A 115,343-nucleotide genomic window follows, 5' to 3' on the forward strand; every position below is an offset into this window, starting at 1 on the left:
AGCATCTACTGGCACAACATGGCCAGCCCGAAGACCGGCGAGGGCGGCGGCGAGCCGACCGCGGCCGACGGCGTGGGCGAGCTCGCCGACGCGATCACCGAGTCCTTCGGCTCCTTCGCGAAGTTCAAGAAGCAGCTGACCTTCGCCTCCTCCGCCACGCAGGGCTCCGGCTGGGGCGTCCTCGCGTACGAGCCGGTCAGCGGCCGTCTGATCGTCGAGCAGGTCTACGACCACCAGGGCAACATCGGCCAGTCCTCGGTGCCGATCCTGGTCTTCGACGCCTGGGAGCACGCCTTCTACCTCCAGTACAAGAACCAGAAGGTGGACTTCATCGAGGCGATGTGGAACGTCGTCAACTGGCAGGACGTGGCCAAGCGCTACGCCGACGCCAAGGCCAACACCCCGCTGCTGATCCCCGTCAAGGGCTGACCGCAGCCGGGGGGAGCGCCCCCACCAGCCCGTCCGCCTCGTGATCGTCTTCTCACCGCTCACGTGCGGGCGTGTACAGCGGAAGACCCCCGTGAGGACGTGACTCACGGGGGTCTTCCGTCTCCGCCGGACCCGCGGCTGCGGCCGCGGGGATCCGGTCAGTCGAAACGGGGGCCTTCGTTTCGCGTGCGCTTGATCTCGTAGAAGCCCGGGGTGGAGGCGACGAGCAGGGTGCCGTCCCACAGGCGGGCCGCCGCCTCGCCGCGCGGGGTCGGGGTGACGACCGGGCCGAAGAAGGCCACCTCGTTGCCGTCGGCGCCGGGCACGGAGATCACCGGCGTGCCCACCTCCTCGCCGACGCGCGCGATGCCGTTGTGGTGCGAGGCCCGCAGCACCTCGTCGTACTCGTCGGAGTCGGCGTAGTCGATCAGCTCGGCCGGCAGGCCGACCTCGTCCAGGGCGGCGGCGATGACCTCGCGGGTCGCGCCGAGGTCCTGGTTGTGGATCCGGGTGCCGAGGGCGGTGTAGAGCTTGCCGGTGACCTCGTCACCGTGCTTCTGCTGGGCGGCTATCACGACGCGCACCGGGGCGAAGCCCTTCGGGCCGAGGATCTCGCGGTAGCGCTCGGGCAGTTCGTCGAGCTTGTTCTCGTTCAGCACGGCGAGGCTCATCACGTGCCAGCGGACCTCGACGTCGCGGACCTTCTCGACCTCCAGCATCCAGCGGGAGGTCATCCAGGCCCAGGGGCACAGCGGGTCGAACCAGAAGTCGACCTGGGTCTTCTCGCGCACCTGGGTGTCGGTCATGTCTCTCCTTGGTCGGACAGTGCATCCGTGGTCATGTCCTTCTGGCCAACCGGGCCGGGGCCGGCCCCATTCCCCGTGGGAGGATTCCGCCAGGTATCGCGATCTCGCACGAAGGAGTGCACGTGCCCGGAGAGAATCTGTCCCGTGACGAGGCCCGTGTCCGGGCGGAACTGCTGTCGGTCGACGGGTACGAGGTCTCGCTCGACCTCCGGTCCGCCGTCGACGAGGCCGAGCCCGCCGAGGGCCCGAGGACCTTCCGCTCGGTGACGACGATCCGCTTCCGGGCGGCCGCGCCCGGCTCGTCGGCCTTCGCGGACCTGGTCGCCCCCTCCGTGAACTCCGTCACCCTCAACGGGCAGGAACTCGACCCGGCCGCCGTCTTCGACGGGGCGCGCATCGCCCTGGACGGCCTGGCCTCCGAGAACGTCCTCGTGGTCGACGCGAACTGCGCGTACAGCCGGACGGGTGAGGGCATGCACCGCTTCGTCGACCCGGAGGACGGCGAGGTCTACCTCTACACCCAGTACGAGCCGGCCGACGCCCGCCGGGTGTTCGCGAACTTCGAGCAGCCCGACCTGAAGGCGCCGTACCGCTTCGAGGTGACCGCCCCCGAGGGGTGGCAGGTGTGGAGCAACGGTGCGGAGGAGTCGCGCGAGGGCCTGACCCGGCGGTTCGCCGAGACCGCGCCGATCTCGACGTACATCACCTGTGTGGTGGCGGGCCCGTACCACTACGTGACGGACTCCTACACGCGCGGGGACCTGACGATCCCGCTGGGCGCGATGTGCCGCAAGGGGCTGGCCAAGCACTTCGACGCGGACGACGTGTTCCTCGTCACCAAGCAGGGCTTCGACTTCTTCCACGAGCACTTCGACTTCCCGTACCCGTTCGGGAAGTACGACCAGGCGTTCGTGCCCGAGTACAACCTCGGCGCGATGGAGAACCCGGGCATGGTGACCTTCCGCGAGGAGTACATCTTCCGCGGGAAGGTGACCCGGGCGGCGTACGAGCGGCGCTGCAACACGATCCTGCACGAGATGGCCCACATGTGGTTCGGCGACCTCGTCACCATGAAGTGGTGGGACGACCTGTGGCTGAAGGAGTCCTTCGCGGACTTCATGGGCACCTTCTCGCAGGTGGAGGCGACCCGCTTCGAGCAGGCGTGGGTGACCTTCGCCAACAACCGCAAGGCGTGGGCCTACCGGGCCGACCAGCTGCCGTCCACGCACCCGATCACGGCCGACATCCGCGACCTGGAGGCCGCCAAGCTCAACTTCGACGGCATCACGTACTCCAAGGGCGCGGCGGTGCTCAAGCAGCTGGTCGCGTACGTGGGGCGGGACGCGTTCCTGGAGGGCGCGCGGCGCTACTTCAAGGCCAACGCGTACGGGAACACCACCCTGGACAACCTGCTGTCGGTGCTCGGCGAGGTCTCCGGGCGTGACATGGCCGAGTGGTCGCGGGCCTGGCTCCAGACGGCCGGCGTGAACGTGCTGACGCCGGTGGTGACGTACGACGCGGGCGGCCGGGTGACCGAGCTGGCCGTGCTCCAGGACGGAGACGAGCTGCGCCCCCACCGGGTCGCGGTCGGCCTGTACCGGCTGGAGGAGGGGCGGCTGGTCCGCTTCGCGCAGGCCGAGGCGGACGTGGCGGGGGCGCGGACGGCCGTGGCCGAGCTGGCCGGGCAGGAGCGGCCCGACCTGGTGCTCGTCAACGACGACGACCTCACCTACTGCAAGGTCCGCTTCGACGAGGGCTCGCTGGAGACCCTGCGGACCCGGCTGGGCGACATCACGGACCCGCTGGCGCGGGCGCTGTGCTGGTCGGCGCTGTGGAACCTGACCCGCGACGGGCTGGTGCCGGCGCGGGACTTCATCTCCCTGGTCCTGGCCCACGCGGGCCGCGAGAGCGACGTCGGCGTGCTCCAGATGGTGCACTCGCAGGCGCTGGCCGCGCTCACCCACTACGCCGCCCCCGCATGGCGCGAACAGGGCGGACGGGTGCTGGCGGCGGGCGCCCTGCACGAGCTGCGGCTCGCGGAGCCCGGCTCGGAGCACCAGCTGACCTGGGCCCGGTTCTTCGCGGCGGGCGCGGCGACGGAGGGCGACTTCCAGCTGCTGCTGGGCCTGCTGGACGGCTCGGCGCGGATCGACGGGCTGGAGGTGGACCAGGAGCTGCGCTGGGACTTCCTGCTGCCGCTGGCCGCCCACGGCGCGGTGGACGAGGCCGTGCTGGCCGCGGAGCTGGCCCGGGACGACACGGCGTCGGGCAAGCGGCACCAGGTGCGCTGCCTCGCGGCGCGGCCGTCGGCGGCGGTCAAGGACCAGGCGTGGGCGGCCGTCGTCGAGTCGGACACCCTGTCGAACGCGCTGGTGGAGGCGACGATCGCGGGCATGCAGCAGTCCTCTCAGCGGGCCCTGCTGGCCCCGTACACGGGCCGCTACTTCGAGGTGATCGAGCGGATCTGGGAGGAGCGGTCGATCCAGATCGGCATGCACGTGGTGCGGGGCCTGTTCCCGGCGCTCCAGGACAGCCGGGCGACGCTCGACGCGACGGACGCGTGGCTGTCGGCCCACGAGGACGCCGCGCCGGCGCTGCGGCGGCTGGTGCTGGAGGGCCGTGACGACCTGGCCCGGGCCCTGAACGCCCAGGCCTGCGACGCCGCCGCCGGATAACGGCCGCCGCCCGGCCTTCAGGGGCTCCGCCCCCGAACCCCCGCGCCTCAAACGCCGGCGGGGCTGCAAGACAGCCCCGCCGGCGTTTGAGGCGGAGACGGCGCCCCCAGCCGCCGCGCCACAGGCTATCGGCAATCGAACGGCCGTACTTTAGTGTGGTCTTGTCCGGATTTGTCGACGAGCCGGTAACAGCGGTTAGGGGACCTCCCCGGGACGGGAATCTCCGCGGCATGAACCACAACGCACCCCTCCCCCTCGCCCACCTCACCGACAGCCGCCCCCGCGTGCTGACCCTCGCCCAGCTCCGCGAGCACGGCGTCACCGCCTCCGACGCCGCCGACCGCTCCTGGCAGGAGATCCTGCCGGGCGTCTTCCTCCTGCACTCCGGGGTCGCCACGAGCGAGGAGCGCCTGCACGCCGCCCTGCTGTACGCGGGCCGGCGCGGGGGCGAGGTCATGGTCACCGGCCTGGCGGCGCTCGCCCTGTACCGGTTCGGCTCCGCCCCCGCCCTGCTCTCCCTCCCGCGGATCGACGTGCTCGTCCCGCACACCCGCCGGCTGCGCTCCGTCAGCACCGTCCGCATCGTCCGGACGCACACGCCGCCCCGCCCGGTGCCGGTGACCGGGCTGCCCGTGGCCCCGGTGGCCCGGGCGCTGGCCGACGCCGTCGCCGGGCTCTGCGACCCGGGGACCGTACGCCGCCTGCTGAGCGAGGCCGTCCGCGCCGGGCACTGCGAACCGGCGGCCGTCGTGCGGGAGCTGACGGCGGCCCGGCTGCTGAACCGGCCGCACGTCGTGGACGCCGTCGAGTCCCTCCTCGCCGAGGGCCGGGCCATCGCCGAGGACCGGCTGTACCGGCTCGTCCGCGACTTCGAGCTCCCCGATCCGGTCTGGAACGCGGACCTGCGCCTGCCCGGCGGACCGCACCTGGGCGGGGTCGACGCGTACTGGCCCGAGCAGGCCGTGGCCGTGGAGATCGACACCCGTGCGCCCCGGCAGGGCGAGGACGAGGAGTGGTCGGAGACCGTGCGCAAGCGCGAGGCCCTGGAGCGGCTCGGGGTGACCGTCGTCCACATCACCCCGCGCAAGCTGCGCGACTGGCCCGAGCAGCAGGCCGCGGTCCTCCGGACCGCCCTGACGGCGGCCGTGGACCGCGAGCCCGCCGCCTACCTGGTGGTGCTCCCGCGGTGAGGGGGCAGCGCCGGGTTCGCCGGCGAGTACTCCGGGGTGCTCCACAGCAGCCGCCCGGGGTGCAGGCTCTCCACGACCTCCTCGACGCGGAAGACCACGCCGCGGCCGCCGTCCGGCCCGAACTCCGTCCGCGCCCGGCCGCTGAGCTGGAGCACCGCCCCGGTCTCCCAGTCGGGGAACAGCAGCCCGGCCCGCGGGTCGGCAGCCAGGTTCCCCAGGGTGAGGAACATGGCGTTGCCCGGGTAGTCGGGCCAGCACAACTCGGCCGGCGACCGGACCTCCACGAAGCCCGGCAGGCCGCCGCGGTGGCTCGCCTCCATCCGGCCGCCGGCGGTGGTCGCGACGAAGAAGGTGTCCGCGGCGCGGACGGCCCGCTCCTGGCCCGGGGTGAGCACTCCCCCGCGCCCCACCACCCCGGGCCCCTCGGCGATCCGCTTCAGCGGCTGCCGTTTCTGCAGGTACTTGGGGCAGTTGGCGAAGACCCGCTCGGCCGCGACGGCGAACCCGCCGGGGGTCGCCTCCAGGATTCCGTTCAACCGCATCCGGCGCCGGGTGCGCGGGTCGAGGGCGATGGTCCCGACCGGGGTGCCGTCGACGGCGGCCGGCGCCCCGGCGAGCGGGTCTCCGGCCGGCAGCCCGCCGGCGACCGCCATCCGGTGCGCGTCCACGGCCCGGACGAAGCCGGGCGGGCCGGTGAGCAGCGAGGCCCACAGCCGCCCGGCGGGGTCGGCGGCGCCGACGACGAGGTGCGGCTGCCGCTCCAGGAAGGCCGCGGCGACGTCCTTGATGTCCGCGCCGATCGAGCGGCCGACGTGTTCGGCGAGCTCGCGTACGCCGACCCGTTCCTGCACGGCCAGCGAGCCCGGGTGGTACCGGTCCATGACGACCTCCTGCGTCGGTCCGCGGCGCTTTAGAAGAAGCCGCAGGTCGGGGCCCCCGCGGTGGGGGCGGGTGCATTCTCGGCGCCCTTCGGGGCGGAAATCTCCAGGCGGGTGCCGTCGGGGTCGTGGAAGAAGATCCCGCCGGAGGCGGCGCCCTCGGCGTGGGCGACGACCCCGTCGTAGGCGAACGGGACGCCCAGGCCGCGCAGCCGCGCCTCGTACGCGCGGACCTCGTCGATGCCGTCGGCGCTGAGCGCCAGGTGGTGCAGTCCGGCAGCCGCCGGGGCGTAGGCGCTGTCGGCCTGCTCCCACAGGGTGAGGACGAGGTCGCCGTCCCGGCCGAGGAAGGCGAAGCGGCGGTCCTCCTCCGTGCCCTCGCCGAGGAGGTCGAAGCCGAGGGCGTCCCGGTAGAAGGCGAGCGAGCGGGCGAGGTCGGTGACGTTCAGGCCGATGTGTCCGGTGCGGAGCGTGCTGATGACAGCCGACACGGCTGCCCCCTTTCGACGGGCCCCGGCGGTTTCCCGGCAGGGCGTCTAACCATCTAAATTCAATTTAAGGGTTAGAGCGTGGGGCGTCAACCGGTCACGTACCCTTGAGGGGTTAGCAGGCGTACGCGGAGGAGCGGCGAGATGGCCACGGAGGCGACGGCGGACCCCCGCCCCCTGACGGGTGAGCCGATCGCCCTGGACCTGCTGAACACGCGCTGGATGCACGACGGCGCCCCGGTCGACCTCTTCGCCGGCGCCTTCGGCCTGACCCGCATGGAGGGGCTCGCCCTCTGGCTGCGCAGCGCCGGGCTGGCCGACCGCTTCCGCGCCGACCCTTCGACCCTCGTCCACCTGCTGACCGCCCGCGAGGCGCTGGCCCGCGCCGTCGCCGACCCGGCCGATGAGAGCGCCCGCGCCCTGGTCGACGCCGTCCTGGAGCACGGGCGCATCCGCGCCACCCTGACCGCCGAAGGCCCCGGCGAGCGGGCCGAGTTCGACGACCGCTCCTGGGGTCCGGCCTGGACGGCCGCCCGCGACTACCTGGAGCTGCTGCGCACGGCGCCCGACCGGATCCGCAAGTGCGCCTCTGAGACCTGCGTGCTCCACTTCCACGACACCTCGCGCAACGGAACACGGCGCTGGTGCTCGATGTCCGCCTGCGGAAACCGGGCGAAGGCCTCGCGCCACTACGCGCGCACGCGCGAGCGCTGAAACGCCGGAAGTTGTCACACCTGCCCGCCGGCTGATCGCGTCCACACCCCTGCCGCGAGGTCGGGAAGTCGACAAATCAACTCTCCCGCCCCACCGGTTCGCCGGGGTATGCCCCGCTACGGCCCCGATGGCACACACCGCGCGCTGGCGGGAGTCCGCCATGTCAGGTCTCGGTCAATGACAGACCTCCCCAAATCCCTGTCGCGTGAGGAAAGCTGACCGGTCATCCGGCACCGAATTCCGGAGCGTTTCCTTCACTTAGCCAGGGATGCTGATGACCTTCGAATCCCCCAGTTCGATATCCGGGGCCCGGCGCGTCGCACGCGTCGCGGCCGCGGCCGGCCTGGTGGCCGCGCTCGCCGCGACGGGCGCCGTGCCCGTGTTCGCGGCGACCGGCACCGGAACCGGAACCGGAACCGGCACGCCGGGCACCGGTCCGGCCGTCAAGTCCGCCGACCAGAAGCTCGGTTCGGCTGATGCCGGGCTGCTGCAGGAGGCCAAGGCCAAGGGTGACGCGACCGTCACCGTCATGGTGGCCACCGCCCCCGGGCAGACCAAGCAGGTCGCCGACCAGCTGGCGTCCGTCCAGGGCGCGTCGGTCGGCCAGGCCAACGACAAGCTCGGCTACGTGCGGGCCACCCTGCCGACCGGCAAGGCCGAGGCCGCGCTGAAGGCGGCCGCCAAGCTGTCCTCCGTGCACGCCATGGACCTCAAGCACGAGATCCAGCTCCCGGACCCGCGCCCCGACGCGGGCAAGGAGTCGGGCCAGGTGCAGAAGACCGCCTCCGAGAACTACGCGGCACCGGACAAGAACACCCCGGCGAAGAACCCGTACAACCCGTCCTTCGAGACCGGTTCGGTGGACTTCGTCGCGAAGAACCCGCAGGCCGACGGCCGCGGCGTGACCATCGGCATCCTGGACTCCGGCGTCGACATCTCCCACCCGGCGCTGCAGAAGACCACCACCGGCGAGCGCAAGATCGTCGACTGGGTCACCGCGACCGACCCGATCGCCGACAACGACGCCACCTGGCGCCCGCAGATCACCCCGGTCTCCGGCGCCTCCTTCACCGCGGGCGGCCAGAGCTGGAAGGCTCCGGAGGGCTCGTACCAGTGGAGCCGCTTCAGCGAGTCGATCACCGCCAACGGTGACATGAAGGGCGACGTCAACCGCGACGGCGACACCACCGACCGGTTCGGCATGCTGTACGACGCGGCCGCCGGCACCGTCCGCGTCGACACCGACCAGGACAACGACTTCACGAACAACGAGCCGATGAAGCCGTACAAGGACGGCTTCCAGATCGGCTACTTCGGCACGGACAACCCGGCGACCGAGGTCGCCGAGCGCATCCCGTTCGTGATCCAGATCCGCAAGGACGTCCCGATGGACCCGCTCGGCGGGGACTGGGTCGGCAAGAAGGCCGACTTCGTCAACATCGGCATCATCGAGTCCGAGCACGGCACGCACGTCGCCGGCATCACCGCCGCCAACAGCCTCTTCGGCGGCAAGATGAACGGCCAGGCGCCCGGTGCCAAGCTCGTCTCCTCCCGCGCCTGCTCCTGGTCCGGCGGCTGCACCAACATCGCGCTGACCGAGGGCATGATCGACCTCGTCGTCAACCGCGGCGTGGACATCGTCAACATGTCGATCGGCGGCCTGCCGGCGCTGAACGACGGCAACAACGCGCGCGCCGAGCTCTACAAGAACCTCATCGACACCTACGGCGTGCAGCTCGTCATCTCGGCGGGCAACGAGGGCCCGGGCGTCAACACCATCGGCGACCCCGCCCTCGCCGACAAGGTCATCTCCGTGGGCGCCGCGGTCTCCAAGGAGACCTGGGCCGCCAACTACGGCTCCGGCGTGGCCAAGAAGTACAACATGTTCAACTTCTCCTCGCGCGGCCCGCGTGAGGACGGCGGCTTCACGCCCACCATCACCGCCCCCGGTGCGTCCATCAACACCATCCAGACCTGGCTGCCCGGCGCGCCGGTGAAGGAGGCGGGCTACAACCTGCCGGCCGGCTACGGCATGCTCCAGGGCACCTCGATGTCCTCGCCGCAGGCGGCGGGCGCCGGCGCCCTGCTCCTCTCGGCCGCCAAGCAGCAGAACATCAAGCTGACCCCGGCCGCGATGCGCGTGGCGCTCACCAGCACCGCCAAGAAGATCGAGGACGTCCCGGCGCACGCCCAGGGCTCGGGCCTGCTCGACGTCAACAAGGCCTGGGAGTCCGTCCAGCGCGACGCCAAGGCCAACGAGTTCACCGTCAAGGCGCCGGTCGACACCGCGATCGACCAGTTCCTGAAGACCCCGGGCTTCGGCACCGGCCTCTACGACCGCGAGGGCGGCCTGAAGGTCGGCCAGAAGAAGGTCTACAACGTCGTCGTGACCCGCACCACCGGCGTCAAGTACGGCACCCGCCACAACCTGAGCTGGCGGAACAACGACGGCACGTTCAAGATCCTCGGCGGCTACGACTACGTCACGCTGCCGCTGAACAAGCCCGTCACCATCAAGGTCGAGGCCAACGCCAAGACGGCCGGCGTACACAGCGGCATCCTCCAGCTGGACGACGAGACCACCGAGGGCATCGACAAGCAGATCCTGACCACGGTCGTCGCCGCCACCCCGCTGGCGCAGCCGTCGTTCACGCTGTCGGACACCTCCTCCGTGCAGCGCAACAGCCACAAGTCGTACTTCGTCACCGTGCCGCAGGGCGCGAAGACCCTCGAGGTCGCCCTCGGCGGCCTCGCGGCGGGCAGCCAGACGCGCTTCATCTCGATCCACCCGTACGGCGTGGGCGTCGAGGACAGCGCCACCACCCAGTGCTACCCGAACTACGACAACCCGGCCAACAAGTGCCGCCCCGACCTGCGTTCCTACGAGAACCCGGCCCCGGGCGTCTGGGAGATCGAGGTCGAGTCGCGCCGTACGTCGCCGCTGCTCGACAATCCGTTCAAGCTGGACGTCAGCGTCCTGGGCGCGGGCTTCGACCCGGCGGTCAAGGTCCTGCCCGAGGTGAAGCAGGGCACCCCGGCCCCGGTCCAGTGGACCGTCAAGAACGAGGCCGCGGCCATCTCCGGCGGCAAGCTCCAGGGCGGCCCGCTCGGCTCCGCGAAGGTCGCCAAGCCGACCATCGCGGGCGGCGAGCAGCAGACCACCACGGTCACCGTCGGTGAGGGCGTCTCCCGCCTGGACGTGGCGATCGGCAAGACCTCGGACACCGGCGCCGACCTCGACCTCGACGTCTTCAAGGACGGCGTGAAGGTCGGCTCCTCCGCCGACGGCGACTCCGAGGAGTCGGTGAGCCTGGCCAACCCGGCCGCCGGCACCTACACCATCGTGGTCACCGGCTACGCGGTTCCGGCCGGCTCCACCACGTACGACTACCGCGACGTCTACTTCTCCGCCGGTCTGGGCTCCGTCCAAGTCGACGAGGGCGCCGCGCTGAACCTCGCCAACGGTGCCTCGGTGGCCGTCTCGGCGAACGTCGTCGCGAACGCCCCGGCCCCCGAGGGCCGGCAGTTCTTCGGCGAGGTCAAGCTGCTGAACTCGCGCGGCACCGCCGCCGGCACCGGCAGCGTGCAGATCGAGAAGGTCCTCCCGTAACGACGGGGTCTTCCGGCCGCATGACCGCTTGACGCATGGCGAAGGGGCGGGCGCCCACCGGGCGCCCGCCCCTTCCGCATGTCCCGGGCCGGCCTCGCACTGGGTTCGGCGAGGCGATCATGTCGAAGTCCAGGCAGCGGCCGCGGCGGCCCGCCGCGGGCACGGCAGACCGCACCGTAACCGGCCGCCACCTGGCAAAAGGGGCGTTCGGGGGCGTCGCAACACGGCCGCCACACATTCGTCACAGGGGTACACAAGCGGAACATCGTCCGCCCCTCGGACAATGGATTGGACAAGCCTCGTGGGGTCGAACGCATGATGGCTTCACGCGCCCGCGTCGCACGCACCAGAAGGAGTCACCGTGAGGGTTGGAATCGTCGGAGCCACCGGCCAGGTCGGCGGAGTCATGCGCAGCATCCTCGCCGAGCGCAAGTTCCCGGTGGAGGAGCTGCGGCTGTTCGCCTCGGCCCGCTCCGCGGGCTCCACCCTGGAGTGGGGGGGCCGCGAGATCACCGTCGAGGACGCCGCCACGGCCGACTACACCGGCCTGGACATCGTGCTGTTCTCCGCGGGCGGCGCCACCTCCAAGGCCCTCGCCGAGAAGGTCGCCTCGCAGGGCGCCGTCGTGATCGACAACTCCTCCGCCTGGCGCAGGGACCCCGAGGTCCCGCTGGTCGTGTCCGAGGTGAACCCGCACGCGATCAAGAACCGCCCCAAGGGCATCATCGCCAACCCGAACTGCACCACCATGGCCGCCATGCCCGTGCTGCGCCCGCTGCACGAGGAGGCCGGGCTGACCGCGCTGGTCGCCACCACCTACCAGGCCGTGTCCGGCTCGGGCCTGGCCGGTGTCGCCGAGCTCAAGGCGCAGGCGTGCGCCGTCTCCGAGGCCGCCGACCAGCTCACCTTCGACGGCGAGGCCGTGGAATTCCCCGAGCCCGGTGTCTACAAGCGCCCGATCGCCTTCAACGTGGTGCCGCTCGCGGGCAACCTCGTCGACGACGGCACCTTCGAGACCGACGAGGAGCAGAAGCTCCGCAACGAGTCCCGCAAGATCCTGGAGATCCCGGACCTCAAGGTCTCCGGCACCTGCGTGCGCGTCCCGGTCTTCTCCGGCCACTCGCTCCAGGTCAACGCCCGCTTCGCCCGCCCGATCAGCGTGGAGCGCGCCTACGAGCTGCTGAAGGACGCCCCCGGCGTCGAGCTGTCGGAGATCCCGACCCCGCTCCAGGCCGCGGGCAAGGACGCCTCGTACGTGGGCCGCATCCGCGTCGACGAGACCGCCGAGCACGGCCTCGCGATCTTCCTGTCCAACGACAACCTCCGCAAGGGCGCGGCCCTGAACGCGGTCCAGATCGCCGAGCTCGTCGCCGAGGAACTCGGCCGGGCCTGACCGTCCTGCGCAGGGGTGGTGCCGGATCCCTTCCGGTGCCACCCCTTCGTACTGCTCACAGCGCCAGGTGGCGGCGGAGTGCCGCGTCCACCTGCGCCATGCGGGGGCGGGGCACCCGCCCGATGCGCCGGCCCAGGCGATCCGGCGCCACCGCCCGCACCTGCTCGCACTGCGCCTTGGAATCCTTGACCAGCCCGCACTCCTCCGCGGGGAGCAGCACCTGGAAGGTGAGCACACGGGCCGTGTTCGACGTGACGGGCACGACGGTGACGACGCCCCTGCCGTGGAGCTCGACCGACTGGTTCGCCCCGTCGTTGGACACGATGACCGCCGGACGGACCTTGTTGGCCTCACTGCCCTGCGACGGATCAAGGTCCACCAGGTAGATGTCCCCCCTACGCATCGGTGACCCCGTCCCCGACCGTCCGGTCCCACAGTGCGGCGTCCTCGCCCTCGTCCCACTCTGCGAACGCCTCGGTGTACTCGGCTTCCAGTTGCGCGGCCCGCAGCAGGCCGATGGCGGCGTGTATCACGGCCGAGCGTGACTCCGCGTCCGTCCTTGCGGCGTACTCGTCGACGAAGGCAACGTCCTCCTGCGGCAGGCTCACACTGATCTTCATACACATGATGCTACTGCGGTAGGAAGAGACGTACTACCCCAGGATCGCAGTCGGCATGGAAGGATGACCAAGAACGTCACCATCGAAGGAGATGAACGCGTGCCAGGCACGAATCTGACCCGTGAAGAGGCTCGGCGGCGGGCGAAGCTGCTCAGCGTCGACTCGTACGAGATCGACCTCGACCTGAGCGGGGCACAGGAGGGCGGTACGTACCCCTCCGCGACGACCGTGCGCTTCCGGTCCGCGGAGGCGGGCGCGGAGACCTTCATCGACCTGGTCGCGCCGACCGTGCGCGAGGTCGTCCTCAACGGCACGTCCCTGGACGTGGCCGCCGTGTTCCGGGACTCGCGGATCACGCTGCCCGGGCTGCTCGCCGGGGACAACGAGCTGAAGGTCGTCGCGGACTGCGCGTACACCAACACGGGCGAGGGCCTGCACCGCTTCGTCGACCCGGTCGACCAGCAGGCCTACCTGTACACCCAGTTCGAGGTGCCGGACGCCCGGCGGGTTTTCGCCAGCTTCGAGCAGCCCGACCTGAAAGCGACGTTCCGGTTCACCGTGAAGGCCCCCGAGGGCTGGACGGTCATCTCGAACTCCCCGACGCCGGCCCCCGCCGACGTCCGGGACGACGTCTGGCGCTTCGAGCCGACGCCGCGCATCTCCACGTACGTCACCGCCCTGATCGTCGGCCCGTACCACTCGGTGCACAGCGCCTACGAGCGCAACGACGGCCAGTCGGTACCGCTCGGCATCTACTGCCGGCCCTCGCTGGCCGAGTTCCTGGACGCGGACGCGATCTTCGACGTCACGCGGCAGGGCTTCGACTGGTTCCAGGAGAAGTTCGCGTACGACTACCCGTTCGCCAAGTACGACCAGCTGTTCGTGCCGGAGTTCAACGCGGGCGCGATGGAGAACGCGGGCGCGGTCACCATCCGCGACCAGTACGTCTTCCGCTCGAAGGTGACGGACGCGGCGTACGAGGCCCGCGCCGAGACCATCCTCCACGAGCTGGCGCACATGTGGTTCGGCGACCTGGTCACCATGGAGTGGTGGGACGACCTGTGGCTGAACGAGTCCTTCGCGACGTACACCTCGATCGCCTGCCAGGCGTACGCCGAGGGCACGAAGTGGCCGCAGGCCTGGACCACGTTCGCCAACTCGATGAAGACCTGGGCGTACCGGCAGGACCAGCTGCCGTCCACGCACCCGATCATGGCGGACATCCGCGACCTGGACGACGTCCTGGTCAACTTCGACGGCATCACGTACGCCAAGGGCGCCTCGGTGCTCAAGCAGCTCGTCGCCTACGTCGGCACGGACGCCTTCTTCCAGGGCGTGCAGGCGTACTTCAAGGCGCACGCCTTCGGCAACACGCGCCTGTCGGACCTGCTGGGCGCCCTGGAGGAGACCTCCGGCCGCGACCTGGCGGCCTGGTCGAAGGCGTGGCTGGAGACGGCCGGCATCAACGTGCTGCGCCCGCGGATCGAGACGGACGCCGACGGCGTCATCACCGCCTTCGCGGTCGCCCAGGAGGCTCCGCCGCTGCCCGCCGGCGCCCAGGGCGAGCCGACGCTGCGCCCGCACCGGATCGCGATCGGCCTGTACGACCTCGACGGCGGCAAGCTGGTGCGCACCGACCGGATCGAGCTGGACGTCGACGGCGAACTGACCGAGGTGCCCGAGCTGGTCGGCCGTACCCGCCCGGCGGTCGTGCTGCTCAACGACGACGACCTGAGCTACGCGAAGGTCCGCCTCGACGAGCAGTCGCTGGCGGCGGTCACCGCGCACCTGGGCGACTTCACCGAGTCGCTGCCGCGGGCGCTGTGCTGGGCCTCGGCCTGGGACATGACCCGGGACGGCGAGCTGGCCACCCGCGACTACCTGTCCCTCGTCCTGTCGGGCATCGGCAAGGAGTCGGACATCGGCGTCGTGCAGTCGCTCCACCGGCAGGTGAAGCTGGCGATCGACCTGTACGCCGACCCGGCGTGGCGGGAGCAGGGCCTGGCGGCCTGGACCGAGGCCGCGTTGGAGCACCTGCGCGCCGCCGAGCCGGGCAGCGACCACCAGCTGGCGTGGGCCCGCGCGTTCGCGGCGACGGCCCGCACCGAGGGCCAGCTGACCTACCTGAAGGCGCTGCTGGACGGTGCGGCCGAGGTCGAGGGCCTGGTCGTGGACACCGAGCTGCGCTGGACGTTCCTGGAGCGGCTGGCCGCGACGGGCGTCGTGGACGAGCCGGAGATCGCCGCGGAGCTGGAGCGCGACCGTACGGCGGCGGGCGAGCGGCACGCTGCGACGGCGCGGGCCGCGCGTCCGACGGCCGCGGCCAAGGCGGCGGCCTGGGCGTCGGTGGTGGAGTCCGCGGACCTGCCGAACGCGGTGCAGGAGGCGGTGATCGGCGGCTTCGTCCAGACCGACCAGCGCGAGCTGCTGGCCCCGTACACCGCGAAGTACTTCGAGATGGTCAAGGGCATCTGGGAGAGCCGCAGCCACGAGATCGCCCAGCAGATCGCGATCGGCCTGTACCCGTCCCTCCAGGTCTCCGAGGCGACGCTGGCCGCGACGGACGCCTGGCTGGCCTCGGCCGAGCCGAACGCGGCGCTGCGCCGCCTGGTCTCGGAGTCCCGCGCGGGCATCGAGCGGGCGCTGAAGGCCCAGGCGGCCGACGCGGCCGCGGGCGCGGCCGGCGCCTGATCCCGCCCGGCGGTGCACACACCCGGTGCCCCGGCCCGCTTCGGCGGGCCGGGGCACCGGCGCGTTCTCATGCGTGCGGGGAGGCCGTCCGCCGCGCGGCCACGTCCTGCAGGGCCCGTACCACCCGGGCCAGCGCCGGGGCGGCCTCCGCTCCGCGGCGGGTGGCCGCGATGACGTGCCGGGTGGGGCGGTCGTGGGCCAGGACGCGGACCGCCACGCCCGCGGCCCGGCTCGACACCATCCGCGGAACCAGGGCCACGCCCATCCCCGCCTCCACCATGGCGAGGATCGCGGTCCAGCCGGCCGCCGTGTGTGCCTGCTCGGGGACGAAGCCTGCCGCCTCGCACGCGGTGCGGGCGATCTCCTGCCAGGGGCCGCTGCCCCCGTAGATCCACGGGTCGCCGGACAGGTCCGCCAGCCTCAGGCCGGGTGCCCGCGCCAGCGGGTGGTCCGGCGGCAGGGCCACGTCGAGCGGGTCCTCCAGCAGCGTGATCCGGGTGAACCGGGCGTCCCGCGCGGTCGGGGTGTGGGCCGCCAGCGACAGGGCCAGGTCGACCATGCCGGCGGAGAGCAGCTCGTACGACTCCGCGGCCTCGGTCTCCCGGACCCGTACCTCCACCCCGGGGTGGGCCGCGCGCAGGGCCGCGACCGCCGGGACGACGAGCACCGGCACGGCGGTGGAGAAGGCGCCGATCCGGACCTCCCCCGCGTCCCCGGCCAGGTAGCCGGCCAGCTCCGCGTCCGCCCGCTCCAGCTGCGCGAACACGGCGTCCGCGTGCCGCAGGACGAGCTGCGCGGCGTCCGTGAGGCGGACCCGGCGGCCGTGGGCCTCCAGCAGCGGTACGCCCAACTGCCGGGCGAGGTTCGTCAGCTGCTGCGAAACGGCCGAGGGCGTCATGTGCAGCGCCTCGGCCGTCGCGGTCACGGTGCCCTGTTCGGCGAGGGTCCGCAGGATCCGCAGCTTCTTGATGTCCCACTCGGTCACGGGACGAACCTACCGCCGGGCCCCCAGGCTCACACCGGCCAGGATCAGCGCCATGCACAGCAGTTCGGCCGGGCCGGTGCGCTCGCCGAGCAGCAGCAGCCCGAGTCCGGCGACGCACACCGGCTGGAGGTAGTAGACGACTCCCGCGCGGGCCGCGCCGATCAGGGAGACGGCCTTGTTCCAGGCGAAGAAGGCCACCGCGGAGGACATGACGCCGACGTAGAGCAGCATCCCGGCGGTGCCGGGGGTGACCGCGAAGCCGCCCTGGAGCCGCAGCGAGACGGCGTACGCGGGCGCCAGCATCAGCGCGCCGAGGACGAAGGTGGTGAGGAGGAAGGCGAGCCCGCCGAGCTCCGCGGGCCCCCGCCGCAGCAGTGCGCTGTAGGTGGCGAACGACAGGGCGGCGGCGAGCATCCACAGGTCGCCGGGGCCGAAGTCGAGGCCGGGGGAGCCGTCCCCGACGAGGAGCAGCACGCCGAGCACGGCGAGGAGCAGGCCGGCGGTGCGCCGCAGGCCCAGCCGTTCGCCGCCGAGGCGGGCGTACAGGGCCATGACGACCGGCGAGGCCGCCATGATCATGCCCATGTTGGAGGCGGAGGTGGTCAGTCCGGCCTGGTGGACGAGGGTGTTGTACAGGGCGACGCCGAACAGCGAGGCGAGGGCGGTGAAGCCGATGTGCTTGCGGATCAGCGCCCGCTGCCGCCAGGCCTGCCGGGCGGCGAACGGGGCCACGGCGACGGCGGCGATGATCCAGCGCCAGAAGACCGCCTGGACGGGCGGGACGCTGTCGGCCATGCCGCGGGTGGCGACGAAGCTGCCGGACCAGACGACCGTGGCGGTCAGGGCGAGGAGCACACCGAGCCCGGCGGGCCCGGAGGCCCCGGTTCCCCTGCTCGCTGCCCGGCCTGCGGGCGTGGTGGTGCGGACCCGGTCCATGACGGCCACGGTGTGTCTCCCCCTCGTGGTCTGGTGTTCGGCTGCTGGTTGGCCTACCGTCGCACCCGCACACCGCTCAGGTCCATCGAAACGTTTCGATAGTTCTCTTCAGAGGAACTGAAAGATCGGGGCGCGGCTGCGGCGGCCCGGGCCGCGAACAGCTGGCCGGCGACGGTGGCGCCGAAGGCGATCGCCATGCCCAGCAGTTGTACGGGCGTCAGCGCCTGCCCGAGGGCGGCCCAGCCGATGACGGCCGCGGTGAGCGGGGAGAGCGGTCCGAGCAGGGTGACCGAGGTGGCGGTGAGCTGGCCGATGCCGCGGAACCAGAGCCAGTACGCGATCCCGGTGTTGATCAGCATCATGTAGCCGTAGCCGAGGAGGGCCTTGCCGTCGAGCGCGGGCGGCGCCCCCTCGACGAGGGCGGCGAGCGGGATGATGACCAGCCCGCCGGCGGTGAGCTGCCAGCCGGTCATGGCCAGCGGGCCGACCCCCTCGGGGCGCCCCCAGCGCTTGGTCATGACGGTGCCGGCGGCCATGGAGGCGGAGGAGACGAGTCCGGCGAGGACGCCGACCGCGTCGAGCCGGGCCTCGGCGGTGAGCACGACCATGCTGACGCCGAACGCGGCCGTGACGGCGGCCAGTACGGTCCGCAGCCGCGCCCGCTCCCCGAGGAGCAGGGCGGCGAGCCCGACGACGAACAGCGGGCCGACCGAGCCGAGGACGGCGGCGACACCGCCGGGCAGCCGGTACGCGGAGAGGAACAGCAGCGGGAAGAAGGCGCCGATGTTGAGCGTGCCCAGCACGGCGGCCCGGCCCCACCAGCGGCCGGTGGGCAGGGTCCGGGACAGGGCGGTGAGCAGCAGCCCGGCGGGCAGGGCCCGCATCACGCCGGTGAACAGGGGCCGGTCGGGCGGCAGCAGCTCGGTGGCCACGGCGTAGGTGGAGCCCCAGGAGACGGGGGCGAGGGCGGTGAGGGCGACGGTGGCGAGGCGCTTCATGACGGGTACTCCTCGATGCGGTGAGGAACGCGGGCGTAAGGCCGACGGGGCGGGGGCGGGGCACCCGGCCGGTCGGCGGCCGGCCGGTCGGCGGCCGGTCAGGCGGCGGCCGGTCAGGCGGCGGCCGGCGAGGCCGGGGTGGGCGCGGCGCCGTCCGCGCCCCGGGCGGCCGGCCCCTGGGCCACGGGCGCGGCCGACGGCTCGGCGTACACGGCCTCGGCCGGCAGGTGCCGCTCCAGGCGGATCAGGGCGAGTGCCGCACCGAGGGCGGCGGCGGCGAGGACCGCCCAGGGCAGCCGGCCGTCGACGGCCAGCAGGGAGGTGAACAGGGACGGGGCGAGGGCGGTGGCCAGCGAGTAGGACAGCTGGTAGGTGGCGAGGTAGCGGCCGCGCACGGCTTCCGGGGCGGCGGAGACCGACAGGGCCCCGCCCGAGGGGCTGTGCACCAGTTCGCCCAGGGTGTAGACGACGACGATGGCCAGCAGGGCGACCAGGGTGGCGGTCTGCCCGGGGCGCAGCGTGCCGAGCACGATCTGCCCGACGAAGGCGGCGGCGAAGAGCAGGGCCCCGAAGGCGGCCGAGCGGGTGCGGCGGGCCCCCGAGCGGCGGACCCGGCTCGCGACCAGGACGCCGATCCCGGCGCACAGCGCGGTGTTGACGGTGAACGCGGCTCCGGTGAGGGAGTCGGGGCCGTGCAGCCAGGTGGCGATGTAGAGCGGGAAGAGCACGGACAGGGCCGCATAGCCCAGCGCGGTCAGGAAGTTGGCGGCGGTGAGCCCGAGGAAGGGCCGGTCGCGCAGCACCATCCGGTACCCGGCGGGCACCCGCCCGGCGGGGCCGGCGGGGGCGCCGGCCGCGGGGCGGACCCGGGAGACGAGCAGCCCGGCGAGGGCGAAGGCGAGCGCGTTGCCCCAGGCGGTGTGGGTGAAGGCGGAGGTCCCCCAGAGGGCCAGCACACCGGAGACGAGCAGGGCGCCGGCGCCCATCCCGGCGTTCTGGAGGGCCCGGAGGGAGGCCTGGAGCCGGTCGCGGGCGGAGCCGAGCGCCACCTCCCCGATGAGGGACTGCTGGACCACGGGGAACGAGCGGTCGGCCAGGGCGGTGACGAGCGCGACGGCGGCGAAGGCGGGCAGCGAGTCGGCGAGCGGGTAGAGCGCGAATCCGAGTGCGCGGACGGCGTAGAGCACCAGGTTGGCCCGCTTGGCGCCGAACCGGTCGACGGCGGAGCCGGCCAGCGGCATGAACGCGAGGCCGGCGAGCCCGGTGGCGGTCAGGACGAGGCCGACGAGGGCGAAGGAGAGCCCGGTGACGTGGTGGAAGAAGACCAGCGAGAACGGTATGTACATACCGATGCCGACGGCGCTGATGCCGGCGCCGACGAGCAGTGGCCGCTCCCCCGCGACGCGTTCCGCCCGTGTCCCCGCCGGTGTCCTCGCGCCTGCCGTTGCCATGGATTCCCCCCGAGTAGGTCGATGGCAAGTAGCTTACTCCTAAGCTACTTTCCGTCAAGCAACTTTCTTGCGAACGATCGGGGAGAGTCGGATACTGCCGCCATGACCACCGAGGCCAGCAAGGACGCCGTCGACGCGATCATCGACCAGTGGGCCGTGGTGCGGCCGGACCTGGAAACCGCTCCCATGGAGCTCTTCGGGCGCATCTACCGGATCGCCCGGGCCATGGGGGACGCGATGGAGCGGGCCTACGCCCACTACGGGATCTCACGCGGCGAATTCGACGTCGTGGCGACACTGCGCCGCTCCGGCGCGCCCTACACCCTCTCGCCGCGCCAACTGTCGGCCACGCTCATGCTCACGACGGGCGGCATGACGGGCCGCCTGGACAAGCTGGAGAAGGCCGGGCTGCTGTGCCGCAAGCCCGACCCGCACGACCGGCGGGGACTCCAGGTCGTGATCACCGACCGCGGGCTCGCCCTCATCGACGAGGCCGTCAGCGCCGGCCTGGAGGTGCAGCGCGCCGCGCTGACCGGACTGACCGAGGAGGAGGTCGGCGTACTCAGCGGCCTGCTGCGCAAGCTGCTCGCCGGCCTCTAGCGGGGAGCCGCCCCGTTGCCCCGGCCGCGGGAACCGGAACCGGGGCCGGAGCCGGGGCACGACAAGGCGCCGGAGGTCCGCACGGAGCCCGATGCCCATCGCATCGTCCTGCGGACCTCCGGCGCCCCGGAAGCCGTGGAATGTGTGCCGTGCCGGTCCCGGACGGGACCGGCGCTGCTCAGGCCTGCTTCTTCTGCGGCCGGTCCGACTTGTCGAGGACCATCACGAGACCCGCGATGACCAGGAACAGCACGATCGGCAGGAACACGAACAGGCCGAGGGTCGCGGCCACGCTCATGCCCGCGCCCGGGTCGTCGCCGTCGTCGCGGGTCAGCGCGAGCGCGGGAGACGTCATCAGCAGCAGCATCAGCGCCGATCCGGCCGTGACGGCACCGGCGCGCAGGGCGTTCTTGTTGTCCACGGTGCAAACGTAGCGAACACCTAAACGGGGCGCGCGCCCGGGGGTGCCGTACGGGCCCGTGCGCCCTCCCGCACCGCGCTCAGCAGGGCGTTCGCGCGAGGTGAGGCGGCCAGCTCCTCCAGGGTCAGCGGCCGTCCCGCGGCGTCCGCGAGCGGCAGCCGCCAGTTGGGGTACTGGTCCCAGGTCCCCGGCAGGTTCTGCGGCCGCCGGTCGCCGACCGCGTCCGGCAGCCATACGCCGACCAGCCGCGCCGGGGTGCGCAGCAGGAACCCGTACAGGGCCGCGACGGCGGCCTCTTCGCCCTTGGTGTCGAGGCCGAGCGCCGCGAGCGCGTCCAGCCACCGCGCGGTGTCGGCGGCGTCCTCGGCCCGCTCCTGCCCGACCGGGCGGGCCAGCAGGCCGAGCCGGTCGCGCAGTTCGACGTGGCTGCCCGCCAGCTTGGCCGCGGAGGGCGGCAGATCGTGGGTGGTGGCGGTGGCCAGGCAGTCGGCCCGCCAGGCCCCGGGCGGCAGCGGCTCCCCGCCGCCCGCCCAGTCCCGTTCGAACCACAGCACGGAGGTGCCCAGCACCCCGCGCCGCGCCAGCTCCCGGCGCACCCCGGGCTCCACCGTCCCGAGGTCCTCGCCGATGACCAGGGCGCCGGCCCGGTGCGCCTCCAGCACGAGGAGGGCGAGCATCGCCTCCCCGTCGTAACGGACGTACGCGCCCTCGGCGGGCGGGAAGCCCTCCGGGATCCACCACAGCCGGAACAGCCCCATCACATGGTCGATGCGCAGCGCCCCGGCATGGCGGAACACCCCGCGCAGCAGCTGCCGGAACGGCGCATACCGGGTCGCCTCCAGCCGGTCGGGCCGCCACGGCGGCAGGCCCCAGTCCTGGCCGCGCGCGTTGAAGGCGTCGGGCGGCGCACCGACGCTGGCGGTCTCGGCGTACAGGGGCAGGCCGAAGACGTCCGAGCCGTTCGGGTGCACCCCGACGGGCAGGTCGTGGACGATGCCGACCGCCATGCCGGCCTCGCGGGCGGCCTGCTGGGCGGCGGCGAGCTGGGTGTCCGTCAGCCACACCAGCCAGCGGTGGAAGTCGGCGCGCCCCTTCGGGTCCTCGCCGGCGCGCCCGGCGCACCAGCTCGCGTGCCGGTCGAGGGCCGGTCCCTGCCGGACGCGGAACTCGCGGTAGGCGGCCTCCCGTTCGGGGGTGGGCGGGACGGCGTACAGCAGCTCCAGGGCGGCCCGTTTGAGCTCCCAGACGGCGTCCCGGTCGATCAGCGCCCCCTTGTCCAGCACCGCGCGGCGCAGGGCGCCGCCGCGGGCGGCGAGTTCGGCGAGGGCCTCGCGGTCGGGGCAGTCGGCGTACTCGGGGACGTCCTCGATCCGCAGGTGCACGGGGTCGGGGAAGCGGCGCGAGGACGGGCGGTACGGGGACGGATCGGTCGGCGTCCCGGGCACGGCCGCGTGCAGCGGGTTGACCTGGATGAACCCGACCCCGTGGGTGCGGCCGGCCCAGCGGGCCAGGTCCGCCAGGTCGCCGAGGTCGCCCATGCCCCAGGAGCGCTCCGAGAGCAGGGAGTAGAGCTGGACGAGCAGCCCGTGGGTCCCCCGCTCGGGCGCGGCGGGGGCCCGCTCCGGGGCGACGATCAGCGTGGCGGTGCCGGTGCGGCCGTCGGGGGTCTCGGCGTGGAGCCGGTGCACGCCGAGCGGGGGGACGGGCCCGGAGCCGGGCTGCCACTCTGCCGTGGCGCCCGACCCGCCGTCCTCGCCGTCCTCGCCGTCGTCGCCGTCGCCCTCCGGCTCCAGCTCCAGCCGGAACCGCGTGCCCGGCGGCAGCGCGGCCGGCTCGGCGGGCGGCGCGGACCCGGCCCACCACACCAGCACGCCCGGCAGCAGCCGCTCCGCCGCGGCCCGTTCCGCCTCGGCGAGCTCGGCCCGGACGTCCTCCGGGGTCTCGGTGTGCACCCCCAGCATGCCGAGCACGCGGACGGTCGTGGCCTCCGGCACCCGGACGGTGACGCCCTCGGCGGGCTGGTAGGTGGTGGCGACGCCGTGCAGCGCCGCGAGCCGGGCGAGGTCGTCCATATGTGTCCCTGGGTCGGTGTGGAGGGGGCCGGCGGGCCGAGCGGCCTCGGGGAGGCCGCTCAGCCGCCGGCGGCGGTGGCGGCGATGTCCACGGGGTGGGGGCCTTCCTTTTTCCGTGCGGGCGGTGAGGGCGGGTCAGGAGCAGGGAACAACGCCGTTCGACACCGCAGCCATACCCAGCGCACGGCCCGGCATTCCTGGCGGTTCTGGGTCAGAACACCCGCCCGCATTGACACTCCGCCCGCACGGGTGGTGGGCTCGGGCTCGTTCGTACGAGCGGGGGACGCAGGCGGGACGAGGAGGCTTCGTGCAGCTCAAGGGCAGGAAGCGGACCACGGCGGCGGCCATCGCCGTCATAGGCGCGCTGGTGGGCGGTGCGGTGGTCGCCGGGCCGCTGGGCTCCCTGGTGGCGTCCAGCGCACCGGACGCGGCAGGCGGCCCCGGCCCGGGCGTCGGCACCGGCAACGGCACCGCCGCCGCTCCCGGAGGTGCGCCGTCCGGCGCGGCCGCCGGCCCGCTGCTCGACCCGGGCGCGACCGTGCAGCGCACCGCCGCCGAAGGGCCCGCCGTGTGGCCGCGGCCGCAGTCGATGACCGCCGATCCGGCGCGGGAGGTCCCCCTGGGCGGCCAGGCCGTCCTGGTCGCGGCGCCCGACGCCGATCCGCACGCGGTCGACGTGGTCCGCACCGCCCTGCGCGAGGCGGGGGTCCGCATCCTGCACGAGCCGGGCCCCGGGGCGCCGCTGCCCGAACGGGGCACCGTCGTACGGCTGGACGGCCCCGGCGCGGAGGAGGCGCTGCGGGCGCTGGGCGCCACCGAGGCCGGGGACCTGCCCCGCGGCGGCTACCGGCTGGCCGTCGGCAAGGCCGCGGGCCGGGACACGGTCGCGCTGGCCGGCGTGGGCGAGGACGGGCTGTTCCACGGGGCGCAGACACTGCGCCAGCTGCTGGCGGCGGGCGGGGCGAAGGTGCCCGGCGTGCGGGTGCGGGACTGGCCGGCCGCGCCGGTCCGCGGGATCACCGAGGGGTTCTACGGGCAGCCGTGGACACAGGAGCAGCGGCTCGCGCAGCTGGACTTCATGGGCCGTACCAAGCAGAACCGGCTGCTGCTGGCGCCCGGTGACGACCCGTACCGCACCATGGAGTGGCGCGCGGAGTACCCGCGCGCGCAGCAGGACGAGTTCCGGGCGCTGGCCGAGCGGGCCCGTGCCAACCGGGTCGTGCTGGCCTGGGCCGTGTCGCCCGGTCAGTCGATGTGCCTGGCCTCGGCCGCCGACCGGGCGGCGCTGGCCCGCAAGCTGGACGCCATGTGGGAGCTGGGCTTCCGCGCGTTCCAGGTGCAGTTCCAGGACGTCAGCTACTCGGAGTGGGGCTGCCGGGCGGACCGGGTCCGGTACGGGACCGGCCCGGCGGCGGCCGCGAAGGCCCACGCGGAGGTCGCCGGGGAGCTCGCCGCGCACCTGGCCGCACGGCATCCGGGCGCGGCCCCGCTGTCGCTGCTGCCGACGGAGTACCACCAGAACGGCGCCACCAAGTACCGCACCGCCCTGGCCGACCGGCTCGACGAGCGGGTGGAGGTCGCGTGGACGGGCGTGGGCGTGGTGCCGCGCACGATCACCGGCAGGGAACTGGCCGGGGCCCGCAGCGCCTTCGGCCAGCACCCGCTGATCACCATGGACAACTACCCGGTCAACGACTGGGACCCGGGCCGTATCTTCCTCGGCCCGTACACGGGACGCGAGCCGGCGGTCGCGGGCGGCTCGGCGGGGCTGCTGGCCAACGCGATGCAGCAGGCCTCGCTGTCCCGGATACCGCTGTTCACGGCCGCGGACTTCGCCTGGAACCCGGGCGGCTACCGGGCCGGGGACTCCTGGGCGGCGGCCGTCGCCGAGCTGGCGGGCCCCGACCCGCGCGCCCGCAAGGCCCTGGCCGCGCTGGCCGGCAACACGGCCTCGTCGGCCCTGGCCCTGCCCGAGTCGGCGTACCTGCGCCCGCTGGTGGACGAGTTCTGGCAGGCCCGCGGCACGGGCGACGCGGCGGCCGGGGAGCGGCTGCGGGCGGCGTTCACCGCCATGCGGGAGGCGCCCGACCGGCTGCCCGGCCTGGCCGGCGAGGCCGGGCCGTGGCTGGCGCGGCTGTCGGCGTACGGCACGGCGGGCGAGCTGGCGGTGGACCTGCTGCGCGCCCAGACCCGCGGGGACGGGGCGGCGGCCTGGCGGATCTCGCAGACGCTGGCGGAGGCCCGCAGGAAGCTGGCGGAGCCGGACGCCGCCGGGCGCGTCGACAAGTCCGTCCTGGACGCCTTCCTGGCGAAGTCCGCGGCGGAGGCGGACGCCTGGACGGGTGCGGCCCGGCAGACGGGCACCGTGACCCGGGAGCCGGGTGCCTGGACGGTCCGGCTGGACTCGGCACGGCCGGTGTCGGCGGTGACGGTCATGACGAACCCGCTGCCGGAGGGCACGCGGGGCGCGGCCGTGGAGGTGCACGTGCCGGGCGAGGGCTGGCGCAAGGTGGCCCCGGCGGCGGCGTCGGGCTGGACCCAGGCGGACGCCGGCGGGGTCGCCGCGGACGCGGTCCGGCTGTCGTGGGCCGGGGAGGACCCGGTGGTGCACCGCGTGGTGCCGTGGCTGGCGGACGGGCCGGAGGCGGCGTTCGAGCTGCCGGAGTCGGTGGACGTGGAGATCGGCGGGGCCGCGAAGACGGTCACCGCGGAGGCGTCGGCGCTGCGGCCCGGCGAGGTGCGGGGACCGCTGACGGCGACGGCGCCGCCGGGCGTCGCGGTGAAGCTGCCGGCCGAGGTGAAGGTGCCGCGCGGCACCCGGGTCCAGGTGCCGGTGTCGGTGACCGTCCCGGCGGGCACGCCCGCGGGCGGCTACCGGGTGCCGGTGGCCTTCGCCGGGCAGACCCGGGTGCTGACGGTCCGCGCCGTCCCGAAGACCGGCGGCCCGGACCTGTTCCGCTCGGCGAAGGCCTCGTCGTCGGGGGACGAGACCCCGGCGTTCCCGGCCTCGGCCGTGGTGGACGGGAACGCCGCGACGCGGTGGTCCTCCCCGGCGGCGGACGGCGTGTGGTGGCAGGCGGAGCTCGCGGCCCCGGCCCGGATCGGGCTGCTGGTGTTGCACTGGCAGGACGCGTACCCGTCCGCGTACCGCGTGGAGACCTCCACGGACGGGTCGTCCTGGCGGCGGGCGGCGGCCGTGACGGGCTCCCGGGGCGGGGTGGAATCCGTCCGCCTGGACCCGGCAGACGCCCGGTTCGTCCGGGTCACCTGCGAGAAGCGCGCCACGAAGTACGGCTGCAGCCTGTTCTCGGCGGAGGCCTACGCCGTCGTCCGCTGACCGGCGGCCGCGGCCGGATCCCGGCGGATCGGCCGGAATCGGTCTGGTACGGGCGCCGGCCGGCGGCAAGACTGGGGATCATGGAAACCATGGTGTCGGTCGGCAACGGCGAGGTCTGGGCGGAGGATTCGGGCGAGGGCGCGGAAGGCAAGGCCGGCGGGCTGCCGCTGGTCCTGCTCCACCCCGGTGTCGCCGACTCGGCGGTCTGGGACCCGCTGCTCCCGGCGCTCGCCGCACGGCATCGGGTGATCCGCTACGACGCCCGCGGCTTCGGCCGCTCGCCCGCGCCCACCGCCCCGTACTCCCAGGTGGCGGACCTCACCGCGGTCCTCGACCACTTCGGGCTGGCCCGAGCCGTGCTGGTCGGCTCCAGCATGGGCGGCGCCACCTCGATCAGCCTGGCCCTGCACGCTCCGGACCGGGTGGCGGGCCTCGCCCTGTTCGTGCCCGGGGTCACCGGCTACGACGGGCTGATGGCGCCCGGGTTCGTCGAGCAGGTGGGCAAGCTGGCCGCCGCCGGTGAGATGGAGGGCATCGTCCGGCTCGGGCTCGGCATGTGGGGGCTGGCCGGCGGCGGCACGCCCGAGGCGGATCCCGTCGCGGCCGACTGGCTCAGGGGGGTGCTGCCCGCCTGGTTCTCCAGTGCCGGGCTCCAGCGGGAGGACGCCCCCGCCTTCGACCGGCTCGGGGAGATCACCGCTCCGGCGCTGCTGGCGCTGGGCGAGCTGGACCGGGTCGAGGTCGTGCGCTGCAACGAGGAGATGGCGGCCCGGATCCCCGGCTGCCGCCTGGTCCGCCTCGCCGGGTCCGACCACTACCCGACGCTGCGCGAGCCGGAGGCCGTCGCCCACCTGATCGAGGAGCTCCACGCCGAAGCGGCCGCCTGACCTCTCCGGCCGGGCAGCCGACCCGGCGCACGGCGCACGGTGCAGGGCCCGGGACACGGTGCAGGGCCCGGGACACGGTGCAGGGCCCGGGACACGGCGGCGGCACGGGGCCACGGCGCAGGGCCCCGGCAGCCGGCCGGGGCCCTCGCGCACGCCGGAGCCGCCGCGCTAGGAGGCGGCGACGCCGATGCGGTCCAGGGCGTCGTCCGCACCGTACGGCTGGAGGTACGGCATCCAGCGCGGGTCCCGGTGCCCGGTCCCGATGATCCGCCATGCGAGCCCCGACGGCGGGGCCGGCTGGTGGCGCAGCCGCCAGCCCAGGTCGACCAGGTGCCGGTCGGCCTTGACGTGGTTGCACCGCCGGCATGCGGCGACCACGTTGTCCCACACGTGCTGCCCGCCCCGGCTGCGCGGGATGACGTGGTCGACGCTCGTGGCGACGCCGCCGCAGTACATGCAGCGGCCGCCGTCACGGGCGAACAGCGCGCGACGGGTGAGTGGAACGGGCCCCCGGTAGGGGACCCGCACGAAGCGCTTGAGCCTTACCACGCTGGGAGCGGGGACGACCCGGGTTGCACTGTGCAGAAAGGCGCCGGATTCCTCCAGGGAGACGGCCTTGTTCTCCAGGACGAGGACGAGCGCGCGGCGGAGCGGTACGACGCCGAGCGGCTCGTACGACGCGTTGAGGACCAGGACGTGCGGCACGGACTGCCTCCTTGTACGCCGGCGGCGCGTGGCTCGCGCCGGGACGATCTGCTCTCCAGTCTCTCCTTACGGCTGGTCGAAGCGCCACCACGCGCCCGTAACGGGTCGGAAGTGTTTTCAACCACACTCCCTTCATCCCCAGGTGAGCCTGGTCTCTCCCTCGAACACGGCAACAGGGTCACGGGAATGCCCCGTTAGTGTGGTTGGTCTGTCCGGCACACCCCTTTCACGGGCAGACCGCTACACCTGGAGGTACCCGCCGTGCCCTGGCCCGCCGCCCTGTTGCCCCTGGCAGCCAACGCCCCGGACCCCGCCGCGTCGGTGAAGGAGGCCCACGACAGCGTCACGAACGCCGCCAGTTTCATCGAGGAGAACTGGGCCGGATGGCTGTACCTGGGCCTGCGGATCCTGCTGATCGTGGTGATCGCGGCCGCGCTGCGCTCGGTGGTCCGCAAGTCGCTGACCAAGCTGATAGGACGCATGAACCGGAGCGCCGAGGCCGTGGAGGGCACGGCCCTGGGCGGGCTGCTCGTCAACGCCGAGCGGCGCCGGCAGCGCTCCGAGGCGATCGGCTCGGTGCTGCGCTCCGTGGCGTCGTTCCTGATCCTCGGCACGGCGAGCCTGATGGTGCTGGGGACCCTGGACATCAACCTGGGCCCGCTCCTCGCGAGCGCGGGTGTGGCCGGCGTGGCGATCGGTTTCGGCGCCCGGAACCTGGTGACGGACTTCCTGTCCGGCGTGTTCATGATCCTCGAGGACCAGTACGGCGTCGGCGACAAGATCGACGCGGGGGTGGCCTCGGGCGAGGTCGTCGAGGTCGGCCTGCGCGTGACCAAGCTGCGCGGCGACAACGGTGAAATCTGGTACGTCCGCAACGGCGAGATCAAACGGATCGGCAACCTCAGCCAGGGCTGGGCGACCGCCGGCGTGGACATCCAGGTCAAGCCCACGGAGAGCCTCCCCCGGATCCGCGAGGTGGTCGGGACCATCGCCGACCGGATGGCCAAGGAGACCCCGTGGGACGAGCGGCTGTGGGGGCCGGTCGAGGTGCTGGGCCTGGAGGAGGTGCTGCTGGCCTCCATGACGGTGCGGGTGTCGGCGAAGACGATGCCGGGCCAGCAGTTCGCCGTCGAGCGCGAGCTGCGCTGGCGGATCAAGGAGGCATTCGACGAGGCGGGCATCGGGATCATCGGCGGGCTGCCGGCCGCGGACGAGGAGGAGGCCCCGGCGGACCCGTCGGCATCCGTGGCCCCGCCGTCCGCCCTGGCCAACCCGGTGTCCCCGCAGGCCCAGGCCGCGGCCCCGATCCCGGCGCCGGCCGCGGCCGGCTCCCCGCGGATCACCAAGTAGGCGCCGCGAAGAGCGCGGAGCACGAGGAGACTGCCCCCGCAGGCCAAGGCCTGCGGGGGCAGTCCCGTTGACAGGCCCCGAAAACCGACAGGAAACTTACCTGACAGTTCCGGGACGCGAGAGCGAGCGCGAGCGCCCATGACCGGCACGACCTCCCGCACACCCGGCATCCGGCCCGGCCCCGGCCCCGGCTCCGGCGCTCAGCTGTACGCGGTCAACCCGCAGGCGCCCGCGTCGCCGGCGTGGACGTCACCCCGGGCCGGATCGTCGCGGCCCGCGGCCAGGCGCCGGCCGGGGTGCAGGCGGTGACCGAGCCGGCGGCCGAGTCGCGCTGCTCGTGCCCGCCGCCGCGCACCCCGAGGGCGTGCAGCTGCGGCCGCTCCGGCGGTACGCCACCGCGCCGGCGACCGGACCCGCCTCGCCGGCGGCCGTACCGGACCCGGAGATCGTGGTCCTCTCCGGCGCGGTGCACGACGCCGGCGGGGGCGTTCTGCGCAAGCTGGTCGCCGCCGAGCTCGCCGACCTCGCCCCCTCCCGGCCCCGCCTGGTGTCCGGGACCGTACGCGAACGGCCCGTTCTGCGCGGTGCGCTGGAGAGCGCCCTCGCCGCCACCCGCGACGAGGTCTTCGACACCTCCCGCCGCTGACCCCGCCCCGTCTCCTTCGCCTCCAAGGCGTCCGTCGAAGCGTCACCCGGATCCACCTCGACCCGATTGAAAGGCCGGCGACCGTGACCATGAAACTCGCAGTGGTGGGCGGCGGTTCCACCTACACCCCCGAGCTGATCGACGGCTTCGCCCGACTGCGCGACACCCTGCCGGTCGGCGAGCTGGTCCTGATCGACCCCGCCGCCGAGCGCCTCGAGCTCATCGGCGCGCTGGCCCGGCGGATCTTCGCCCGGCAGGGCCACCCGGCCGCGGTCACCACCACCGGCGCCCTCGACGCGGGGGTCGAGGGCGCCGATGCGGTGCTGCTCCAGCTGCGCGTCGGCGGGCAGGCGGCCCGGCTGGGCGACGAGACCTGGCCGCTGGAGTGCGGCTGCATCGGCCAGGAGACCACCGGCGCCGGCGGGCTCGCCAAGGCGCTGCGCACGGTCCCGGTGGTGCTGGACATCGCCGAGCGGGTCCGGCGGACCAACCCCGACGCCTGGATCATCGACTTCACGAACCCGGTCGGGATCGTCACCCGGGCCCTGCTGCGGGCGGGGCACAAGGCGGTCGGGCTGTGCAACGTGGCCATCGGGCTCCAGCGGAGGTTCGCGGCGCTGCTGAACCTGGCGCCGGCCGACCTCCACCTGGACCACGTCGGCCTCAACCACCTCACGTGGGAGCTGGGTGTGCGCCGGGGCGGCCCGGCCGGCGAGGACCTGCTGCCGGGGCTGCTCGCCGCCCACGGGGAGGCCGTCGCCGCCGAGCTGCGGCTGCCGCACGCGGTGCTGGACCGGCTCGGCGTGGTGCCCTCGTACTACCTGCGGTACTTCTACGCGCACGACGAGGTGGTGCGGGAGCTGGGGTCGAAGCCGTCGCGGGCGGCCGAGGTGGCCGTCATGGAGCGGGAGCTGCTCGCCCTGTACGCCGACCCGGCGCTGGACGAGAAGCCGGCCCTGCTGGGCCGACGGGGCGGGGCGTTCTACTCGGAGGCGGCCGTGGACCTGGCGGCGGCGCTGCTCGGCGACGGAACCGGCCGCGGCGGCCCGGGGTCGGCCTCCGTGCAGGTGGTCAACACGCTCAACAACGGGACGCTGCCGTTCCTGCCGGACGACGCGGTCGTCGAGGTGCAGGCCCGCGTCGACCGGTCCGGGCCGGTGCCCCTGGGCGCGCCCCGGCTGGACCCGCTGTTCGCCGGGTTGATCGGGCACGTCACGGCGTACGAGGACCTGGCACTGGACGCGGCCCTGCGCGGGGGCCGGGAGCGGGTGTTCCGGGCGCTGCTCGCGCACCCGCTGGTCGGCCAGTTCGACCGCGCGGAGGGGCTGACGGACCGGCTCCTCGCGCACAACAAGGAGTACCTGCCGTGGGCGTGAACCGGCCGCCCGCCGCGGGGCGGGCCGCGGTCCTCGCCATCGACGCGGGCAACAGCAAGACGGACGCGGCCCTGGTCGGTGCGGACGGCAGGGTGCTGGGCACCGGGCGGTCCGGCGGCTTCCAGCCGCAGCTCACCGGGATCGGCGCCGCCGTGGACGTACTGGAGCGGGCCGTCGCGCAGGCCGTCGGGGCGGCAGGGCTGCCCGGGGCGGGTGGGACGGAAGGGGCGCCGTGCGTCCTCCCGTACGCCGACACGGTCTCGGCCTGCCTGGCCGGCGCCGACTTCCCGGTGGAGGAGGAGCAGCTGGCCGACGCGATCGCGGCCCGCGGCTGGGGCGCGGCCACGCAGGTCCGCAACGACGCCTTCGCCATCCTGCGGGCCGGGCTGTCGGGGGCGGAGCCGCCCCGCGGGGTGGCCGTGGTGTGCGGGGCGGGCATCAACTGCGTGGGCATGCTCCCCGACGGGCGCACCGCCCGGTTCCCGTCCGTCGGCCCGATCTCCGGCGACTGGGGCGGCGGGGGCTGCCTGGCCCGGGAGGCCCTGTGGTGGGCGGCGCGGGCCGAGGACGGCCGGGGCGGGCCCACCGGGCTGGCGGCGGCCCTGCCGGGCCACTTCGGGCTGGGCTCCATGGCCGCCCTGATCGAGGCACTGCACTTGGGGCACCTGGCGCAGCGGCGGGTCCACGAGCTGGTGCCGGTGCTGTTCGAGGTGGCCGCGGCCGGCGACGGGGTGGCCGCGGCGCTCGTGGAGCGGCAGGCGGAGGAGGTGGTGACCATGGCGTCGGTGGCGCTGGCCCGGCTGGACCTGCTCGCGCAGGAGGCTCCGGTGCTGCTCGGCGGGGGTGTCCTCACCGCGGGGCACCCGCAGCTCGACGGGCCGATCCGGGCGGGGCTGGCCGAGCGGGCGCCGCTGGCCCGGGTGTCGGTGGTCGCGGCCCCGCCGGTGCTGGGGGCCGCACTGCTGGGGCTGGACGCGGTGGGGGCGCCGTCCGCGGCCCACGCGGAACTGCGTGCCCATTTCGGGTGAACCTGCCCGCGGGGGCCCCGCGTCTGGAACCGTGACGGGCGGGCAGACGTATGGACGGTGAAGGGGTGGTGGGGATGGCGGGGCGCGTCGGGGGGCGCGCGCAAGGGGCGGTTCACGCGGGATCCGGCACCGGGTGCTGTGATCGACCGCCCTTCCGGCCATACTGCTGCGAAGCATTTCAGGACCGAGGCAGCACCGAGGGGGAGGTCAGGGTGGCCATCACATCACGCGCGCACGCGCCCGGCGGCGCCGCCGGGCCGGCCGCGGGGCCGCCCGCGGCACCCCCGGACGGCCCGGCCCGGCCGGGTACGGCCTGGGCCGAGGGCGCGGAGCGGCTGCGCGCCGCCGCCACGACCGAGCCCGGCCGGCTGCGCATCATCGGCGCCGTCCTGGCCGCGCTGGTGCTCCTGTTCGGCGTGGTGACGGTGTGGGAGGTCTCCGACCGGGTCGCCGCCGCGGACGACGTGGTGGGCCGCAGCCAGCCGCTCAGCGCGGACGCGGCGAGCATCTACCGTTCCCTCGCGGACGCCGACACGGCCTCCTCCAGCGGCTTCCTGGCCGGGGCGGACGAGCCGCGCGAGGTCCGCAAGCGGTACGAGGCGGACATCGCGAACGCCTCCCGGCTGCTGGTGAGCGCGGCCGCCAACACCGCGGCGGACGAGGACTCCCGCAAGCAGATCGCCCTGCTCGGCGAGCAGCTTCCCCGCTACACCGGGCTCATAGAACAGGCGCGGGCCACCAACAAGCAGGGGCTGCCGCTCGGCGGCGCCTACCTGCGCCACGCCAACGAGCAGATGAGCACCCAGCTCCTGCCGGCCGCGCAGCGGCTGTACGAGGCGGAGACGGGCCGGCTCCACCGGGACCACGACGACGCCCGCGCCCTGCCGCTCGCCTCGCTGGGCACCGGGCTGCTCGCGCTGGCCGCGCTGGCGTGGGCGCAGCACCGCAACTACCGGCGCACGAACCGGGTCTTCAACCACGGTCTCCTCGCGGCGACCGCCGCCTCCGTGGTGGTCCTGCTGTGGCTGGCCGTGGGGCACGGGCTGGCGCGGTCGGCGCTGGCCGAGGCGCGCACGGACGGCCAGGAGTCCCTGAAGGTCCTCAACGACGCGCGGATCGCCGCGCTCCAGGCCCGCGCGAACGAGAACCTGACGCTGATCGCGCGGGGCGCCGTCCTGGCCGAGGACAAGAAGTCCGACAAGTACGACGTGGACTACGCGGCCGACATGAAGGACTTGGACGCGGGTCTGGCGAAGGCCCTGCGGCTCGCCGACGACGACCCCGGCAGGGAGCCGGTGTCCCACGCGGCGGACGCCGTCCGGCAGTGGAAGCAGCGGCACGCGGCGGCCCGGGAGACGGACCTGAAGGGCGCCTACGAGGACGCGCTGCCCCAGGTCATCGGGGACAAGGACCACAAGGACAGCAGCGGGGCCTCGTTCGACCGGGTGGACGCCTCGCTGGAGCAGGCCCTCGCCCACGAACAGCAGGAGTTCACCCTGGCGGCCCGCGACGGGCTCGGCGCGCTGGGCGGTCTGATGACGGGTTCGGCGGCCCTGGCCGTCGTCGGCGCCGGTGCGGCCCTGCTCGGCATAGGGCGCCGGCTTTCGGAGTACAGGTGACAGCGATGCGGATACGCGTGAGCCAGGACGGAAGCGGGGACGGGCAGGGCGCCGCCGGAGCCGGCGGCCGCCCGGCCGCCGGGCGCGCCCGCGCGTCCTGGGTGCGCCGTCCGGCCCGCCGGCTGCGCGGCTGGGGCGGGGTCAGCGCGATGGCGGCCGCCTGCGCGGTGACGGCGGCAACCGTGCTGCTGCCGCTGGCCCAGGCGTCCCCGGACGGCGGCCGCCCGGCCGTGGTCCGCCCGCCGGACGCGGTGCCGGCCGCCCCGCAGACGTCCTGGACGCTCACCGACACCTGCCCGGACCCGGAGGCCAGCCTGCGCCCGTCCGGCGGGGACGGGCCCACGACCGAACGGATCCGCAAGGCGGGCAAGCTCGTCGCGGGCGTCGACCAGAACAGCTTCAAGTGGGGCTACCGCAACCCGGTCGACGGCCGCCTCGACGGCTTCGACATCGCCCTGGTCAAGGCCATCGCCAAGGACATCCTGGGCGACGAGAACGCCGTCATCTACCGGGCCATCCCCACCAGCGAGCGCATCCCCGCCCTCCAGGACGGCCGCGTCGACGTCGTGGTCCGCACCATGACGATCAACTGCAAGCGGCTGGAGGACGTCGCCTTCTCGACCGCCTACTTCGAGGCCGGGCAGCAGGTGCTGGCCCCCAAGGGCTCGCCGATCACCGGGTACAACACCACGCTGAAGGGCCGCAGGATCTGCACGGCCGCCGGCTCCACCGCCGAGGCCGCCCTGAAGGGCCAGTCGTACGGCGCGGTGCCGGTCAGCGTGCCCAACCAGCTGGACTGCCTGGTCCGGCTCCAGCTGGGCGAGGTGGACGGCATCATCACCGACAACGCGCTGGCGGCCGGCCAGGCCGCGCAGGACCCGTCGGTGCGGCTCGTCGGCTCCCCGTTCACCAAGGAGTTCTACGGGGTGGCCATGAACAAGGAGGCCGCCGACCTGGTGCGGCGGGTCAACAAGGTGCTGGAGGGCTACCGCGCCGGCGGTGACGGCAGCCCCTGGATGCAGGCCTACACCACGCACCTCAAGCCGGTGCTGCCCGGTGTGGCCGGTCCGCCCGCTCCCAAGTACCGGGACTGAGGCCGGTGGCAGAGCGGGAACCCGACGGCAGGAAGGCGGAGGCAGGTCAGGTGGAGGCTGGTTCGGCCGTGATGAACCGGGACGACGTCGACCGTGCCCTGGCCCGGCTCGGCGCGGAGCACGAGGCCGTGGAGACCTCGCTGCTCGCCCTCCAGGACCACGCCGGGCGCCGGCTGCTGGAGGGCGCCGACCTGACGGGGGTCACCAAGGAGCGGTGGGCGGCCGCCGATGCCGCCATCACCCGGCTGTGGACGTACTTCGACGCCTACAGCGGGGCGCTGGACGCCGCCCGGGAGATCCGGGAGCGGCGCCGCTGGCCCGCCCGCGAGGAGCTGGTCGAGCTGACCGAGCGGCTGCGCGGGCCCGGCGTGCTGATCGCCGGGGCCGGGGCGGAGGGTGCGGCCATGGCGGAGCGGCTCTCGCTCGCCGAGCTGGTGGCCCGGATGAACGAGCTGTACGCGAGCTCGCTGGACGTGGTGGTGGCCGCCGACGCGGTGTGGTCGGCGCTGCCCGCCCGGATCGACCTGCTCTCCGCGGAGCTGCGCCGCACCCGCTCCCTCGCCCACTCGGTGGGGGTCCGCCCGGGCGAGCACCCCTCGGGCGACGACCTGGAGGCCATCACCGCCGAACTGACCGGGCTCCGCGCCCGGGTCATCGCCGACCCGCTGGCGTTCTGGCAGCCGGCGGCGGGCAGCTCCGCGCCCGGCGGCGGCCGCCCGGACACCACCCGCTACGACCGGGCCGCGCTCGCGCTGGAGGACGTACGCCGGGAGATCGAGGCGGTGCTGGCCGTTCGGCAGGACGCCGAGCAGCGGCTGATCAGCCTGCGGGACGTGCTGTCGCGGGCCGACCGGACCCTCGCGGAGGCCCGCACGGCCCGCACCGAGGTGCTCGCGAAGATCGCGGCATCGGAGGTTCCGGTGGTGAGCGGACCGCCGACCGCACTCCAGGAGCAGCTGGCCCTCGCGTCCGACCACCGGCGCAACTCCCGCTGGCACCGGCTCTCGCCGCTGCTGGAGGCGCTGGAGGAGCGCGCCGAGGAGGAACTGCGGCGGGCCCGCGACTCGTTGACCGCGGTGACGGCACCGCTGGCGGTGCGGGCCGAGCTGCGGGGGCGGCTGGACGCGTACCGTGCGAAGGTGGCCCGGCACGGGCTGGCGGAGGACCCGCTGCTGGTGGAGCGGTACGACACGGCACGGCGGATGCTGTGGAGCGCCCCGTGCGACCTGCGGGCCGCCGAACACGCCGTGCTGCGCTACCAGCAGGCGGCCGCCGAGTCACTGGCACCGCAGCAGGACCGGCCCGCAGGGCCGGGTGAGGAGGACGCATGAGCCTGGCCGGAACCGCGTGCATGCGCCCCGGCTGCCCGGGGTCGTACGAGGACATGGGCGGCGGCGGGCTGTACTGCGACACCTGCGGGCTGGCGCCCGTCGGCTCCGTCGCGGCCGGCGCGGAGGAGCTGGTGTCCCCGCCGACGGGGATGACGAGCCCGGCACGGCACGCGGACCCGCGGGGCTCGCAGGGCTCGGGCCGGCCGGGGTCCTCGTCGAACTCGTCCTCGGCGCGCTCCTCCCGCTCTTCCCGCTCCTCCGGCTCCTCCGGGACGTCGCGTTCCTCCCGGTCGTCGCGCTCCTCGTCCTCGCGCCGCTCGGTGTCGGGCCGGCTGCCGGGGGTCGCGTCCACCCGCTCGGTGTCGGTGCGCAGTTCGGGCTCGTCGGCCGGCTCCTCGGGCCGCAGCAGGCTGGGGGCCGGGCTGGTCAACGTGCCGGAGGTGCCGCGCCCGGACCCGTCGACGGCGGTGTTGCGGAACCCGGAGGTGCCGGAGCGCAAGCGGTTCTGCTCGCGGTCGGACTGCGGGGCTCCCGTGGGCCGGGCCCGCGGGGACCGGCCCGGCCGGACCGAGGGGTTCTGCACCAAGTGCGGGCACCCGTACTCGTTCGTTCCCAAGCTCCGGCCGGGGGACGTCGTGCACGGCCAGTACGAGGTCGCGGGCTGCCTCGCGCACGGCGGCCTCGGCTGGGTGTACCTGGCGGTGGACCGGGCCGTCGCCGACCGGTGGGTGGTGCTCAAGGGCCTGCTGGACACCGGGGACCAGGACGCGATGGCCGCCGCCATATCGGAGCGGCGCTTCCTCGCCGAGATCGAGCACTCCAACATCGTGCGGATCTACAACTTCGTGGAGCACCTGGACCAGCGGACCGGTTCGCTGGACGGGTACATCGTCATGGAGTACGTCGGCGGCAAGTCCCTGAAGGAGATCGCCAACGAGCGGCGCCGGCCCGACGGCCGCCGCGACCCGCTGCCGGTCGAGCAGGCCTGCGCGTACGGGATCGAGGCGCTGGAGGCCCTCGGGCACCTGCACAGCCGCAACCTCCTGTACTGCGACTTCAAGGTCGACAACGCCATCCAGCAGCAGGACCAGCTGAAGCTGATCGACATGGGCGCGGTGCGCCGGATGGACGACGACCAGTCGGCCATCTACGGCACGGTCGGCTACCAGGCGCCCGAGGTGGCCGAGCTCGGCCCGTCCGTCGCCTCCGACCTGTACACGGTGGCGCGCACGCTGGCCGTCCTCACCTTCGACTTCCAGGGCTACACGAACGTCTTCGCGGACTCGCTGCCGGATCCCGAGCACATCGAGGTCTTCCAGCGGTACGAGTCCTTCTACCGGCTGCTGGTACGGGCCACGGATCCGGATCCGGACCGGCGGTTCTCGTCCGCGCAGGAGATGGCGGACCAGCTGACGGGCGTGCTGCGCGAGGTCGTCGCCCTCCAGACGGGTACGCCGCGGCCGCAGCTGTCCACCCTGTTCGGGCCCGAGACCCGGGTCCCGGACACGCGGCTGTTCGCGGACCTGGCCGGCGCGGAGGTGTCCCGGCTGGGCGTGCGGGAGGTGACGGGGCGCCGGGGCGGCGGGCCCGGCTGGTCCGCGCGGCTCGGCGGGGCGGGCCGGGGCGGCCGGGGCGTACCCGTCCGGAGGTCCGCAGCCGCCCCGGCGGCGGCTGCCGCCGCAGCTGCCGCGGTGCCCGCGGGGGCTCCCGCGCCGGGGTCCGCCGTCGCGGCGGCGCCGCTGGGCTCCGAGGCGACCCGGCGCAGCGGCGGCCCCGCCATGGCCGTGGCCGCGTCCGTGCCCGCTCCGAGGCCGGCTCCGACCCCTGGCCCGGCTCCGGCTCCGGCTCCGGCGCAGGAGTCGCTTGTGCTCACCCGGCTGGCGTCACTCGACGCCCGGGACACGGCGCTGGCGCTGCCGGTGCCGCTGGTCGACGCGGGGGACCCCAATGCCGGGTTCCTGGCCGGGCTCCTCGCGTCCGCTCCGGGCGACCTGCTGGGCGCCCTGGGTTCGGCGCCCGCCGACTCGGCCGAACTGCGGCTGCGGGAGCTGCGGGCGCACCTGGAACTGGGCGAACTGGAGGCCGCGGGAGTGGTCCTGACGGACCTGGAGTCCCGCCACCCGGACGACTGGCGGGTGGTGTGGGCCCGCGGCATCGCCTCGCTGGCCGCCGGCGACGACGCGATCGCCGCCCTGTCCTTCGACGCGATCTACGACGCCTTCCCCGGCGAACCCGCGCCGAAGCTGGCCCTCGGCCTGTGCGCCGAGGTCCTGGCACAGCTGGACAACGCCGCCGAGTACTACCGGCTCGTCTGGATCACCGACCCGGGGTTCGTCAGCGCGGCCTTCGGCCTGGCCCGGGTCCAGCTGGCCGCCGGCGACCGGAGCGCGGCGGTGCGCACGCTGGAGTCCGTGCCGGAGTCGTCCATCCACTACACGGCCGCACGGGTGGCAGCGGTACGGGCACGTCTGCGCGACCGGTCTCCCGAGGAGGCCCTGCTGCCTGACCTGACGGCAGCTGCCGTGCAGGTGGAGGCGCTTGAGCGGCTCGGCCTCGACGCGGTGCGCCGCGAACGGCTGTCGACCGAGGTTCTGGGCTTGGCCCTCGACTGGGTACTGTCGGGTAGCCGGGGCAGTGACCCCGGCCGCACCACGCTGCTCGGCAGTCAACTGGACGAGCAGGGCCTGCGCTTCGGCCTGGAGCGCTCGTACCGCGTTCTCGCGCGGCTGGCGCAGCGGGGCGAGGACAGGATCGAACTGGTGGAGCGGGCCAACCGTTTCCGCCCCCGGACGTGGGTGTGAGTGATGTCGATGCATCGGCTGTCTGGCTGCCCCAGCTGCGCGGAGCCCCTTGAGGAAGGGGACCGTTTCTGCGGGGTCTGCGGCTCCCCCGTCAGCGCGTTCCCGCCTCCCCTCCCCCCGGAGCAGCCCACGCTCGCCCTCCCGGCCCCGGCGCCGGCCCCGCCCGGAGCCCCCGCCGCCCCCGGCGGCCAGTGGCACCCGGCCCCGCCGCCCCCGGGCGGACCTGCCGCGGCGCCTGCGGCGATCCCGGCTCCCGCCGCCACCCGGGAACCCTCGGCCGCGGCGGCGGACGGGTATCCCCTCGCGGGCCCCGAGCCCGGGTGGGGCGCGGCCGCAGCCGCGGCCCCCTGGTCCGCTCCTGCGGGGCAGGCGCCGCAGGGCGGGGTGTTCGGCGGCGGCGAGACCCGCCACGACCGCCCCGGCGGCGGCCCGCACTGGGGCACGGACGAAGCCCCGTACGGCAGCACGTACGCCGGCCGGGAGGACCCGTACGGCACCCGGGCGGCGGCCGGACACGAGCCCCGGCACACCGGCGCCCCCGCCGGGCACGACCCGTACGCGGCGGCCCCGCCCGCGCCGGAGCCCGGGTACGTCGGCACCCCGCAGGGCCGGCAGAACCCGTACGGTGCCCCCGCGGCGGGCGGCGAGCCCCCGCACGGCAGCGGCCCCGCCGCGTACGACGCCCCGTACGACACCCCGTACGGCAGCGCGCCCGCGGGCCAGGAGAACCCGTACGGCACGGGCGCCCCGCAGGGGGCGGGCACCCCGCAGGGGACCGGCGGGAAGACGTGTGTCGCCTGCCGGGCCGGGCAGGTCGACACCGACGGGTACTGCGAGCACTGCGGGCACGCCCAGCCCCGGGAGCGGGACCACGTCGAGGAGGCCCTCGGCAGTGTGGCCGCCGTCAGCGACCGCGGGCTGCGCCACCACCGCAACGAGGACTCGTTCGCGGTGGCGGCCACCGCCCTGGGCGACGGCTCCACCGCCACCGTGGCCATCGTCTGCGACGGCGTCTCCTCCGCCAGCCGCCCCGACGACGCCTCGGCCGCCGCGGCCGCCGCGGCCAACGAGGCCCTGCTGGACGCCCTCCCCCGCGGCACCCACCCGCAGGAGGCCATGCACGAGGCCATCATGGCCGCGGCGGCCGCGGTGGCCGCCCTGGCGCCGGAGGTCCCGGGCGCCCAGAACGCCCCGGCCTGCACCCTGGTCGGCGCGGTCGTCTGCGGCGGCCTGCTGACCATCGGCTGGGTCGGCGACAGCCGCGCCTACTGGGTCCCGGACGACCGCAGCGCACTGCCCCGCCGCCTGACGGAGGACGACTCCTGGGCCGCGCAGATGGTCGCGGCGGGCCTGATGGGTGAGGCCGAGGCCTACGCCGACGTCCGCGCGCACGCCATCACCGGCTGGCTCGGGGCCGACGCGTACGACCTGGAGCCGCACACGGCCACGTTCAAGCCGGACCACGCGGGCGTCGTGGTCGTCTGCACGGACGGCCTGTGGAACTACGCCGAGTCCGCGCTGGAGATGGCCCGGGTCCTGCCCGCGGACGCCGCGTTCCGGCCCCTGCACAGCGCGCAGGTCCTGGTGGGGCACGCCCTCGACGGCGGCGGCCACGACAACGTGACCGTGGCCGTGGTGCCGTTCGCGGCGCCGCCCGGCGGCGAGCCGGAGCCCGACCGGGCCGGCACCGCCCGCACCGGCTCGAACGCGAACACCACGAACACCACGAACACCACGAACACCACGAACACGAACACCACGCGCACGACCACCACGGACACGGACGCACGCACCGACACGGAACCCGAAGCGGAAGCAGGAGCGGCACGCCCCCAGGCCTGACCGGACCTCCCGGACCCGACCGGGCCGGAGCCGACCCGCTCCCCCACCCCCTGCTCTAGGAGTCCCCCCGATGGCGAACTTCGCCAAGCCGAGCGCCCCGCGCTTCAGCGTGGAGGTGTACCAGAACGAGTTCCTTCCCGAGGGCGGGCGCGAGGTCCACGCCATCGTCTCGGTGACCTCGACCGGCGGCGCCACCGCCACCCGTGCGCCGGCCGCCCGCGGCGGGGCGGCCGTCGTGATCATGGTCGACTGCTCGGGGTCCATGGAGTACCCGCCGGAGAAGATGCGCGGCGCCCGCGAGGCCACCGCCGCCGCGATCGACACCCTGCGCGACGGCACCTCGTTCGCCGTCATCGCCGGGAACCATGCGGCCAAGGAGGTCTATCCCGGCCGGGGCGGCCTCGCCGTCGCCGCACCGGTCACCCGCGCGGAGGCCAAGGAGGCCCTGCGCGGCCTCGAAGCGGGCGGCGGCACCGCCATCGGCACCTGGCTGCGCCTCGCCGACGGCCTGCTGCGCGGATCCACGGCCCCCATCCGGCACGGCATCCTGCTGACCGACGGCCGCAACGAGCACGAGGACCCGGCCGTGCTGCGCGCCACCCTCGACGCCTGCGCGGGCCGCTTCACCTGCGACGCCCGCGGGGTGGGCACCGACTGGGAGGTCGACGAGGTCAGGGGCATCGCGAGTGCGCTGCTCGGGTCCGCCGACATCGTGGCCGATCCCGCGCACCTCACCGAGGACTTCACGCGCATGATGGAGAAGGCCATGGGCAAGGAGGTCGCGGACGTCGCCCTGCGGCTGTGGACCCCGGTCGGCGCGGAGATCCAGTACGTCAGGCAGGTCGCCCCCGCCGTCCAGGACCTCACCGGCCGCCGCACCGGGGCCGGCCCGCGCGCCGGGGACTACCCGACGGGCTCCTGGGGCGACGAGTGCCGCGAGTACCACGTGTGCGTCCGCGTGCCCCCCGCGGCGGTGGGGCAGGAGATGCTGGCTGCCCGCGCCTCGATGGTCCTGCCCGGGCCGCCGGGCGGGCAGCCCACCGTGCTCGGCCAGGGACTGGTCCGGGCGGTATGGACCTCCGATCCGGCCGCCTCCACCGCCATCAACCCGCAGGTCGCCCACTACACCGGACAGGCGGAGCTGGCGCAGGCTATCCAACAGGGCCTCCAAGCACGCAAACTGGGCGATGTCGGCGGTGCCACGGCCAAGTTGGGGCGAGCGGTGCAGCTGGCGAGCGTCTCCGGTAACGCGGACACGGCCAAGCTGCTGGCGAAGGTGGTGGATGTGGTCGACGCCGTGGCGGGTACTGTGCGGCTGAAGGCGAAGGTCGCGGATGCCGACGAGATGACTCTCGAAACGCGTTCGGTCCAGACCGTCCGAGTGAAGAAGACCTGAGAAGACCTGAGAAGACCTGCGAGGGCCTGACGCGATGGCGCAGGCCGAAGGGGGAAGAGCCGCCATGCCGACCTGCCCGAACGGGCACCAGTCCGCCTCCGACGACTGGTGCGAGGTCTGCGGCCACCGCATGTCTGCCGCCCAGGACGCGTCCGCCGCGTCCGCCGCGTCCGCCGTGCCCTCCTACGGCTACGGCTACCCTCCCACCACCGGTGAGCCGACCGCCCAGGCCGAGCTCTGCCCGCAGTGCCGGACCCCGCGCGAGGCCATGGCGCCCTTCTGCGAGGAATGCCGGTACAACTTCCTGACGCGGTCGGCGACCTCGTACTCCCCGCTCGGGCAGGCGGCGGGGGCCGCAGCCGCGCCGCCGCCCCCGCCGCCGGCTCACGCGCCGCAGCCTTTCCCGCAGGATCCCTTCGACTACCAGGGCTCGCGGCCGTCCCGGGTGAACCGCCCGGCCGAGCCGCTTCAGCGGGAGGACGACTGGCTGCTCCAGCCGCCGTCGCACGAGCAGCACCAGGCTCCGCCGCAGCAGTACCGGCAACCGGAGTACCAGCAGCACCACGCATACCAGCAGCCCCACCAGCCGCAGCACTCGTCGCCCCAGCACCAGCAGCACCAGCCGCAGCACTCGTCGCCCCAGCAGCACCAGCCGCAGCCGCACCAGTCGCAGCCCTTCCCGTCGCAGGGCGGCGGCTCCTGGACCGCGACGATCGGCCCCGACCGCTCGTACTTCCTGGCGATGATGCAGCGCAGCGGCCCCGAGGCGGCCGCCCTCAGCCTGCCCGCCTACTCCCCGGAGCAGCACCTTCCGCTCACCGGCGGCCAGATCACCATCGGCCGGCGCCGCGCCTCCACGGGCGAGTCCCCCGACATCGACCTGTCCGTGCCGCCGGAGGACCCGGGCGTCTCCCACCAGCACGCGGTGCTCGTCCAGCAGCCCGACCTGAGCTGGGCGGTGGTGGACCAGAACTCCACCAACGGCACCACCATCAACGGCGGCGAGGACCCGATCCAGCCCTACGTGCCGGTGCCGCTCTCCGACGGCGACCGCGTCCACGTCGGCGCCTGGACCACGATCACCATCCGCCGGGGCTGACCCCGGCCGCATCGGGTCCCTCCGTCTCCCCCAGGGGCCACACGTAGGGGCCCTGGGGGTCGTCGAGCCACGCCCACTGCCCCTCGGCGCTGACCGTCACCCCGAAGCGCTCCCGGGCCGGCCGGCCCTCGCCGCGCCACAGGTCCAGGGCCTCGCGGGGGTGCAGGGCGTCGGCGGTCAGCATCAGCATGAACTGGAACCGCTCGTTCTCCACCAGTTCGTAGGGCAGCCCGTGCGCCGTCCACGCCTCCGCATAGGCGTCGGCCCCCGCCCCCGCACCGGATCCCGCACCGGATCCCGCGCCGGACCCGGATCCGGCGGCGGGCGCCGCCGCGACCGTGGCGCCGCGCAGCGGGACGAAGTACGCCGCGGTGTGCAGGAAGCGGCCCTCCGCGAAGTCGGCGTCGCGTACGCGCAGCGCGATCAGGCCGGTCGACAGCGGGGCCAGGATCCGCGCCCCCGGCCGGCACTGGCCGAGCCAGGCGTGCGGGATCGTCGGCAGCGTGCAGGTCACCAGGATCCGGTCGAACGGCGCCCGGGCGGGGCAGCCGCGCGCCCCGTCCCCGGTGACCACCGTCGGCCGGTAGCCGAGCCGGGCCAGGTGGGACCGCGCCGACTCGGTGATCTCCTCGTCCAGGTCGACCGTGGTGACGTGGTCGTCGCCGAGGCGGTGGCAGAGCAGGGCCGCGTTGTAGCCGGTGCCCGTGCCGATCTCCAGCACGTCGTCCCCGTCGCGCACGTCCAGCGCGGCCAGCATCTTCGCCATCAGCGACGGCTGGCTGCTGGAGGACACCAGCTCGCCGTCGCGCAGCCGGGTCGCGAGCGGCGCGTCCGTGTAGACCCCGCGCAGCCAGCGGGCCCGGCGGGCCGGATCCGGGTCCTCGCCCCACAACCGCTCGTGCCCGGCGCCCCGGCCGGTGAAGAACCAGGGGACGAAGACGTGCCGGGGCACGGCCGCGAACGCCGCCCGCCAGACGGGATCCTCCAGCACCCCGGCCGCGGTCAACTCGCGCACCTGGGCGGCGTGCGCGGTGGCCAGCAGGTCCCGCGCCCCGGTGTGCGCGGTCTGCGCGGACCGCGGGGAACGTGCGCCCATGGCTCCACTGTCCTGCGGCGGCCCCCGGGAAGCGAACCGTGGTCCACCGCCGTCGGCGGTGGACCTAAGACCTCCGTCCTCCGTCCGGGCGTCTGAGACGATGGTCGGGTGAACGAGATTCCGCGGGACACGCTTCAGGAGCAGACCTTCTACGAGCAGGTGGGCGGCGAGGAGACCTTCCGCCGTCTGGTCCGGCGCTTCTACCAGGGGGTGGCGCAGGACCCGCTGCTGCGCCCGATGTACCCGGAGGAGGACCTCGGACCGGCCGAGGAGCGGTTCGCCCTGTTCCTGATGCAGTACTGGGGCGGCCCGACCACCTACAGCGAGAACCGGGGCCACCCGCGCCTGCGGATGCGGCACGCCCCCTTCCAGGTGGACCGGGCCGCGCACGACGCCTGGCTGCGCCACATGCGCGAGGCCGTCAGCGAGCTGGCCTTGGCGCCCGAGCTGGAGGCGCAGCTGTGGCGCTACCTGACGTACGCCGCAGCCTCGATGATCAACACTGGGGACTGAGCGGCCGTACAAGAGCCCTCGTACGAGCGCCCGCACCGCGCCCGTACGGGGCACGGGCCCGCGGCTCGCGGTACGCGGCGCCCCCTCCCGGGAACCTCTCCGCCGAACCCGACCGACGGAGATTGGAGGTCCCATGTCCCAGGAGGCGGACGAAGCCGTGGCTCCCAAGACCGATGCGGACGAAGCGGCCCTGGAGCGTGCTCTCTCAGCGGGCCGGTCCGGCGCTCCCCCCGGCCGGACGGACAACTCGAGCCCGACAGGCGCTCTGACCCGGTCCGACGGAAGCCCGGCCGCCCGCAGGCAGCCGGGCGGGGAATAGGAGGCACGCCATGGCGCTGAGGCTCAAGAACAACCACGAGCGGGAAGTCTGGGCGATGGTCGAGCGCTACCAGCCCAACTGCTCCGCCAGCAGCAACTGGTTCAAGGAGGGCTGGTGGAAGATCGCACCCCAGCAGAGCGTCGTCGTCTACGGCGGTGACCCCCGCGCCGTGAACCCGGTCTGGTACTGCTACGCGTATTCGGAGGACGGCACCGAGTGGCGGGACAAGTACCAGGAGACGGTCCCGCCCCGGATCTTCGAGTGGTGTTCGAACGTCTCGGACTCGACCTGCCGGACGATCCTCATGGTGGAGTTCACGGTGACCGCCCAGAACTTCACGTTCAACTTCAACCCGTAGTCCGCCGGACCGGCCCGGCGTGACCGCCCGACCGCTCGCCCGCATCCGGCGGGCGGGCGGTCCGCCGTGTCAGACCGGGCGGACCTGGAGGGCGCCCAGGCCGGCGGCGCGGCCGGGGCGGCGCAGGGCGATCGAGCCGTACGGGGTGCGCAGGCGCAGCCAGCCGCCGGACGCGAGCAGCGCCACCGGGTCGGCGGCGGCCGCGGGCGCGGGCGCCTGCCCGGCGGGCCCGGCCGCGACGGCCGAGCGGACGGGACGCAGGAAGCCCAGGGACTGCGCGGCGTGCACGGCGCGCAGCGGGAGCTCGGTGTCGCCGAGCGTCCGGGACCAGATGTCGCGGCCGATCCGGTCCCGCTCGGACCGGGTGCGGTGCTGCGGGGGCAGGGCCTCGTCGCGGGCCCGGAACTCGGCGACCGCGCCGGCCACGGCGGCCCGCATCGCCTCGGGGCCGGGCAGCCCGGGCAGCTGCCGCCAGCCGCCGCGGGGCGGGAGCACCCCGGCCCAGGGCGGGCCGGTCACGGCCGCGGGCACGACCGCGGCCGCGGAGCCCTCGTCCACGGATTCCAGCAGCTCACCGGCGGAGACGGTGACGTCCAGCGGTGTCGCGGCAGGGGCGGCGAGCCGCACCGTGCGGATGGCGAGGACGTCGAACGACGGCGGCCGTCCGAAGACGGCCAGCGCGCCGCCGCCCGCCTGGAGGCGGACCGCGGCGGCACGGTCGTAGTGCACCAGCCGGCCCAGGAAGGCGGCCAGGTCGGCCGCCTCCCCGGGGTCGGCGAAGCGCAGCTGCCCGGTCATGCCGCCAGGCGCCCTTCGGAACGCTTCGCGGACGACGCCTTAGGCGCGGGCTCGTCGAGGTACTCCCCGAGGAAGCGTCGCTCCTCCTCGGTGATGCGGCGGGGCCGCCCCTCGGCGAGGTTGTACGGCACGACCACGGTCTCGGCGCGCACGTACACCGTCTCGGGCCGGTCCTCGGTCGCCTCGTCCTTGACCTCGTAGCGGATGGTCAGGGAGGCGGCGCCGATCCGGGTCACCCAGGACTCGATGAGCACCGGCTCGTGGCGGTGGACGAGGGGCAGCTTGTAGTCGATCTCGTGGCGGGCGACGACGGAGCCGCCCGTGAACGAGTCGCTGCCCTCACCCGGCGCCAGGCGGAACATGAAGTCGATCCGCGCCTCCTCCAGGTAGCGGAGGAAGACGACGTTGTTGACGTGCCCGAAGGCGTCCATGTCCGCCCAGCGCAGGGGGCACCGGTAGTGGTGTCTGGCCATGTGCCGACCTCAGCCCCGGGTGAGCTTCTTGTAGGTGGCGCGGTGCGGACGGGTGGCGTCCGGACCGAGCCGCTCGACCTTGTTCTTCTCGTAGGACTCGAAGTTGCCCTCGAACCAGAACCACTTCGAGTCACCCTCGTACGCCAGGATGTGCGTGGCGACCCGGTCGAGGAACCAGCGGTCGTGGGAGACGACCACGGCGCAGCCCGGGAAGTCGAGCAGTGCGTTCTCCAGGGAGGACAGGGTCTCGACGTCGAGGTCGTTGGTCGGCTCGTCGAGGAGCAGCAGGTTGCCGCCCTGCTTGAGGGTGAGCGCCAGGTTCAGGCGGTTGCGCTCACCGCCGGAGAGCACGCCCGCCGGCTTCTGCTGGTCCGGGCCCTTGAAGCCGAACGCGGAGACGTAGGCGCGGGACGGCATCTCGACCTGGCCGACGTTGATGTAGTCCAGCTCGTCCGAGACGACCGCCCACAGGGTCTTCTTCGGGTCGATGTTGGCGCGCGTCTGGTCGACGTAGCTGATCTTGACGGTCTCGCCGACCTTGATGTCGCCGGAGTCCGGCGTCTCCAGGCCCTGGATCATCTTGAACAGCGTGGTCTTGCCGGCGCCGTTCGGGCCGATCACGCCGACGATGCCGTTGCGCGGGAGGGTGAAGGACAGGTCGTCGATGAGGACCTTCTCGCCGAAGGCCTTGGAGAGGTTGTTGACCTCGACGACGACCGAGCCCAGGCGCGGGCCCGGCGGGATCTGGATCTCCTCGAAGTCCAGCTTCCGCATCTTCTCGGCCTCGGCGGCCATCTCCTCGTAGCGGGCCAGACGCGCCTTCGACTTGGCCTGGCGGCCCTTGGCGTTGGAGCGGACCCACTCCAGCTCTTCCTTGAGGCGCTTCTGGCGCTTCTCGTCCTTCTTGCCCTCGACCTTGAGGCGCTCGGACTTCTTCTGGAGGTACGTGGAGTAGTTGCCCTCGTATGCGATGGCGCGGCCGCGGTCGAGCTCGAGGATCCACTCGGCGACGTTGTCGAGGAAGTAGCGGTCGTGGGTGATCGCCACGACGGTGCCCTTGTACTGGGCGAGGTGCTGCTCCAGCCAGTTCACCGACTCGGCGTCGAGGTGGTTGGTGGGCTCGTCGAGGAGCAGCAGGTCGGGGGCCTCCAGCAGGAGCTTGCACAGCGCGACGCGGCGCTTCTCACCACCGGAGAGGTTGGTGACCGGCCAGTCGGCGGGCGGGCAGCCCAGGGCGTCCATGGCCTGCTCAAGCTGGGCGTCCAGGTCCCAGGCGTTGGCGTGGTCCAGGTCCTCCTGGAGCTTGCCCATCTCCTCCATGAGCTCGTCCGTGTAGTTCGTGGCCATCTCCTCGGCGATGGCGTTGAACCGGTCGAGCTTGCCCTTGATCGCGGCGACACCGTCCTGGACGTTCTCCAGGACGGTCTTGTTCTCGTCGAGCTTGGGCTCCTGCATGAGGATGCCGACGGTGTAGCCGGGCGACAGGAAGGCGTCACCGTTGGACGGCTGCTCCAGACCGGCCATGATCTTCAGGACGGTGGACTTACCGGCACCGTTCGGGCCGACCACACCGATCTTCGCTCCGGGCAGGAAGCTCAGGGTGACATCGTCGAGGATCACCTTGTCGCCGTGCGCCTTGCGCGTCCTGCGCATGGTGTAGATGAACTCAGCCAAGAGAAACCGTCCGGCAGATCGATGGATGGGCAGATACACCCCATAGTGCCAGCCGTCCACCCCGGGGCGGAAACCCGTATGGTCAGGGCCCCTGATCAGCGCCGAAGCGCCCCCGGGCCCCGGGCTCAGAACCGTTCACCGGCGGTGGGGGGCCGGGCGGCCGTGCCGGGCGGGCCGGGAGGCGGGAACGGCCTCGGCCGGCGGGGCGGGGGCCGGGCGGGCGGGGGCCGGGGCCGAGGGGCCGTCGCGGTACACGGTCAACGCCTCCGGGAGCTTGTCGAGGACGAGCGAGCCGGGGGCCGGGGCGCACTCGCCGTCGTACGCGAGCGGAGTGCCGGGCGGGATCCCGGCGATGCGCAGGCTGCGCAGACGGGTGGCGATGTGCACCGGCGAGCGCGAAAACGGTCCCGCGAGGGCTGCGGCAAGGAGGCGCGGGCCGGGGCGGCCGCCGCCGTGGACGAGGCGGACGTCGAGCAGGCCCTCGCCCAGGCCGTCGCGGCGGCGCGGGGCCGCACCGCTGCCGTGGTAGGTGCCGTTGCCCGCGAACAGCAGCCAGACGCTCCGGGGCTGCCCGGCCAGCCGGAGCGCCACGGGACGCTGGGTGCGCAGCACCCGCCAGGCGGCCAGCAGCGCGGCGGGCAGGTACCCGATCCGCGGCTCCCACCGCATCCGGTACCGCAGCAGCTCGGGATAGGCCCCGATGCTGAAGGTGTTCAGGAAGTACCCGGGCCGTCCCTCGCCCCCGCCGGAGTCTGCGGGGCCGGGCCCACCGTCGTCGGCTCCGCCCGGCTCGGCCTCGGCCTCGGCCTCGGACGCACCTGCCCCGGCCGGGGACACCGGTCCGACCGCCGACGCCTCCCCTGGCGAGACCGCCGGCCCAGGCGGCGGCACCGGACCGGGCGGGAACACCGGACCCGGCGAAGGCCCCGAACCATGTGGGGGCACCGGGCCGGCTGAGGGCTCTGGACCCGGCAGGGGCCACGGCCCCAGCGGGGACACCGGACCTCCGGGCAAGGGTCCCGGCCCAAACGGGGAGGCCGGACCCAGCGGAGGTGTCGGGCCCAGCGGGGATGTTGGATCGGGCAGGGACGCCGGGCCGGGCAGCGGCCCGGAACCGGGCGGGGACGCCGGCCCCGGCGAGGGCCCCGGAGCAGGCGGGGACAGCGGACCGGGCGCGGGTGTCGGGCCGGGCGGGGGTGTCGGGCCGGGCGGGGGCGCTGGGCCAGGCGAGGGCCCCGGACCAGGCGAGGGCCCCGGACCAGGCGAGGGCCCCGGACCAGGCGAGGGCCCTGGAGCAGGCGGGGGCGTCAGGCTGGGCGGCGGGGTCGGCCCCAGCGGCGACACCGGGCCGGGCGGGGCCTCCGCACCGGGCGGGGGCATCGGGACCGGTTCGGAGGCGGGCGCGGCGGGTTCGTGGGGCTCTGGCGGGGTGGGGGTGAAGCGGCCGACGGCGACGCGGACCGCCCGGCCGGCGGCGACGGCGCGGCAGGTGCCCGTGGTTCCGGTCAGTCCGAGGTCCTGCGCGAAGTGGTTCAGCGTGCCGCCGGGGAACACCGCGAGCGGCACCCCGGCCCGCAGCGCGGCGGTGGCGGCCGCGTTGACCGTGCCGTCACCCCCGTAGGCACCCAGCACGGCGGCCCGGGAGGCCGCCGCCGCCAGCGTCCCGGCCAGCTGCTCACCCCCGCACTCGACCACCTCTGCCTTGGGAAGCCTGGCCTGCAGGACGTCGAGTTCCGCGGCCGCCGCGCTGCCCGCCCCGGCGTTGACCACGACCACGAGCCCGGCTCCGTCCGGCAGGGCGGGCGCGTCGGCGTCCGCGGGCTCGTCTCCGGGCCGGGCCCGGGCCGCCTCCACGCGCGCCGCGATACGACGTACGGCGAAGCCGGCGGCAACGCCCAGCGCCGCCCCCGCGACCACGTCGGACGGGTAGTGCACGCCCGTGTACACGCGGGAGAACGCCACGGACGCAGCCACAGGAGCCAGCGCGGCGCCCCAGCCCGGCGAATGGAGCGCCAACCCCGTGGTGAAGGCGAACGCCGACGCCGAGTGCCCGGACGGGAACGAGGTGGTGATCGGCTGCGTGGCGAGCTGCCGCACCGCGGGCACCCCGTCCAGCACCGGCCGGGCCCGGCGGACGGACCACTTGCCGACGGTGTTGATCGTCGCGGAGGCCAGGGCCAGCGAGCCGACCGCGCGCACCGCCGCCTGGCGGGCCGTTGCCGAGCCGGACGCTGCGATCACGGCGGCGGCCCCGCCCCACAGCACCCCGTGGTTCGCGGCCCGCCCGAGCCGCGGCAGCACGCGCTCGCCCCCCGGCCAGTGCCGTTGGGCCACCACGTCGAACAGCGCCCGGTCCCATCGCGCGGCAGCGCCCCGCCATGTCAGCTTGTGCTCGGCCATGGCCCCCGCCTACCCAGGACCACGCCCGGAAATCAGCCCGCCCCCGGACCGTACCGAGCCCCGCCACCCCCCGGCCGCGCCGTGCCCGGCCCGACCAGGGCCGAGCCTGCGCTCCAGGCCGAGCCGGGCCGGGCCGCGCCGGTCCCCGCCGGGGGCGGGCGGTGCGCCCGTCGGGCGGGGTCAGGCGCGGTCTTCCTCGTCCTGGGGGCGTTTGCGGACCATGAGGACCACCAGGCCGCCCAGGACCACCAGGCCCACCGCCAGCGAGGCGATCACCGGGGTGGCCGCGGAGCTGCCGCTGGTGGCGAGCCGCTCCTCCTCCGGGCTGGACGAGGACGGGGTCGCCGCCGCGCCGGCCGCCTGCGTGACCGGGGTGCCGTCGCCGGCCGTGCCCGCAGCGGCCACCAGCTGCTGCGGCCAGACCGCCGTCGCCTGGGCCGCGGTCGCGGACTCGCTGGACCCGGCCACGATTTGTGCCTGGGCCGGGAGGCCGCTGGTGAAGACCCGGCCGACCGGCACCTTCATGGAGCCCTGGACGGTGACCGAGGCGGTTCCGTCCGGGGTGCCCGCCGGCACCTCGAAGTACAGCCGGCTCCCGTTGGCCGCCGCCGTGACCGGCTTCCCCTCGGCGTCGACGACCCGCACGCCCATGGCCACGGCCGCCGCGTCCGGGGTGACCGCCACACTCTGTGCACCGGTGCGCACGGTGACCGGGCCGATCCGGCCGCCCACGGGTCCGGACACGCTCCCCGGTTCCAGCCGCAGCGAGGCCGGCGGCTCATGCATGCGGCCCGCCGCCCGCTGGAGGTAGTCGGCCAGCTTCTCCGCGTCCGGGTCGGCGGCCTCCACCGGGGCCCCGTCCGCCAGCCGCCAGATCGCCACCTGCGTCCCGGCCGCCGCGCTCTCCGCGGTGAGCGCCCCGGCTCCGGCCGCCTTGGCGAGCCCGGCGAGATCGTTCAGCTGGGGGTAGGAGTGCTCCAGGACCCACCGGATCCGGCCGGCCTCGGCGTTCCCGCCGAGCGGGCTGCTGCTCCAGCCGCTCTCCGTGTACCGGGCCAGCGGCTGGGCGTTGCCCGCGACGCCGACCCCGTACGTCTGGAGCATGCCGCCGCCGTCGACCCGCATTTCGAAGAGCCCGGCCGGAATCTGCCGGACCGACCCGTCGGGGGCGCGCAGGACGGCCTGCCCGTAGGTCTTGAGCCCGTCCAGTACGGCGCTCGCGCCCTCCGGCGGCCGGGGGGCGGGGCTCCCGGTGTCGGCGGCGGCCCGTGCGGCGGGCCCGGCGGTGAGGGCTGCGGCCAGCAGCGCCACCGCCAGCGGCCGTCGCGCGGACGCCCGCCCGGCAGCGGTGGGCCCGGCAACGGTCGACCCGGCGGCAGCCGATCCGGCAGCAGCCGGACCGGCAACCGCAGGCGCCGCGGGATGGAGCGCAGCAGTGAGCGAAGCAGGAGAGGAATCAGAAGCGGAGGGTGCGGGAACGCCAATCGACACAGTCTTCCCCTTCGGGCCAGTGACCCAGGTGCCCGTGAGTACCGGGGAATCCTAGCTGTCTCGAACACTCAGACCACCGCCGCCTTCTGAGTGGCCATCAGCGCGGGTTCGGCCCTGACCACCCGCCGGAAGGCGGCGGTTCCCCGGTTGAGGTCGTGGCCGATGGCGGTCGCGTCGATCTCCGCCGAGAACCAGCGGTTCCCTTCGGTGTCTGGCGGGTCGTCCCGCACCCGTAGCCGCCCGTGCACCACCAACGGCTCCCCGACCGAAACGGATCCGGTCAGGTTGACCGCGAGAGTGCGCCGGGCCCACACGGTGTAGAAGCTGGTCGCTCCGTCCGCCCACGCGTCCTTGCGACGATCAAAATACCGTGGTGTCACGGCGAAACGGAACCTGGCCGACGGCCCGTTGGCGGTCTCCTTGTAGTCGATCTGCGTGGCCACGTAGCCGATCAGCGTCACCAGGGTGTCGTTCATCCCGGTCCCTCCCCCACATCTGCACTGCACGGACCGGCACGGGCCTTCCGCACCGGACACCGCCATGCTGGCTCCATCGACCGAACTCCGCTCGCCGCTGTGGACTACTGACGGGTTGTGGACAACTCGGCCACCGCTGCGTACTGCTCCCGCACCTCCCGGTAGCGCAGCAGCTCCGCCGCCACCGGCTCCAGCACCCGGGCCCGCCCGCAGCCCGCGGCCGCCTGCCGCAGCCGCCGCTCCGCGTCCTGCCCGTACCGCCGTGCCGGACCCCGGGCCGCGATCGAGCAGGCCCACTCCACCAGCGGCCCGCCGACGATGCCCGACGCCATCAGCAGCACCGGCGTCATCAGGTGCGGCTGGAGGACCCCGACGATCTGCCCGACGAGCCACAGCCCGCCGTAGACCTGGACCAGCGTCATGGCGGCCTGCGCGAGCACGGCCACCGGCCACCACGCGGGCCGCGGCGGTTTGGCGCCCGGCACCGCGGAGGCCGCGCCCAGGCTCGCCGTGATCTCGTCCAGCGCCTCGGGCAGCTGCTCGCCGCCGCGTACCGCGGTCTCCCGTACCGCCTGCGCCCAGGGGTCGGGCAGCCTGGTGGTCGCCGCGTCGGCGACGGCCCGTACGGCCTGTTCCACCCGCTGCCGCGCGGTCACCTCCACCTCGGCCGGCGGCTGCGCGCCCGCCGGCCCCCGGCTGCCTGCGGCCACGCCGCCGATCGCGGCCAGGGCGGCCAGCCCCGACAGGGTACGGGGGGCGCGCCGGCTCTCGTACCAGCGCCACAGCCGGAGCCACGGAGTCCCGCACGCCTTCCCGGCGTTGCGCCGCCAGGCCCGCTCGGCGGCGAGCCCGGCCGCGTACGCCCCGACCGCCTCCGCGAGCCGGTCCTCGAACTCGGCTCGGGCCGCCTCGCCGATCTCGGGTCCCGGATGCCCGTCGGCCACGTACAGCGGTCGCAGGCGCGCGGCAGCGCGGTCCACGTCGGCGGCGATCCGGCGGGTGGCCGCACCCCGCTCCTGGGTGAACTGTCCCAGCAGGTCCCTGAGTTCCCCGACGCCCTCGCCGGTGAGCGCGGACAGCCCGAGGACGGTGGCCCCGGGCTCGCCGTGCTCGCCGAGTGCGATGCCGTCCTCGTCGAGCAGCCGCCGCAGGTCGTCCAGGACGAGGTCGGCGGCCTCGCCGGGCAGCCGGTCCACCTGGTTGAGCACGACGAACGTCACCTCGGCGTGCCCGGCCAGCGGTCGCAGGTACCGCTCGTGGAGCACCGCGTCCGCGTACTTCTCCGGGTCCACCACCCACACCACCGCGTCGACCAGAGCCAGCACCCGGTCCACGTGTTCGCGGTGCGCGCCGACCGCGGAGTCCAGGTCGGGCAGGTCCACCAGGACCAGCCCGCGCAGCGCCCCGGTCTCGGTGGTCTCGCGCGGCCGGCGCCGCAGCCGCCCCGGGATCTCCAGCCGGTCCAGCAGTCCGGCGGCGCCGTCGGACCAGCTGCAGGCGATGGGCGCGGCGGTCGTGGGCCGGCGCAGTCCCGTCTCGGAAATCGGCACTCCGGCGAGTGAGTTGAAGAGTGTGGACTTGCCGCTTCCGGTGGCTCCGGCGATCGCGACGACGGTGTGCTGCGACGACAGCCCGCGCCGCGCCGCGGCCTCGTCCAGCACCCGCCCGGCCTCGGCGAGGGTCCTGCCGTCGAGCCGGGTCCGGGAGAGCGCGACGAGCTGGCGCAAGGACTCCAGCCGGGTGCGCAGGGCCTGCGCGTCGGGGCCGGACGGGGGCGGGGGCGTGCGGCCGCCGTCGCCGCCGGCCCCGGACAGGGCCCGGACCAGCGCGTCGTCGTCCTCGTGGCCGTCCTCTCCGTCGCTCCGGCCGCTCCGGCCGCTCCGGTCGATCCGGTCGATCCGGTCGATCCGGTCGATCCGGTCACGCCCATCGATGCCGTCAATGCCGTCAATGCCGTCGATACCGTCGATGCCATCCATCCCGTCGTCGAAGCTGCCGTCACCGATGGCCCGCGGGCGGCGCGAGCGTGCGATGAGTCCGTCGTCCCAGCGGTCGCCGGTGCGGTTGCGGTCGGCCAAGGCGGACACCGCGTCACCTCTCCTTCTGCAGTACGGACAGGGCGGCGATCAGCTCGGCCTGCGGCTCGGGGGTCACCTCGAGGGCCTCCAGCGGGGCCAGCCGCCGGTCCCGTTCGGCGCGCAGCACCTCTTCGAGGTGGTCGGCGACGAGCTCGCCACCCCGGTCGCGCAGCCGTACGGCGGCCTGTGCGCCGATCCGCTCGACGAGCTTCTCGCCGGCGGGCCGGGCCCGCTTGCCGCCGAGGAGGGACGCGACCAGCAGGGCGGCGACGGCGTCGGGGTCGGGCGGAGGCTGCCGGTCGAGCTTGGCGACCTCCTCCTCGGCGAGTTCCTCCAGTACGCGCCGCCACCGCCGGACCGCCAGGCCGATGCGTTCCGCCGCCTCCCGGTCGGGCCCCGGCAGCGGCACGGCCCCGGCAGCCGGTTCGCGCCGCCAGGCCTCGGCGATCCGCTCGTCGGCGGCGGCCACCGCGCACTGGAGCAGCGCGGAGAGGGACTCGGCCAGCGAGTCGAGCAGTTCGTCGGCGGTGGTGTCGAGCGGGTAGCCGCGCCACCGGGTCAGTGCGTCCCCGGCGAGTACGGCGCCCTGGTCGAGCCTGCCCCGGACCCGCTTGCCCTCCTGCCGGTACGCGTCCTCCACCGCGGTGGTGAGCCGCACGGCGGCGGCGTACTGGGCGGCGACGGCGGACGCCAGCTCCGGCATCCGGCGCCGCAGCGAGTCCAGCGCGCCGAACGCGGTGCGGCTGACGGCGTACTGGCGGGCGGCCGGGTCCTGGACGTGGTGGGCGAGCCAGGCGCCGAGCGGTGCGACGGCGCTGGCCGGCAGCAGCCCGCCCCCGCCTGCCGACTCGGGGAGCTCCGGCACGGTGAAGCGGGGTACGTCGCCCAGCCCGGCCCGGGTGAGCAGGGCCGCGTACTGCCGCGAGACCTCGGCGAGCAGCTGGTGCGGGACCCGGTCGAGGACGGTGACGAGGGTGGCCCTGTACTGCTTGGCGGTGCGCAGCAGGTGCCAGGGCACGGCGTCGGCGTACCGGGAGGCGGTGGTGACCATCACCCAGACGTCGGCGGCGCAGATGAGCTCGGCGGCGAGGATCCGGTTCTCGACGACGAGGGAGTCGACGTCGGGGGCGTCGAGGAGGGCGAGGCCGCGCGGCAGCCCGGTGACGGTCTCGATCCGCAGCTCGCGCGCCCCGGAGGCGGTGGCGCGGGCCCCGGGGCGCCCGGCGGCGGGCCTCCCGGGGGCGCGGGCGGGCTCGTCGTCCCCGGGCGCCCAGACCCTCAGCAGGTCGGGCAGCACCCGCATGCCGGCGAACCAGTGGTGGTCGTCCGGGTGGCAGACGAGCACGGGGACGCGGGTGGTGGGCCGCAGCACACCGGCTTCACTCACCTGGCGGCCGACCAGGGAGTTGACGAGGGTGGACTTACCGGCTCCGGTGGACCCGCCGACGACGGCGAGCAGCGGCGCCTCCGGGGACTTCAGCCGCGGTACGAGGTAGTCGTCGAGCTGCGCGAGCAGCTCGGCTCTGGCCTGCCGGGCGCGCGGGGCGCCGGGCAGCGGCAACGGCAGACGCACGGACGCGACCCGGTCGCGCAGGGCGGACAGGGCGTCGAGCAACTGGGGCCGAACATCCAAGGTCACCACATGCGAAGAATGCCCAATTTAGGGCCATTTTTGAAGCCTATACACCCCCTGCGCGCCGACCGCGACTCCAGAGGGACCTTCCGGTCAGAGCAGACGGAGTGGGGCGCAGGCATAACGAGTGCACAACACCCAGGGCGCCGCGGCGCAAAAGCGGTGCGAGAATCGCACCTGCCTGCGATTATCGGGACCGCTTCACCGAACCTCCACATCGTGGCACGCGGGTGAAGCAACCGGGACAAGGCGACCGGAGCCCTATCCTTGACCCGGCACGGACGACAGTCCCACCCCCACCCCGGGGCTCCAGGCCACCACGGCCACCTTCCGGCCCCCGTAGCTCAGTGGATAGAGCAGGTGCCTTCTAAGCACTTGGCCGCAGGTTCGAGTCCTGCCGGGGGCGCTCTTCGGTTCATCATTTCGGGGCCCTCCCTTCGGGGAGGGCCTTCGTGCGTTCCGGTGGGGTGTCGGCCCCGCCGCGACGGCTGCGCGGGCGGCGCGGCAGGGGGCGGGGTGGCCGGAAACGGATCCCTTCAGCGGGTTGCCGCTTGGGTGCGCAGGAGGCGTTTGTCCGGTTTCCCCTGGGGGGTCAGGGGGATCTCCCCGCGCCAGAACACCGCCGTCGGCCGGTAGGCCGGGGCGAGGGCCCGCTCCACCAGGTCGCAGGCCTCGGCCGCCGCCGCGGCGTCGGGGGTGCGGCCGGGCGCCGGGACCAGGAAGGCGCAGACCTCCTCGCCGGTGCGGGGGCTGGGGCGGCCCACCACGGCCGCCTGCGCGACCGCGGGGTGGCGGGCCAGGGCGGCCTCCACCGGCAGGGTGTGGACGTTGTCCCCGTCGACCATCACCGCGTCGGCGATCCGGTCGTCGAGGTGGAGGTAGCCGTCCGGATCGAAGTGCCCCAGATCGCCTGTGCGCAGCCAGCCGTCCCGGATCGCGGCGGCCGTGAGGTCAGGCCGCCGCCAGTAGCCGGTCAGCATCGCCGCGGACCGTGTCCAGACCTCGCCCGTCCGCCCCGCGGGCAGCGGCCGCCCGGCCGCGTCGCGCACCTCGACCTGCACTCCTGCCGCCGGGCGCCCCACCGAGGAGAGCAGGCCCGGCCGGTCGGTGACGGCGGCCTCGTGGTCGGCGGCGGTGAGGCGGCAGATGACCGCGGACTCGTTCATCCCGTAGCCCTGCTGCCAGCGGCCGCCCCAGCGGGTGACCGCCTGTCGCAGCCGCTCCGGCAGGATCGGCGCGGCCCCGTACGAGACCACGCTCAGCCCGGGGATGCCGTGTGCCGTCGCCGGATCGTCCAGCAGGCGGTAGACCATGCCGGGCATCAGGTACGTCGCCACCGGCCCCAGCCGCCAGCAGGCGGCCGCGAAGGCGCGGGGCTCGAAGGCCGGCAGGATCTCGGTGCGCCCGCCGGAGCGGAGCTGCTCCAGGCAGCGTCCGCCGGCGCGGTGGGCGAGCGAGGTGACGGATACGTACGCGGGCGGGGCCTCGAACACGGCGGCCTGGCCGGCACCCGAGGCGGACGGTACGGCCTCGCGGCCCGCGCGGCCGTCGGCCCGGGCGGCGAGCGCCCGGAACGTGGACGCCACGCCCTTCGGCACCCCGGTCGTGCCGCCCGTGTACGCCACCCGGGCGATGTCGTCCTCCCGCGCCGCCACCGGCAGCGGCGACGCCTCCCGTCCGGCGGCGGCCCGCAGCAGCCCGTCCAGGCCGAGCCGGGGCACGCCGGTGTCCGGGACCGGCACGTCGTGCACCACGAGGCCGGGGCGGCAGTCCCGCAGGACGAAGTCCACGCCGACGGTGTACGCGTCCGTGACGACCTGGGTCAGCCGCGCCCCCAGCAGGTGCGCGGCCAGCCGCACCTGCACCACCTCCGGCCGGTTGCCGCCGAACACGCAGGCCAGGCCGGTGCCGCGGGCGACTCCGCGGTCCGCCAGCTCGCCCGCCAGCCGGTACACGAGGTCCAGCAGCCCGGCGCAGTCCAGCACCGAGCCGCCCGTCCCGAGCGCGGGCCGGGGCCCGTACCGCTCCAACGCCCCGACCAGGTCCGCGACATACCGTGCGACCACGCCCAACCCCCTCCGCCCTCTCCTCGCGCCTGGAGGCGACCGTACAAGCTCCGCACCGGATCCGGATCCCTCCGGTCGGCGCACCGAAGTCGGGTGCAGCCGGGCGGTATTGACGCGACCTGCGTCCCGCCGCCGACCATGGATGCCATGACGGACGCTTCGGACGCATCCCGTGCACGCTCCTTCAGCTCCGCGGCCGCGCGCTACGCCGACCACCGGCCCGCCTACCCGCCCGCGCTCCTCGACGCGGTGGAGGACCTCGCCGGGTTCCGGCTGGCCGGTGCCCGGGTCGCCGACGTCGGCGCCGGCACCGGCATCGCGACCGCCCTGCTCCGGGACCGGGGCGCCCGCGTCGTGGCGGTCGAGCCCGGGGAGGGCATGGCCGCCGAGCTGCACCGCCGCAACCCGGGGGTGCCGCTCGTACGCGGGGACGGCAACCGGCTGCCGTTCGCGGCGGGTTCCCTCGATCTGCTGACGTACGCGCAGTCGTGGCACTGGACCGATCCGGCCCGCTCGGTCCCCGAGGCGCTGCGCGTGCTGCGGCCCGGCGGGGCGCTGGCCGTGTTCTCGAACGACCCGGACGTCGAGGTCGAGTGGATCGCCGGCCAGCAGGCGCGGATCGAGGCGGCCTTCGGGCCGGGCTGGTACATCAACGAACGCGCCCGTTCGCAGGGCGGACTGGAGTTCACCACGCGCCTGCTGCGCTGGTCGCGCCGGATCCCGGTCGACGCACACCTCGCGAAGCTGTCCACCCATTCCCTGTTCCTCATCGGCGAACCCGGCACGGACGCCTTCCTCGCCGACGAACGGGAGCGCCTGCTGGAGCAGTTCCCGGACGGCTGGATCGAGGAGCACTACGTGGTCGACCTGAGCCTCGCCGTCCGCCCCGAGGACCTGCCGGAGCCGGCATTGCCTGCGGAGTAATCGATCTCCGGAACGTCCGCCGGCATCGTGATCACACCGGCGAGGGGCGCGCACTCGTCCCGCCGCCGGGACGGATTTCTCCAGGTCAGAGGGGGGCGGGTGCGGTCATGGGGCGGGAGCGGCCGGGGTGGCGCCGGCGGCGGGAGCGGCCTGGGGGGAGGCGCCGAACGCCTTGACGGCCTGGTAGTAGGTCCATGCCGTGCTGTCGCAGGAGGCCTTCCTGGCGCCCGTGTACGCCGCGCACACCCGCCGCAGGTCTGCGTGGAAGGCGTCGTCGATGCGGGACTTGCTGGCCGGGAAAGTGCCCGCCGCCTTGTAGTTGCGGTAGCCGAAGTCGTGGCGGGCGCACGCCGTCTGGAAGGGGAAGCCGAAGGGGTTGTCGGGCGAAGAGGAGCAGTAGTCCGTCGACCAGTCGAAGCCGTACGCCGCCCACCGGCCCTGGTCGGCGCGCGCCACGACCCAGGCGTTGTGGCTGGCAAGGCCGGCCTGGGTCCAACTGCTCAGCATCTGCGGCTTGTCGGCCGGTACCGCGGACGCGGGTGCGGGCGCGGCGAGGACGAGGACACCGGCCGCGGCCGCGGAGGCGAGGACGAGGGCAGGACGGCGGCGCATGGGATTCCTCCAGGACGGGAGTCGGGGGAACCGCCCCGGGCAACTCCCGCAGCGACGACGGGATCCAGGTACGGAGCGGGCCATATCGCCGATCCCCACGACGCCTATAACGGAGCGCGCGGCCACGGGTGTCGGTCGGGCTCGGAGTGGAAGCCGGATGGGAGGGGGCCGCCTCGGACGGTCCGGCCGGGCCGGCCGGGCCGGCCGGGCCGAGTGCGGTAGTCGGACCAGTCCTCAGGTACGACTCGGCATCAGACCTCAGGCAGAGCCGACGTTCGTCCTGCGGAGGGACGCGCACACTGGGCATCCTGCCGACACTGGGTCATATGAAGCGCCGTCCCCTCGCCATCGCCGCCGCCACCGTGGGAGTCCTCGCCACGGCCGCCTTCGCGCTGCCGCACCTCCCGCCCAACCCCGTGACCGACTCGATCAACGACCAGGTGTTCAAGGAGAAGAGCAGGCGGTACGCGACCGCCGCCGACGCCCCCGCCCGCGACGCACCCGCCCCGGGCGGGCACACACACGCCGCCCCGGCATCGGCATCGGCATCGGCGTCCGGATCGACGTCGGGATCGGCACTGGCGCTGCCGTCCTGGGTGCCCAAGGACGCCACGGACATACGCATACGCGCGCGCCGCACCGGCGAAGCCCGGCTGATCCGCTTCACGCTGGGGGCGACCCCGCTGAACGGGCCGCAGTGCACCACCGGCGTGCCGAAGCGGCTGCACGGGCGGGTACTGGACGCCCGGTGGTGGCCTCGCGGCACCCGGTTCGAGGAGCAGCCCGAGTGCCGGGACGTCCACCAGTACCAGGTGGCGGTGCGCGGCAAGCGCGTCTACGCGTGGACCGACGGGACGCTCTCCCCCGGGGCGAAGGTGCCCGCCCCGGCGGTCGGCGCGGCGGCCCGCTAGCGCGTCAGCGCGGCCGCGGCGGCCCGGGCGAAGCCCTCCGGGTTGTCGAGCATGATGTTGTGCCCGCAGTCCGGGACGGGGACCACGGCGACGCCGGCGGCCTCCAGCGCCTCGGTCCCGGCGAGGGGGCCGTCGGCCTCGGGCAGCAGGTAGGTGCGCGGAACCTTCAGCTCCAGCAGGAGTTCCCGCATGGTCGGGGTCGTGCCCGCCGCGAGGTGGACGGCCGAGCGGTGCAGGGCGGTGCGGCCGGCCAGCCGCATCGTGGACCACCAGTGCGCGCCCGCCCGGTCGCGTACCTCGGCCCAGCCGCCGGCCAGGAACTCCTCCTCGGTGTAGGAGGCGATCCCGCTGCTGCCGGCGGTCCGGGGAACGAGCGGCACGGGGTCCAGGTTGGCGTCGACGAGCACCAGCCGGGAGACCAGGCGGGGGTACCGGTGGGCCAGCACGATGGCGACTGCGCCGCCCATGCTGTGGGCGATCAGCTCGGCGTCGGCGACACCGGCCGCGTCGAGGGCGCGGGCGAGGGCGTCGGCGTGCGCTTCGAGGGTGTACGGGAAGTTTTCGGGGCGGTCGCTGTGCCCGTGCCCGAGCAGGTCGACCAGCAGGGAGCGCCGCCCGGCCAGCAGCGGGTGGACGGCGCTCGCCGTGAAGTAGGCGGGCGAGGTCGCCCCGAGCCCGTGGACGTACACCCGGGCAGGCTCGGCACCGGGCAGTTCGACCCAGCGGATCCGGTCATCTTCCGGTGTGACGGCGGCACTTCGCACGCTTGTGCTCCCTTGATCGTCGGATGGGACGACCCTAACCAGGGCGGTGAGTGCCTCGTCTACCCTCGTCGGGTGACTACGTACGTGAACCGGCTCGGCGGGGAAGTGCCGCGCATCGCCGAGCCGCCCGCGGGGGCGGCCGTGGCGGTGTGGTCCCTCGACACCACCCTCGACGTGGTCGGCGGCCACCGCGTCGAGGAGGCGCTGTCCCTCCTGGACGAGGGGGAGCGGGAACGGTGCGGCCGGTTCGTGCAGCCCCGCGACCGCCACCGCTACCTCGCCTCGCACGTGGGGCTGCGGGTGCTGCTCGGCGGCTACCTGGGGCTGGCCCCGGACCAGGTCGCCCTGGTCCGCGAGGAGTGCCCGTGCTGCGGCGCCCCGCACGGCCGGCCGGCGGTGGCGGGCGGCGGCGTGCAGTTCTCGCTCTCGCACAGCGACGACGTCGCGTACCTGGCCTTCGCGGCGGTGCCCGTCGGCGTCGACGTCGAGGGGTACCCGAGCCCCGAGGCGACGGCGGACCTACTGGGCACGCTGCATCCGGCGGAGACCGCGGAGCTGACCGCCGTGCCCGCGGCGGAGCGGCCGATGCTGCTGGCCCGGCTGTGGGCCCGCAAGGAGGCCTACCTGAAGGGCGTGGGCACCGGGCTGGCCGGGGGGGTGGCCGAGCCGTACGTGGGCAGCGGCCCGGCCCCGGCGGAGCTCGCGGGCTGGGACCTGACGGACCTCCCCGCCCCGGACGCGTACGCGGCGGCCCTCGCCGTCCGCACGCCCGCCTGACGGACCCGTGGACCCGGCCCCGCGGGCCGGGGCCCGACACCCATCCCGGGGTGCCGCCACGCCGGGTCGGCGCCAACGGCCCCGTTCCCCGCGCAGGCCGTTATCGTGACCGCCATGGACATCCGCCTCGCGCGTACCGTCGCCGAACTCCAGGCCGCGGAGGGCCTCTTCGACGGCCCCGTCCGCCTGGACTGGTCCGAGCGCTTCCTCTCCGCACCAGGACACCTGATGCTCATCGCGTACGTCGACGGCGTGCCCGCCGGCATGGCCACCGGGGTCGAGATGAGCCATCCGGACAAGGGCACCGAGATGTGCCTGTACGAGCTGTCCGTCGACGAGGGCTACCGTCGGCGCGGCATCGGCCGGGCCCTGACCGAAGCGCTCGCCGTCGAAGCCAAGGCGCGCGGCTGCTACGGCATGTGGGCGGGGGTCGACCCCGACAACGAGGCCGCCCTGGCCACCTACTCGGCCGCCGGCGGCCGCGACGAGGGCGTCGCCGCCATGCGCGGCTGGCCCCTGCAGAACTGACCCCTGCCGGGCCCACCCCTGCCGGACTGACCCCTGCCGGGCCACCCCTGCCGGACTGACCCCTGCCGGGCCACCCCCTGCCAGGCCGACCCCTGTCGCGCTGACGTCCCCGGCGGCGTGTCGTGCCACCAGTCGGCGCTCCCGCAGGCCGGTTGAGCCGGCGCGCGACCCCGCGGCGACACCGCACCGGATCTGATGAGACATCAATTCCTGTGTGTTTCGGGCGAAAGGAAGTCATTGACTTCTCATGACCGCGACGCGTCAATGTCGGCCACCGCACCGGCTCGACCTCCTCCCCACAGCGGGTGGGGGGAGGGGTTCGTCTGACGAAGGAGTCGCGACCCAGTGAGTACAACGTTCCGACGGAGAGTGCTGGCCGGGGTGGGCGCGCTGTCCCTGGCGCTGGCGGGCGGCGCGGTCAGCCTGGCCGGCACGGCGCAGGCGGCCACCACGACCACCCCCGTCTTCGAGAACTGCGACGCCCCGGCGCCACAGCCGGACGGTTCGGGGACCCAGAACTACACGGTCACCCTGCCCGACACCGCCAAGTCCGGCGATGTCGTGCCCCTCACCATCGACCCGGGCGCGAGCCCGCTGATACCGGGCTTCTCCGTGACGACGGTGAACACCACCAAGATCACCCTGAAGGTCGGGGCGACCACCCAGGTGGTCACCAGTCCGCCGGAGACCGTCAGCGTCGTGGCCGGCACCCCGCTCGACCCCAAGCCGTTCTCCGGAACCATCAAGATCCCCGACGGCACCGAGGGCACCGCGGTCGACGTCAGGCTCGACCTGGCCGTCACCGACGCGGACCTCAGCGGCTCGGTCTTCACCACGACCTGCACCCCGGCGCCTCGGCCGAGCGCCGCCCTCGGCTCGGTCGCCGTCGAGGCCCTGCCCAAGGACCCGGTCACCACCAGGCTGACGCCGAACAGCGGCAAGGCCGGCACCGCGGTCGTCGTGAACGGCGCCAACTTCCCGGCGGGCCCGGTCACCTGCTCCGCGCTGCTGGCGGGCGCGGCGACCGGTGACACCGGCACCGGTACGGCGGACGCGTCCGGCGCGGCGACCTGCACCGTCACGGTCACCAAGAAGGCCGACGCCATCAAGATCGACGGCTCGGCCGCGCCGTACAAGTCCTTCGTGTTCCTGGAGGACCAGGCCGGCGTGAAGAACCCGATCGACATCGAGGTCCTGCCCGGCACGCTCGCACTCGGCCCCAAGGACGGGCAGCCGGCCGTCTCCTTCCCCTCCGTCACCATCAACGGCAAGTCCCAGTCGGTGGTCGGCGCCTTCAACGCCGCGACCGTCCAGGACTTCCGCGGCGGCACGCTCGGCTGGGACGTGACGGCGACCCGTACGCCGTTCCTGAACCAGACGACCGGCCACTCGATGCCGAAGGCGCAGCTCGGCATCCAGCCGTCCTGCACCGTGACGAACCCGGACAGCCCGAGCACGTGCAGCGCGGGCGCGCCGGGCGCGATCACCGACACGCCGATGAAGGTGGCCTCGCAGGCGGCCGGCGGGGACGAGCTGACCGGCGGTGAGTTCGCCGTCGGCGGCGCCGGGATGATCCAGCTCCCGCCGTTCATGTTCGCCGACACCTACCAGACGGTCGTCACGTTCTCGATCGCCTGACCCGGCAGGGCCCGGCCGACCCCCAGGTGGTGCGGCGCGCGGAGCACCGCACCACCCCCTCGTGCCCGCACCACCCCCTCGTGCCCGCACCACCCCCTCGTGCCCCGCACCGCCCCACGTATCCCGCACCACCCCACGTATCGCGCACATCCCGTATCCGACGCCGCCGACGACGGGGAGAGCCCATGCGCCGCCGCACCCGCACGACTCCGCCCGGCCCGCGCCGCCCGCTCCTCGGCCTGCTGGTCCTGCTCGCGGCGCTGATCCTGCCCGCCGCCCGCCCCCACCCGGCCGCGGCCGCGGACAACGGCACCTGGGGGGTGTTCCCGACCCCGCCGGCCGGCGCCGCGGTGACCGACCGCGCCTACTTCTTCCACCAGGGGGCGGCGGGCACCACCGTCAGCGACAGCGTGACGATCGTGAACTCCTCCGACCGGGAGCGGACCTTCCGGGTCTTCGCCACCGACGCCGTGAACACCCCCGTCGGCGGGGCCTTCGCCCTGCTGCCGGGGGACCGCACCCCGCAGGACGTCGGCGCGTGGGTCGCACTGGCCCCGCAGCCCGCGGCCACCGTGGCCGTGCCGGCCCGCGGCCGCCTGGACATCCCGTTCACCGTGCGGGTCCCGCAGGACGCGGCCCCGGGCGACCACATCGGCGGCATCGTCGCCCTCGGCACCGAGGTGGAGGGCATCCGACCGGACGGCAAGGTGCAGGTCGGGGTCAAGCGCCAGGTCGGCGCCCGGCTGTACTTCCGCGTCCCCGGGCCGCTGGCACCCGGGCTCAGCGTGGAGGACGTGCGGGTGCGGCGGTCCGCGCCGCTGCTGCCGTGGGTGCGCAAGGCCCGCGCCACGCTCTCGTACACCCTCGTCAACCGCGGCAACGTGGTGGTCGAACCGCGGGTGGCGGTCCGGGCCGAGGGGCTGTTCGGCCGCACCGTGCTGGACCGGCCGGCCCGCGAGCAGCGGCTGGTGCTGCTGCCGGGGCAGCGCGTCGAGCTGGCGGAGCCCTGGCCGGACGCGCCGCAGTCGGACCGGGTCACCGTACGGGTCTCCGCGGGGGCGGCGGCCCACCCGGACCTGGCCGCGGAGTCCGTCGTGCGGTTCACCGCCGTGCCGTGGCCGGCGCTCGCCTTGCTCCTGCTGCTCGCGGCCGCGGCCGTCACCGCCCGCATCCTGCACCGCCGCCGCCGTACGCCCGCCCCGGACAAGGCCCCCGACTCCGACCTCGCCCCCGACCCCGCCACGGGCCTGGCCCCGGCCCCCTGAACCGCGGAAACCCCGGCCGTGAGGGCGGCCGGGGGTTTCGCGGGCGGCGGGTTCCGTCGGCGGGCGGGTGTCGGGGGACCGCCCGCCGGCCGGTCAGTGGTTGCGGGGGAAGCCGAGGTCCACGCCGGCCGGGGCCTCGGACGGGTCGGGCCAGCGGGTCGTGACGACCTTGCCCCGGGTGTAGAAGTGGATGCCGTCGTTGCCGTAGATGTGGTGGCCGCCGAAGAGGGAGTCCTTCCAGCCGCCGAAGGAGTGGTAGCCGACCGGCACCGGGATCGGCACGTTGACGCCGACCATGCCCGCCTGGATCTCCAGCTGGAAGCGGCGGGCGGCGCCGCCGTCCCGGGTGAAGATCGCGGTGCCGTTGCCGAACGGCGAGGCGTTGATGAGGGCGACGCCCTCCTCGTAGGTCTCGGTGCGCAGCACGCACAGGACGGGGCCGAAAATCTCGTCGCGGTAGGCGTCGGAGTCGGTCCGGACGTGGTCGAGCAGGGACAGGCCGATCCAGTGGCCGTTCTCGTAGCCGTCGACCGTGTACCCGGTGCCGTCGAGGACGACCTCGGCGCCCTGGTCGGCGGCGCCCTTGACGTACGAGGCGACCTTGTCGCGGTGGGCGGCCGTGATCAGCGGGCCCATCTCGGACGTGGGGTCGTCGCCCGGGCCGATCTTGATCTTCTCGGCGCGCTCGCGGATCTTCTCGACGAGGGCGTCGCCGATGGAGCCGACGGCCACGACCGCGGAGATCGCCATGCAGCGCTCGCCGGCCGAGCCGTAGGCCGCCGAGACCGCCGCGTCGGCGGCCGCGTCCAGGTCGGCGTCCGGCAGCACCAGCATGTGGTTCTTGGCCCCGCCCAGGGCCTGGACGCGCTTGCCGTTGGCGGACGCGGTGGTGTGGATGTAGCGGGCGATGGGGGTGGAGCCGACGAAGGAGACGGCCGCCACGTCCGGGTGCTCGAGCAGGGCGTCGACGGCGGCCTTGTCACCGTGCACCACGTTCAGCACGCCGTCCGGCAGGCCGGCCTCCTTGGCCAGTTCGGCCAGCTTGTTCGCGGCCGACGGGTCCTTCTCGCTCGGCTTGAGGACGAAGGTGTTGCCGCAGGCGACGGCCAGCGGGAACATCCACATCGGCACCATCGCCGGGAAGTTGAACGGGGTGATGCCCGCGACCACGCCGAGCGGCTGGCGGATGGCGGCGACGTCGACCCGGTTCGACACGGACGTCGACAGCTCGCCCTTGAGCTGCGTGGTGATCCCGCAGGCCAGCTCGACGATCTCCAGGCCGCGCGCGACCTCGCCGAGGGCGTCCGAGTGGACCTTGCCGTGCTCGGCGGTGATCAGCTCGGCGATCTCGTCGCGGTGCGCGTCGAGCAGCGCCCGGTAGGCGAACAGCACCTTGGTGCGGGCGGCCAGCGAGGACTGGCCCCACGTCTGGAAGGCGTCCTTGGCGGCCTGTACGGCGGCGTCGACCTCGGCCGTGGAGGCGAGGGCGACCCGGGTGGTGACCTCGCCGGTGGCGGGGTCGGTGACCGGGCCGTAGTTGCCTGACGCGCCCTCGACGGTCTTGCCACCGATCCAGTGGTTGACGGTCTTCATTGCCTTTGCTCCTTCACAGATGGCGACGTCGCTGAGCGGCTTGCCGGTCGTACTCCTCGCGGGCCCGGACCGCTGCCGCACGGGTCGCGGTCTCGGCCACAGGAACATCCCACCACGCCTGTGCCGGGGGCGGGCCCGACACAGTGTCGGGTGTTCGGGTCTGTGCGTAGACACATGTGGGACGGTCGGCCTCCCGCGCCTCGGCAAGGGCTTTGCGCAGGTCACCGATGGTGCGGGTACGGATCACGGCCATGCCGAGGGAGGCGGCGTTGGCCGCCAGGTCCACGGGCAGGGGCGGTCCGGTGTACGAGCCGTCGCCCGCCCGGAAGCGGTACGCGGTCCCGAACCCCTCGCCGCCGACGGCGTCGGAGAGGCCGCCGATGGAGGCGTAGCCGTGGTTGTCGAGGATCACCACCCTGATCGGGACGCCCTCCTGTACCGCGGTGACGATCTCGGTGGGGTTCATCAGGTACGAGCCGTCGCCGACGAGCGCCCACACCGGCCGGCCGGGGTCGGCGAGGGCCACCCCGAGGGCGGCCGGGATCTCGTAGCCCATGCAGGAGTAGCCGTACTCGACGTGGTACTGGTCCGGGGAGCGGGCCCGCCAGAGCCTGTGCAGGTCGCCGGGGAGCGACCCGGCCGCGTTGATGATCACGTCGGTGTCGTCGACCAGGGCGTCGAGGGCGCCGAGGACCTGGGCCTGGGTGGGGCGGGCGGTGTCGTCGGGGGCGTGGAAGGCCTGGTCGACCAGGGCTTCCCAGTAGGTCTTGGCCTTGCGGTACGTCTGCTCGTAGGCGGGGTCCACCCGGTGGCCGGCCAGCTCGGCGCGCAGGGCGTCGAGGCTCTCGCGGGCGTCGCCGACCAGGGGCAGGGCGGCCTGTTTGTGCGCGTCGTACGGGTCGAGGTTGAGGCCGAGGAAGCGGACCCCGGGGTCCTGGAAGAGGGTCGAGGAGGCGGTGGTGAAGTCGGTCAGCCGGGTGCCGGCGGCGATGACCAGGTCGGCGGCGCGGGCCAGGTCGTCGGCGGTGGCGGTGCCGGTGTGGCCGACGGCTCCCACCTCGGCGGGGTGGTCGTGGCGCAGCGCCCCCTTGCCGGCCTGGGTGGCGGCGACGGGGATGCCGGTGGCCTCGGCGAAGTCCCGCAGGGCGTCCTCGGCGGCGCTGTGGTGGATGCCGCCGCCGGCGATCAGCAGGGGGCGGCGGGCTGCCCGGACCGCCTCGGCGGCGGCCTGCAGCTCGGCGGTTCCGGGCCGGGGCCGGCGTACGGTCCACACCCGCTCGGCGAAGAACTCCTCGGGCCAGTCGTAGGCCTCCGTCTGGACGTCCTGCGGCAGGGCCAGGGTCACCGCCCCGGTCTGCACGGGATCGGCGAGGACCCGCATGGCCTGGAGGGCGGCCGGGACGAGGGCCTCGGGGCGGGTGACCCGGTCGAAGTGGCGGGAGACCGGCCGCAGGGTGTCGTTGACGGACACGTCGCCCGCGTGGGGCACTTCGAGCTGCTGGAGCACGGGGTCGGCGGGCCGGGTGGCGAAGGTGTCGCCGGGCAGCAGGAGGACGGGGATCCGGTTGATGGTGGCGAGGGCCGCGCCGGTGACCAGGTTGGTGGCGCCCGGCCCGATGGAGGTGGTGACGGCGTGCGCGGAGAGCCGGCCGCTCTGGCGGGCGTAGCCGACGGCGGCGTGCACCATGGCCTGCTCGTTGCGCCCCTGGAAGAAGGGCATGTCCGGCCGGCCGGTCTCCAGGAGGGCCTGTCCGATGCCGGCGACGTTCCCGTGTCCGAAGATCCCCCAGGTGGCCGCGACCAGCCGCCGGCGGCGGCCGTCCCGCTCGGTGTACTGGCGGGTGAGGAAGCGGACGAGGGCCTGGGCGACAGTGAGCCTCATCGGGTCGTGTCCTCCGCTCGGTAGAAGGGCAGCCGGGGGTCCACGTCCTGGCCGGGCCAGGTGTCCCGGATCCAGGCGTGGTCGGGGTGGTCCCGGATCAGCCACTCCCGTGCCCGGTCCGGCCCCGCCATCACGTTGAGGTAGTACATGTCGTGTCCCGGGGCGGCGATGGACGGCCCGTGCCAGCCGTCCGGGATGAGGACCGCGTCGCCGGTCCGCACCTCGGCGAGGACGTCGGTCTTCCCCGCCGGGGAGGGGCTGACACGCTGGTATCCGAGGCCGGGCGTGTCCCCGTGCGGGGCGATCTCGTAGTAATAGACCTCCTCCAGGCGGGACTCCCGGCCGGGGTCGTGCTCGTCGTGCTTGTGGGGCGGGTACGAGGACCAGTTGCCGCCGGGGGTGAGCACCTCGACCGCGATGAGCCGGTCGCAGACGAAGGCGTCGGCGGCGGCGAAGTTGTTGACCTGGCGGGAGCAGGGACCTGCGCCGCGCAGTTCGACGGGGACGTCGGCGGCCGGACCGTACCGGGCGGGCAGCACCCGCTCGCACACGGCGCCGGCCAGGGCGAACCGGCCTCCCTGCGGGGCGGTGACGGTGCTGCGGCTGCCCCGCGGCAGGTACGCGAAGTCGCTGGCGGCATCGAAGACGGAGGCACGGCCGCGCAGCTCGAACGCGGCGGTGCCGTCCTCGGACGCCCCGGGGGCGCGGGAGGTGCAGCGGACCGTCGCCGGGCCCGCGAGCGGCAGGACGATCCACTCGCACTCCCCCGCCTCGTGCCCGTAGGTCTCGCCGGGGTCGAGGGACAGGACGTGCAGCCGGGCGTGCGGCAGCGCGTGCTCGGCCACGGCCGTCACCCGAGCACCTCCTCGATCTCGGCGGGAAACGGCATCGCCGTCGAGCACGCCAGCCGGGAGGCGACGATCGCGCCGGCCGCGTTCGCGTACCGGAGCACCCGGGGCAGGTCCCAGCCCGCCAGCAGGCCGTGGCAGAGTGCGCCGCCGAAGGCGTCGCCCGCGCCCAGCCCGTTGACCACTTCCACCTCCAGGGGTGCGGCCTCGGCCGCGGTCCCGTCGCGGTGTACGGCCAGTACGCCGTCGGGGCCCCGCTTGACCACGGCCAGCTCGACCCCGGCGGCCAGCAGGGCCCGCGCCGCCGCGTGCGGGTCGGACTCGCCGGTCGCGACCTCGCACTCCCGGGTGTTGCCGACGGCCACCGTGGCCAGGCCGAGGGCCTGCGCGTAGGGCTTCGCCGGGTCCTCCTCCCACAGCATCGGCCGCCAGTCCAGGTCGAAGACGGTGATCCCGGCCTTGGCCCGCGCTTCGAGCGCGGCCAGCGTGGCGGCCCGGCTCGGCTGCGCGCTCAGGCCCGTGCCCGTCATCCAGAACACCCGCGCGGCGCGCAGTGCGGCCGGGTCCAGCTCGTCGGGCCTGATCTCCAGGTCCGGCGCCTTCGGCAGGCGGTAGAAGTACAGGGGGAAGTGGTCCGGCGGGAACACCTCGCAGAACGTCAGGGGGGTGGGGTACGCGGCCACTTCGGCCACCCAGCGGTCGTCGACTCCGAACCGCCGCAGCTCGGCCCGCAGGTACGCGCCGAACGGGTCCGCGCCGGTCCTGCTGATCAGCGCGGTGCGCCGGCCCAGCCGGGCGGCCGCGACGGCCACGTTGGCGGGCGAGCCGCCGAGGAACTTTCCGAAGGTGTCCGCCTCCGCGAGCGGTACGCCCGTTCTGAGCGGGTAGAGATCCACCCCGATCCGCCCCATGGTGATGACGTCGAAAACGACGTCCTCCGCTGTGGTCACAGGCAAGTCCTCCCACTCGTCTCGCACCCTAAGGTGGCCGTCATGACGTCCTCCCCGCCCGCGCTGACCCGTATCCGCATCGGTTCGGCTCCGGACTCGTGGGGTGTCTGGTTTCCCGACGATCCGCAGCAGACCCCGTGGGACCGCTTCCTCGACGAGGTCGCCGGGGCCGGGTACCGGTGGATCGAGCTCGGCCCGTACGGCTACCTCCCCACCGATCCCGCCCGTCTCGCCGACGAGACGGCGAGCCGGGGCCTGCGCGTCAGCGCGGGCACCGTCTTCACCGGACTCCATCACGGGCCCGCCGTGTGGGAGGCGACCTGGGAGCACGTGTCGCGGATCGCGGCGCTGACCCGGGCCATGGGTGCGGAGCACCTGGTCGTCATCCCTTCCTTCTGGCGGGACGACAAGACCGGCAAGGTGCTGGAGGACCGTGTGCTCAGCGCCGCGCAATGGCGTGAACTGGCCACGCAGACCGAGCGGCTGGGCCGGGAGGTGCGGGACCGCCACGGGCTGCGGATCGTGGTCCACCCGCACGCCGACACGCACATCGACACCCCCGAGAACGTGGCCCGCTTCCTGGACGCCACCGATCCGGACCTGGTCTCCCTCTGCCTGGACACCGGGCACTACGCGTACTGCGGCGGCGACAGCGTCCAGGCGATCGAGGCGTTCGGCGAGCGGATCGGCTACCTGCACCTGAAGCAGGTCGACCCGCGGATCCTCGCCGAAGTCGTCGCGGAGCAGCTGCCGTTCGGCCCGGCGGTGGCCCGCGGGGTGATGTGCGAACCGCCGGCGGGGGTGCCCGAGCTGGAGCCGGTGCTCGCCGCCGCCCAGCGGCTCGGCGTGGACCTCTTCGCCATCGTGGAGCAGGACATGTACCCCTGCCCGCCCGACCGCCCGCTGCCGATCGCCCGCCGCACCCGTGCCTACCTGCGCTCCTGCGGCGCCCGCTGACCGCCTGACCGCCTGACCACTGACCGCCCGCATGGAGGGGAACGACATGAGCACGCTCGGAATCGCCGTCATCGGGGCCGGGAAGATGGGCGCCGACCATGCCCGCCGGATCGGTCGGACGGTCGGCGGGGGCCGGGTGGTGGCCGTGGCCGACCCGGACGGGGACCGGGCCAAGGAGGTCGCGGCCGGCCTGGACGGGGCGGGCGCCCATACGGACGCGGCGGCCGCGATCGCCGCGCCGGGGGTGCAGGCCGTGCTGATCGCCTCCCCCGGCCCCGCGCACGAGGAGGCCATCGGGCTCGCCTTGGAGCGGAGGCTGCCGGTGCTGTGCGAGAAGCCGCTGACCCCGGATGCGGCGGGGGCGCTGCGGGTGCTGGAGGCCGAGCAGCGGCTGGGCCGGCGCCTGGTCCAGGTGGGGTTCATGCGGCGGCACGACGCGGAGTACGAGGGACTCAAGGAGCTGCTGGACGCGGGCGGGATCGGCCGGCCGCTGTTCCTGCACTGCCGGCACCGCAACGCTTCCTCCCCGTCCTTCTTCACCGGCGACATGCTGATCAGCGACTCGCTGGTGCACGAGGTCGATGCGACCCGCTGGCTGCTGGGGCAGGAGATCACGGCGGTGTCGGTATTCTCCCCGGCTCCGACCTCGGCGGCCTCGCAGGAGCTGCACGATCCCCGGTTCGTCCTGTTGGAGACCTCCGGCGGGGCCCTCGTCGACGTGGAGGTCTTCGTCAACTGCGGCTTCGGCTACGAGGTCCGGTGCGAGGCCGTCGGGGAATCGGGCAGCGCCTCCATCGGCGAGGAGCGGGCGATGGCCGTCCGGCGGGCGGGGAGCCGGTCCGAGGCGATCCCGCAGGACTTCACCGTGCGCTTCGCCGACGCGTACGACCGCCAGCTGCGGCGGTGGGTGGCCGCGGCCGCGCGGGGCGGGGTGGCCGGACCGGGCGCCTGGGACGGCTACGCGGCGGCGGCTGTCTGCGAGGCCGGGCTCGCAGCCGCGCACAGCGGCCTCCGGACCCCGGTGGAGCTGGTGGAGCGGCCGGCCCTCTACCGCTGACCGGCGGCGGCGCCCCCGTCCCGCGCACCGGACCCCTGTCGGCCCCCGGGCTGCCGCCCGGGGGCGCCCCGGATGCCCAACCCGTCACAGGAGTCCCGGGCGGATCACGCATGTCCGCATCGTGCCGATTTTCCGTCACAGGCATTCGACAAGCCCTGCCCCGTCGTCACAGTCCGTCGTTCCCCGGGCACAACCGGAGTGATCGTCTGTGTCCACGCGCCGGATCCCCCGACGGCCTCCCGGCCGGCCCGCCACGTGGACGAGGAGGTGTCGTCGATGAGCAACGGACAGCTGTGGTCGTACAAGGAGATCGCCGCCCACATCCGGGTCCAGCCGGACTCGGTCCGCTCGTACCGCAAGCACGGGCTGCTGCCCGCACCCGACCACGTCGAGGGCGGCAAGCCCTACTGGTACGCCGACACGATCCGGGCATGGGCGGCCCGCCGCCCCGGCAACCGGCGCCACGACGGCTGACCCCACCGCCACACCCGCCCCCAGCCGCACCACCCCCGCCACCTCCGCCACCCCGCCCGGTACCGCCCCCGGGCGGGGTCCGCCATGCCGGGAAATCGCAGCCGCCTCTCGCGTGATACCCCCTAGGGGTATAGTCTCTGAGTGTCGGGAGGACGGTGGAGGGACAGCCCACGCGCTGCCACCCCTTCCGGCAGCACCGGACGCACCTTCGAAGAGGAGAACGACATGACCGCCGAGACGGACACCCAGACCACCACCGTCTACCGGGTGACGGGCATGACCTGCGGCCACTGCGAGGGCGCGGTGACCACCGAGCTCTCCGCCCTGCCGGGCGTCACCTCGGTCAAGGCCGTCGCCGCGACCGGCGAGGTCACCGTGGTCTCCGCGGCGCCGCTCGCCGACGAGGACGTCCGCGCCGCCGTGGACGAGGCCGGCTACGAACTCGCCGGCCGCGCCTGAGGCCTCCCGCCCTCCGCGGCAGCGCCTCCTGCACTTCCAGCACTTCCAGCACCTCCGCAGCACCCGACCGGGCCGTACCTCCAGCTCATACTGGATCCGTACGGCCCGGATCCCCCTTGGAGCCGGATCATGAGCATGAGCACGAGTACGAGCAGCAGTACGGTGCACGACGGACCCATAGCGGCGGCGCCCGCCGACACCACCGAGGTCGAACTGACGATCGGCGGGATGACCTGCGCCTCCTGCGCGGCCCGCATCGAGAAGAAGCTCAACCGGATGGACGGCGTCAGCGCCACGGTGAACTACGCCACCGAGAAGGCCCGGGTCTCCTACGGCCCCGCCACCTCGGTGGCCGACCTGATCGCGACCGTCGTCAAGACCGGGTACACCGCCGAGGAGCCCCCGCCGCCGGCCCCGCTGCCCGAGGCCGAGGCGGAGGCGGAAGCCGAGGCGCCGAAGCCGGCGGCGGCCGACCCCGAGACGGCCGCCCTGCGCCAGCGGCTGCTGGTCTCCGCCGCGCTCTCGCTGCCCGTCGTGCTGCTCGCCATGGTCCCGGCCCTCCAGTTCGACAACTGGCAGTGGCTGTCGCTGGCGCTCGCCGCGCCCGTGACCGTCTGGGGCGCGCTGCCCTTCCACCGGGCCGCCTGGACCAACGCCCGGCACGGCGCCGCCACCATGGACACCCTCGTCTCCGTCGGCACCCTGGCCGCCTTCGCCTGGTCCCTGTGGGCCCTGTTCCTCGGCCACGCCGGCATGCCGGGCATGCGCCACGGCTTCGACTTCACGATCTCCCGCACCGACGGCTCCTCCGCCATCTACCTGGAGGTCGCCGCCGGCGTCGTCAGCTTCATCCTGCTCGGCCGCTATCTGGAGGCCCGCTCGAAGCGGAAGGCGGGCGCCGCACTCAAGGCCCTGATGGAGCTCGGGGCGAAGGACGTCGCCGTGCTGCGCGACGGCCGGGAGGCGCGGATCCCCGTGAGCGCCCTCGCGGTCGGCGACCGGTTCGTCGTCCGCCCCGGCGAGAAGATCGCCACTGACGGCACGGTCGTCGAGGGCAACTCCGCCGTGGACGCCTCCATGCTGACCGGCGAGTCGGTCCCGGTGGAGACCGGGGTCGGCGACTCGGTCACCGGCGCCACCGTCAACACCTCCGGCCGCCTCGTCGTCGAGGCCACCCGGATCGGCGCCGACACCCAGCTGGCCCGCATGGCCAAGCTCGTCGAGGAGGCGCAGAACGGCAAGGCAGAGGTGCAGCGGCTCGCCGACCGGATCTCCGGGATCTTCGTCCCCGTCGTACTCCTCCTGGCCCTCGGCACCTGGGTCACCTGGCTGGCGATCACCGGCAACGCCACGGCCGCGTTCACCGCCGCAGTGGCCGTACTGATCATCGCCTGCCCCTGCGCCCTGGGCCTCGCCACCCCGACCGCGCTGATGGTCGGCACCGGGCGCGGCGCCCAGCTGGGCATCCTGATCAAGGGGCCCGAGGTGCTGGAGTCCACCCGCCGTGTCGACACCGTCGTCCTCGACAAGACCGGAACGGTCACCACGGGCCGGATGGCGCTGGCCGGAGTGCACCCCGCCGAGGGCACGGACGAGGGGGAGCTGCTGCGCCTCGCCGGCTCCCTGGAGCACGCCTCCGAGCACCCGATCGCCCGCGCCATCGCCGCCGGGGCGGCCATGGGGAGCGCCGGCGCCCTGCCGGTCCCGGAGTCCTTCGAGAACCTCGCCGGGCTCGGCGTCCAGGGTGTCGTGGAGGGCCACACGGTCCTGGTGGGCCGCCCCCGGCTGCTCGCCGACCGGTCGATCCCGCTGCCGGCCGGCCTCGCCGAGGCCAAGGCGGCCGCCGAGGCCGAGGGCAGCACCGCCGTCCTCGTGGCCTGGGACGGCGTGGCGCGCGGGGTCCTGACGGTGGCCGACGCGGTCAAGGAGACCAGCGCGGAGGCGGTGTCCCGGCTGCGGGCGCTCGGCCTCACCCCGGTCCTGCTGACCGGCGACAACCGGGCCGTGGCCGAGACGGTGGCCCGCGAGGTGGGCATCGACGAGGTGATCGCCGAGGTGCTCCCGCAGGACAAGGCCGCGGTCGTACGCCGCCTCCAGGCCGAGGGGCGTACGGTCGCCATGGTCGGCGACGGCGTCAACGACGCGGCCGCGCTCGCCCAGGCCGACCTGGGCCTGGCCATGGGCACCGGTACGGACGCGGCCATCGAGGCGAGCGACCTGACCCTCGTACGCGGGGACCTGCGGGTCGCGGCCGACGCGATCCGGCTCTCCCGCCGGACCCTCGGCACCATCAAGGGCAACCTGTTCTGGGCCTTCGGCTACAACGTGGCGGCGCTGCCGCTCGCCGCGGCCGGCCTGCTCAACCCGATGATCGCAGGGGCTGCGATGGCTTTCTCCTCGGTTTTCGTGGTGACGAACAGCCTGCGTCTGCGATCCTTCCGCTGAGGCGTCCCTCCTCGCTCTGCGCACACTTTCTTCACAGGAGACGCAAATCACAGTGATGGCAACGTAACCATTGGGCCCCGCAGTGGGTCTAATGGGGCGATGCCGGAACGTCTTGGGGGACGTTCGACGGGGGTCTTGGGGGACATCCGTGGCATCGGCCGGCCGGGACGCGTGCTCAACGGGGTGCTTTGAGCGGCCCTCCCGACCCGTACGGGTCCCGGCAGACACCCGACCGGAGCGCACCCGGCCTGCGCTCCTCGCCGACACCCGGCTCGGATCCCGTGGGGGGAATCCGGCGCCGGGGAAAGGGAAAGCGCCCCGTCCGTCGACCCGTGGGGGGATCGACGGCGGGGCGCTTTCCGCTGTTCCGGGGCCGGGCAGGCCGCGTACGGCCGGCCCGTCGGCTCGGGACCGCTGGGGTCAGCGGGCCTCGACCGGCACGAAGTCGCGCTCGACGACACCGGTGTAGATCTGGCGCGGGCGGCCGATGCGGGAACCCGGCTCCTTGATCATCTCGTGCCACTGGGCGATCCAGCCGGGCAGGCGGCCGAGCGCGAAGAGCACGGTGAACATCTCGGTCGGGAAGCCCATGGCGCGGTAGATCAGACCCGTGTAGAAGTCCACGTTCGGGTACAGGTTGCGCTGGATAAAGTAGTCGTCGGAGAGCGCGTGCTCCTCGAGCTTCAGGGCGATGTCGAGCAGCTCGTCGGACTTGCCGAGGGCCGAGAGGACATCGTGCGCCGCAGCCTTGATGATCTTCGCGCGGGGGTCGAAGCTCTTGTAGACGCGGTGGCCGAAGCCCATCAGGCGGACGCCGTCCTCCTTGTTCTTCACCTTGCGGATGAAGGAGTCGACGTCGCCCCCGTTGGCCTGGATGCCCTCGAGCATCTCCAGCACGGACTGGTTGGCGCCACCGTGCAGCGGGCCCCACAGGGCCGAGATGCCGGCGGAGATCGAGGCGAACATGTTCGCCTGGGAGGAGCCGACCAGGCGGACCGTGGAGGTGGAGCAGTTCTGCTCGTGGTCCGCGTGCAGGATCAGCAGCTTGTCGAGCGCGGAGACCACGACCGGGTCGAGCTCGTACTCCTGGGCCGGCACGGAGAAGGTCATGCGCAGGAAGTTCTCGACGTAGCCGAGGTCGTTGCGCGGGTAGACGACCGGGTGGCCGACCGACTTCTTGTACGCGTAGGCCGCGATCGTCGGCAGCTTGGCCAGCAGGCGGATCGTCGAGAGGTGGCGCTGCTTCTCGTCGAACGGGTTGTGGCTGTCCTGGTAGAACGTCGACAGCGCGCTGACCACGGAGGACAGCATGGCCATCGGGTGGGCGTCGCGCGGGAAGCCGTCGTAGAACCGCTTGACGTCCTCGTGCAGCAGGGTGTGCTGGGTGATCTCGTTGCGGAAGGACGCGAGCTGGTCGACGGTCGGGAGCTCGCCGTTGATGAGCAGGTAGGCGACCTCGATGAAGGTCGAGCGCTCCGCCAGCTGCTCGATCGGGTAGCCGCGGTAGCGCAGGATGCCCTGCTCACCGTCGAGGTAGGTGATCGCGGACTTGTAGGCGGCGGTGTTGCCGTAGCCGCTGTCCAAGGTGACGAGCCCGGTCTGGGCCCTCAGCTTCGAGATGTCGAAGCCCTGGTCACCGACGGTGCTCTCGACCACCGGGTAGGTGTATTCACCGTCCGCGTACCGGAGTACTACAGAGTTGTCGCTCACGTCATCCCTCACCGACGTAGTGCCTCTTCTTCGAGGTGCCCTGACTTCCTCTACCTTCCCCCATTTGGCGCAGGAGAGTGCACTCGGGGTCGGCCTTAGGCATTTTCGACGGCACTGAGTGCCGTCAACCTGCTTATCCTGCCTCCTCCGCGCCAAATGCGGAAACCCTAGGCGATGTGTCCCGCCGGCATGCGGCCGGACAGCCTAGGGGCGACCGCCGTGAACCTCCTGCCTGCGGAAACCGTACGTACCGCCTGGGCCAGGGCTTTCCGGGACCCGACCAGGACGACCAGCTTCTTCGCCCTCGTCACCGCCGTGTAGAGCAGGTTGCGCTGGAGCATCATCCAAGCCCCGGTGGTGACGGGGATCACGACCGCCGGGTACTCGCTCCCCTGGGAGCGGTGGATGGTGACCGCGTACGCGTGCGCCAGCTCGTCCAGCTCGGAGAACTCGTAGCCCACCTCCTCATCTTCCTCCGTCCGCACGGTCAGGCGCTGTTCGACCAGGTCAAGGGCGGTGACCACACCGACCGTGCCGTTGAAGACGCCGTTCGCGCCCTTCTCGTAGTTGTTCCGGATCTGGGTGACCTTGTCCCCGACCCGGAAGACCCGGCCGCCGAACCGCTTCTCGGGCAGGTCGGGCCGGGCCGGGGTGATGGCCTGCTGGAGCAGGCCGTTGAGGTTCCCCGCGCCGGCCGGGCCGCGGTGCATGGGCGCGAGCACCTGCACGTCACGGCGCGGGTCGAGGCCGAATCTGGCCGGAACGCGGCGCGCGGCCACGTCCACGGCGAGCCGGCCGGCCTCCTCGCCGTCCTCCTCGGGGAAGAGGAAGAAGTCCGGCAGCCCGTCGGTCAGGGGCGGCAGGCCGGTGTTGATCCGGTGGGCGTTGGTGACCACGCCCGACTGCTGGGCCTGGCGGAAGATCCTGGTCAGGCGGACCGCGGGCACGGGGCTGCCGTCCGCCAGCAGGTCGCGCAGCACCTCCCCGGCACCGACCGAGGGCAGCTGGTCAACATCCCCGACCAGCAGCAGGTGCGCGCCCGGCGCCACCGCCTTGACCAGCTTGTTCGCCAGCAGCAGGTCCAGCATCGAAGCTTCGTCGACCACGACCAGGTCGGCGTCGAGCGGCCGGTCCCGGTCGTACGCGGCGTCCCCGCCCGGTTTGAGCTCCAGCAGCCGGTGGACGGTGGAGGCCTCGGCACCGGTCAGCTCCGACAGCCGCTTCGCGGCCCGGCCGGTGGGCGCGGCGAGCACGACCCTGGCCTTCTTGGCCCGGGCCAGCTCCACGATCGAGCGCACGGTGAAGGACTTGCCGCAGCCGGGCCCGCCGGTGAGGACGGCGACCTTGCGGGTCAGCGCGAGCCGGACGGCCTCGCGCTGTTCGGGCGCGAGATCGGCCCCGGTGCGCGCGGCCAGCCAGCCGAGGGCCTTGTCCCAGTCCGCCTCCCGGAACGACCCCATCCGGTCGTCCTCGGCGTTCAGCAGCCGGCGCAGCTGGCCCACCAGCGAGAGCTCTGCCCGGTGGAAGGGCACCAGGTAGACCGCGGTGAGGTCCGGCCCGCCGTCCGGGTCGGGCACGGATTCCCGTACGACGCCCTCCGGGTCGGCGGCGAGTTCCGCGAGGCACTCGATGACCAGCCCGGTGTCGACCTGGAGCATCTTGACCCCGTCGGCGATGAGCCGCTCCTCGGGGAGGAAGCAGTGGCCTTGGTCGGTGGACTGGGACAGGGCGTACTGGAGCCCGGCCTTGACCCGGTCGGGGCTGTCGTGCGGTATGCCGACGGCCTGCGCGATGCGGTCCGCGGTCAGGAAGCCGATGCCCCACACGTCGGCGGCGAGCCGGTAGGGCTGGTTCTTCACCACCGAGATGGAGGCGTCGGCGTACTTCTTGTAGATGCGGACCGCGATGGAGGTGGAGACGCCGACGCCCTGGAGGAAGACCATGACCTCCTTGATGGCCTTCTGCTCCTCCCAGGCGGCGCCGATCATCCTGGTCCGCTTGGGTCCGAGGCCGGGTACCTCGACGAGCCGCTTCGGCTCGCTCTCGATGACGTCGAGCGTGTCGGTGCCGAAGTGCTCGACGATCCGGTCGGCGATCCTCGGGCCGATGCCCTTGATCAGGCCGGATCCGAGGTAGCGGCGTATGCCCTGGATGGTGGCGGGGAGCACGGTGCGGTAGTTCTCCACCGTGAACTGCCGGCCGTACTGGGGGTGGGAGCCCCAGCGGCCCTCCATGCGCAGCGACTCGCCGGGCTGGGCCCCGAGCAGCGAGCCCACGACCGTGAGCAGGTCGCCGCTGCCCCGGCCGGTGTCGACCCGGGCGACCGTGTAGCCGTTCTCCTCGTTGGCGTAGGTGATGCGCTCGAGCACCCCCTCGACCACCGCCAGTTGCACCGCCCCGTTGGTTGTCATGGCACGAAGTTACCGTCCGGCTCGGACAGCCCGGCAGACCTGTGGAAAACCGTGCCGCGCCACGAGAAGGGGGCCCGGCCGGCGGACGGTGTCCTGGCGGCCGGGCCCCCTCACGGTTACCCCTCCCGTGCCGGACTTCCCGATCCCCCCGGATCCCTCCCCGGAAGTGCCGACGCACCGTACGACCCTGCTGCGTGCCCCCGAGGTTGCACCCCTAACCGGAACTTTACGTTTCCATTACCCCGGGCCACCCCAGGGTGCCTCCCCCAATGCCCGCAAGCCGCCGTGAACCAGGCGTTTCACCCGGGCCGCCGCGCGCTATCCTCGGGCGCCATGGACACCTCCGGCGGACAGGTGGGGCTGCGGGATCCGGAACCCGGCGAGCTGGGCTGGATCGTGCAGCGGCACGGCGCGCTCTACGCCGCCGAGTACGGCTGGAACACCGACTTCGAGGCCCTGGTCGCCCGCATCGTCGCGGACTTCGCCGGGGACCACGACCCGCACCTGGAGCGCGTCTGGATCGCCGAGCTGGACGGCCGGCCGGTCGGCTCGGTGATGTGCGTCCGCGAGGACGGCTCGCCCGGCACGGCCCGGCTGCGCCTGCTGCTGGTGGAGCCGGAGGGCCGCGGGCACGGCATCGGGACCCTGCTGGTCGGCACGGTCGTCGCGTTCGCCCGCTCGGCCGGCTACCGCGAGCTCGTGCTGTGGACCAACGACGTGCTGACCTCGGCCCGCGCCCTGTACCAGCGCGCCGGGTTCACCCTGGTCGCCGAGCGTCCGCACCGCTCGTACGGCGTCACCCTCACCGGGCAGGACTGGCGGCTGCCCCTGCAGGACGACTCCCCGCACTGACGGACGGCGCCGGCGCCGGCGTCTGCGTCTGCGCCCCGCGGGGCAGGTCCGTACGGGCCGCCGCCGCAGCCGTCCGCGGCCGCGCCGGGGCCAGCGAGGTCAGCGCGACCCCGCCCACCAGCAGCACCGCCGCGACCCAGCGCAGCCCGGACACGCCCTCGCCCAGCACCAACGCCGCCGAGGACATCCCGAACACCGGCACGAGCAGCGAGAACGGGGCGACGGCCGAGGCCGGGTAGTGCCGCAGCAGGTACCCCCAGGCGCCGAACCCGAACACGGTCGCGACCCAGGCGACGTACGCGATGACGCCCACCCCGGACCAGTCCAGGGCCCGCAGCGCGGCGAGATCCCGCTCCGGCCCCTCCAGCAGCAACGACAGCCCGAGCAGCGGCAGCACGGGCACGGTGCACACCCAGACCATGAAGTTCAGCGCGTCGGGCGGGGCCGCCTTGCGGGTCAGCACGTTGGACACGCCCCAGCAGGCGGCGGCCGCGACGACCAGCGTGAAGCCGAGCACCGGCCCGGAGGCGCCCCCGTCCGCGGCGGCCACGGCGATCCCGGCGAGCGCGACGGCCATGCCGGCCAGCCGGACCCGGCCGGGCCGCTCCCGCAGCACGGCGGCGGCGAGGACGGCGGTGAAGACGGCCTGGACCTGGAGGACGAGGGAGGACAGCCCGGCCGGCATCCCGGCCGCCATCCCCGTGAAGAGCAGGCCGAACTTGGCGATGCCGAGGGCGGCTCCGACGCCGAGGACCCACTTCCACGCGACCTTCGGCCGCCCGACGAAGAACACCGCGGGCAGCGCGGCGGCGAGGAAGCGCAGGGCGGACAGCAGCAGCGGCGGGAAGTGGCCGAGCCCGATCTGGATGACGACGAAGTTGAAACCCCAGACGGCGGCGACGAGTACGGCGAGAGCCGTGTGAACGGGACGCATGCTCCGAGCATCGGCGCCGCCACCATGTAGCACCAGCGCGGATCTCTTCCGCGATGGATGAAGCATTGCTTACGGTTGGGGCATGCTCGACCTGTCCCGGCTGCGCGCCCTGCACGCCGTCTCCGTCCACGGCTCGGTCGCAGGCGCGGCGGCCGCCCTCGGATACACCCCCTCGGCCGTCTCCCAGCAGATCGCCAAGCTGGAACGGGAGACCCGCACCACGCTGCTGGAGCGGCGCGGGCGCGGGGTCGCCCTGACCGAGGAGGCCTGGCACCTGGCCCGTACCGCCCGCGAGTTACTGGCGATCGTGGAGCGGGCCGAGACCACCCTGGAGGAGCGCCGCGGGCAGCCGAGCGGACTACTGACCGTGGCGGCGTTCGCCTCGGCGGCGCGCGGCCTGCTGCCCGGTGTGCTGGCGGACCTGGCGCGCCGTCATCCGGCCCTGGACGTACGCCTCACGGAGGTGGACCCCCACCTGTCGGTGGACCTCGTGGCCCGCGGGATCAGCGACCTGGCGGTGGCCCACGACTGGGACATCGCCCCGCTGCCCGCCCCCGAGGGCGTCGAGCAGGCCGTGATCGGGGACGACCTGTGCGACCTGGTGGTACCCGCAGGGCACCCGTTCACCACTCGGGCCGTCATCCGCCGGTCGGACCTCGGCGGCCAGCGGTGGGTGTGCCAGCCGCCCGGCCGGGTCTGCCACGACTGGCTGGTACGAACGCTGCGCACGGCCGGCTTCGAGCCCGACATCGCCCATGTGGCCGAGGAGAACCACACGATCGCCGCCCTGGTCGCGGCCGGGCTCGGAGTGGCCGTCGTCCCCCGGCTGGGCACCGGCGCACTGCCGCCCGGCGCGGTGGCCGTGCCGCTCGAACCGGGCCCCGTACGCAGGCTGTACGCCCTGTGGCGGACGGGAGCGGCGCGCCGGCCGGCGATCACCGAGGCCGTACGCACCCTGCAGGAGCACTGGGCCGGGGCCGCAGCCCGTCCGGGGGACCCCGGACGTGTCCTCAACGGCGGGAGCACGGCCCCGCAGTAGGGTCCGGCGCGTGCCGAACCACGCCTCCCGCCGGTCCCTGCTCACCGCGGCCGCCGTGGCCGCCGCCGCAGCCGCCGGGGCGGTCACCTACGCCCTGGGCAGCTCCTCCGGCCCCCCGGGCTCCCCCGGCGGCTCCGGGGGAGCCCGCCGCGGCGACGCGCGCCCCGGCGACCGGGCCCCCGGCCCGGCCCCCGACCGGGCCGAACTGCGCCGCGCGGTGGCCGGGATGAGCCTGACCGAGCAGGTCGGTCAGCTCTTCGTGTCCCGGGCCTACGGGCATTCCGCGACCGAGCCCGACCCGGCCGACGCCGAGAAGAACCTGTCGCACTTCGGGGTGCGCACCGCCGCCGAGCTGATCTCCCGCTACCACCTGGGCGGGGTCGTCCTGTTCTCCTGGGCCGGCAACACCCGCAACCCGCAGCAGATCGCCGACCTGTCGGCCGGCCTCCAGCAGGCGGCCGCGGCCACGGGTGCCGGGATCCCGCTGATGCTCTCCATCGACCAGGAGCACGGCGCGGTGGCCCGGGTCGGCAAGCCCGCGACCCTGCTGCCCGGGGCGATGGCGCTGGGCGCGCACGGCGGCAGGGCGCGGGCCGCGGCCGAGGCCCGGCGGGCGGCGCGCATCGCGGGCGCCGAGCTGGCCGCGATGGGCATCCGGCAGGACTACGCGCCGGTGGCCGACGTGAACGTGAACCCGGCCAACCCGGTGATCGGCGTCCGGTCCTTCGGCTCCGATCCGAAGGCGGTGGCCGCCCTGGTCGCCGCCCAGGTGCGCGGCTACCAGGGTGCGGGGGTGGCCGCGACGGCCAAGCACTTCCCCGGCCACGGCGACACCGAGACCGACAGCCACGTCGGGCTGCCGGTGATGCAGCACAGCCGGGCCCGGTGGGAGGAGCTGGACGAGCCGCCGTTCCGGGCTGCGGTGGAGGCGGGCGTGGACGCCGTGATGACGGCGCACATCGTCTTCCCCGCGCTCGATCCCTCGGGGGACCCGGCGACCCTCTCGCGGCCGATCGTCACGGGCATCCTGCGCGAACGCCTGGGCTTCCGCGGGGTGGTGGTCACCGACGCCCTCGACATGGCCGGCGTCCGCCAGAAGTACGGGGACGACCGGGTGCCGGTGCTCGCCCTGAAGGCGGGCTGCGACCAGTTGCTGAACCCGCCGGACCTGGGGCTCGCGTTCCGCAGTGTGGTCGCCGCGGTGGAGTCGGGCGAGCTGACGCAGACCCGGATCGCCGAGTCGGTGCTGCGGATCCTGGAACTCAAGGCGCGCCGGGGCGTGTTCGACCGGCCGCAGACCGCGGCGGGGCGGGTGGACGGGGCGGTGGGCACCACGGCGCACCTGGCCGCCGCCGACGAGATCGCGGCGGGTACGACGACCCTGCTGGCCAATCCCGTGAACCTGCTGCCGCTGGACCCGTCGGCCGCGCCCGCGCTGCTGGTCACCGGGACCGACCCGGCCTCCCCCAGCGGTACGACGGGTCCCCCGACGGCGGTACTGGCCCGGGAGCTGACCGCCCTGGGCTGCCGGGCGACGGCGGTGCCGCCGGGGCGGGCGGCGGCCGCTGCCCCGGGCAACGCGGCGGTGCTGGTGTGCACGTACAACGTGCCGGAGGGGGACAGTCCGCAGCGCACGCTGGTGGCGCACCTGGTGGCGACCGGGGTGCCGGTGGTCCTGGTGGCGCTCCGGAACCCCTACGACCCGGCCCGGCTCCCGGCGTGTGCGGCCGAGCTGGCGACGTACACCTGGGCGGACGTGGAGATGCGGGCGGCGGCCCGGGTGGTCACCGGTGCGGCGCGGCCGGCGGGCCGGCTGCCGGTCCCGGTGCCGGGCCGCTACCCGCTGGGCCACGGGCTGGCGTACGGCTGATCCCGTACGCCGGCCCGCGGTCCGTGCGCTACGTGCGCTCCGTGCGCGGGGCCGGGCGCCGGTGGTCCCGTGCGCCCGGCCCGGCGGCTGCAGCCGGGAGCGGGTTACGGCCGCAGCTGCGGCTCGCGCTCCAGGTCCTTCTGGTCGAGCTGGGCGTCCGGCTTCGCCAGCGGCGCCGCCCGGCCCGCGTCGAGGGCCGCGGCGGACGGGGCGACCCCGGCCCACTGCAGGATCCGCTGCGTGGCCAGCGTCTTCTCGCCCTCCTGGAGCTTCGAGACGTTGGCCCCGTGGTTGGCGCCGGGCGCGATCATCACGTAGCTGTCGCGGGCCCCGTAGCCGAGGCGGAACGGTTCTGCACCCCACGGGTCGTTCTGCCCGTACACGAAGAGCATCTGGTGGGCGTTGTTCTTCACCCAGTTGTCCACGTCCGCCATGGCCCCCGGCTGGAAGGTCATGGGGATGTCGCGCGGCACGAAGTTGCGCGGCGGCTGGTAGCCGTACCGGCTCAGCCCCTTGAGGTGCGGCTGCTTGATGTCCGGCGACCCGAGCTGCGTGCCGGCCTGGTAGTAGTACGGCGTGTACGTCTCCAGGCCCTGGTCGGAGTAGGCCGAGAAGCCGGAGATCGCGTCGATCGAGTCCCAGATTTCCTGGTCGCTCGCGGCCTTGGCGTCCGCGGGGATGGTGCCGCAGTCGGACAGCAGGCTGTACTGCCAGAACGCCCACACGTAGTCGAGGACGACGGCCTCGTAGGCCTTGTCGAGGTTGCCGACGGTGTTGAAGGTCCAGCCGTTCTCGGCGGCGGCGGCCGCGTACTTGACCTCCAGCGGCTCGCGGCGCACGAGCGCCTCGCGCTGGACGGCGTTCAGCTTGTCGCGGCACTCCTTGGTGCCGACCTTGGCGAAGAACCGGTCGTAGGCCGAGTCCTCCTTGTCGACGACGTCGTTGGGCGCGACGTACGCGACGACGCCGTCCATGTCGCGCGGGTAGAAGCGCTCGTAGTACGTCGCGGTCATGCCGCCCTTGCTGCCGCCCGTGGCGAGCCAGTTCTTCGGGTACAGCTTCTTCAGCGCCGTGAAGATGCGGTGCTGGTCGCTGGCCGCCTGCCAGATGTCCAGCTTCGACCAGTCCGCCGGGTCGGGGCGGGACGGGTTGAAGAACCGGTACTCCATCGACACCTGGTTGCCGTCGGTGATCGTCGTCGGCTCGGCGCGGCGCGGGTTGGTGTTGACGTTGTAGCCCGAGGTGTAGAACACCGTGGGCCGGGAGACGTCCTTGTGCAGCAGGGTGATGCGCTGCTTGAAGGTGCCCTTCGACGGCTGCCGGTGGTCGACCGGCTGCTCGTAGTTCAGTACGAAGAAGCGGTAGCCGGGGTACGGCTTCTCCTCGATCAGGCTCATGCCCGGAATCGCCAGGATCTGGTCCTTGATGTCCGTGGCGGCGGTCTGCCCTGCGGTGGTCGGCGCTGCGGCGGCCGGCTCTGCGGCGGTGGCCGCCTGAGCCGTGAAGCCGGCCGTGCCCATGGTGCCGATCAGCACGGCGAGCGGCAGCAGCCGGCCAAGCGTCTTGCGCATTCACCCTCCCCTTGAGTTCACTGTGGTCGCACGCGAACCTAGCGGGGTCAACACGCAGCTGACCAGACCCCGTTGGGACGCGCTCTCAGCACAGGATCCAGCCGGATTCGGTGGACCCGGCGCCGACGCTCCCCTTGACATACACGCAGCGGCTGATCGCACCGACGGTGACAGGCCCGGCATATCGGGTGAATTGCCCGATATCGCGGATCGGGACCCCGCCGCGCGGCTGGATGCTCACCGCCATCGGCCGGCGCCTGCCCGGCTCCCGGGCGAGGGCGACGGCGCACGCCTGTGTGCGGGTCTTGAAGATGCGCACCTCCCCCGCGGGGAACGGCAGCGTCTTGACGAGCTGTCCGCCGCAGCCGCCCTCGGCGGCCCGGGCCGGCGGCGCCACCAGCAGTCCCCCCAGGCAGAGCGCGAGCACCGCCGACGACACGCCCGCGCGGACGGCCCCCCGGCCGCCGCCTTTCCCTCCGCGTACCACACTGCCCCCCGGTCAATTGTGCGTACTTATGTACGCCATACGTGCATCCGTACGACGCACGTGGCCCCCGGAAGGTTGCACACGGCAAGATCCGGGGGCCTGGCAGGAGAAGGACGGCCGGGCGCCGGGCGACGCCTCAGGCCGGTCGCGGCCTCAGGGCGTCGCCAAGCCGTCGCGGCCTCAGGCCGCGGCGCGCTCGTCCTCGCCGACGAACGTCCGCCACAGGACGGCGTACCGGCCGTCGCGGGCCAGGAGTTCGGCGTGCGTGCCGTCCTCCACCACCCGGCCGCCGTCCATGACCACGACCCGGTCGGCGCGCGCGGCCGTGGTCAGCCGGTGTGCCACCACCAGGGTGGTGCGCTTGCCGGCGAGCCGGTCGGTGGCCTGGTTGACCTGCGCCTCGGTGGCCAGGTCGAGCGCGGCGGTCGCCTCGTCGAGCAACAGCACGTCCGGGTCGACGAGTTCCGCGCGGGCCAGTGCGATCAGCTGGCGCTGGCCGGCCGAGAGGTTGCGGCCGCGTTCGGCGACGGTGTGCAGGTAGCCGCCGTCGAGCGTGGCGATCATGTCGTGGGCGCCGACCGCGCGGGCGGCCGCCTCGACCTCCGCGTCGCTCGCGTCGGGCCGCCCATACGCGATCGCGTCGCGCACGGTGCCGGCGAAGAGGTACGGCTCCTGCGGGACCACCCCGAGCCGGCGGCGGAACGCCGTCAGGTCGAGCTCCCGCAGGTCGGTGCCGTCGGCGGTGACCCGGCCGCCGGTCGGGTCGTAGAACCGGGCCACCAGCTTCACCAGCGTGGACTTGCCGGCTCCGGTCTCGCCGACGAACGCGACGGTCTGGCCCGCCGGTATCCGCAGGCTTATTCCGGCCAGGGCCTCGCTGCCCTTCTCGCCGCGCTCCTCGGCGGTCCCGTACGCGAAGTGCACGTCCTCGAAGGCGATCTCGCCGCGCAGCTCCCGCACCCCGCGCGGGTCGGCGGGCAGCGGCGTGGTGGTCGGCTCGCGCAGCAGCCCCTGGATCCGGCCGAGGGAGACGGTGGCCTGCTGGTACCCGTCGAAGACCTGCGAGAGCTGCTGGACGGGGGCGAAGAACAGGTCGATGTACAGCAGGTACGCGACCAGCGCGCCGGTGGTGAGGGTGCCCGCCTCGACCCGGCCCGCACCGGCGATCAGCACGGCCGCCGCCGCACCCGAGGACAGCAGCTGCACGAACGGGAAGTAGACGGATATCAGCCACTGGCCGCGCACCCGCGCCGCGCGGTAGGAGTCGCTGCGCTCCGCGAAGCGGACGGCGCCGGAGCCCTGGCGGCGGAAGGCCTGGACGATGCGGAGCCCGGAGACGGACTCCTGGAGGTCGGCGTTGACCAGGCTGACCCGGTCGCGCGCGAGCTCGTACGCGGCGACCGACTTGCGGCGGAACACGATGGTGCCGACGACCAGCACCGGCAGGGTGGCGAAGACGATCAGCGCGAGCTCGACGTCGAGGACGAGCAGGGCGGCGAGGATCCCGAAGAAGGTGAAGACGGAGACGACGGCGGTGACCAGGCCGGTCTGGAGGAACGTCGACAGGGAGTCCACGTCGGTGGTCATCCGCGTCATGATCTTGCCGGTCAGCTCGCGCTCGTAGTAGTCGAGGCCGAGGCGCTGGAGCTGGGCGAAAATCTTCACGCGGAGGGCGTAGAGGACGCGCTCGCCGGTGCGGCCCGTCATCCGGGTCTCGGCGAACTGGGCCGCCCACTGGCCGAGGACCACCGCGAGGGCCAGCAGCGACGCCGCCCAGACGGCCCCGAGTGCGGCCTGCTCCACGCCCTGGTCGATGCCGTACCGGATCAGGACGGGCAGCAGCAGGCCGGCGCCCGCGTCCGCGGCGACCAGGCCCAGGCTGACGGCGAGCGGCGCCCAGAAGCCGCGCAGCAGGCGGCGCAGGTTGTAGCTGTCCTCGGCGGCCGCGGCACGGTCCTCGTCGACGCCCGGCTCGTCGTCGGCGGGCGGCAGCGCCGCCACCTTGGCGAGGAGCTCGGGGGTGGCCGGCATGCCGGCGACGGCCCCGGCCATGGAGTGCGGGGGGCCGCCGGCGCCGGGGGCTGCGGCGGGCGCGGACGGGGACCCGCCGGCGGGCGCGGACGGGGAGCCGGCCGCGGCCGCCGCCGCCTTGGTGTCCTCGCGGCGGCGCCACAGCTCGGGGGTCACCCCGTCGACGACGCGGCGCTTGGCGTTGACCGGCTCGGCGTCTATCTCCGCTTCGACCTCGATGTCCTGCTCGAAGTCCCGCTCGAACTCGGCCATGGCCGCCGGGGCGTCGGGGGTGCGCGGCGAGGCGGCGCCGAGCGCGTCCGCGTCGGTCAGCAGCCGCCGGTACAGCGCGGAGCGGTGCTCCAGCTCCTCGTGCGTACCGATGTCGGCGAGCCGGCCGCGGTCGAGTACGGCGATCCGGTCGGCCAGCGCGAGCGTGGAGCGGCGGTGGGCGATGAGGAGGGTGGTGCGGCCCGCCATGACGGCGCGCAGGGCTTCGTGGATCTCGTGCTCGACGCGGGCGTCGACGGCGGAGGTGGCGTCGTCGAGGAGCAGCAGCCGGGGGTCGGTGAGGATGGCGCGGGCGAGCGCGATGCGCTGGCGCTGGCCGCCGGAGAGGGTCAGGCCCTGCTCGCCGACCTTGGTGTCGTACCCGGCGGGCAGGCGCTCGATGAAGGCCTCGGCCTGGGCGGCGCGGGCGGCGGTCCGGATCTGCTCCTCGGTGGCCTCCGGGTGCCCGAAGGCGATGTTGGCGCGGATGGTGTCGGAGAAGAGGAAGGAGTCCTCCGGCACGAGGCCGATCGCGGCGCGCAGCGAGTCGTAGGTGAGCTCGCGGACGTCGTGGCCGCCGACGCGGACGGTGCCGCGGTCGGCGTCGTAGAAGCGGGGCAGGAGGAGGGAGACGGTGGACTTGCCGGAGCCGGACGCGCCGACGACGGCGACGGTCTCGCCGGCGGCGACGGTGAGGGAGAAGCCGTCGAGGACGGGCCGCTCCGGGTCGTAGCCGAACACGACGCCGTCGAACTCGACGGTGGCGGGGGCGTCGGCGGGCAGCTCCCGCGCGCCCTCCCGGATCGTGGGCTCGGTGTCGATGAGCTCGAACACCCGCTCCACGCCGGCCCGGGCCTGCTGGCCGACGGTGAGGACCATCGCGAGCATGCGGACGGGGCCGACGAGCTGGGCGAGGTAGGTGGAGAAGGCGACGAAGGTGCCGAGGGTGACCTGGCCGTTGGTGGCCAGCCAGCCGCCGAGGGCCAGCATGGCGACCTGGGCGAAGGCGGGAACCGCCTGGAGGGCGGGGGTGTAGCGCGAGTTCAGGCGTATGCTCCGCAGCCGCCCCGCGAAGAGCCCGCGGCCGGCGGCGCGCAGCTTGGCGGTCTCCTGGTCCTCCTGGCCGAAGCCCTTGACGACGCGGACGCCGGTCACGGCCCCGTCGACGACGGACGCGACGGCGGCGGCCTGGCCCTGCGCCCACCAGGTGGCGGGGAACAGCTTCTTGCGGCTGCGGTCGGCGATGAACCAGAGCGCGGGCGCCATGAGCAGCGCGACGAGCGTCAGCAGCGGCGACAGCCACAGCATGACGGCCAGGGATATGCCGAAGAGGAGGAAGTTGCCGATGGTCATCGGCAGCATGAAGAGCAGGCCCTGGATCAGCTGGAGGTCGCTGGTGGCCCGGCCGACGACCTGGCCGGTGGACAGCTCGTCCTGGCGCCGGCCGTCGAGCCGGGCGATGGTGCCGTACATGTCCGTGCGCAGGTCGTGCTGCACGTCGAGGGCGAGGCGGCCGCCGTAGTAGCGGCGTATGTAGGTGAACGCGTACACGAGGACCGCCGCGCCGATGAGCAGCCCGGCCCACGGCGCCATCGGCCTGCTCTGCTCCCCGATGACGTCGTCGATGATGACCTTCGTGACGAGCGGGACGAGGGCCATGACGGCCATGCCGGCGAGGGAGGAGCCGAGCGCGAGCAGCACGTTGGCCTTGTACCGCCAGGTGTAGGCGGTCAGCCGCCTGGCCCAGCCCTGCTGCCCGGGCTTGCCGTGGTCTTCCGGCCTCTCACCGGCCGTCTGCGCCGTCTTTGCCGCTGTCTGCGCCGCCGCCACGTTCTGCCTCCCCGTCCGTCCGTCGCTGCCGCCTCCCCCAACGCCCCGACCGGCGGATTTCATCCCGCCGCAACGATTCGACGGTGCGGGTATGTCACCTCGCACGCACGCGGGGCGGGGCCGTTGGGGGTAGCGGGCCAAACACGCCGGCAAGGTCTGCGAGGCCGAGCACGGCCCGGCACTCGACGTGTATACCCGTGACGTCTAGAACGGAGAATCGCCTGGTCAGCCACGCTCAGTGGAAGCTCGCCAGGGACCGCAAGGCAGCACAGGGAGTCACCGAGTCCCCCGCAGCCACACGCCACCGGGAGGAGATCCGGCTTGCCTTCGAGTTGGGGCAGGCCGTGTTCGACCGGCGGCGCGAGCTGGGGATTTCACAGACCGAGCTGGCCCGGCGGGCCGGGATGACGCAGCCGCAGGTGTCGAAGCTGGAACTCGGCGGGACCGTGCCCACGGTTCCGCTGCTGGCGCGGCTGGCGCGGGCAATGGACTCCGAGCTGCGGCTGACGCTGATCGGAGAGACCTCCCAGGTCGCGTTCACGGCCCGGGAGGGCGAGGCAGCCTGAGGCGGTCGATGCGTCGGGCCGAGTCGGGGACCTCCCGCCCGCCGACGCCCGGCCGTCACGGTGCGTCGAAGTCGTACTCCAGGACGTAGGCGGCGGAGTCGAGCACCATCTCGTTCACCTCGACGACCTGCCCGTCGGCGGCGAAGGCGGTACGACACACCAGCACGACCGGCGTCCCGGGCCCGAGCGCCAGTGCTTCGGCCTCCTCGGGCGCGGGCATCCGCGAGCGGATCTCCTCCCGGAACCGGACCGGCTTGCGACCGAGCTCGGCGAGGCGGGCGTAGATGCCGCCGGGGCCGGTGTCGGGCTCGGCGATGGGGGTGCCGGCCGTGAGGGCGGCGTCCAGGTAGGAGGTGGCGACCATGACCGGCCTGCCGGCGAGGAGGAACCTCCTGCGGCGGACGCAGACAGCGGACCCGGCCGGGAGCTTCAGGGCTGCGGCCACGGCGCTCGGGGCACGCTCTTCGGACACGCCGAGGAACTCCACCTCCGGATCATGCCCCTTGCCGTCGGCGGCCCAGATCGAGCCGCCCGCACCCCAGACCTCGACGGCGAGCCGCTGGATCCCGCGGCGCCGGATGCCGACCTTGAACTCCCGGACGAAGACGCCGGCACCCTTGCGCGCCTCGACCAGCCCCTCGGCCTGGAGCGCGGCGAACGCCTGGCGGGCGGTCATCCTGGCCACCCCGTAGGTGGCCATCAGGTCGCTCTCACCGGGCAGCCGGTCGCCCGGGCCGTACCGGCCGGACGCGATGGCGTCCTTCAACGCGGCGGCGATGCGCTGGTACTTGGGCTGCCGCTTCTCGGCGCCACTTGGCATACAAACCCTCCCGATCACCTCCGGACAGACTAGGGGGCGGCAGATGGCAAGAAAGGGCATTCGTCCGTTCGCGACCCTGCACCCGCGAACATATCTAGATATCTTGCGGTCGGATGGGCGGACCGACGGGAGTCGACGCTTTACTGGACACCTATCTAGATAGGTGAGGTGATAGTTGTGGCTCCTGCTGACGACGCCTTCTGGCTCCTGCCGCGAAGCCCGCGCACGCCCGGCTGGGCCCGTGCGTTCTTCCGGGCCCAGGCCCGTTCGTGGGGTATCGCCCCACAGGTCGTGGAGGCTGCCGAGCTGGCGCTGTCGGAGCTCGTCACCAACGCCGTACGGCACGCGCGTGCGCCCCGCGGCCGGGAGATCGGCGTACGGGCGGTGTGGGGCGGCGCGTGCCTGCGGGTGGAAGTCGCAGACGCGGGCGATTGGGTGGACCTGGAGCCCCGGCCCCACCGGCCGGCCGGCGAAGACGGGCGCGGCCTCGCGGTGGTGACGGCCGTCGCCGGCCGGTGGGGCCAGGAGCCCCGCCCCCACGGCATCGGCAAGACGGTCTGGGCCGAGTTCCCGGTCAGGGGGTAGGGAGGGGCTTCACGACCGGGGGCTTCTCCAGGGGCTTGTTCTCGCAGCCGAGGGCCTCGGTGACGCGGCGGGTCATGAGGTAGGTGAGGGCCGTCTGGCGGTCCCGGGCCGCCTGGTCGAGGTCCGTCCGGGCGATGTTGACCGTGTACGAAGCGTTCGCGTAGAGCCATGCCGACTTCGACTTCTCGCCGAGTTCGCCGGGCATGTCGCACTGGACGTGCAGCCTCGTATAGGTGTCATTGGTCAGGCCGACGGCGCCGTTCACCTCGTACGGGACGCCCTTGGCCAGCGGTCGCGCCGCGTCCTTCGAGGCGCGGGGGACCCACCCGAAGCCGAACGTCACACGCTCAAGTCCCTTCTGGCCGCCAGGCCAGTAAGCGCACGTGTACCTCGGAAGCGTCTCCTGCTCCGGACCCATATCCCGCAGTTCGCGCTCCAATTTCTCCGCCACGCGGCTGGTGAGGTTGCTGATCTCGGTCTCAAAGCGTTCTGCACGAAGGATCCCCCGTAGGAGCACCTCCTCTTCCGAGGAAGGGGCGATCCCGCACGGGTGATCGGTCTTTGCCTCCGAGTCGCCCGAGTCGCACGATGCCAGCATCAGCACACAAAGGAGAGCAGCCGTCGACCGCCCGAGAGCCTCGAGCACATCAGGACCGGAGGTGCGCACGGGCGGCGTCCCGTCCAGTCGTGTATGCGGTGCCTGCACCATTCTTGGCATGGTCGAAAGCAGGGTCCCTGTCGATCTGTCGATCCCTGCCCCATGCGTCGAGCATGTCGTTGGTCGCCTCCATGCCCTTCCCGTAATTGCTACTGGAATCCTTCTTCCCCTGGTCCTCGGCCTCTTCCTTGACCCCATCGACCCACTCGTACTTGAGCGAGTCGATCAGCGAGCCTCCAACCGTGCCCGCGATCGGGATCTCGCCGATGAGTCCGTTCGCAACGGCAGCCGTGTGCTCAGATGTGCCTTCCGCCCACTTGATCTGGTCGTCTTCCTTGTCCTTGTAGACGTCGGCCCCGATGCCGTTCAGGGCTCCCGCCGCCACGCCGATGCCATGGGCCCGGTTGTCCCAGTCCGCGCTCACACCATGCATGTCGCCCTTGTACGGGGCGGCAGCGGTGAGCTGCTCCGCCGAGTACATCCGCTCCGCCTCGACCAGCAGGGCGAACGCCGGGCCGTCGTCGGCCACGCCGCGCATCACGCGGACCAGGCTGGCCTGGCCGACCGCGATCTGGGCCTTGTCGCCCGAACCGTGGATCGAGTCACTACCACTGATGGCGCCCAGGTCGGAATTCTTTCCGCCGAGGATGACGTGGGTGTCCGCCACGTAGTCGACCAGTGCCTTCGCCATCGGCTGGCGCAGGCCCTCCAGGTCCTTCGGGAACTTGTCGCCGCCCATCTCGCCGTCGAGGAGGCGGATGGCGTTGTGCATCACGCGCGCCTGGCCCTCGGTGTGCGGTCCGGGCGGGCCGAGCTTCTCGCCGTCCGTGTGGCCGGTCGCCGCCGCCTGGAGGGCCGCGCCCAGGCCCGCCGTCTTGTCGCCGCGCATCTCCATCGGCTGGCCGACGCCGGCCGAGATCCAGGGGTCCGGCATCTCGCGCTCGGTGAGCATGTACTTCAGGTGCTCGTTCTTGTTGCCGGGCGCCTCGGGGTCGAGGAAGTACGTCGCCGAGTCCGGGTCCTTGGCCATGATGCCGAGCAGGCCGTCCAGCGGGTCGGAGACCAGGTTGGGGCGCTGGGAGTCGTAGGCGTGGTCGTACATGTGCGGCTTCGACTTCTCGGCCGCGATCATGCCGTCGCCGATGTCGTTGAGGAACTGCTTGCCGTAGCCTTCGCCGTTCGACATGAGGGTGACCAGCGCCTGGTAGCCGTACGTCGGCCGCAGGCCCTTGGCGACCAGCTCGGGGCCCTGCTCCTTGAGCCCGTTGACGAAGGGCTTGTACGCGTAGCTGTCCGGGTCCTTGGTGCCCGAGGCGATCGTCCCGGCGAGGCCCGAGTTGATCGATTCGTAGAGCTTCCTGTCGGCCGCCGACGTGCCGCGGTCGTTCGACGCCAGGTTCATCTGGTCGGCGAGCAGCAGGGTGTCCTTCGCCCCCAGCGAGTTCAGGTATGCCTCGCTGAAGTGCTTGTCGCCGGAGTTCTGCTTCAGCACCTCGTCGTAGTGCCGCAGTTCCTCCGGAGAGGCCTTGCCGTCACGGATCTTCTGGGTGAGGGCCAGCGCCTCCACCGCCTCGACGTCGTTGACGGGCTTCGGGTTGAAGCCGAACATCGCCGTGCCGTCCGCGCCCGACGCGTTCAGCAGGGCGGTCTTGACGTCCGCGTCGAACTCCGTGACCGCCTTGACGGTGTCCGCGATCCGGCGGGTCCAGGCCCGCTCAACCTCCGGGAGGTCGGGATCGTGCCGCGCCGCGTTCGCAGTGCCGGCGTCGACCTTGGAGAAGTCGAAGCTCGCGATACCGGCGTCCGAGACCTTCATGCCGGCGTCCCTGGCGTCCGACACGGCGGACACCACCCGGCCCTTGAGGTCCGTGAACCGGGCGTGCGCGTCTCGGAGCAGCGACTCCATGGCCAGCGCCTCCTTCTGCGCCGACGCGTACTCCTGGCGCGTGACGGAGGAGTTGGTGGCGGCGGTCGTGGCGCTGGTGCCCAGCCAGCCGTTGCCGGCGGAGACCTTCTGGACCTCGTCCTTGTAGACGTCCTCCATGGTCTTGAACTGCGTCGCCATGGCCTTCCAGCCGTCGGCGGCCGTGGTGAGCGCTGAGATGTCCGTCTGCATGATCTCGGCGTAGTTCGGCACGTCCGTCTCCCCCTAGAGTCCCGTGACCTTGGACTGCACCGGCTGAAAGCTCCGGCCCGTCAGCTGGTCGGTCCCGGTGAACAGGTTCGACGCCCCGCGCAGGGCTGTCTTCTCCGAGTCCAGCCGTGCCATCAGGCGCTTGACCTGGTCGTCCCAGTGCGTGTGCGCCTTCGTCAGACCGGCCGCCGTATCCCAGCCGGTGAAGGCCTTGACCGCGTTCTTGGTCGGCTCGTCCGCCGCGTCCGCGGCCTTCGTCGTGCCGGGCTGCAGGACGTTCTCGATGGTGTTGGCCGCCTTCTTCTTCTCGGGAGGGGCCGTGGCCAGCACGCCGTACCCGCCGGGCGTCCCGGAGCCGCCGCCCGGGTCGGCGGCGAGCTGGTTCAGCCGCATCTGCGGCGCCGGGCCCTCGGTCGCGGCCGACTGCGTGTTCCGGCCCCGCTCCTCCTCGAACGACACTGCTCCCCCTCGCACTTCGCCCACCTGATCACGGCACTCTATGAGCCCTGAGCAAGCCTTAACCGTGCGTGGGGGCGAACATGCGGAGTTTGGCCGGAAGTACCACCACCGAGGGGCCCGGGGTGGCGAGAGCCTTCGCCAGGTCCGCGCGGAGGGCGTCCGGGGCGGTCAGGGTCGCCGGGACGCCGAAGGATTCCGCCAGGGCCACGAAGTCGGGGCGGTCCAGCTCCGTCGCGGTCGTGCGGCCGTCGAAGGCGTCCGTCATGTACTCGCGCAGGATGCCGTAGCCGCCGTCGTCGACGATCAGCCAGGTGACGTCGAGGTCGTGCTGCCGGGCAGTGGCCAGCTCGGCCAGGGAGTACATCGCGCCGCCGTCGCCGGAGACGGCCAAAACCGGGGTGCCCGGCTCGGCCAGGCAGGCCCCGAGGGCCGCGGGGAAGGCGTAGCCGAGGCCGCCCGCGCCCTGGGCCGAGTGCATGGTGTTCGGGTGCTTCGGGTCGAAGGCCGACCACGCCCAGTACGCCAGGATCGTCATGTCCCAGAACGACGGGGAGCGGGGCGGGAGGGCCGACCTGATGGAGTGGAGGAGGTCCTGCTCCAGGGTGAGGTTCTGGGGGGCCAGCCGGTCTGCGACGGCAGACAGGACCGCGCGGACGCGGTCGGGGGCGGTGGGGTCCCGGCGTTCGGCCACGGTTTCGAGGAGGGCCTGGAGCGCGAGGCGGGCGTCCGCGTGGATGCCGAGCGCGGGGTGGTTGGACTCCAGCTTGCCGAGGTCCGCCTCGATCTGGATCACCCGGCCGCCGGGCCGAAACGTGTGGTAGTTCGAGGACAGCTCGCCCAGGCCGGAGCCGACGACGAGGAGGACGTCCGCGTCCTCCAGGAAGTCGGTCGTGTGGCGGTCCTCCAGCCAGGACTGGAGGGAGAGCGGGTGGGTCCAGGGGAAGGCGCCCTTGCCGCCGAAGGTGGTGACCACGGGGGCGGAGAGGCGTTCGGCGAGTTGCTTCAGCTTGCCTGCTGCGTCCGAGCGGATGACGCCGCCGCCCGCGATGATCACGGGGCGTTCGGCGTTCTCCAGCCAGTGCGCGGCGAGGGCCGTCAGCTCGGGGCGCGGGGCGAGCTCGTGCGGGGTGGCGTCCATGCCGGTGACCTGCGGGATGAACGTTTCGGCGCGGAGCACGTCCTCCGGGATCTCCACCCACACCGGCCCGTGCGGGGCGGTCAGCGCCGACTCCCAGGCCTCGGCGATGGTGGAGGGGATCTGGGAGGGGGTCCGGGCGAGGTGGACGGACTTGACCACGTCCCGGAAGGAGGCGGCCTGGTCGCGCAGCTCGTGGAGGTGGCCGCGCCGGCCGCCGCCCAGGCCCGCAGTGGGGATTTGGGAGGAGATCGCCAGTACGGGCGAGGAAGCCGCCGCCGCCTCGGCGAGTGCGGGGAGCGCGGTCAGGGCGCCCGGGCCGGTGGACAGGAGGAGGGGCACCGCCTCGCCGGTGAGCCGGCCGTACGCGTCGGCGGCGAAGCCGGCGTTGTTCTCGACGCGGAGGGTGATCAGCCGCAGGTCGGAGCGGCCCACCGCGTCGAACAGCCCGAGGGCGTGCTGCCCCGGCAGCCCGAACACGGTGGTCGCACCGAGCCCGCGCAGCGTCTCCACGACCAGGTCCCCGCCCGTCCGGCCCGGCGGCGGCGCGAGGGCCGCCGCCCGCTGGGCGTCGGTGGGGCGGAGGACCAGGTCGTGGTCGTGCGTCACGCTGTTACGTGCCTTCCGTGCTGACGTGCCTGGCGGCGCTGCCGACACGCCGGGAGGGGCTTACTTGCCCTTCGCCGCGGCGATCTGGCGGCTCATGATCGTGGTCAGCTCGTACGCGGTGTGGGAGGCCGCGACCGAGGTGATCTCGGCGTGATCGTACGCCGGGGCGACCTCGACCACGTCGGCGGAGACCAGGTTGCAGGAGGCCAGGCCGCGGATGATCTCCAGCAGCTCGCGGGAGGTCATGCCGCCCGCCTCCGGCGTGCCGGTGCCGGGCGCGTGCGCCGGGTCCAGGACGTCGATGTCGATGGAGATGTACAGCGGGCGGTCGCCGATGCGCTGGCGCAGCTGGTCGGCGATCTCGTCCGCGCCGCGGCGGTACACGTCGGCGGAGGTCACGATGCCGAAGCCCATCTTGGCGTCGTCGTCGAGGTCCTGCTTGCCGTACAGCGGGCCGCGGGTACCGACGTGCGAGAGGGCCTCGGTGTCGAGGATGCCTTCCTCGACGGCGCGGCGGAACGGCGTGCCGTGCGTGTACTCGGCGCCGAAGTACGTGTCCCAGGTGTCCAGGTGGGCGTCGAAGTGCAGCAGGGCGACCGGGCCGTGCTTCTTCGCGACCGAGCGGAGCAGCGGGAGGGCGATGGTGTGGTCGCCGCCGAGGGTCATCAGGCGGGAGCCGGCGGACAGCAGCTCGTCGGCGGCGGCCTCGACCGTCTCGACGGCCTCGTTGATGTTGAAGGGGTTCACGGCGATGTCACCGGCGTCGGCGACCTGCGCGAGCGCGAACGGGGAGGCGTCCTGCGCCGGGTTGTACGGGCGCAGCAGGCGGGAGGCCTCGCGGATGGCGTTGCCGCCGAAGCGGGCGCCGGGGCGGTAGGACACGCCGGAGTCGAAGGGCACGCCGACGACGGCGACGTCCACCGAGCCGACCTCGTCCAGGCGGGGCAGCCGGGCGAAGGTCGCGGGGCCCGCGTAGCGCGGGATGCGGGAGGAGTCGACCGGTCCGCGCGGCGTCTGGGGCGTCTGCTCGGTGCTCATGGGGGTGCCCTTCGGGAGGTCCTACTGTGCGGTCCTTCGAGCGTAAGGCGCGTCCAAGGGGGCGCGAAGTGTACGTTTCATACATACGACCCTGCTGACGTGTCCGGAGTATCCATGGGCGAACCTCGCATACCGGAAAAGCCCGGTCCGGAGAATTCTGCCGTGTCGCGGGCGACGGCAACGACCGGAGCAACGGGGGCGGCGGGGGCAACGGGGGCGGCGGGGGCCTCGCGGCCAGCGGGGGCCTCGGGCGTGGGGCCTGCCGTCTCTCCCGTGCCGCCTGTGCCGCTGGGCGCGCTGCTCGGGGACCGGGAGCTCGGGCTGCGGCATCTGGCCGGGCCGGCCGAGGCGTGGGTGCACGGGGTGCACGCCTCCGAGATGGCCGATCCGTCGCCCTACCTGCTGGGCGGGGAGCTCCTGCTCACTGCGGGTGCCGGGCCCGGGAACGAGCCTGCTGCCGAGGGTCCCGGTGGGCACGGTCCCGCCTCCTACGCCCCCTACGACCGGTACGTGGCCCGGCTCGTTGCCGCCGGGGCTGCCGCCCTCGGGTTCGGTGTGGCCCCCGTGCACGAGGAGGTCCCGCCTGCGCTTGCCGACGCCTGTGCGCGGCACGGGCTGCCGCTGCTGGAGGTCCCGCCGCGCACCCCGTTCACCGCGGTCGCCCGCACGGTGTGGCGGCTGATGGCCGAGGCGCGGACCCGTGAGCTGCGCCGCGTGACCGAGGCCCAGCAGGCCCTCGCCGCGGCCGCGGCCCGGCCGGATCCGGTCCCGGCGGTGTTGTCCCGCCTTGCGGCGAGCCTCGGCGGGTACGTGGTGCTGTGGCCGGACGGGCGGGCCGCGGGGACCCCGCCGCCGGCTGGTGGCGATGCCGCTCTGGATGCGCTCTTGGCCCGGGTCGGCCGGGCCGGGGGTCCCGCAACCGCCACCGACCAGGCCGGGGGCCGGCACCTCGCCGCGTACGCCCTCGGCCGGCATGCGGGGCGGCATGCCGTCCTGGGAACGGCCACCCCGTCCCGTACCCCCGGCGACCACACCGTCGCCTCGGTCGCCGCCGTCCTGCTGACCTTGCTCACCGCCGAGCGGCCGGCCGGGGACGACACCGCCGCCCTGGCCCGGCTGCTGCTCGGCGGCTCACCGGCGGAGGTGCTGGGCCCCGGCCCCTGGTACGCGGTCCACGCCCGCGGCGGCGGCACCGATCCCGACCCGCGGGCCCTCGCCGCGGCGCTGGGGACCGTACTGCTGGATCCGCGGCCCGGTCCCGGCGGCCCCGCCGTACGGCTCCTCACCGACCGGGATCCCGGCCCGCAGCCCGGATGGCGGCTCGGGGTCAGTGCCCCGGCCGCGCCCGAAGCCCTGGCCACCGCCGACGCGCAGGCCCGGCGCGCCCTGGACCGCGCCGAGGCGGCCCGTGCCCCGCTGGCCCGCCACACCGACCCCGGCTTCGCGGGCCTGGTCGGCGAAGCCGAGGCCCGGGCGCATGCAGAGGCGCTGCTCGCCCCGCTGGCTCCCGTGCTGCGCGAGACGCTGCGGGGCTGGCTGGCCCACCACGGCAGCTGGGACCGCAGTGCCGCCGCCCTGGGAGTGCACCGGAACACGGTCCGGCAGCGCGTTGCCCGCTGTGCGGTGCTGCTCGGGCGGGACCTGGACGATCCGGATGCGCGGGCGGAGCTGTGGTTCGCGTTGCGGTGGGAGGGCGGGGCGGGCTCCGGCTCGGGCCCTGCGGACCCGGCGCGGTGATCCCCCGAGCGCGGTGTCCCGCCCCGGTGGCCCCCTACGGGATACCGCCGGCCTGCATCAGCGAAGCCGCTTGGGGCCGTCCGCCGGGCGGGGGTGTGGTGCGCAGGGGATCGCTGCGTGCTTCCGGTGGGTGGCGGCTGCGGGCCGTTGGCGGTGGGTTCGTCAGTGGGCTGCGCGGCGGATGGCGGCCACCGTCGGGACCGGGTCGTTCGTGAGGAAGTCCAGGACGATGGCGTTGACCAGGGCCGGCTTCTCCTGGGTGAGGAAGTGGGAGGTGCCGGGAACGACGGCGAGTTCGGCGTGGGGGAGGGCGTCGTATGTGTCGATCATGTGTTGTGGGGTGACCAGGTCGTCGTCGGAGAACATGACGAGGGTGCGGGCCGTGACCGCCGACAGGTCGGAGGCCTGGAGGTTCGGCTCCTTGGCGGCCATGTCGCCGATCTTCGTGGCGACGGTCTTGAAGTGGTCGATGCCGTCCGGGGAGACCTCGCCGTAGGCCGGGCCGAGGAACGCGAAGAGCTGGTCGACGTCCCACTCCATGTCGGGCATCGCCTCGCCTGACTTGTTGAAGCCGCCGCTGATCAGGACCAGGCGCTTGACGAGTTCCGGGCGCTGCATCGCGACCAGCATGGCGACGAGGGCGCCGTCGCTGTGGCCGACCAGGTCGGCGGGCTCGCCGACCACCGTTTCGAGGAAGGCGATCGTGTCGTCGGCCATCAGCTGGTAGGTGATGGGGCCGGGTACGTCCGGGGTGTGGCCGTGGCCTCGGCGTTCCGGGGTGTAGACGTGGAAGTGGCGCGCGAGGGCGGGCAGGTTCGGTTCGAAGAAGCGGGCGTCGACCAGGCCGCCGTGCAGGAGGACGAGGGGGTCGCCCGCGCCGTGCTCGTCGTACCAGGTCTTCACCGCGCCGAGCTGGATGTACGTACCCATGGGTTGGCTCCTTCGTCAGTGTGTCGTGACGGTAGACCGCGAGCGCGGGAGGAATTCATCGGCGCGCCCGCGATCCGGGTCTCAGCGGTTGAAGGCCGGGAAGGCGAAGCGCTGGATGGTCTTCAGGCCGTCGCCCTTGGCGTCGGTGCTGTTGACCGAGTAGACGAGGGTGCGGGAGAGGTCGCGGGTGGCGGCGATCACCGTGTGGTAGCCGGGGCGGGCACCGGTCTTGCCCCAGACCTCCTGGCCGTTGATGACGTGGCGTTCGAGGCTGGCGCTGCGGGTGGCCCCGGGGATGTTCGGGATCGTGAACATTTCGGCGAGTTGGGGCTCCGGGACGACCTGGCCGCGGAAGAGGGCGACGAGGAAGCGCTCCAGGTCGCGGGTGGTGGAGATCATGTCACCGGCGGCGAAGCGGTCGGACATGTTCCATTGGGTGACGTCGACCGGCTTGCCGTTCATGAGCTGGTAGCCGCGGTTGTGCGGGCCGTGGATGCGGGGGTCGGTGCCCTTGGGGAAGGAGGTGCCGGTCATGCCGAGCGGGCGGAAGATCCGGACCTCGGCCTGGTGGGCGTAGGTGTCGCCGGTGGTCTTCTCGATCAGCATGCCGAGGATCGTGTAGTTGATGTTGTTGTACTGCTGCTTGGTGCCCGGGGAGAAGGCCGGGCCCTTGGCCGTCCCGGAGGCCACCGCCTGCTGGGGGGTGATCGTCTCGAAGCGGTGCGGGTACTCCTCCTCCACGGTGTCGCCGAAGCTGATGCCCGACTGGATGCCGCTGGTGAAGTTGAGGAGGTTCCGGACCGTGATCGGCTCGGTGAAGGAGGCCGGGAGGAGGTCCGGGAGGTAGCGCTGGACCGGGGCGTTCAGGTCGACCCTGCCCTCGGCGGCGAGCTGGAGGACCACCGCCGCGGTGACGACCTTGGTGGTCGAGCCGGCCCGGAAGCGGGCGTCGGCGAGGGCGGGGGCTCCGGTCCTGAGGTCGCGTACGCCGGCGGTGCCCGTCCACCGGCCGTTCCCGCCGACGCGGACCAGGGCCGCCGTGGCGTCCTGGTCCGGCAGCCCGGCGAGGGCCGCGCGCAGCGCCGCGCTGTCGGGGCCCTGCACGGTGACGGCGGCAGGGGCGGGGGCCGCGGCGGCGAAGGCGGTGGCGCCCAGGGGGCCGGCGGTGAGGCCGAGGAGGAGGGCGGCGGCGAGGGCGGTGCGGGTGCGGCGGTTCATACGGGCTCCTGGCTTGGCTGCTGCTGTGGACGGATTCCATCCTGGTGATCGCGTGCGGCCGTCGGATCGTCCGTGGAGAGGAGCCGCCCCCTGCGGGTAACCGGGCTCCGGGTCAGGGGAGTTGGCGGGGACGGCCCTGAGGGCGCCGCCGGGCTGCCGACCTGGGGAGGTGGCGCTTGTCATACCGTCTGCACGGCTCTGGACAGAGTCGACAACTCGCCGGTAACTTTGTATGAGCAAGCGCTTAGACATAAGCGGCGGACCGCCGCGACGAAGGGAGCCGGCCGTGCGCCGTACGGTGTTCAACGAGGACCACGAGGCCTTCCGGGAGACCATCCGCGCCTTCATCGAGGCCGAGGTCGTACCCGTCTACGACGAGTGGTTCGCCGCCGGCCAGGCGCCCCGCGACTTCTACTACAAGCTCGGCGAGCTGGGCGTCTTCGGCATCAACGTCCCCGAGGAGTTCGGCGGCGCCGGCCTGGACACCCACAAGTTCGAGGCCGTCCTCTACGAGGAGACCTCCCGCGCGGGCGTCAACTTCGGCGGCTCCGGCGTGCACGTCCTGCTCGCCCTGCCCTACATCAAGATGCTCGCCACCGACGAGCAGAAGAAGCGTTTCCTCCCGAAGTTCGTCTCCGGCGAGGAGATGTGGGCGCTGGCGATGACCGAGCCGGGCACCGGCTCCGACGTCGCGGGCATGAAGACCACCGCCAAGCTCTCCGAGGACGGCACGCACTACGTCCTCAACGGCGCCAAGACCTTCATCACCGGCGGTGTGCACGCCGACCGCGTCATCGTCTGCGCCCGCACCTCCGCCCCGAGCGAGCAGGACCGCCGCTTCGGCATCTCCCTCTTCGCCGTGGACACCAAGTCCGAGGGCTACTCCATCGGCCGCAAGCTCGACAAGCTGGGCCTGAAGACCTCCGACACCGCCGAGCTGGCCTTCGTCGACGTCAAGGTCCCGGTCGAGGACCTGCTCGGCGAGGAGGGCAAGGGCTTCTACTACCTCGGCCACAACCTGGCCTCCGAGCGCTGGGGCATCGCCTTCGGCGCGTACGCCCAGGCCGCCGCGGCCGTCCGGTTCGCCCAGCAGTACGTGACCGAGCGCACCGTCTTCGGCAAGCCGGTCGCCCACTTCCAGAACACGAAGTTCGAACTGGCCGCCTGCCAGGCCGAGGTGGACGCCGCCCAGGCCGTCGCCGACCGCGCCCTGGAGGCCCTGGACGCCGGCGAGCTGACCCCGGCCGAGGCAGCCTCCGCGAAGCTGTTCTGCACCGAGGTCGCCCACCGCGTCATCGACCGGTGCCTCCAGCTGCACGGCGGCTACGGCTACATGAACGAGTACCCGATCGCCCGCCTGTACGCCGACAACCGCGTCAACCGCATCTACGGCGGCACCAGCGAGATCATGAAGTCGATCATCGCCAAGTCGATGGGGCTGTAAGTCCCCTTGAGCGAGGCACTCACGGATCTCCTCGATCTGCTCGACCTGGAGCAGATCGAGGAGAACATCTTCCGCGGCACCAGCCGCACGTCCCTGGTGCCGCGCGTCTTCGGCGGACAGGTCGCGGCCCAGGCCCTGGTCGCGGCCGGCCGGACCGTGCCCGGGGACCGCACCGCGCACTCGCTCCACTCGTACTTCCTGCGCACGGGCGACCCGGGCGCGCCCATCGTCTACTCCGTGGACCGGATCCGCGACGGGCGCTCCTTCACCACGCGGCGGGTCGTCGCCGTCCAGCACGGCCAGCCGATCTTCCATCTCTCGGCCTCCTTCCAGGTGTACGAGGAAGGCCTCGACCACCAGGTCGCGATGCCGGACGCCCCGGACCCGGAGAGCCTGCCGACCGCGGCCGAGTCCCTGCCCGCCCATCGGGACCTGTTCCTGGACCCGGGCGCGGTGGACCGGCTGCTGGAGTCGCGCGCCGCGGTGGACCTGCGGTACGCGACGACCCCGCCGTGGGGCACCATCGGCGAGCCGGTGGAGCCGCGCTCACAGGTGTGGTTCCGGACGGCCGGCAAGCTGGAGGGCGACGACCCGCTGCTGCACACCTGTCTGGCCACGTACGTCTCGGACATGACCCTGCTCGACTCGGTGCTGCTCGCGCACGGCCGGGGCGGCTGGGCGGTCGGCGACGTGGTCGGGGCCTCGCTGGACCATGCGATGTGGTTCCACCGGCCGTTCCGGGCCGACGAGTGGCTGCTGTACGACCAGGACTCCCCCACCTCGCACGGCGGGCGGGGCCTCGGCCAGGCGCGCATCTGGACGCAGGACGGCCGGCTGGCCGTGACGGTGATCCAGGAGGGCGTCGTACGCGTCCCGCGCGCCTGACGCGCCCCGGCCGGGGCGGTCCGGGCGGCCGTCCGGCCCCGGCCCCCGGACACCCCCTCGGTAGGGTGGGCGCGACAGCACACCGCGGCCGGAACAAGGAGCAGACGTGAGCGAGCCGGCGTCCATCGCCCTCCAGCAGGAGATCGCCCGGGAACTGGAGGTCGCCGAGGCCTTCGACGCCGAGCGGGAAATCGAGCGCCGGGTGGCCTTCCTCACCGAGCGGCTGACCTCCGCGGGCTTGCGCTCCCTCGTGCTCGGCATCAGCGGCGGCGTGGACTCCACCACCACCGGCCGGCTGTGCCAGCTCGCCGTCGAGCGGGCCCGGGCCGCCGGACACGAGGCGGTGTTCTACGCGATGCGGCTGCCCTACGGGGTCCAGGCCGACGAGCACGACGCCCAGCTCGCGCTCTCCTTCATCCGGGCCGACCGGGTGCTGACCGTGGACATCAAGCCCGCGAGCGACGCCGCCCTCGACGCCACGGCGGCCGCCGGCGTGAGCTTCCGCGACGCCCACCACCAGGACTTCGTGCACGGCAACATCAAGGCCCGCCAGCGCATGATCGCCCAGTACGCGGCGGCCGGCGCGCACGACGGCCTGGTCGTCGGCACCGACCACGCCGCCGAGGCGGTCTCCGGCTTCTTCACCAAGTTCGGCGACGGCGCCGCGGACGTGGTCCCGCTGACCGGTCTGACCAAGCGGCGGGTGCGCGCCGTCGCGGACGCGCTGGGCGCGCCGGCCGGGCTGGTGTGGAAGACGCCGACGGCCGACCTGGAGACCCTCGACCCGGGCAAGGCCGACGAGGACGCGCTCGGGGTCACGTACGACCAGATCGACGACTTCCTGGAGGGCAAGCCGGTGGACGAGCGGGCCTTCGAGACGATCGTCCGCCGCTACCGCCTGACCGACCACAAGCGCCGGCTGCCCATCGCCCCCTGAGGCCCGGACCTCCCGGCGGACGTGCGCGGGGCGCGCGCCCGCCGGAGAGGTCCTGGAGCGCCCCTTCAGTCCGGGCTCAGCCCTCCAGGAGACCCGCCGCGTTCAGCAGGTACGCGACCATCGGGTCGTAGAAGCGCGGGTCGCGGACGTGGTCGTCCAGCGGGACCACCACCTGGAGGGTGCCCTCCGCCTCGCCGAGGAACAGGGCGGGGTCGTTGCAGTCCGCGTACCCCACCGCGTCCAGCCCGCGCTGTGCGGCGCAGCCCGCCCAGCCGTGGTCGGCGACGACCAGGTCCGGCTGCGGGCGGCCGGCCGCGGCGAGGCCGTCGAGGATCGCGGCCATCGGCGCCGGGGAGTGGGTGTGCCACAGGGTGGCGCCCCGCTCCAGTACCGCGATGTCGGCGAACTGCCACACCGAGGCCTCGTCGGCCGTCAGCCCGGACGGGATCACGACGATCTCGCAGCCCGCCGCCCGCAGGGCGTCGGCGGTGGCCCGGTGGACGTCGAGCAGACCGCCCGGGTGGCCGGTGGCCAGCAGGACGCGCTGGCGGTCCAGGGCCGCCTTGTGCAGCCGGGCCGCCATCCGGTCGAGGGCGTCCACGGTCAGTTCCGGGTCGATGGTGTCCTGGCCCTGCCGGTGCTCGGGGTCGTCGACGACCCCGCAGCGTTCGGCCATCACCGCGAGCACGTCCTGCTCGTCGGTCCAGCGGTCGCCCAGTTCCAGGCCGAGCCAGTAGTGCCGGTCGCCGTTGGCGAGCTTGCGGTAGTGGGACAGGTTGTTCTCGCGCGGGGTGGCGACCTGTCCGGCGATCCGCGTGCGAACCAGGTGTTCGATGAGCTCGGCGCGGGCGGGTACGGACGTCTCTATCGGCTTCGGCATGCGGCCCATTCTGCCGCCGCGACCCCGGATGCGCCGGTTCCATCCCAGCCGTCGGACGCGTCGTGTCACGCGGTCAGCGCCCCGAACGCCCCGTGCGCGAGCCGGCGCAGCAGCGCCTCCGTCGCCTCCCGGCCGAGCGCCGCCAGGTGCGGAGTGGAGTTCAGCAGGCCGAAGACGGCGTGCACGGCCACCCGCACCTCGGCCTCGCCGACCTGCGGGTGCAGGGACCGTACGACATCCACCCACAGCTCGACGTACTTGCGCTGGAGCTGGCGTACCAGCTTGCGGTCGGCCTCGCGGAGCCGGTCGAGCTCCCGGTCGTGCAGGGTGATCAGCGCGCGGTCGTCGAGCGCGAAGTCGATGTGGCTGTCGATCAGCGAGGCCAGGACCGCGGACGGGTCCCCGTCGGCCTCCTCCACCCGGCGGCGCCCGCCGGTCAGCAGCCGCTCGCTGATGCCGACGAGCAGCTCCGCGAGCATGGCGTCCTTGCCCGCGAAGTGCCGGTACAGCCCGGGGCCGCTGATGCCCACCGCGGCGCCTATCTCGTCCACACCGACGCCGTGGAATCCGCGTTCGGCGAAGAGGCGGGCTGCCTCACTGAGGATCTGCTCGCGACGGGTCGGGGCGGCCGCTGAAGTGCTCATGGGAATCCATTCTAGACAGGGCCGTTAGCGATCGTTAACCTTGGCTCCACAGAGGTTAACGCTCATTAACCGCGTGGACCGAGCAAGGGAGCTCGACCGATGCAGCAGGCACCCGTCCTCACGAGCGCCGCCGACCCGGCGTCCGAGGCCTGGCGCACCAACGAGGCCGCCCACCGCGAACTCGCCGAGGGCCTGCGCGCCCGCCTGGACGCGGCCCGGCTCGGCGGCGGCGAGAAGGCCCGCGCCCGCCACACCGCGCGCGGGAAGCTGCTGCCCCGCGACCGGGTGGACACCCTCCTGGACCCCGGCTCCCCCTTCCTCGAGCTGGCCCCGCTGGCAGCCGAGGGCATGTACGGGGGCGCGGCCCCGGCCGCCGGTGTGATCGCCGGCATCGGCCGGGTCAGCGGACGGGAGTGCGTGATCGTCGCGAACGACGCCACGGTCAAGGGCGGCACCTACTACCCGATGACGGTCAAGAAGCACCTGCGGGCCCAGGAAGTCGCGCTGGAGAATCGTCTCCCCTGCCTCTACCTGGTCGATTCCGGCGGCGCCTTCCTCCCCATGCAGGACGAGGTCTTCCCCGACCGCGAGCACTTCGGCCGCATCTTCTACAACCAGGCCCGCATGTCCGGCGCCGGCATCCCGCAGATCGCGGCCGTCCTCGGCTCCTGCACCGCCGGCGGCGCGTACGTGCCGGCGATGAGCGACGAAGCGGTCATCGTCCGCAACCAGGGCACGATCTTCCTCGGCGGCCCGCCGCTGGTGAAGGCGGCCACCGGCGAGGTGGTCACGGCCGAGGAGCTCGGCGGCGGCGAGGTGCACAGCCGCGTCTCCGGCGTGACCGACCACCTCGCGGAGGACGACGCGCACGCGCTGCGGATCGTGCGGAACATCGTGGCGACCCTGCCCGAGCGCGGGGCCCTGCCCTGGTCGGTCGAGCCCGCCGAGGAGCCGAAGGCGGACCCGTACGGCCTGTACGGCGCGGTCCCCGTCGACTCCCGCACCCCCTACGACGCCCGCGAGATCATCGCCCGGATCGTCGACGGCTCCCGCTTCCAGGAGTTCAAGGCGGAGTTCGGCACCACGCTGGTCACCGGCTTCGCCCGGATCCACGGCCACCCGGTCGGCATCATCGCCAACAACGGCATCCTCTTCGCCGAATCCGCCCAGAAGGGCGCCCACTTCATCGAGCTGTGCGACCAGCGCGGGATCCCGCTGCTGTTCCTCCAGAACATCTCCGGCTTCATGGTCGGCCGCGACTACGAGGCCGGCGGCATCGCCAAGCACGGCGCGAAGATGGTCACCGCCGTGGCCTGCACGCGCGTGCCGAAGCTGACGGTGGTCGTCGGCGGCTCGTACGGCGCGGGCAACTACTCGATGTGCGGCCGGGCGTACAGCCCCCGCTTCCTGTGGATGTGGCCCAACGCCAAGATTTCGGTGATGGGCGGCGAGCAGGCCGCCTCCGTCCTGGCCACGGTCAAGCGCGACCAGTTGGAGGCCGCCGGCCAGGAGTGGCCGCTGGACGACGAGGAGGCCTTCAAGGCCCCGGTCCGCGCCCAGTACGAGGAGCAGGGCAACGCCTACTACGCCACGGCCCGGCTGTGGGACGACGGCGTCATCGACCCCCTGGAGACCCGGCAGGTGCTGGGCCTGGCCCTGACGGCGTGCGCGAACGCGCCGCTGCCGCAGAGGGACCCGGCGCAGCCGGCCTTCGGCATCTTCCGTATGTGACCTGAGACCTGTGACGTGAGGACCCCAATGTTCAGCACTGTCCTTGTGGCCAACCGGGGCGAGATCGCGGTCCGGGTCATCCGCACCCTGCGGGAGCTCGGGATCCGGTCCGTGGCCGTGTTCAGCGACGCCGACGCGGACGCCCGGCACGTACGGGAGGCCGACACGGCCGTCCGCATCGGCCCGGCCGCGGCCGCCGAGAGCTACCTGTCCGTGGAGCGGCTGCTCGACGCGGCCCGGCGCACCGGCGCCGAGGCCGTCCACCCCGGCTACGGCTTCCTCGCGGAGAACGCGGCGTTCGCCGAGGCCTGCGCCGGGGCGGGCCTGTCCTTCATCGGCCCGCCCGCGTCCGCGATCTCCCTGATGGGCGACAAGATCCGGGCGAAGGAGACCGTACGGGCCGCAGGTGTGCCCGTGGTCCCCGGCTCCTCCGGCAGCGGCCTGTCCGATGCCGAACTCGTCGCGGCCGCCGAGAAGATCGGTATGCCGGTGCTGCTCAAGCCCTCCGCGGGCGGCGGCGGCAAGGGCATGCGCCTGGTCCGCGACGGTGCGCTGCTCGCGGACGAGATCGCGGCGGCCCGCCGCGAGGCCCGCTCCTCCTTCGGCGACGACACGCTGCTCGTGGAGCGCTGGGTGGACCGGCCGCGGCACATCGAGATCCAGGTGATGGCCGACGCCCACGGCAACGTGGTGCACCTGGGCGAGCGCGAGTGCTCGCTCCAGCGGCGCCACCAGAAGGTCATCGAGGAGGCCCCCTCGGTCCTGCTGACCCCGGAGATCCGGGCCGCCATGGGTGCGGCGGCGGTGGAGGCGGCGCGGGCGTGCGGGTACGTCGGCGCGGGCACGGTGGAGTTCATCGTCCCCGGCGGGGACCCGTCCTCCTACTACTTCATGGAGATGAACACCCGCCTCCAGGTGGAGCACCCGGTGACGGAGCTGATCACCGGCCTGGACCTGGTGGAGCTCCAGCTGCGGGTGGCGGCCGGCGGCGAGCTCGGCCTCACGCAGGACGACGTGACGCTGACCGGGCACGCCATCGAGGCCCGTATCTGCGCGGAGGACCCGGCCCGCGGCTTCCTGCCGTCCGGCGGCACGGTGCTGGCGCTGTCGGAGCCGTCGGGTCGGTCGGTGCGGACGGACTCCGGGCTGACGGCCGGGGTGGACGTGGGCTCCACGTACGACCCGATGCTGTCGAAGGTGATCGCGTACGGGCCGGACCGGGCCGCCGCCCTGCGGGTGCTGCGGGGGGCGCTGGCCGACACCGTGATCCTGGGTGTGCAGACGAACGCCGGCTTCCTGCGGCGGCTGCTGGCCCACCCGGACGTGGTGTCCGGGAACATGGACACCGGTCTGGTCGAGCGCGACCTGCCGGGCCTCCTGCCGGAGGGGGTTCCGTCAGAGGTGTACGCGGCGGCCGCCCTGCTGGGCCGGACGTCCTTCCCCCACGCCGCCCCTTCCCGGAACCGGGGCTCCGCCCCGGACCCCGCCTGGGCCGACCCGTTCGGTTCGGGCAACGGCTGGCGCATGGGCGGCACCCCGGCCTGGACGGTGCACCACTTCCGCCTCCCGGGCCAGGACCCGGTCACGATCCGCACCCGCCGGCGGGGCGAAGGGCTGGAGTTCCTGGAGCCCGCACACGACAGCGGCGCCGGGCAGAACCAAGCCCCGCCGGTGATTGAGGCGCGGGGTCCGGGGCAGGGCCCCGGCGGGCCGGCCGCGGGCCGGATCGTCAGCCGCACCGCCGACCACCTCACCATCGAACTCGACGGCGTCACGCACACCTTCAGCCACGCCGCCTCCCCGGAGGGGACCTGGCTGGGCCGCGACGGCGACAGCTGGCACGTCCAGCACCACGACCCGGTCGCGGCGGCCCTCGGCGGCCGCGGCCACGCGGGGGCCGACACCCTCGCGGCGCCGATGCCGGGCACCGTCACCGTCGTGAAGGTCGCGGTCGGCGACCGGGTCGCCGCCGGCCAGAGCCTGCTGGTCGTTGAGGCGATGAAGATGGAGCACGTCATCTCCGCCCCGCACGCCGGCACCGTCACCGAGCTGGACGTCTCCCCGGGCACCACGGTCGCCATGGACCAGGTCCTGGCCGTGGTCACCCCCGAGGACGCAGAGGAGGAGGGCGCATGAACGGGCTGCCCATGACCATCCCGGCCGCCGGCCTGCCGGCGCGGGTGCGGATCCACGAGGTCGGGGCCCGCGACGGGCTCCAGAACGAGAAGTCGGCCGTACCGACCGCGGTCAAGGCGGAGTTCATCCGCCGGCTGGCCGCAGCCGGGCTGACCACGGTCGAGGCCACCAGCTTCGTCCACCCCAAGTGGGTACCCCAACTGGCGGACGCCGAGGAGTTGTTCCCGCGGCTCGACGACCTCGCCCGGGCCGGGGTGCACCTGCCGGTGCTGGTGCCGAACGAGCGCGGGCTGGACCGGGCGCTGGCCCTCGGCGCGGAGCGGATCGCCGTGTTCGGCTCGGCGACCGAGACCTTCGCCTCCCGCAACCTCAACCGGACGATCGCCGAGTCCCTGGCCATGTTCGAGCCCGTCGTGGCCCGGGCCAAGCAGGGGAAGGCGCATGTGCGGGGCTACCTGTCCATGTGCTTCGGCGACCCCTGGGAGGGTGCGGTCCCGGTCCACCAGGTGGTCCGCGTCGCCAAGGCCCTGCTCGACCTCGGCTGCGACGAGCTGAGCCTCGGCGACACCATCGGCGTCGCCACTCCCGGGCACGTGCAGGCGCTCCTGTCCGAGCTCAACGAGGAGGGCGTGCCGACCGACCGGATCGGCGTGCACTTCCACGACACCTACGGCCAGGCCCTCTCCAACACCCTCGCCGCGCTCCAGCACGGCGTGACCACGGTCGACGCCTCCGCCGGCGGCCTCGGCGGCTGCCCGTACGCGAAGAGCGCCACCGGGAACCTCGCCACCGAGGACCTGGTGTGGATGCTCGACGGCCTCGGCATCGAGACCGGGGTCGACCTGGCCGCCCTCACCGCCACGAGCGTGTGGATGGCCGAACAGCTGGGGCGTCCGAGCCCCTCCAGAACCGTCCGCGCCCTCTCCCACAAGGAGTAACGAAGACATGTCCCTCGACCACCGGCTCTCCCCCGAGCACGAGGAACTCCGCCGCACCGTGGAGGCGTTCGCGCACGATGTCGTCGCGCCCAAGATCGGCGACTTCTACGAGCGGCACGAGTTCCCCTACGAGATCGTCCGCGAGATGGGCAGCATGGGCCTGTTCGGTCTGCCCTTCCCCGAGGAGTACGGCGGCATGGGCGGCGACTACCTCGCCCTCGGCATCGCCCTGGAGGAGCTGGCCCGCGTCGACTCCTCGGTCGCCATCACCCTGGAGGCGGGCGTCTCCCTGGGTGCCATGCCGATCTACCTGTTCGGCACGGAGGAGCAGAGGCAGCAGTGGCTGCCGAAGCTGTGCGCGGGCGAGATGCTCGGCGCCTTCGGCCTGACCGAGCCGGGTGCGGGCAGCGACGCCGGCGGCACCCGCACCACCGCCGTCCGCGACGGCGACGAGTGGGTCATCAACGGCTCGAAGTGCTTCATCACCAACTCGGGTACGGACATCACCGGCCTGGTCACGGTCACCGCGGTGACAGGACGCAAGCCGGACGGCCGCCCGGAAATCTCCTCCATCATCGTGCCGTCCGGGACCCCGGGCTTCACGGTGGCGGCCCCGTACTCCAAGGTGGGCTGGAACGCCTCCGACACCCGGGAGCTGTCCTTCGACGGCGTCCGGGTGCCGCTGGCGAACCTGGTGGGCCAGGAAGGCCGCGGGTACGCCCAGTTCCTGCGGATCCTCGACGAGGGCCGCATCGCCATCGCGGCGCTGGCCACGGGCCTGGCGCAGGGCTGCGTGGACGAGTCGGTCAAGTACGCCAGGGAGCGGCAGGCGTTCGGCCGGCCGATCGGCGACAACCAGGCCATCCAGTTCAAGCTGGCGGACATGGAGATGCGCGCGCACATGGCTCGAATCGGCTGGCGCGACGCCGCCTCCCGCCTCGTCGCCGGCGAGCCGTTCAAGAAGGAGGCGGCGATCGCGAAGCTGTACTCCTCGACGGTCGCGGTCGACAACGCGCGTGAGGCCACGCAGATCCACGGCGGCTACGGGTTCATGAACGAGTACCCGGTGGCCCGGATGTGGCGCGACTCGAAGATCCTGGAGATCGGCGAGGGCACCAGCGAGGTGCAGCGCATGCTCATCGCCCGGGAGCTGGGCTTCTCGGCCTGAACTCGCGTATAGCACAAGGGGGCCCGAAGAAACTTAGGGCCCCCTTACCGTTTTCAGCCAAGGTTAGGCTAACCTTCCCAGCGAACGGCCCCGTGGTCGCCCCGGCACGTACTGAAAGCGGACACCAAAATGCCCAAGTCCCGTACCTCCCCCTTCACCCGTCGCGGTCTCATCGCCGCCGGCGGCGCTCTCGGCCTCGTCGCGGCGCTGACCGCGTGCGGCGGCGGCTCCGACTCGGCGAAGAGCGAGGGCGACAAGGACAAGGGTGCCGCGGCCTCGGGCGCCTGGACCTTCAAGGACGACCTCGGCAAGGACATCAGCCTCAAGGCCCAGCCGAAGAACGTCGTGGCCTACACCGGCACCGCCGCCGCGCTCTACGACTACGGCGTCCAGGTCAAGGGCGTTTTCGGCCCGACCAAGACCGCCGACGGCAAGCCCGATGTGACGGCCGGTTCGATGGACATCTCCAAGGTGGAGATCCTCGGCAACGTCTACGACGAGTTCAACGTCGAGAAGTACGCCGCCCTCCAGCCCGAGCTGCTGGTCACCAACACCTGGGACGGCACCTACTGGTACGTCCCGGAGGCCTCCAAGGACAAGATCCTGAAGCTGGCCCCGGCCGCCGCGATCGGCACGGGCGGCGACGCCTCCATGGACAAGGCCCTGCAGCGCACGGCCGACCTGGCCAAGGCCCTGGGCGCCGACCTGAACACCAAGAAGACCACCGACGCCAAGGCCGCCTTCGAGGCCGCCGCCGCCAAGGTCCGCGAGGCCACCAAG

The 115,343-nt window shown here is 73.7% G+C and carries 90 protein-coding genes, 1 tRNA gene and 2 pseudogenes (2 of these 93 cut by a window edge); 49 read left to right on the top strand and 44 right to left on the bottom strand.

Annotated elements, in window-relative coordinates:
- On the top strand, positions 1-429 hold the 3' portion of the coding sequence (locus AC068A_RS02265) for a superoxide dismutase (protein WP_478579535.1). 228 nt of this gene lie to the left of the window's left edge; 429 of the gene's 657 nt are visible here — the last part of the coding sequence; its start codon lies beyond the left edge, outside the window; the stop codon is at positions 427-429.
- Positions 430-587: 158 nt separating this feature from the next.
- On the opposite strand, the gene AC068A_RS02270 is transcribed toward AC068A_RS02265, so the two are convergent.
- Positions 588-1,235, bottom strand: a complete 648-nt coding sequence (locus tag AC068A_RS02270) for a mycothiol-dependent nitroreductase Rv2466c family protein (protein ID WP_478579538.1) — start codon at positions 1,233-1,235, stop codon at positions 588-590.
- Between the two features lie 122 nt (positions 1,236-1,357).
- Between AC068A_RS02270 and pepN (AC068A_RS02275) the strand changes: the two genes are divergently transcribed.
- Both pepN (AC068A_RS02275) and AC068A_RS02280 read left to right on the top strand, forming a co-directional pair.
- Positions 1,358-3,910, top strand: coding sequence for an aminopeptidase N (pepN, locus tag AC068A_RS02275; protein WP_478579541.1), 2,553 nt, complete (start codon positions 1,358-1,360; stop codon positions 3,908-3,910).
- Positions 3,911-4,140: 230 nt separating this feature from the next.
- Positions 4,141-5,100, top strand: coding sequence for a hypothetical protein (locus tag AC068A_RS02280; protein WP_478579543.1), 960 nt, complete (start codon positions 4,141-4,143; stop codon positions 5,098-5,100).
- On the opposite strand, the gene AC068A_RS02285 is transcribed toward AC068A_RS02280, so the two are convergent.
- Complete coding sequence (locus tag AC068A_RS02285; RefSeq protein WP_478579546.1) at positions 5,076-5,981, bottom strand: pyridoxamine 5'-phosphate oxidase family protein; 906 nt, start codon at positions 5,979-5,981, stop codon at positions 5,076-5,078. The two genes, AC068A_RS02280 and AC068A_RS02285, sit on opposite strands and share 25 nt — an antisense overlap.
- Positions 5,982-6,010: 29 nt before the next feature.
- On the bottom strand, positions 6,011-6,469 hold the full coding sequence (locus AC068A_RS02290) for a VOC family protein (protein WP_478579549.1): 459 nt from the start codon (positions 6,467-6,469) through the stop codon (positions 6,011-6,013).
- A 141-nt stretch (positions 6,470-6,610) separates the two neighbouring features.
- Here AC068A_RS02290 and AC068A_RS02295 point away from each other — a divergent pair, with 141 nt between their 5' ends.
- The 3 genes from AC068A_RS02295 (at position 6,611) to AC068A_RS02305 (ending at position 12,183) form a co-directional block, all read left to right on the top strand.
- Positions 6,611-7,180, top strand: coding sequence for a CGNR zinc finger domain-containing protein (locus AC068A_RS02295; RefSeq protein ID WP_478579551.1), 570 nt, complete (start codon positions 6,611-6,613; stop codon positions 7,178-7,180).
- Between the two features lie 274 nt (positions 7,181-7,454).
- Entirely contained in the window at positions 7,455-10,790 is a 3,336-nt protein-coding gene (locus AC068A_RS02300) for a S8 family serine peptidase (protein WP_478579553.1), read from the top strand.
- A 361-nt stretch (positions 10,791-11,151) separates the two neighbouring features.
- Positions 11,152-12,183 (top strand): aspartate-semialdehyde dehydrogenase, encoded by a 1,032-nt coding sequence (locus tag AC068A_RS02305; RefSeq protein ID WP_478579556.1) that lies wholly within the window; start codon positions 11,152-11,154, stop codon positions 12,181-12,183.
- Positions 12,184-12,238: 55 nt separating this feature from the next.
- Here AC068A_RS02305 and AC068A_RS02310 read toward each other — a convergent pair whose 3' ends face one another.
- Positions 12,239-12,586, bottom strand: a complete 348-nt coding sequence (locus AC068A_RS02310) for a type II toxin-antitoxin system PemK/MazF family toxin (RefSeq protein WP_478579559.1) — start codon at positions 12,584-12,586, stop codon at positions 12,239-12,241.
- Positions 12,579-12,803, bottom strand: a complete 225-nt coding sequence (locus tag AC068A_RS02315) for a ribbon-helix-helix domain-containing protein (RefSeq protein WP_478579561.1) — start codon at positions 12,801-12,803, stop codon at positions 12,579-12,581. Before AC068A_RS02315 ends, AC068A_RS02310 begins: the two co-directional genes overlap by 8 nt.
- Before the next feature lie 99 nt (positions 12,804-12,902).
- Between AC068A_RS02315 and pepN (AC068A_RS02320) the strand changes: the two genes are divergently transcribed.
- The gene (gene pepN / locus AC068A_RS02320; RefSeq protein WP_478579563.1) at positions 12,903-15,494 is read left to right on the top strand and encodes an aminopeptidase N; all 2,592 of its coding nucleotides are present in this window, start codon (positions 12,903-12,905) and stop codon (positions 15,492-15,494) included.
- Positions 15,495-15,561: 67 nt separating this feature from the next.
- Here pepN (AC068A_RS02320) and AC068A_RS02325 read toward each other — a convergent pair whose 3' ends face one another.
- The 4 genes from AC068A_RS02325 to AC068A_RS02340 all read right to left on the bottom strand — a co-directional run bounded on the left by AC068A_RS02325 (position 15,562) and on the right by AC068A_RS02340 (position 19,864).
- Positions 15,562-16,479: a LysR family transcriptional regulator gene (locus tag AC068A_RS02325; RefSeq protein WP_478579566.1), complete on the bottom strand. Its 918-nt coding sequence runs from the start codon at positions 16,477-16,479 to the stop codon at positions 15,562-15,564.
- Positions 16,480-16,488: 9 nt separating this feature from the next.
- Positions 16,489-17,415: a DMT family transporter gene (locus tag AC068A_RS02330; protein ID WP_478580061.1), complete on the bottom strand. Its 927-nt coding sequence runs from the start codon at positions 17,413-17,415 to the stop codon at positions 16,489-16,491.
- Positions 17,416-17,468: 53 nt separating this feature from the next.
- The gene (locus tag AC068A_RS02335) at positions 17,469-18,413 is read right to left on the bottom strand and encodes an EamA family transporter (RefSeq protein ID WP_478579569.1); all 945 of its coding nucleotides are present in this window, start codon (positions 18,411-18,413) and stop codon (positions 17,469-17,471) included.
- 113 nt (positions 18,414-18,526) lie between these two features.
- Positions 18,527-19,864: an MFS transporter gene (locus AC068A_RS02340; RefSeq protein ID WP_478579571.1), complete on the bottom strand. Its 1,338-nt coding sequence runs from the start codon at positions 19,862-19,864 to the stop codon at positions 18,527-18,529.
- 102 nt (positions 19,865-19,966) lie between these two features.
- Between AC068A_RS02340 and AC068A_RS02345 the strand changes: the two genes are divergently transcribed.
- Positions 19,967-20,464, top strand: coding sequence for a MarR family winged helix-turn-helix transcriptional regulator (locus AC068A_RS02345; protein ID WP_478579574.1), 498 nt, complete (start codon positions 19,967-19,969; stop codon positions 20,462-20,464).
- Between the two features lie 178 nt (positions 20,465-20,642).
- On the opposite strand, the gene AC068A_RS02350 is transcribed toward AC068A_RS02345, so the two are convergent.
- Both AC068A_RS02350 and AC068A_RS02355 read right to left on the bottom strand, forming a co-directional pair.
- Complete coding sequence (locus AC068A_RS02350) at positions 20,643-20,885, bottom strand: hypothetical protein (protein ID WP_478579577.1); 243 nt, start codon at positions 20,883-20,885, stop codon at positions 20,643-20,645.
- A gap of 20 nt (positions 20,886-20,905) precedes the next feature.
- Positions 20,906-22,957 carry a 4-alpha-glucanotransferase gene (locus AC068A_RS02355; RefSeq protein ID WP_478579579.1) on the bottom strand — a complete coding sequence of 684 codons (2,052 nt, stop codon included), beginning with the start codon at positions 22,955-22,957 and terminating at the stop codon, positions 20,906-20,908.
- A gap of 307 nt (positions 22,958-23,264) precedes the next feature.
- On the opposite strand from AC068A_RS02355, the gene AC068A_RS02360 reads away from it, so the two are divergent.
- Entirely contained in the window at positions 23,265-26,294 is a 3,030-nt protein-coding gene (locus tag AC068A_RS02360) for a beta-N-acetylglucosaminidase domain-containing protein (protein ID WP_478579581.1), read from the top strand.
- Between the two features lie 80 nt (positions 26,295-26,374).
- Positions 26,375-27,181, top strand: coding sequence for an alpha/beta fold hydrolase (locus tag AC068A_RS02365; RefSeq protein ID WP_478579582.1), 807 nt, complete (start codon positions 26,375-26,377; stop codon positions 27,179-27,181).
- 168 nt (positions 27,182-27,349) lie between these two features.
- On the opposite strand, the gene AC068A_RS02370 is transcribed toward AC068A_RS02365, so the two are convergent.
- A complete protein-coding gene (locus AC068A_RS02370; protein WP_478579584.1) occupies positions 27,350-27,886 on the bottom strand; it encodes an HNH endonuclease in 537 nt (178 codons plus the stop codon).
- A 261-nt stretch (positions 27,887-28,147) separates the two neighbouring features.
- On the opposite strand from AC068A_RS02370, the gene AC068A_RS02375 reads away from it, so the two are divergent.
- From AC068A_RS02375 to AC068A_RS02425, 11 genes and pseudogenes are all read left to right on the top strand, one after another.
- Positions 28,148-29,236: a mechanosensitive ion channel family protein gene (locus AC068A_RS02375; RefSeq protein ID WP_478579586.1), complete on the top strand. Its 1,089-nt coding sequence runs from the start codon at positions 28,148-28,150 to the stop codon at positions 29,234-29,236.
- A 304-nt stretch (positions 29,237-29,540) separates the two neighbouring features.
- Positions 29,541-29,882 (top strand): annotated as a pseudogene (locus AC068A_RS02380) (sugar kinase); the annotation flags it as partial.
- 89 nt (positions 29,883-29,971) lie between these two features.
- Positions 29,972-31,258, top strand: a complete 1,287-nt coding sequence (locus AC068A_RS02385) for a 6-phospho-beta-glucosidase (protein ID WP_478579588.1) — start codon at positions 29,972-29,974, stop codon at positions 31,256-31,258.
- Positions 31,249-32,286, top strand: a complete 1,038-nt coding sequence (locus tag AC068A_RS02390) for an N-acetylglucosamine kinase (protein ID WP_478579590.1) — start codon at positions 31,249-31,251, stop codon at positions 32,284-32,286. Before AC068A_RS02385 ends, AC068A_RS02390 begins: the two co-directional genes overlap by 10 nt.
- Before the next feature lie 218 nt (positions 32,287-32,504).
- Entirely contained in the window at positions 32,505-33,905 is a 1,401-nt protein-coding gene (locus tag AC068A_RS02395; RefSeq protein WP_478580063.1) for a hypothetical protein, read from the top strand.
- A 149-nt stretch (positions 33,906-34,054) separates the two neighbouring features.
- The gene (locus tag AC068A_RS02400) at positions 34,055-34,999 is read left to right on the top strand and encodes a glutamate ABC transporter substrate-binding protein (protein WP_478580066.1); all 945 of its coding nucleotides are present in this window, start codon (positions 34,055-34,057) and stop codon (positions 34,997-34,999) included.
- 71 nt (positions 35,000-35,070) lie between these two features.
- A complete protein-coding gene (locus AC068A_RS02405; protein ID WP_478580068.1) occupies positions 35,071-36,330 on the top strand; it encodes a hypothetical protein in 1,260 nt (419 codons plus the stop codon).
- Complete coding sequence (locus AC068A_RS02410) at positions 36,327-39,131, top strand: serine/threonine-protein kinase (RefSeq protein ID WP_478579592.1); 2,805 nt, start codon at positions 36,327-36,329, stop codon at positions 39,129-39,131. The genes AC068A_RS02405 and AC068A_RS02410 overlap by 4 nt, the downstream gene beginning before the upstream one ends.
- A 3-nt stretch (positions 39,132-39,134) precedes the next feature.
- The gene (locus tag AC068A_RS02415) at positions 39,135-40,973 is read left to right on the top strand and encodes a PP2C family protein-serine/threonine phosphatase (protein ID WP_478579594.1); all 1,839 of its coding nucleotides are present in this window, start codon (positions 39,135-39,137) and stop codon (positions 40,971-40,973) included.
- A gap of 70 nt (positions 40,974-41,043) precedes the next feature.
- Positions 41,044-42,369 carry a VWA domain-containing protein gene (locus AC068A_RS02420; protein WP_478579596.1) on the top strand — a complete coding sequence of 442 codons (1,326 nt, stop codon included), beginning with the start codon at positions 41,044-41,046 and terminating at the stop codon, positions 42,367-42,369.
- A 64-nt stretch (positions 42,370-42,433) separates the two neighbouring features.
- Positions 42,434-43,468 carry an FHA domain-containing protein gene (locus AC068A_RS02425; RefSeq protein ID WP_478579598.1) on the top strand — a complete coding sequence of 345 codons (1,035 nt, stop codon included), beginning with the start codon at positions 42,434-42,436 and terminating at the stop codon, positions 43,466-43,468.
- On the opposite strand, the gene AC068A_RS02430 is transcribed toward AC068A_RS02425, so the two are convergent.
- Positions 43,449-44,564: a methyltransferase domain-containing protein gene (locus AC068A_RS02430; RefSeq protein ID WP_478579601.1), complete on the bottom strand. Its 1,116-nt coding sequence runs from the start codon at positions 44,562-44,564 to the stop codon at positions 43,449-43,451. The genes AC068A_RS02425 and AC068A_RS02430 overlap by 20 nt on opposite strands.
- A 108-nt stretch (positions 44,565-44,672) precedes the next feature.
- Here AC068A_RS02430 and AC068A_RS02435 point away from each other — a divergent pair, with 108 nt between their 5' ends.
- Together AC068A_RS02435 and AC068A_RS02440 are read left to right on the top strand one after the other, a co-directional pair.
- The gene (locus AC068A_RS02435) at positions 44,673-45,077 is read left to right on the top strand and encodes a globin (RefSeq protein WP_478579603.1); all 405 of its coding nucleotides are present in this window, start codon (positions 44,673-44,675) and stop codon (positions 45,075-45,077) included.
- Between the two features lie 329 nt (positions 45,078-45,406).
- Positions 45,407-45,754 (top strand): DUF1036 domain-containing protein, encoded by a 348-nt coding sequence (locus AC068A_RS02440; protein ID WP_478579606.1) that lies wholly within the window; start codon positions 45,407-45,409, stop codon positions 45,752-45,754.
- Between the two features lie 69 nt (positions 45,755-45,823).
- Here AC068A_RS02440 and AC068A_RS02445 read toward each other — a convergent pair whose 3' ends face one another.
- From AC068A_RS02445 to AC068A_RS02480, 8 genes are all read right to left on the bottom strand, one after another.
- Entirely contained in the window at positions 45,824-46,552 is a 729-nt protein-coding gene (locus tag AC068A_RS02445; RefSeq protein ID WP_478579609.1) for a DUF8010 domain-containing protein, read from the bottom strand.
- Positions 46,549-47,025, bottom strand: a complete 477-nt coding sequence (locus tag AC068A_RS02450) for an acyl-CoA thioesterase (RefSeq protein WP_478579611.1) — start codon at positions 47,023-47,025, stop codon at positions 46,549-46,551. The genes AC068A_RS02445 and AC068A_RS02450 overlap by 4 nt, the downstream gene beginning before the upstream one ends.
- 9 nt (positions 47,026-47,034) lie before the next feature.
- Positions 47,035-48,699 carry an energy-dependent translational throttle protein EttA gene (gene ettA, locus AC068A_RS02455; protein WP_478579614.1) on the bottom strand — a complete coding sequence of 555 codons (1,665 nt, stop codon included), beginning with the start codon at positions 48,697-48,699 and terminating at the stop codon, positions 47,035-47,037.
- A gap of 135 nt (positions 48,700-48,834) precedes the next feature.
- Positions 48,835-51,099, bottom strand: a complete 2,265-nt coding sequence (locus AC068A_RS02460) for a phosphatase PAP2 family protein (protein ID WP_478579616.1) — start codon at positions 51,097-51,099, stop codon at positions 48,835-48,837.
- A gap of 180 nt (positions 51,100-51,279) precedes the next feature.
- Entirely contained in the window at positions 51,280-52,410 is a 1,131-nt protein-coding gene (locus AC068A_RS02465) for a TQXA domain-containing protein (protein WP_478579618.1), read from the bottom strand.
- 248 nt (positions 52,411-52,658) lie between these two features.
- Positions 52,659-53,066, bottom strand: coding sequence for a single-stranded DNA-binding protein (locus tag AC068A_RS02470; RefSeq protein WP_478579620.1), 408 nt, complete (start codon positions 53,064-53,066; stop codon positions 52,659-52,661).
- A gap of 104 nt (positions 53,067-53,170) precedes the next feature.
- Positions 53,171-55,153: a GTPase gene (locus AC068A_RS02475; protein WP_478579622.1), complete on the bottom strand. Its 1,983-nt coding sequence runs from the start codon at positions 55,151-55,153 to the stop codon at positions 53,171-53,173.
- Positions 55,154-55,157: 4 nt separating this feature from the next.
- A complete protein-coding gene (locus AC068A_RS02480) occupies positions 55,158-56,777 on the bottom strand; it encodes an ATP-binding protein (RefSeq protein ID WP_478580071.1) in 1,620 nt (539 codons plus the stop codon).
- 333 nt (positions 56,778-57,110) lie between these two features.
- Here AC068A_RS02480 and AC068A_RS02485 point away from each other — a divergent pair.
- Positions 57,111-57,183, top strand: a tRNA-Arg gene (locus tag AC068A_RS02485).
- Positions 57,184-57,313: 130 nt separating this feature from the next.
- Here AC068A_RS02485 and AC068A_RS02490 read toward each other — a convergent pair.
- Positions 57,314-58,843 (bottom strand): AMP-binding protein, encoded by a 1,530-nt coding sequence (locus AC068A_RS02490; RefSeq protein ID WP_478579624.1) that lies wholly within the window; start codon positions 58,841-58,843, stop codon positions 57,314-57,316.
- Positions 58,844-58,990: 147 nt separating this feature from the next.
- Between AC068A_RS02490 and AC068A_RS02495 the strand changes: the two genes are divergently transcribed.
- Positions 58,991-59,767, top strand: a complete 777-nt coding sequence (locus tag AC068A_RS02495; protein ID WP_478579626.1) for a class I SAM-dependent methyltransferase — start codon at positions 58,991-58,993, stop codon at positions 59,765-59,767.
- A gap of 105 nt (positions 59,768-59,872) precedes the next feature.
- Here the strand turns inward: AC068A_RS02495 and AC068A_RS02500 are convergent, their stop codons facing one another.
- The gene (locus tag AC068A_RS02500) at positions 59,873-60,379 is read right to left on the bottom strand and encodes a phospholipase (RefSeq protein ID WP_478579628.1); all 507 of its coding nucleotides are present in this window, start codon (positions 60,377-60,379) and stop codon (positions 59,873-59,875) included.
- Between the two features lie 326 nt (positions 60,380-60,705).
- Between AC068A_RS02500 and AC068A_RS02505 the strand changes: the two genes are divergently transcribed.
- Positions 60,706-61,290 carry a hypothetical protein gene (locus AC068A_RS02505; protein WP_478579631.1) on the top strand — a complete coding sequence of 195 codons (585 nt, stop codon included), beginning with the start codon at positions 60,706-60,708 and terminating at the stop codon, positions 61,288-61,290.
- Here the strand turns inward: AC068A_RS02505 and AC068A_RS02510 are convergent.
- Positions 61,287-62,054: an alpha/beta fold hydrolase gene (locus tag AC068A_RS02510; RefSeq protein WP_478579632.1), complete on the bottom strand. Its 768-nt coding sequence runs from the start codon at positions 62,052-62,054 to the stop codon at positions 61,287-61,289. The two genes, AC068A_RS02505 and AC068A_RS02510, sit on opposite strands and share 4 nt — an antisense overlap.
- A gap of 72 nt (positions 62,055-62,126) precedes the next feature.
- On the opposite strand from AC068A_RS02510, the gene AC068A_RS02515 reads away from it, so the two are divergent.
- The 4 genes from AC068A_RS02515 to AC068A_RS02530 all read left to right on the top strand — a co-directional run bounded on the left by AC068A_RS02515 (position 62,127) and on the right by AC068A_RS02530 (position 66,262).
- Positions 62,127-62,831, top strand: a complete 705-nt coding sequence (locus AC068A_RS02515) for a 4'-phosphopantetheinyl transferase family protein (protein WP_478579635.1) — start codon at positions 62,127-62,129, stop codon at positions 62,829-62,831.
- A 114-nt stretch (positions 62,832-62,945) separates the two neighbouring features.
- Entirely contained in the window at positions 62,946-63,359 is a 414-nt protein-coding gene (locus AC068A_RS02520) for an N-acetyltransferase family protein (protein WP_478579639.1), read from the top strand.
- 345 nt (positions 63,360-63,704) lie between these two features.
- On the top strand, positions 63,705-64,997 hold the full coding sequence (locus tag AC068A_RS02525; RefSeq protein WP_478579642.1) for a hypothetical protein: 1,293 nt from the start codon (positions 63,705-63,707) through the stop codon (positions 64,995-64,997).
- Between the two features lie 185 nt (positions 64,998-65,182).
- Entirely contained in the window at positions 65,183-66,262 is a 1,080-nt protein-coding gene (locus AC068A_RS02530; protein ID WP_478579644.1) for a WxL protein peptidoglycan domain-containing protein, read from the top strand.
- 93 nt (positions 66,263-66,355) lie between these two features.
- On the opposite strand, the gene AC068A_RS02535 is transcribed toward AC068A_RS02530, so the two are convergent.
- Genes AC068A_RS02535 through iolC form a run of 4 tightly spaced genes read right to left on the bottom strand, consistent with a single transcriptional unit; the run spans position 66,356 to position 71,496 of the window.
- Positions 66,356-67,855, bottom strand: coding sequence for a CoA-acylating methylmalonate-semialdehyde dehydrogenase (locus AC068A_RS02535; protein ID WP_478579647.1), 1,500 nt, complete (start codon positions 67,853-67,855; stop codon positions 66,356-66,358).
- Between the two features lie 13 nt (positions 67,856-67,868).
- Positions 67,869-69,737 (bottom strand): 3D-(3,5/4)-trihydroxycyclohexane-1,2-dione acylhydrolase (decyclizing), encoded by a 1,869-nt coding sequence (iolD, locus tag AC068A_RS02540; protein WP_478579650.1) that lies wholly within the window; start codon positions 69,735-69,737, stop codon positions 67,869-67,871.
- Positions 69,734-70,591 (bottom strand): 5-deoxy-glucuronate isomerase, encoded by an 858-nt coding sequence (gene iolB, locus AC068A_RS02545; RefSeq protein WP_478579653.1) that lies wholly within the window; start codon positions 70,589-70,591, stop codon positions 69,734-69,736. Before iolB ends, iolD begins: the two co-directional genes overlap by 4 nt.
- Entirely contained in the window at positions 70,588-71,496 is a 909-nt protein-coding gene (gene iolC, locus AC068A_RS02550; protein WP_478580073.1) for a 5-dehydro-2-deoxygluconokinase, read from the bottom strand. The genes iolB and iolC overlap by 4 nt, the downstream gene beginning before the upstream one ends.
- Positions 71,497-71,577: 81 nt before the next feature.
- On the opposite strand from iolC, the gene AC068A_RS02555 reads away from it, so the two are divergent.
- The 5 genes from AC068A_RS02555 (at position 71,578) to AC068A_RS02575 (ending at position 76,927) form a co-directional block, all read left to right on the top strand.
- A complete protein-coding gene (locus AC068A_RS02555) occupies positions 71,578-72,492 on the top strand; it encodes a sugar phosphate isomerase/epimerase family protein (RefSeq protein ID WP_478579655.1) in 915 nt (304 codons plus the stop codon).
- A gap of 46 nt (positions 72,493-72,538) precedes the next feature.
- A complete protein-coding gene (locus AC068A_RS02560; RefSeq protein WP_478579656.1) occupies positions 72,539-73,549 on the top strand; it encodes a Gfo/Idh/MocA family protein in 1,011 nt (336 codons plus the stop codon).
- Between the two features lie 276 nt (positions 73,550-73,825).
- A complete protein-coding gene (locus tag AC068A_RS02565; RefSeq protein ID WP_478579659.1) occupies positions 73,826-74,023 on the top strand; it encodes a helix-turn-helix transcriptional regulator in 198 nt (65 codons plus the stop codon).
- A 225-nt stretch (positions 74,024-74,248) separates the two neighbouring features.
- Positions 74,249-74,482, top strand: a complete 234-nt coding sequence (locus AC068A_RS02570) for a heavy-metal-associated domain-containing protein (RefSeq protein ID WP_478579661.1) — start codon at positions 74,249-74,251, stop codon at positions 74,480-74,482.
- A 135-nt stretch (positions 74,483-74,617) separates the two neighbouring features.
- On the top strand, positions 74,618-76,927 hold the full coding sequence (locus AC068A_RS02575; protein WP_478580075.1) for a heavy metal translocating P-type ATPase: 2,310 nt from the start codon (positions 74,618-74,620) through the stop codon (positions 76,925-76,927).
- A 420-nt stretch (positions 76,928-77,347) separates the two neighbouring features.
- Here the strand turns inward: AC068A_RS02575 and AC068A_RS02580 are convergent, their stop codons facing one another.
- Together AC068A_RS02580 and recD2 are read right to left on the bottom strand one after the other, a co-directional pair.
- Positions 77,348-78,637 carry a citrate synthase gene (locus tag AC068A_RS02580; RefSeq protein ID WP_361915118.1) on the bottom strand — a complete coding sequence of 430 codons (1,290 nt, stop codon included), beginning with the start codon at positions 78,635-78,637 and terminating at the stop codon, positions 77,348-77,350.
- A gap of 167 nt (positions 78,638-78,804) precedes the next feature.
- Positions 78,805-81,048, bottom strand: a complete 2,244-nt coding sequence (recD2, locus tag AC068A_RS02585) for an SF1B family DNA helicase RecD2 (protein ID WP_478579665.1) — start codon at positions 81,046-81,048, stop codon at positions 78,805-78,807.
- A gap of 354 nt (positions 81,049-81,402) precedes the next feature.
- Between recD2 and AC068A_RS02590 the strand changes: the two are divergent.
- Positions 81,403-81,900 (top strand): annotated as a pseudogene (locus tag AC068A_RS02590) (GNAT family N-acetyltransferase); the annotation flags it as partial.
- Here the strand turns inward: AC068A_RS02590 and AC068A_RS02595 are convergent.
- Positions 81,851-82,834 (bottom strand): EamA family transporter, encoded by a 984-nt coding sequence (locus tag AC068A_RS02595; protein ID WP_478579667.1) that lies wholly within the window; start codon positions 82,832-82,834, stop codon positions 81,851-81,853. The pseudogene AC068A_RS02590 and the gene AC068A_RS02595 overlap by 50 nt on opposite strands.
- Before the next feature lie 82 nt (positions 82,835-82,916).
- On the opposite strand from AC068A_RS02595, the gene AC068A_RS02600 reads away from it, so the two are divergent.
- Both AC068A_RS02600 and AC068A_RS02605 read left to right on the top strand, forming a co-directional pair.
- The gene (locus AC068A_RS02600) at positions 82,917-83,873 is read left to right on the top strand and encodes a LysR substrate-binding domain-containing protein (protein WP_478579670.1); all 957 of its coding nucleotides are present in this window, start codon (positions 82,917-82,919) and stop codon (positions 83,871-83,873) included.
- A 10-nt stretch (positions 83,874-83,883) separates the two neighbouring features.
- Positions 83,884-85,743 carry a glycoside hydrolase family 3 protein gene (locus tag AC068A_RS02605; RefSeq protein ID WP_478579673.1) on the top strand — a complete coding sequence of 620 codons (1,860 nt, stop codon included), beginning with the start codon at positions 83,884-83,886 and terminating at the stop codon, positions 85,741-85,743.
- A 104-nt stretch (positions 85,744-85,847) separates the two neighbouring features.
- On the opposite strand, the gene AC068A_RS02610 is transcribed toward AC068A_RS02605, so the two are convergent.
- The 3 genes from AC068A_RS02610 to AC068A_RS02620 all read right to left on the bottom strand — a co-directional run bounded on the left by AC068A_RS02610 (position 85,848) and on the right by AC068A_RS02620 (position 91,815).
- Positions 85,848-87,314, bottom strand: a complete 1,467-nt coding sequence (locus AC068A_RS02610; protein WP_478579676.1) for an aminopeptidase — start codon at positions 87,312-87,314, stop codon at positions 85,848-85,850.
- An 85-nt stretch (positions 87,315-87,399) separates the two neighbouring features.
- Entirely contained in the window at positions 87,400-87,753 is a 354-nt protein-coding gene (locus tag AC068A_RS02615; RefSeq protein ID WP_478579679.1) for a hypothetical protein, read from the bottom strand.
- A 228-nt stretch (positions 87,754-87,981) separates the two neighbouring features.
- Positions 87,982-91,815, bottom strand: a complete 3,834-nt coding sequence (locus tag AC068A_RS02620; protein WP_478580078.1) for an ABC transporter ATP-binding protein — start codon at positions 91,813-91,815, stop codon at positions 87,982-87,984.
- 293 nt (positions 91,816-92,108) lie between these two features.
- Between AC068A_RS02620 and AC068A_RS02625 the strand changes: the two genes are divergently transcribed.
- Positions 92,109-92,477 (top strand): helix-turn-helix domain-containing protein, encoded by a 369-nt coding sequence (locus AC068A_RS02625; protein ID WP_478579681.1) that lies wholly within the window; start codon positions 92,109-92,111, stop codon positions 92,475-92,477.
- 55 nt (positions 92,478-92,532) lie between these two features.
- Here the strand turns inward: AC068A_RS02625 and AC068A_RS02630 are convergent, their stop codons facing one another.
- Positions 92,533-93,297, bottom strand: coding sequence for a GntR family transcriptional regulator (locus AC068A_RS02630; protein WP_478579682.1), 765 nt, complete (start codon positions 93,295-93,297; stop codon positions 92,533-92,535).
- 177 nt (positions 93,298-93,474) lie between these two features.
- Here AC068A_RS02630 and AC068A_RS02635 point away from each other — a divergent pair, with 177 nt between their 5' ends.
- Positions 93,475-93,882 carry an ATP-binding protein gene (locus tag AC068A_RS02635; protein ID WP_478579685.1) on the top strand — a complete coding sequence of 136 codons (408 nt, stop codon included), beginning with the start codon at positions 93,475-93,477 and terminating at the stop codon, positions 93,880-93,882.
- Here AC068A_RS02635 and AC068A_RS02640 read toward each other — a convergent pair.
- From AC068A_RS02640 to speB, 5 genes are all read right to left on the bottom strand, one after another.
- Positions 93,872-94,225, bottom strand: a complete 354-nt coding sequence (locus tag AC068A_RS02640) for a hypothetical protein (RefSeq protein WP_478579688.1) — start codon at positions 94,223-94,225, stop codon at positions 93,872-93,874. The genes AC068A_RS02635 and AC068A_RS02640 overlap by 11 nt on opposite strands.
- Positions 94,226-94,529: 304 nt before the next feature.
- Positions 94,530-96,677, bottom strand: coding sequence for a hypothetical protein (locus AC068A_RS02645; RefSeq protein ID WP_478579690.1), 2,148 nt, complete (start codon positions 96,675-96,677; stop codon positions 94,530-94,532).
- Positions 96,678-96,689: 12 nt separating this feature from the next.
- Positions 96,690-97,133: a hypothetical protein gene (locus tag AC068A_RS02650; protein WP_478579693.1), complete on the bottom strand. Its 444-nt coding sequence runs from the start codon at positions 97,131-97,133 to the stop codon at positions 96,690-96,692.
- A 58-nt stretch (positions 97,134-97,191) separates the two neighbouring features.
- Positions 97,192-98,877 carry a thiamine pyrophosphate-binding protein gene (locus AC068A_RS02655; protein ID WP_478579696.1) on the bottom strand — a complete coding sequence of 562 codons (1,686 nt, stop codon included), beginning with the start codon at positions 98,875-98,877 and terminating at the stop codon, positions 97,192-97,194.
- A 60-nt stretch (positions 98,878-98,937) separates the two neighbouring features.
- Positions 98,938-99,915: an agmatinase gene (gene speB, locus AC068A_RS02660; RefSeq protein WP_478579698.1), complete on the bottom strand. Its 978-nt coding sequence runs from the start codon at positions 99,913-99,915 to the stop codon at positions 98,938-98,940.
- 273 nt (positions 99,916-100,188) lie between these two features.
- Here speB and AC068A_RS02665 point away from each other — a divergent pair, with 273 nt between their 5' ends.
- Positions 100,189-101,652 (top strand): helix-turn-helix domain-containing protein, encoded by a 1,464-nt coding sequence (locus tag AC068A_RS02665; protein WP_478579701.1) that lies wholly within the window; start codon positions 100,189-100,191, stop codon positions 101,650-101,652.
- Positions 101,653-101,814: 162 nt separating this feature from the next.
- Here AC068A_RS02665 and AC068A_RS02670 read toward each other — a convergent pair whose 3' ends face one another.
- Both AC068A_RS02670 and AC068A_RS02675 read right to left on the bottom strand, forming a co-directional pair.
- On the bottom strand, positions 101,815-102,582 hold the full coding sequence (locus tag AC068A_RS02670; RefSeq protein ID WP_478579704.1) for an alpha/beta fold hydrolase: 768 nt from the start codon (positions 102,580-102,582) through the stop codon (positions 101,815-101,817).
- An 81-nt stretch (positions 102,583-102,663) separates the two neighbouring features.
- Positions 102,664-103,800, bottom strand: a complete 1,137-nt coding sequence (locus tag AC068A_RS02675; protein WP_478579707.1) for a serine hydrolase domain-containing protein — start codon at positions 103,798-103,800, stop codon at positions 102,664-102,666.
- A gap of 286 nt (positions 103,801-104,086) precedes the next feature.
- Between AC068A_RS02675 and AC068A_RS02680 the strand changes: the two genes are divergently transcribed.
- From AC068A_RS02680 to nadE, 3 genes are all read left to right on the top strand, one after another.
- Positions 104,087-105,244, top strand: coding sequence for an acyl-CoA dehydrogenase family protein (locus AC068A_RS02680; RefSeq protein WP_385425498.1), 1,158 nt, complete (start codon positions 104,087-104,089; stop codon positions 105,242-105,244).
- A 6-nt stretch (positions 105,245-105,250) separates the two neighbouring features.
- Positions 105,251-106,129 carry an acyl-CoA thioesterase gene (locus AC068A_RS02685; RefSeq protein WP_478579711.1) on the top strand — a complete coding sequence of 293 codons (879 nt, stop codon included), beginning with the start codon at positions 105,251-105,253 and terminating at the stop codon, positions 106,127-106,129.
- Between the two features lie 106 nt (positions 106,130-106,235).
- The gene (gene nadE / locus AC068A_RS02690) at positions 106,236-107,066 is read left to right on the top strand and encodes an ammonia-dependent NAD(+) synthetase (RefSeq protein WP_478579713.1); all 831 of its coding nucleotides are present in this window, start codon (positions 106,236-106,238) and stop codon (positions 107,064-107,066) included.
- A 76-nt stretch (positions 107,067-107,142) separates the two neighbouring features.
- On the opposite strand, the gene AC068A_RS02695 is transcribed toward nadE, so the two are convergent.
- Entirely contained in the window at positions 107,143-107,955 is an 813-nt protein-coding gene (locus tag AC068A_RS02695; RefSeq protein WP_478579716.1) for a phosphatase, read from the bottom strand.
- Positions 107,956-108,011: 56 nt separating this feature from the next.
- Positions 108,012-108,590, bottom strand: a complete 579-nt coding sequence (locus AC068A_RS02700; RefSeq protein WP_478579717.1) for an SACE_7040 family transcriptional regulator — start codon at positions 108,588-108,590, stop codon at positions 108,012-108,014.
- A 99-nt stretch (positions 108,591-108,689) separates the two neighbouring features.
- Here AC068A_RS02700 and AC068A_RS02705 point away from each other — a divergent pair, with 99 nt between their 5' ends.
- From AC068A_RS02705 to AC068A_RS02725, 5 genes are all read left to right on the top strand, one after another.
- On the top strand, positions 108,690-110,321 hold the full coding sequence (locus AC068A_RS02705) for a carboxyl transferase domain-containing protein (protein WP_478579720.1): 1,632 nt from the start codon (positions 108,690-108,692) through the stop codon (positions 110,319-110,321).
- Positions 110,322-110,348: 27 nt separating this feature from the next.
- Positions 110,349-112,457: an acetyl/propionyl/methylcrotonyl-CoA carboxylase subunit alpha gene (locus AC068A_RS02710; RefSeq protein WP_478579723.1), complete on the top strand. Its 2,109-nt coding sequence runs from the start codon at positions 110,349-110,351 to the stop codon at positions 112,455-112,457.
- Positions 112,454-113,395 (top strand): hydroxymethylglutaryl-CoA lyase, encoded by a 942-nt coding sequence (locus AC068A_RS02715; protein ID WP_478579726.1) that lies wholly within the window; start codon positions 112,454-112,456, stop codon positions 113,393-113,395. The genes AC068A_RS02710 and AC068A_RS02715 overlap by 4 nt, the downstream gene beginning before the upstream one ends.
- Positions 113,396-113,402: 7 nt before the next feature.
- Positions 113,403-114,563: an acyl-CoA dehydrogenase family protein gene (locus AC068A_RS02720; RefSeq protein ID WP_478579728.1), complete on the top strand. Its 1,161-nt coding sequence runs from the start codon at positions 113,403-113,405 to the stop codon at positions 114,561-114,563.
- A gap of 129 nt (positions 114,564-114,692) precedes the next feature.
- Positions 114,693-115,343 carry the 5' portion of an ABC transporter substrate-binding protein gene (locus AC068A_RS02725; RefSeq protein WP_478579730.1) on the top strand. Its footprint extends 396 nt past the window's final position, so the window shows 651 of its 1,047 coding nt (coding positions 1-651); its start codon is at positions 114,693-114,695; its stop codon lies beyond the right edge, outside the window.

The sequence above is a fragment of the Streptomyces sp. NPDC043854 genome (genome assembly GCF_056436005.1).

What these genes read in the sequence shown, in the direction of transcription:
- AC068A_RS02570 (WP_478579661.1), top strand. Translation starts at nt 74,249, where the DNA reads ATGACCGCCGAGACGGACACCCAGACCACCACCGTCTACCGGGTGACG.
- AC068A_RS02355 (WP_478579579.1), bottom strand. Translation starts at nt 22,957, where the DNA reads ATGGACGACCTCGCCCGGCTCGCGGCGCTGCACGGCGTCGCCACCACC.
- AC068A_RS02310 (WP_478579559.1), bottom strand. Translation starts at nt 12,586, where the DNA reads ATGCGTAGGGGGGACATCTACCTGGTGGACCTTGATCCGTCGCAGGGC.
- AC068A_RS02595 (WP_478579667.1), bottom strand. Translation starts at nt 82,834, where the DNA reads ATGCGTCCCGTTCACACGGCTCTCGCCGTACTCGTCGCCGCCGTCTGG.
- AC068A_RS02600 (WP_478579670.1), top strand. Translation starts at nt 82,917, where the DNA reads ATGCTCGACCTGTCCCGGCTGCGCGCCCTGCACGCCGTCTCCGTCCAC.
- AC068A_RS02530 (WP_478579644.1), top strand. Translation starts at nt 65,183, where the DNA reads ATGCGCCGCCGCACCCGCACGACTCCGCCCGGCCCGCGCCGCCCGCTC.
- AC068A_RS02285 (WP_478579546.1), bottom strand. Translation starts at nt 5,981, where the DNA reads ATGGACCGGTACCACCCGGGCTCGCTGGCCGTGCAGGAACGGGTCGGC.
- AC068A_RS02700 (WP_478579717.1), bottom strand. Translation starts at nt 108,590, where the DNA reads ATGAGCACTTCAGCGGCCGCCCCGACCCGTCGCGAGCAGATCCTCAGT.
- AC068A_RS02495 (WP_478579626.1), top strand. Translation starts at nt 58,991, where the DNA reads ATGACGGACGCTTCGGACGCATCCCGTGCACGCTCCTTCAGCTCCGCG.
- AC068A_RS02315 (WP_478579561.1), bottom strand. Translation starts at nt 12,803, where the DNA reads ATGAAGATCAGTGTGAGCCTGCCGCAGGAGGACGTTGCCTTCGTCGAC.
- AC068A_RS02610 (WP_478579676.1), bottom strand. Translation starts at nt 87,314, where the DNA reads ATGCGCAAGACGCTTGGCCGGCTGCTGCCGCTCGCCGTGCTGATCGGC.
- AC068A_RS02670 (WP_478579704.1), bottom strand. Translation starts at nt 102,582, where the DNA reads ATGGGTACGTACATCCAGCTCGGCGCGGTGAAGACCTGGTACGACGAG.
- iolC (WP_478580073.1), bottom strand. Translation starts at nt 71,496, where the DNA reads ATGGGGCGGATCGGGGTGGATCTCTACCCGCTCAGAACGGGCGTACCG.
- AC068A_RS02500 (WP_478579628.1), bottom strand. Translation starts at nt 60,379, where the DNA reads ATGCGCCGCCGTCCTGCCCTCGTCCTCGCCTCCGCGGCCGCGGCCGGT.
- AC068A_RS02280 (WP_478579543.1), top strand. Translation starts at nt 4,141, where the DNA reads ATGAACCACAACGCACCCCTCCCCCTCGCCCACCTCACCGACAGCCGC.
- AC068A_RS02675 (WP_478579707.1), bottom strand. Translation starts at nt 103,800, where the DNA reads ATGAACCGCCGCACCCGCACCGCCCTCGCCGCCGCCCTCCTCCTCGGC.
- AC068A_RS02440 (WP_478579606.1), top strand. Translation starts at nt 45,407, where the DNA reads ATGGCGCTGAGGCTCAAGAACAACCACGAGCGGGAAGTCTGGGCGATG.
- AC068A_RS02505 (WP_478579631.1), top strand. Translation starts at nt 60,706, where the DNA reads ATGAAGCGCCGTCCCCTCGCCATCGCCGCCGCCACCGTGGGAGTCCTC.
- AC068A_RS02560 (WP_478579656.1), top strand. Translation starts at nt 72,539, where the DNA reads ATGAGCACGCTCGGAATCGCCGTCATCGGGGCCGGGAAGATGGGCGCC.
- AC068A_RS02555 (WP_478579655.1), top strand. Translation starts at nt 71,578, where the DNA reads ATGACGTCCTCCCCGCCCGCGCTGACCCGTATCCGCATCGGTTCGGCT.
- AC068A_RS02535 (WP_478579647.1), bottom strand. Translation starts at nt 67,855, where the DNA reads ATGAAGACCGTCAACCACTGGATCGGTGGCAAGACCGTCGAGGGCGCG.
- AC068A_RS02365 (WP_478579582.1), top strand. Translation starts at nt 26,375, where the DNA reads ATGGAAACCATGGTGTCGGTCGGCAACGGCGAGGTCTGGGCGGAGGAT.
- AC068A_RS02270 (WP_478579538.1), bottom strand. Translation starts at nt 1,235, where the DNA reads ATGACCGACACCCAGGTGCGCGAGAAGACCCAGGTCGACTTCTGGTTC.
- AC068A_RS02695 (WP_478579716.1), bottom strand. Translation starts at nt 107,955, where the DNA reads ATGGGCCGCATGCCGAAGCCGATAGAGACGTCCGTACCCGCCCGCGCC.
- AC068A_RS02460 (WP_478579616.1), bottom strand. Translation starts at nt 51,099, where the DNA reads ATGGCCGAGCACAAGCTGACATGGCGGGGCGCTGCCGCGCGATGGGAC.
- AC068A_RS02410 (WP_478579592.1), top strand. Translation starts at nt 36,327, where the DNA reads ATGAGCCTGGCCGGAACCGCGTGCATGCGCCCCGGCTGCCCGGGGTCG.
- AC068A_RS02400 (WP_478580066.1), top strand. Translation starts at nt 34,055, where the DNA reads ATGGCGGCCGCCTGCGCGGTGACGGCGGCAACCGTGCTGCTGCCGCTG.
- AC068A_RS02630 (WP_478579682.1), bottom strand. Translation starts at nt 93,297, where the DNA reads ATGCCAAGTGGCGCCGAGAAGCGGCAGCCCAAGTACCAGCGCATCGCC.
- speB (WP_478579698.1), bottom strand. Translation starts at nt 99,915, where the DNA reads ATGAGCACCGAGCAGACGCCCCAGACGCCGCGCGGACCGGTCGACTCC.
- AC068A_RS02340 (WP_478579571.1), bottom strand. Translation starts at nt 19,864, where the DNA reads ATGGCAACGGCAGGCGCGAGGACACCGGCGGGGACACGGGCGGAACGC.
- AC068A_RS02470 (WP_478579620.1), bottom strand. Translation starts at nt 53,066, where the DNA reads ATGAACGACACCCTGGTGACGCTGATCGGCTACGTGGCCACGCAGATC.
- AC068A_RS02385 (WP_478579588.1), top strand. Translation starts at nt 29,972, where the DNA reads ATGAAACTCGCAGTGGTGGGCGGCGGTTCCACCTACACCCCCGAGCTG.
- AC068A_RS02295 (WP_478579551.1), top strand. Translation starts at nt 6,611, where the DNA reads ATGGCCACGGAGGCGACGGCGGACCCCCGCCCCCTGACGGGTGAGCCG.
- AC068A_RS02720 (WP_478579728.1), top strand. Translation starts at nt 113,403, where the DNA reads ATGTCCCTCGACCACCGGCTCTCCCCCGAGCACGAGGAACTCCGCCGC.
- AC068A_RS02710 (WP_478579723.1), top strand. Translation starts at nt 110,349, where the DNA reads ATGTTCAGCACTGTCCTTGTGGCCAACCGGGGCGAGATCGCGGTCCGG.
- AC068A_RS02330 (WP_478580061.1), bottom strand. Translation starts at nt 17,415, where the DNA reads ATGGACCGGGTCCGCACCACCACGCCCGCAGGCCGGGCAGCGAGCAGG.
- AC068A_RS02565 (WP_478579659.1), top strand. Translation starts at nt 73,826, where the DNA reads ATGAGCAACGGACAGCTGTGGTCGTACAAGGAGATCGCCGCCCACATC.
- AC068A_RS02520 (WP_478579639.1), top strand. Translation starts at nt 62,946, where the DNA reads ATGGACATCCGCCTCGCGCGTACCGTCGCCGAACTCCAGGCCGCGGAG.
- AC068A_RS02405 (WP_478580068.1), top strand. Translation starts at nt 35,071, where the DNA reads ATGAACCGGGACGACGTCGACCGTGCCCTGGCCCGGCTCGGCGCGGAG.
- AC068A_RS02300 (WP_478579553.1), top strand. Translation starts at nt 7,455, where the DNA reads ATGACCTTCGAATCCCCCAGTTCGATATCCGGGGCCCGGCGCGTCGCA.
- AC068A_RS02715 (WP_478579726.1), top strand. Translation starts at nt 112,454, where the DNA reads ATGAACGGGCTGCCCATGACCATCCCGGCCGCCGGCCTGCCGGCGCGG.
- AC068A_RS02450 (WP_478579611.1), bottom strand. Translation starts at nt 47,025, where the DNA reads ATGGCCAGACACCACTACCGGTGCCCCCTGCGCTGGGCGGACATGGAC.
- AC068A_RS02445 (WP_478579609.1), bottom strand. Translation starts at nt 46,552, where the DNA reads ATGACCGGGCAGCTGCGCTTCGCCGACCCCGGGGAGGCGGCCGACCTG.
- AC068A_RS02425 (WP_478579598.1), top strand. Translation starts at nt 42,434, where the DNA reads ATGCCGACCTGCCCGAACGGGCACCAGTCCGCCTCCGACGACTGGTGC.
- AC068A_RS02430 (WP_478579601.1), bottom strand. Translation starts at nt 44,564, where the DNA reads ATGGGCGCACGTTCCCCGCGGTCCGCGCAGACCGCGCACACCGGGGCG.
- iolD (WP_478579650.1), bottom strand. Translation starts at nt 69,737, where the DNA reads ATGAGGCTCACTGTCGCCCAGGCCCTCGTCCGCTTCCTCACCCGCCAG.
- AC068A_RS02345 (WP_478579574.1), top strand. Translation starts at nt 19,967, where the DNA reads ATGACCACCGAGGCCAGCAAGGACGCCGTCGACGCGATCATCGACCAG.
- AC068A_RS02335 (WP_478579569.1), bottom strand. Translation starts at nt 18,413, where the DNA reads ATGAAGCGCCTCGCCACCGTCGCCCTCACCGCCCTCGCCCCCGTCTCC.
- AC068A_RS02575 (WP_478580075.1), top strand. Translation starts at nt 74,618, where the DNA reads ATGAGCACGAGTACGAGCAGCAGTACGGTGCACGACGGACCCATAGCG.
- AC068A_RS02705 (WP_478579720.1), top strand. Translation starts at nt 108,690, where the DNA reads ATGCAGCAGGCACCCGTCCTCACGAGCGCCGCCGACCCGGCGTCCGAG.
- AC068A_RS02420 (WP_478579596.1), top strand. Translation starts at nt 41,044, where the DNA reads ATGGCGAACTTCGCCAAGCCGAGCGCCCCGCGCTTCAGCGTGGAGGTG.
- AC068A_RS02415 (WP_478579594.1), top strand. Translation starts at nt 39,135, where the DNA reads ATGTCGATGCATCGGCTGTCTGGCTGCCCCAGCTGCGCGGAGCCCCTT.
- recD2 (WP_478579665.1), bottom strand. Translation starts at nt 81,048, where the DNA reads ATGACAACCAACGGGGCGGTGCAACTGGCGGTGGTCGAGGGGGTGCTC.